An 86,627-nucleotide genomic window follows, 5' to 3' on the forward strand; every position below is an offset into this window, starting at 1 on the left:
CACTCTTCAATCTGCCCGATCACCGACGACACGCAGCCATCTTCGAACGGCGAGATCAGGCCTGCTTCGCGAACCAGGTTCGTGAACGACAAGCTGCCGCCGAGACCGCACAGATGTACGTAATCCGCCCAAGCCGCTTCGCGGTCTTCTCTCGAACGTTTCCAGAACTGGAACGCGCAGATTTGCGCCAGCGTGTAATCGATATAGTAGAACGGCGCGGTGAAAATATGGCTTTGTCTATGCCAAAATCCGCCGCGTTCCAAATAGTCGTTGCCTTCGTAATTCAGATGCGGCAGGTATTTATTCTCGATCTCCCGCCACGCCGTTTTGCGCTCGTCCGGCGTTGCATCCGGGTTGCCGTACACGAAATGCTGGAATTCGTCGACCGCTACGCCGTACGGAATAAATTGAAGCGCACTCGCCAGATGATTGAACAGGTATTTGTCGGTATCTTCTTTGAAAAAGTTCTCCATCCACGGCCAAGCGAAAAACTCCATGCTCATCGAATGAATCTCGGCGGACTCCATGGTTGGGAAGCAGTATGCTTTATTTTCGAATTCCCGGCTGCGGTAATCCTGGAAGCCGTGTCCCGCCTCGTGCGTAAGCACATCGATATCCGCCGACGTTCCGTTGAAGTTGGAAAAAATGAACGGCGCTTTATAATCGAACAGCATCGTGCAGTAGCCGCCGCCTGCTTTGCCTTTTTTGCTCACCAGATCCATCAGGTCGTTTTGCAGCATGAATTGGAAAAACTCGTCCGTTTCCGGCGACATTTCCCGATACATGATTTCGCCGTTTTGGACGATCCAATCCGCATCGCCTTTCGGCGTGGCATTTCCGCTTTCGAAGCTGAAGGCGTTATCGTAATAGCGCAGCGTGTCGACACCGATTCGCTTCTGCTGGCGATTGCGCAAAGAAGTTGCGGCGGGTACGATCCCGTCCAATACCTGTTTGCGGAAATTCGCGACCATCCCGGCATCGTAGTCGGTCCGCTTCATGCGATCGTACCCCATTTCCACATAACTCGGATACCCCAGCTTGCGCGCCATAGAGGTGCGGACTTTAACCAGCTCGTCGTAGATTCCGTCGAATTCGGCTTCGTGTTCTTCCATAAAAGCGTAACGCGCCTCGGAAGCTTTTTGGCGCATAGCACGGTCGGTCGACAATTCGAACGGCATCAGCTGCATCAACGTGCGCTCTTCGCCTTCGAACGGAATTTTTGCCGATGCAATCAGCATTTGATAGTTCGTCGACAGCTCATTTTCCCGTTGCAGCTCCTCAATGATTGCCGGATCGAATGTACGGCTCGAAGCATCGGCAAGAGCAAAAAGCTGCGTCCCCCACAATTGTTCGAGCTGAGGCCGGAATTCCGAAGCGATCAGCACGCGGTGGTATTCGGCTTCCATCTGCTGCACGATCGGGATATTACGGTCCATGAATGCTTTCTCTGCTTGGTAAAAAGCGTCGGTCGTATCGATCGAGTGCCGAATATTGACCAGCATGACCTGCGTGGCGATCGCCGAATACAGCTCGTTGTAAACGCGGTTAGCCGCAACTTGCGCCTCGACGTTCCCGGCAGATTCGAAAGCAGCGATCGCGGCCTCAAAATCTCGGCGGACAGCCTCGATGTCAGGACGAACATACGGAAAATCGTGAAAAGACTGCTTCATTTTTGGGTACTCCTCTTCTTTTCATTTTACGTGACAGATCTTTTGCCCCAACTTCAATAATTTTATGTAAAAAAACTGCCGTCCACACTCGGTGAACAGCAGTTTTGACGGTTACGTCGGATTATCCGAACAGGCTTATAATCTCGTTGGGTTGACGTGACCCGTCGAATTCTTTTTACAGCGCTTGGTCGTCTACGCTGTTCAGCCATTCTTCGATCGTGCCAATCACGGAGGATACGCAGCCGTCTTCGAACGGGGAGATCAGACCGGCTTCTTTGACGAGTCCGGTGAAGGATTGCGTGCCGCCCAGACCGCACAGATGGATATAATCTTTCCATGCCGCTTCGAAATCTTCTCTCGAACGCTTCCAGAATTGGAAAGCGCAGAGTTGAGCCAGCGTGTAGTCGATATAGTAGAACGGCGCGCCGTAAATATGGCCTTGCTTTTGCCAGAAACCGCCGCGTTCCAGATAATCATTGCCTTCGTAGTTCAGGTGCGGCAGATATTTCTTCTCGATTTCTCTCCAAGCACTTTTACGCTCATCCGGCGTTGCATCCGGGTTGGCGTAGACGAAATGCTGGAATTCATCGACCGAGACGCCGTAAGGAATAAACAGTAGGCTCGAAGCCAGGTGGTCAAAGCGGTACTTGTCCGTATCTTCCTTGAAGAATTTCTCCATCCAAGGCCAAGTGAAGAACTCCATGCTCATGGAATGGATCTCGGCGGATTCGTAGGTCGGCCACAGGTATTCCGGTACTTCGTGACCCCGGCTGGAATACACCTGGAAAGCGTGTCCCGCTTCGTGCGTCAGCACATCGATATCGCCGGAAGTGCCGTTGAAGTTCGAGAAGATGAACGGCGCTTTGTAATCCGGCAGATACGTGCAGTAGCCGCCGCCCGCTTTGCCTTTTTTGCTGACCAGGTCCATCAAGTCGTTTTTCAGCATGAATTGGAAAAACTCGTCCGTTTCCGGCGCCAGTTCTTTGTACATGTCTTCGCCGTTTTTCACGATCCAGTCCGGGTCGCCTTTCGGCGTCGCGTTGCCGCTTTTGAAGCTGAATCCGTTATCATAGTAACGCAGCGTATCGACGCCGATCCGGGCTTCTTGACGCTTGCGCAAGCGGGTCGCTACAGGCACGATCTCTTCTTGCACTTGCTTGCGGAAGTTCGCGACCATCTCGGCGTTGTAGTCGGTGCGCATCATACGGTCGTAGCCCATCTCGACGAAGCTTGGATAGCCGAGCTTTTTCGCGATTTTGGTACGCACTTTGACCAGTTCGTCGTAGATGCGGTCAAGTTCGGATTCTTTTTCGTTCAGGAAACCGAAACGCGCTTCCGACGCACGTTTGCGCATATCGCGATCCGTCGACAATTCGAACGGCAGCAACTGCGGCAGCGTGCGCTCTTCGCCTTCGAACGGAATTTTCGCGGACGCGATCAACTGATCGTATTCGGTCGACAGTTTATTTTCGAGCTGAAGATCTTCGATGATCTCCGGGCTGAATGTGCGGATCGCGCTTTCGGCCAACGCAAATAACTGCGTGCCCCATTTGCTTTCCAACTCGCCGCGGAATTTCGATGTGGTCAGCGCGCGGTAGTAATCGGATATGTACTCCTGCACGACCGGGCCGACTTCATCCATAAAATCCTGTTCGTTTTTGTAAAACTCGTCGGTCGTATCGATCGAATGACGGATGCTGACGAGCTGGTGCTGCGTATCAAAGCTGTTGCGCAGCGCGTTAATCTCGTGCATGACGGATTCTTGCTCCGCAACGCTCCCGGCGGCTTCGAACTTGGAAATCAATTCTTTGAAATTAATCTTCAACTGGTCAATATTTGGGCGTACGTAGTCAAACTGTTGAAAAGTCGTCACTGCGTTTCCTCCTCTGATGTACGGACTATTTTTCCAGTATAACGAGTTTAAGAACTAATCACCAGATCAAATGCAAAAAGTTTTTCGTTTTACGGCAGGTTAGTTAACATAATGAAAGTTTACGCAAAAATCGGCATAATTATCGTTTGCGGCAGACACAGATCATCGAATAGCGATCGGAAGCAAGCGGCGAACGCTGCCAATCCGAGAAAAGTCCTTCGATCTCGAACCCGGCCTGATCCAGCAAACGCTGCAACTCCTGCGGATACGTATACCGAAGATCGATACGCGTACGTTCTTCGGAACCTTTGTTTTTTCGGCGAATCGTCGTGTAATGCTGAACTTGCGTCAGCGCATCGTAACGGGCAATCGTGTACAGCCTGCTTTCGGTTCCGTCGGCTTCGACCGCGGTGCGCCAATACTCTTCGGTCTCGGGCTGCATTAATTCTTCGGTTCCGGGAAAACGGGTATCGAACAGGAATGTACCGCCTTTTTGCAGATTTTTGGACACGGCCGCAAGCAGCGCGTTCTGATCTTCGTTCGTCAAAAAATGCTGAAAGCCGTTGCCTGTCATATAAGCGAAATCCACAGGGGACGGCAAATACAGCTTCGAGATGTCTCCGGCAATCCAGTGAACTTCAACGTTTTGGGCTTTCGCTTTGCGGCGCGCCAGCTCCAACATCCCTTCATGCAGATCGACGCCGATCACGCTGTAGCCGTTCTCCGCGAGCGGAATCGCTGTACGTCCGGTGCCGCAAGCAATTTCGAGCACGATGCTGCCTGCCGCCTTCGCGTATTCGAGCAGCATCGGCAGTTCCGGTTTCCAATGTTCGTTTTCCAGGTCATAGCGTTCGGGATTTGCGTATTCTTCATTATTTTCGTGCAAATCGAAAAGTTCGGATGGGTTCGACAATTGATCTTCGCTCCTTCGTTATGCGATCAGCCCTGCTTTTGGGAGCAGGGCTGATCGCATATTGTTTTCGATTGTAGCCGCAGAAATCGATCTTGTCCATACCGACATCAAACGATCGATCCGCGCGCTGACGGTCAAGATACGGAAGGCGTCTTTTTTTGATTCTCCGACACTCCGGACCGGATCGCTTCCAGCAGCAGTCCCGTCCGATCGCATCGGTACTCCCAGAACATTACGCCGCCAAGTTTTTCCTGTATCACGTAACGGCATTTCCAATGAATCGATTCCTCGTCGTCATAGGTGATAAAAGTGCCGCCGTCATGTTCGCCTCCGTCGTACAGGTAAGGCGCTTTGGCTTCGTCGTCCCAAAATCTACGGAATCCTCCGCGGTCGATATAGGCGTCATGCAGTTCCGTGAATTCCGGGCCGTACCCGCCGCTGCTTGACGCCATCTGATGCAAGCCGTTGTTCGCGCTCGGCACGCCTTTCCACATCCGGGAGTAAAAAGCCACGCCGATCACGATCTTCGATCTCGGTACGCCGGCATTGACGAACAGGTTGACCGAAGCTTCGACGCTGATTCGGAACAAATCCCCGGTCGGCGTATGCAGATTGGTATGATGCCCCGTCAGCACTTGGAAACCGCCGCGCATATCGTAGGTCATCAATTGGACATAGTCGAGGTATTGCTGGGCCTCGTCCATATGCGTGCCGTCGATATAATATTGATCGGCACCCGCCGCGATCGTCAGCAAGTAATGCCGTCCGTCGGAAGCGCCGCGAGCGTCGAACGCTTCGCGGATCGTACGCAGCAGATGCGTGAAGTTTTCGCGGTCGGCCGGATCGGCTCCGATCCCCGCTTCGCCGTAGCACGGATACTCCCAGTCGAGATCGATCCCGTCCAAGCCGTAAGCGTCGATAGCAGCTAGCGAAGATTCCGCCATACGGCGGCGTGCGGCTTCGCTGGCTGCCGCTTCGGAAAAGCCGCCCGCGCTCCAACCGCCTACCGACAGCAAGACCAGGACGCTCGGGTGTTCTTTTTTCAGACGGGCGATTTCGGCCATGTTATGCAGATGATCGGTCACGATTTTATCGTTTTGCACATGGCCGAACGCGATATTGATATGAGTCAGCTTGAGCAGGTCTTCCGTTTTGAGGTCCGGCAGGTCGTTATGGCCGACATAGCCAACCGTACGAACAGCTTTTGAATGTATAGCTTGAGCAGATAGCGGGTCGGTCATGTCATTTCCTCTTTTCCGTAAAATAGCGATACACGAAAACTAAGCACGCACCGTGCGCAAAATACTTAAAGCTTCACTGCAACTGCCGGGCTTGTAGCCGGATTCGGCGTAGCGGATATTTTGCTGCGCGTCCAATACAAAAAGATGCGGATATTCGGTACCCGGCGGCGGACACACGGCACTCATTGCCGCAAAAGCCTCGCCGGAAGCATCGCCAGCGAAGATCGCTCCTGTCGGCAAAGGCTTGGGGATAAACGGTGTAATTTCTTCCCTATTGATGCCTTGATCGCTTACGATAAACACCAAAGGCACATGTTCGGCTTCAAGCTCCGCTCGCATTTCGCCAGCTTCGCGTAGCAAATGCCGGGTCGGCTCCAGTCGGTAATCGATCCAGGCCACCAGTGCGCCATCGCTGCCGACAAGATCGGACAACGTAGTTGCAGTTCCGTCCGAAAGGGTCAGCCGAGAACGATCGGGGGCGATGCCGAGCATCGGTATCGCTTCTTCAGGTTGTCGGAAGATCGGGGTAAGCGTCGTTTCCTGTTCAGGTCGGATCACGAAATAAAACATCCGTCCAAGCACGCGACCGTTTTGCAAACGAATGCCCGTCGTCATGCGGTATTCGCCCGCTTCCAGCTCGAAAGGCTGCGCATACACGTCTTTTTCGCGAAACGGATAATTCAATGTATGATACAAACCGTTTTCCAGACGGGCCAGGGTAAAGTTTTCCCGGTAAGAAGCTTCAACCGCAACGGCTGCATCCGAATTTTCGAGATTCGGCAGCAGACGCAACGTGCCGCGCATCGGGACCGGCTCGCGATCCGAAAGCTCGTCTGTCGTCGCAACCAACGCTTCAGTCTCACCCCCGCTAACTCCCGCTTCGTTCTTAACGGCTGGTTCCGGACGCTTCAGATCGATCCATACTTCGCCTACCCTAGCCTGCGGCCGCTGCGTCGCAGGATGCAATCGAGCCGGAATGCCTAGGCTGCGGCAAAGGCCCACCAGCAAAATCTCAACCGACTCCCGGTCGCCCGCCTTCAACGTAAAAGTCCCGAGTGGCGACGCTTTGCCCGGTACAGGAGTCAGATCGTCGCGCACGCTCCATCCATCGGCGATCCGCCGAGCCAACAACTGCGGATCGGCCCGGAATTCCGTCTGTTCCCCGATTGAAAAAGCGGCTCGCAGCTTCTCGCGGTAAGGGGTCAGACGCTCCCACCTCACACGCGGGCAGAACACGTCCGAAACGAAAAGCTCGCTAGAAATTTCGCCAGCACAATGCTGTTCGTAATCGCGCAAAGCTTGCAGACCGCCGAGCAGATGATCCTCCAACGTGTCTTGCTCGATATCGATCATGTCTTTGGCAGTCAGGCTTTCCAGCAATCGCAGCGGCCATTCGCCGTGCCCGGGCACATATTTGTTCAAAAAAGCCGCAATCTCGCCGTGATTTCCCCGCGCGTCACTCAGCACTTTGAACAGGCGATCCGTTTCCAGTCCCCATTGCTTGGCCAGCACCCCGGCTTGCGTTTCGCCAACAAAAGTGGATTCGTAGGCAGCGCGTATCCGCTCGCCTTCAGCCGTACGCCGGCGATGGATATCCAACGCTTGTTCGCTCAGCGTTTCCTGATCTGACGGAGCAGGAATTTCTTTGGGCGGCGTCAGATCAAAGTCGACTGCGTCTTCCGGCTGTCCGCTGCGGTTCAGCGTCAGTGTGATGTGCTGCTCCGGCGAGTTCTCGCCGCTACCGTCGATCAGAACTTCCGCCCAACTGCCCTTCGATGACGCGCGAACGACCAAATCACCGTATCCGGTTAGAAAAGAAGCCTTGCCTCTATCGTCCGTTCGTACCGAAGCGATCGGATGCAGCTCCGCGTAATTGTAAAGTTGAAACTGCACTTCGGCTCCCGCAACAGATCCACCCGAAGCATCCTCTACATGTACAAAAAGCGTCCGCACAGGCGCGTAGTTTGCAAGCAGATTGATTTCGGTATGCGCCCCGTCCGTATACGTGACCGGCTCGGGTCCGTCGTATCCGGCAGGAACGCGGGTGTGGACGAGCATCGCCCGGCGGGCCGGGCCGTCGAACCAGCCTTTGTCGAGCTGCGCTTCCGGTTCGCAAGCTCCGATAAAATGCCATTTGCCGTCTGCCCACGCTTCCACCCAGGCATGGTTGTCATCGACATGCGCCCAACGCGGCGTGTAACACTGGCGCGCCGGGATGCCGATACTGCGCAGCGCCGCGGTCGTAAGCGTCGATTCTTCGCCGCAGCGTCCTTTTGCGCTAACGATCATGCCAAGCGGCGATATGGTGCGAGCATCGCTGCCGGTATACGTCGCTTTTTCATAGCACCAGTAATTGGTCTCCAACACCGCTTCGCTCATCGACAACGTGCGAACGCGCTCGGTCAACTCGCTTGCGATCACGCCGCGATAATCTTCGATCCGTTCATTGTTGATGCGCGGAGGAAGCACGTAATGCAAAAACAATTCATCCGGCACCTTGTTTCCCCACGGCATCGTACGGCGCATCCGCAAAGCGTGCCGAACATGGCTTAAAAATAGCTTCCCGTCGTAATCGGCCAGATCGTTGATCGGCATATGCGCGTACAGAAAAATCAAAGCCAAACGTTCTTCGTCGCTTAAATGTTCCTCGTCCAATACGCCAAACAGTTCCTGCTCGCGTGCAGACGCCAATGTCCGACGCTGCTCGAACGCTTCATTGATCGCGGCAAGCTGCTTGGGAGTTAGCGAAAAAACATCGTTCGCGACGCTGCTTGGCAGATGTCCGATCTTCGACTTGCCTTCGTCCGTTTTCATCGCAAGCTCACTCCTTCCATAGATTTCCGTCTTCGCGTATCCAGTAGAACCCGCTTCCGTCCGCCGACGCCGCCCGAATCCGGAACGAGTGGGTTGTCGTCTCGATTAACGGAGCGTCCGCCGAACGTCCCCATGCCGCAAGTTCGCCGCCTTCGTCGCCGTTTTCCAAGAGCGGTGCCAGATCGGCCGAGAATGTTCCAAAACGTTCGTAATGATTCCGCTGGCGGTAATAGAGCCGACGCAGCTTCCACTTCACGTACTCGTCGGCCGGAAGCTCGAACGAACGCTCGGCGTCACCCGATTGCTCGTCCGCCACGAATTGCACGAAGCCCCACATTTCCGGGTAGTGCATATTGACCAAGCCTTGCGGCGACCAGACCCAGTTATCTTCGGGAAACGGACGACCATTCTCGGGATTGATGGTTTTCCGATACTCGCCTTCTTCCTTATCGACCTGCCACTGCACCCGAGAAAAGTTCACCCGCCAATATTGTCCGGCTTGCGGCGGCTTTTGCCCTTCCGCGCATTCGCGCAAAATATTCCACGGCATCGCGATCTCCACGCTCCAGCTTCGGTTGTCCGCGTCGGGGTCGTTCAGCTTGCCGTCGATATGTACCGCCGTGCGCAAGCCGCGAATATCCCAACCGTTTACCGGCGGGCCTCCGTCGCGGTAAGGCGTGACCAACATCAGATCCCACACCGTATTCAGCGCATTGATCTCGAACTCGTAATACTGGTGCGTGTCGCCGTCGGGATCGATAAAAATCTCGAAGTCGTTGTCGTAAAAAATGACCGATTCCCGCTCCGTCAGCGTCGCCCAGATCTCGTCTTCTTCCAGCTCCGCGCCGAAATAAAAATACTCGTCGTCCCATAACATTTTGACTCGCGTACGTTTCCAGGGCTTTGGCTTCAGATCGCCTTCGATATCGACGAAGTCTTCGGTCCACGGCGCGTCGGCCCAGAACTCTTTGTCCAACTTTCCGTCCGGTTCAAGGTTGCCCGGCGCACGCTTGCAGCGATACGACAGCGGCGCGAAAGGAATCGCCGGTTCCGGCATCCCGCTCAAATTCATTTGCAGTCCTCCTGTCCAATATTCGTGGTCGTTCTACTCCAACCGAATGGCCAATGCGATCGGCGCGCCGGCCGCGTCCGCCGATTCCGGCAGCGTCACGACCACGCCCGCTTCCGTGCCGCGCAGCGGCAGTTCGCCGTCCGTTCCGACCAACGAAGCCCGTTTGAACTCGCCTATCGCCGGAATCACAAGCTCGTTTTCTACGGTTTCGCCTTCTTCGTACAAACGGATCGCGTAGACGGCACCGCCTTTGCGCGTAAACCGAATCTTTTTATCCTCGGAAACGTAAGGTTCGCAAATCCGCGTCCCGTAGATCGCTTCGCCGTTGACGTTGAGCCATGCGCCCAAGCCTTTCATGCCTTCAATCGCCGCTCTCGGCAAACGCCCGTCCGGCTGCGGCCCGACGTTGAGCGCCAGATTGCCGCCTTTCGCCACGATCTCGACCAGCAGATGCACCAGTTCGCGCACGCTTTTGTAGCGATCTTCGTAATTGAACGAAAACGATGTGCCCATCGTGATGCAGCTTTCCCACGGCACGTTCAGCGGACGCTCGGGCAGCGTTTGCTCGGGGGTGATGATATTTTCGTACGCGCCGCCCACCGTCCGGTCGGCCGACAACAGCCACGGCTGATGTTCGCGGCGAATCGTGTCTACCAGTTCGCCCAGCCGAATATCCTGACCGCTGCGCTCGTTGACCCAACCCGCGTCCAGCCACAGCATATCGATCCGTCCGTAACGCGTCATCAGCTCGGTGATCTGTTCATGCGTGAAGCGGACGAACTTTTCCCATAGCCACGGATACTCTTTTGGGTCGTAAGACGGGCCGCGCCACATCTTCTCGCCGCGTTCCATGCCTGGCGCCCAGTAATCTTGCGTATGCCAATCCGCTTTGGAGAAATAAGTCGAAATCGCAAGCCCGCGCGCCCGGAACGCATCGAACAGATTCCGGCAAATGTCCGCGTATTTGTGCCGATGAAACGGCGTATCCGGCCCGGTGATGCGGTAGTCCGTCGTATGCGTGTCCCACATGCAGAATCCGTCATGGTGCTTGGTCGTGAACGTCAAATATTTGAACCCGCCTTCGGCGGCCAGATCGGCCCAAACCTCAGGTTGGAAGCGTATCGGGTTGAAAGTTTTATCCAGATCGAAATATTCGCGCTTCAATTCTTCGCCGTCCACGCCCCAGTCGATACAGTCTCTCGCCCAATCCGCGTCGCCGTCGCTGAGCGCCCACGACTCCACCACGCCGAGCTGCGAATACGGTCCCCAGTGCATCATCAGCCCCAGCTTCTGGTCTTTGAACCACTCCAGCCGTTCGAGGATCAGCGGATCTTCCGGCTTCACCCATTCGTCTTCGCTGCTATAATTGTGTACGCCTTCGTGAACCACGTTTTCTTCGGTTTCCAATGTTTCTTCCGTCATTTTCGGATCTGTCATCGCCGCATCGGCCTCCTTGATAAAACGAGAAGCGAACAATGAAAACGGAGTCCCCGCTTCATCCTTCGCCTCTTCGATTTGTTTCTTAGACGAAGCGCCGTTTTGGATTTCAAACGACGCTTGCCGCATTTTTTTATACATTCATAGATCGTTTACTGCGCGTTTTCGCTGTTCCACTGATCGTACGCTTCCTGATAGATTTCCACGATGCGGTCGCTGCCCATCTTTTTGAGCTGCGCCACGTAGGCATCCCAGTTGCTCAGCGGTTCTTGTCCCGTAACGAACTTCGCTTCCATCTGCTCCACGTACGTGTTCAGATCGGACAACAGCGCGGACACTTCCGTTTGCGCGTCGTTGGTCAGATACACGTTCGGGAACGGAATTTTGGCGATCGGCACGAGTTTTTCTTCGTTTTGCTGCACGACCCAGTCTTCCACTTCGCTACGCAGGCCGTTGGTCAGATCCGGGATATTGACGCCCGGCGTCACGATGCCGTAGTTCGGCGTCAGCGTCGCGCGGAATTCTTCGCGGTCGCCGCCGTTCGGCACTTCGAGATACTTTTTCTCATGCGTCGCTTCGTCCACGTAATCCCACATCATGCCTTGCGGGCCTTGCGTCCACAGCGTCGCGCCGTCATACCCGTATTGATAATCGATCCAGCGCATGCTGGCTTCCGGGTTCGGGTTCGTGACCGAGATTGCGAACGTGCCGTTGGAAGACATGCCCGGGTGTTTGCCGTAAACCGGCGTATCCGCGATTTCGCTGCTGACCGGCGTCATCATCGGGTCCTGCATGGTTTCTTCGGTTCCACCCAACGTGAAGTACGGATAGAAGTCGCTGAACAGCGCAAGTTGGTTTTTCGCGCCTTTGGCTTTTTTCTGCTCATCGGTTTGCGAGAACGTCTCGTGATCCAGCAAGTCTTCGTTCCACAGCTTGTTGAGGAAGGTCAGATAGCCTTTGTACCCTTCTTCCTGCGGCGTGTAGTGGACTTTGCCGTCTTTGTCCGCGTAATACACTTCGTTATAGATGCCCCAGAAGCCGAGGAAGTACATCCGCAGATCGTCCAGTTTGACCGAAGTCAGCGGAATTTCGTCGGCTTGGCCGTTGCCGTTCGGGTCTTCGGTTTTGACTCTTTTCAGATAGTCGTACAATTCGTCGGTCGTTTTCGGTTCTTCGACGCCCAGCGTTTCCAGGAATTCGCCGTTGTACCACATCGGGCCGCGGTACCAGACCGCTGTCGTGTCGATAAACGGCAACGCGTAGATATGACCGTCCGTCGTGGTGATCGATTTGCGTACGTTCGGGTTTTCGTCGAGGATTTTTTTCAGGTTGGGCGCGTAATTGTCGATCAGATCTTCAAGCGGTACAAGTTGTCCCTGCGTACCGTAGCTGACCTGCTCGGCCGGCGTGATATCCGCGGCGTACAGAATATCCGGCAGCTCGCCGCTGGCGAAGACCAGATTCTTTTTCGTTGGGAAACTGTCGATTGGCGCGGTCTGGAACTCGATCTTGATATTGGACAGCTTCTCCATCTCTTCGATGACCGGCATCGTATCCCACGGCGCCATATCGGCGCTCGGCGCGAACACGCTCAGCGTAATCGGCTGTTCGACGATCGGGAATCCGTCCTTGCTCACCGTACCGCCTGTTTCCGCTGCCGATTCCGTCGACGATCCACCGGATTGACAGGCCGAAGCCAGCACCGAGAACAACAACAAACCGGATAATGCGACTGCTCCTTTTTTACGTCCCTTTTTCATACCTAAATCCTCCCCTTTTTTCTGAATGGATATGCAGGTTATGCAATAATGTAATGCTATGCAAAATCAGCCCTTGACGGAACCGATCATGACACCTTGCACGAAGTAACGCTGAAGGAACGGATAAACGGCGATGATCGGCAATGTCGCGACGATGATAACGGCATACTTGACGAGCGCGGCGACTTCGGCTTTGTTGTTGAGCGAAGTGGCCATCGTGGCGTCGATCGTGCCGGCCTGCGCCGACATCTGCTGCAACACCAGAATCTGCCGAAGCACCAGCTGAAGCGGATACTTTTCCTGCTGATTCAGGTAGATCATGGCGGAGAAGTAGTTATTCCAATGTCCGACGCCGAAAAAGAGAGCCATAACGGCGATCAACGCGGTCGATAGCGGAAGCACGATACGGAAATACAACCGGAAGTTGCTACACCCGTCCATCTCCGCCGCTTCCTGCAATTCTCTCGGAATCGAAGATTGGAAAAACGTCCGGCACACGATCAGGTTCCAAACGGAGGTCGCCCCCGGCAGGATCAACGCCCACATGCTGTCGACGAGTCCCAGACTACGCACAACCAGGTAAGTCGGAACGAGTCCGCCGCCGAAAAACATCGTGACGATAAACAAGATCATGAAAATATTGCGACCCACGAAGTCTCTTCGACTCAGCGCGTAAGCGGCGGGCAGCGTGACGACCAGATTGACCAGCGTACCGACGACGGTATAGATAATCGTGTTCATGTAACCGTTCCAGATGCTGGAGTCCTGAAACACGCGGCGGTACCCTTCGAACGTGATATCTTTCGGCAGCAGCCACATTTCCCCGGCGGCCACGATGGTCGGATTGCTGATCGAAGCGCTCAGGATATAGATCAACGGATACGCGACGATCACGAGCGCTACCGTCAAGATCAGATAAACGAAAGCGAGAAAGACTTTGTCCTGCTTGGTTTCTTTAATCGAACTGACCATCCTTCATCCCTCCCTGGATTCATCATTTTCACGCTTACCACAGACTGTTCTCGCTCGTGCGCCGCACCACCTGATTGACCACGATCAACAGGATCGCATTGACGATCGAGTTGAACAAGCCGACCGCGGTCGAGTAACTGTATTGGGCTTCGAGCAACCCGGTTCGGTAAACGGAAGTGGCGATGACATCGGAAGCTTCCATATTGAGCGGGTTTTGCAGCAACAGGATTTTCTCGTACCCGACACCAAGCAATCCGCCCATGTTGAGGATCAACAGAATCGTAATCGTCGGAATGATGACCGGAAAATTGATATGCCGAATCCGCTGAAGCCTGGAGGCTCCGTCGAGAATGGCGGCTTCGTGCAACCCCGGATCGACGGCGGTCAAAGCGGCCAGATAAATGATCGTTCCCCAGCCCGTGGCCTGCCAGACATCCGATAACACGTAAACGGTCTTGAACCAACGCGGGTCGGTCAGAAAGCTCGGCGGCGTGATCCCGATCGCTTCGAGCAGATTGACGATCATGCCGGTCGACGGCGTCAGGAAAGTAATGATCATGCCGGCCATGACGACCATCGAGATAAAGTGCGGCGCATATGTAACGGTCTGGACCGTCTTTTTAAAAGGACCGGTCCGAATCTCATTGAACGCCAGCGCCAGCAGAATCGGAAGCGGGAATCCAACCAGCAATCCGTATAAGCTGATACTGAGCGTATTCCACATCAGGTCCCAGAAATAATACGATTCGAAAAACCTAGTGAAATGATCGAAGCCGACCCATTTGCTTTCGGCCATGCCCAATGCGGGGATATAATTTTTGAACGCGATCTGAATGCCGTACATCGGTACATAGTTGAAAATAATGACGGTCAGCAGCGCGGGAGCCATAAAGATGTACAGCTGCCAGTTGCGGACGATTTTTTTGAAAAGCTTTTTGCTTTTTCTTTGATTCGGAACATCTTGTGGATTAAGCACCGCTTTTGCGCCCTCGTGCATCATCGTCCTCACTCCTTTATTGAATGGCTTTGCCGATCAGGCAAGATAAAGACATATAAGAGTCATATTACCTGACAAGCTTTTTTTAGAGGTTTCTCCTTTCCGGCGTATCCTTTTTTCGGTATGCCCATAGATCCTAATCGGATATTATGCGCGCCTGTTTTTTTGTAAGCATTTCCATTGCCTTCATTCCGCGTTTCGTTGATTTGGGTTTACAGCGAGTTTACAGAACGGAAGGTAGAGCGTAAATATGTGGTTTTGGCTCTGTTGGAAATTTTGACAATCACTCTACCTGGAAAATGTGTTAGAATACATTACAGAATCACTGGTTTTTTCGTAAAAATCAAATCAAATTTCACATCACGAAGAAAGATTAATGTTTTCCATAAGCAGCCAAAAGTAAAAAACGACATATCGAAACATAAAAGACAGCGCTGTTGCAACCCCTATAATTGGTCAAATTCTACATATTGTCCGACAATCCCACACTTTCGTACACTTTAGATAGAAGGGAAAGGAGAATGACGATGAAGGTGAAACCGAGCTATTTCAAATCACGGCTTTTCTTGAAATATATTTCTTCTTATCTGTTCGTTCTACTCATTCCTCTGATCTGCCTGACGTTTGTGCTATACCACAATACGGCAGCCAATTTACGTGCTCAAATCGAACAATCGCATCTCAATCAACTCACTCAGGCCGAGACGATCGTGGACACGCATTTGCAGCAGTTGAACGATATCGCTTCGCGTGCCGCGTATGATCCGAGGCTTAGCCGCTATCGCGTGCATGATGCGTATTACAGTCTTGAGGCGATCGACGCGCTGGGGAATTACAAAGCGGCAAGTCCGATCATCGACGAGATGTTTCTCTATTTCCGGGGCGATCCGCGTATTTATTCCAGCGTGGGCATGTATGACCTGGATGTGTTTGCCGACAAATACCGATTCCGGAACTGGGAAGCGCACACGGTAGAAAAAGACATCAATGAACTGCGTTATGCCACGATGCGCCCTGCCGATCTGGTGAGCCGGGGTTCCAGCTTCGAGCAATCGACGCTGGCTTACTTGGTTCCGATCGTGCCGAATAGCCCGAATCCGCATGGAACGTTAATGTATTTTGTCAAAGAATCCAGTCTGACCGGCCTGATCGATTCGATCTTGGGCGGGTATGAAGGTTCTTCTTATATTTTCGATTCGGAAGGACAGGTTCTGGCGGTAAAAAGCAACCAGGAGGAGGCGTTGGGCGAAGAAGCGCTGGGCTCCCTTGTCTCGTTGTCGACCGGAACGCATAGCATCGCGATTGACGGCGTTCCGCACTCGGTCGTATCCGTGAAATCCGAACTGAATGGCTGGGAATACGTAACCCTGATGCCAAGCTCGCAATTTTTCAGCAGCGTGCTGCATATTCGTACCTTTATCGCGGCGTTGTTCTCGATCGTCGTCGTCTTCGGCGCGCTCGGCGCTTGGCTGTTGGCGCGTCGGCAGTACAGCCCTATTTTCCAACTGTCCGAGTTTGCCGAATCCAAGCCCTCTTCGCGTTCAGTCGATTCCGATCCGGTTCATGATGCGGCACCCGGTAACGAGCTGGACCGTATTCGCTCAGCGCTGCAAGCGTACAGCGCGCGGGCAGATTTGCAGGAACCGTATGCGCGCAACCATTTCCTGCTGATGCTGCTGCGGCACGGGGGCGATGCAGAACCGACGCCCGAGCTGCTGCAATCGTTCGGCCTGGAGTTTGATCGGGAGCGTTATTTCACCATGCTGATCGGCCGCGAACGTCCCGGCCAAGCGACGGACGAGACACGCGATTGGCAGTTGATGCTGACGATGCTGGCCGAAGCGGAGTATCCGGAGCTGGGCGCGAAGCTGCATAGCGTGGAATTGCAAAAGCCGGATCAGATCGCATTGATTGTCGGGTTCGATCACATGGAAGAGTTGGATGAAGCCCAGCAGATCGAACGAATCGCACGCTCTGTTCATGATCATTTGCAAGGAATCGGTCGCTTGAATCCGGCAATCGGGATCGGAACTTGTTCGACAGGGCCCAAGCGACTCAGTCAATCCTTTATCGAAGCGTGTTCGGCGTTCGAATCGCGTACCCGCAGCGGAGGAGCAAGCATTGCTTACTTCAGCGATCTGACAGCGGAATCCGACGAAGCGTATTGGGTGCCGAAAAACGTGCTGCTCAAGCTGACGCAAAGTCTCAAGCAAGGAAGCGCCGACGTGGCTGCACGTTCAGTAGCGGAAGCTTTGGACACGCTGCGCATTCCGGGGTTATCGGCCCGCTATATGCGCTGCATTGGCTTTGACATTCTCAATACCATTCTGAAAACGGCGAACGAAGCAGGGATCGACAATCTACATGGAGGCATCCCTCCGATTGAATCGTTTTCTTCGCCTGAAGAGCTGGAGCCTTATTTCCTGCAACTCGTAGAGAAGCTATGCGAACAGATCGAGCAAAAAGAAGAATGCGAAGCGCATACGCTAATGGATACGATCGTGGCTTATATTGACGAGCACTACGCCGACCACTCGCTGAGTCTGGAGACCATCTCGCACAATTACTCGATCTCCATGTCGTACTTCAGCCGTTCGTTCAAGGAAAAAGTCGGGACCAACTTCGTTCAATATATCTGGCATAAACGCATGGCCGCGGCGATCGTGCAGTTGACGACGACAGACGAACCGCTGAAAGAGATCATCGGGCGGATTGGTTATCAGGACGCACCGAACTTTATCCGAAAATTCAAAAAAGAAACCGGTCATACGCCTGGGCAATATCGGAAGCTGTTTTCCGGCTCGGCAAAAGGTGTTTTGAAAGAGGAAGCTTGAGCGGGCTGTTTGGCTTTTCGCACCTTGCTTGTTTCAACGCCGCTAAATTAGGTAATAGGTAAATAGAGTCATATATTCTCGTATCATGTCGAACCGCTGACGGAAAAGGTCCGTCGGCGTTCGGGATGATATACGTTTTTTAAGGAGGACTTTTCATGATCACAACTACCCGCGTACGCAAAACGTTGCTAACCCTGTCCGCGGCAGGCGTCGTCGCGCTCGGCTCGCTCGGAGCGGCGGCTTATTCCCCGCTTCCGTCCGCCGCGGCTGCGCAGACGCCGACCGCTTCGGATACGGCTCTGGCCCAAGAGAAGCTGGCCTCTTTTTACAAACCTGCTTTGAAAGGCGAGTTTCCCGGCAATCCGGCAGGCTTCGTCGTAGGCCAAACAAAACGGAGCGACATCATCGATAAATTCGGTCAACCCGACGTTACCCGCACTTCCGTAAACGGATTCGACAGCTACACGGCCAATATGGGCAATCCCGGTTACGCCATGTCGTATACCGCCGCCGGCGTGTTAAAAGAAATTCGTTATTTCGGCACAAACGTGGAACGTCAAACGAATATCGGCGGCATTACGATGGCGATGGTGAAAAAAAGCTGGTATACGCCGACGTCTACGACAACGATTAAAAACGGAAATACGACGCAGACCAAGTTGACGTACAAACGTGGCGATTATAATTTGGAGTTTATTTTTAATAATTCGTTGGATTTGTCGCATATTAATTTGGTCAAGGGGAAAGCTTAGGGCGCTGCGGGAAAAATTCATTCAGAACGCTGTCTCACTTGGAAAATTTGATTGAACTAAAAATGGGATTTTCCAAGTTCAAAGGCGTTCTTCATTGAATTTTTCCCTTCGCTTTTAGCTTTCTGGGAGAAAGAAGATCGCAAGAAAAGGGATTGAGTCTATATTAGACTCAATCCCCTTTCTTTTTGATTGGAAGACGTTTCGAAAATCATTTTAAAACATCATTAAAAAAGAATTCGAAAAACTCATTGACTTACTTTTAGTTATCTATTATCCTTATGATACAAAACAACTTAGAAGACAAGCAAATAAGAAGAATAACGATAAATCGCTTTTGCGGCTCACCCATTCTATAGAAACGTAGGTGTTCATCATGCAGGAACTGACTACCGCGCAAGATCTGACTACTCTGCTTAAAAATCGCCATTCGGCGATCAAGTTCGTACCGGAGACTCCGATTTCGCGTCAGGAATTAAACGAAATCTTCGAATTGACCAAGTTGGCGCCTTCGGCTTTCAATCTTCAGCATGTGCATTATGTTCCGGTGACGAATAAAGATGTGAAGGAAAAGATTTATCAGGCTTCCGGCGGTCAATATAAGATCAAACTGGCTTCTGCCGTGATCGCGGTATTCGGGGACGCCAAAGCGTATACGCATATCGCGGAAATGAACGAAGGCTTCCTGTCGCTTGGCATCATCGACCGTATGGAATACGACACGACGGTGCGCGACGTCACTGAATTTTATGAACTGCGCGGCGAAGGCTTCCAACAAGAAGAAGCGATTCGTAATGCCAGCTTGTCGGCGATGATGTTTATGCTCATCGCCAAAGACAAAGGCTGGGACACCTGCCCGATGATCGGCTTCGATCCGCAAGCCGTACGCGATGCGGTAGGCGCGCCGGATAATCTGACTCCGGTCATGCTGATTACGATCGGCAAAGAAGATACGACGAAGCGCCGTCCGCGCGGTTACCGCAAACCGGTATCGGAGTTTGTCACGTTCGATCAATTCTGATCGCGACAAGGCGAAGCCGATTCAGCCGGTATCGGTACGTGTAACCGGACTCGACCGTTTATTCTGATAACCAACAACAAAAGACCGTTCGGCAGGAATATTGAATTCCTGCCGAACGGTCTTTTTCAATGATTCGTATTAAGCTTACAATGGATCAATGTGGCAGTTGGTCTGATTGAGCTTCGCCTTTGCCACGGCTTACATTGACGCGCTTAATGAAGAGCGCCACGATCAGGCCGATAATCGCCATGCCCGCCGCCATCTTGAACGCTCCGCTAACTCCGACCGTCATGGCTTGCGCCACGTAATCGGTATCGGTCACATCGCCGGGATTGGCTTGCATATAAGCCGCTTGGCGCGTCGTCAGCAAGCTGACTGCAAGCGCCGTACCAATTGCGCCCGCAACCTGTTGCAGCGTGTTCATGATCGCCGTGCCGTCCGGATAGTATTCCGGTGGCAGTTGGTTCAAACCGTTCGTCTGAGCCGGCATCATGACCATCGAGATTCCGATCATCAGGAAACTATGCAGCGCGATGATCATGAAGATCGACGAAGCCGTCGTGATTCCCGAGAAGAACCATAGCGTAACCGCCGCAATGATCAGACCGAAAATCACCAGCCATTTTGGACCGTATTTATCGAACAGCCGTCCCGTGAGTAACGACATGCCCCCGTTGATGATTCCGCCCGGCAGCATAATCAAACCGGTTGCGAACGTCGTCAGCAGCAAGCCTCGTTGCAGATACATCGGCATCAGCAGCATCGACGACAAAATAATCATCATGGCGATAAAGACCATCAGCAGTCCGAGCGTGAACATCGGATACTTGAATACGCGCAGATTGATAACCGGTTTCTCCATCTTCAGCTGACGCCAGCTGAACAGAACCAATGCGATAACGCCGACGACGATTGCGACGATCACCCGCGGGCTTTCCCAGCCACCGCCGTGTTCGCCTGCGCCTTCACCTGCGCTACTGAAGCCGAACACGATCCCGCCGAAGCCAATCGTCGAGAGCAAGATCGACAGAACGTCGAATTTCGGCCGGCTGGTTTCCGAGATATTTTGCATATAAACCAGTCCGAACAACAGCGCGAACACCAGGAACGGAAGGCTGATCCAAAAGATCCAGTTCCAGGTCAGATTCTGCACGATCAGGCCGGAGATGGTTGGGCCGACGGCAGGCGCGCTCATAATAATCAGACCGATCAGACCCATCGCGGCTCCGCGGCGCTCCGGCGGAATCACGACGAGAATCGTGTTGAACATCAACGGAATCAGCAAAGCCGTTCCCATCGCCTGAACGACGCGCCCGATCAGCAGAACTTCGAATACCGAAGCCAATGCCGCGATCAACGTACCCGAAATCAGGAAACTCAAAGCGGCAACAAACAACTGACGCGTCGTGAAGCGCTGTAACAGCAGTCCCGATACCGGAACCAAAATGCCAAGCACCAGCAGATAGCCGGTTGTCAGCCATTGAATGGTCGCCGGGGTAACGGAGAGATCTTGCATAAGCTGCGTGAGAGCGACGTTAAGCGCCGTTTCACTGAACATGCCGATGAAGGCACTGAGCAGCAGCGCCGTCAAGATTGGGATGACCTTTATGTTTTTGCCGACTATTCCCGGCCCTGTGTTGCTTTGTGCGGTAACTTCCACTCTTTGTCCCTCCTATGGAACTCTGTATATTTATATCAACGCGCCCCGGTCTTGCCGTCAGCAGGTCTAAGACCGGGAATGCTGCTTGATCAATTCCGGAACGTAACGAGCCGAGTTCAACAATGGAGTTACATCCCGTGTTGTGGTCGCTACGATCAATGTTCCCTCCATCATGGTAATCAACAATAAGCTAAGCGCCTCGGCTTCCTTGCGCTCGACGCCGTCCAGCTCCAGCTTATCAGCCAATACATCCTGCCAGCTTCCGAATACGTGCGTGCAGGCTTCGCGCAGCGGGTTGCTCACGCAAGAAGCTTCAGCAGCGGCCCAAAAGCTGAAAGGCATAAAATTCTCGAAGTTCTCGCGCTGCATCTCTTCCGCCAATTCACGCATCATAACCGGCAGCAGCTCGGCTACCTTCTGCTCGCCACTTAGCTTGCTCCAAAACGTATTGGCGACTTCTTTGCCCACACGCCGGATACATTCCAACGCCAGCTCTTCTTTGCCTCCCTGAAAATAATAATAAAGGGAGCCTTTGGGCGCTTCGCTTTCCTTGATAATCTGACTGAGTCCGGTAGCATGATAACCCTGGGTAAAAAAGAGCCGACTTGCGGTATCCAGGATGATCTCCCGGGTGTTCTTTTTTTCAGACACTATGCTTCACCCCACGATATTATAACAATCGGTCTATATAAATAAAACAAATGTTTTAAAGAAAGTCAATCGTTTTTCTGAAAATTTGCACAACAAAAAAGCGAGCAGCGTCTTTTTACAGACACTGCCCGCAAGATCTATCCGCTGCGGATTTATGATTTCATGTTATGCGTTCGTTTCTTCCTCGAACAATTCGCACAACTCATCGATCAACGAGCCCACATAGTCGACCGCGCTGCGAATCGTAGCCGTATCCGACATATCGACACCCGCCATCTTCGCCAGCTCCAGCGGAGTCTGCGAGCCTCCAGCTTTCAGCGTTTCCAGCCAACGATCGATCGCCGGTTGACCTTCTTCGCGAATCTTTTGCATCATCGCCGTAGACAAGGTCAGACCCGCCGAATACGTGTACGGGTACAAGCCCATGTAATAATGCGGCTGTCTCATCCAGGTCAGCTTCGCGTCTTCCGTCATTTCCAGCGCATCGCCCCAGAACGAAGCCAGCACCTCGCCTTTCAGATCACTCAGCACCTTTGCCGTAATCGCCTGATCGTCCATTGCGCGCGCGTATACGCGACGCTGCAATTCTCCTTCGAGCAGATGCGTGACGAAGTTGTGATAATACGTGTTGAGCAGCTGCATAATAACCCAACGGCGCAACCGTTTGTCATCCGAACGCGAACGCAGATGCTCGGCCAGCAACAGCTCGTTCATCGTCGACGGCGCTTCGATAAAGTACAGCGACGGACGCGCATTCGTCATCCGTTGATAACGGGCGCCGAGCATCAGGTGTCCGGCATGACCGACTTCGTGCGCCAGTGTGAACGCGCCGCGCATATTGTCCGACCAGGACATCAGAATGTACGAGTGCATCCCGTAAATCGACGAGCAGAACGCGCCTGTCGACTTGCCGACATTGCTCCCGTGATCGACCCACCGCTGCGTAAACGCCGCTTCGACGATCTCGCCGTATTCGTCGCCCAGCACGCCAAGCGCGTCTTGTACCGTTTTGCAGGCTTCCTCGTACGTGATCGACGGGCTGTATTCGGGATCGAGCGGAGCTTTCAGATCGCAGAAATACATCGTGTCGAGGCCCAATACTTTTTTCTTCAACGCCGCGTATTTCCGCATATGCGGCGCAAGCTCGGTCTGAATCGTATCGAGAATCGCGCTGTACATCTCTTCTGTCACCTGTTGCGGACGCAGCAGCATCTCGGTAACGGAGTCGTAGTTGCGCAGGCGCGACATCACGACCTGACGCTTGACCTCAGCCGCATAAGCTTCAGCGAAGGTGTTCCGGTAAGCATGCAGCCCCCGGCTGAACGAAGCAAAAGAGCTGCGACGCAGTTCGGTGCTCGGATTCATCTCGTAATTGGTCTCGAAAGAAGCAAAAGACACCGGATAGCTGCTTCCTTCGACTTCAACGCTTTCAAACGTCATATCGGCCAGTTTGCCGCGCAGGTATGTACGATACGGCGCACCATGAACTTCGGACAAAGACGCCAGTACCTTTTCCGTTTCCGGCGACAGGCTATGCGGTTTCTGTGCAAGCAGCAGCTTCAAGCTACGTGCAAACTCCGCGAGTCCCGGTTCTTTTTCCAAATAGCTTTCAACCGTTCCTTCCGGCAATTCCAAAATCTCGGACTCGATAAACGTGAATTCCGAAGCCAGCTTGGTCAGCGCATCGCCGGATTTGGCCGAACGTGCTTGATTTTCCGGGTTCGTTCCGTCTTCGGTCTGTTTGAGATGGGCGTAGGCCCCGACTTTGCGTGCCCGTTCCATCAGCGCTTCCTGGGCATTCAGGCAGTCAAGCAGCAGGTCTGCCCCCTCGCCCAGACGTCCTTTGAACGAGGTCACTTCGTCCGCGCTTGCCAGCACCTGTTCAAGCTCCTTATTCCAATCTTCTTCCGTCAAAAACAGATGCTCCAGATTCCAGGTCGAAGACTCCGGCACCTCTGCACGCGTTAACACTTTCTCACTCATTGCCGTCACTCCTCTTCATAAAATAAGACGCAGGCGACGGCGGAAAAGTCCCGACCGTATGCGCCCGCGCCTATCGACTTTCGTTTCCGCTTCGCGAATCCGCCTCTTTATTCTAACCCGCGGTCTTCATCGTTGCAAAAATGCCAGAGCAAGTAAGCTTCAACATCGGGATCGGTTAAGGCTCAATTCCATAAGCAACTGCGCCATTTACATAGAGCACAGCGCGATCCCATTCGCCGAATTGCAGTTGTCCGGCTTTGTACGAATAGTCGTCCGTCTCATCGTAATTGCTCCAGTCCGACTTATGAATCCGCGACTGGATCTCGCCTGTCTCTCCATTTGCCGGAATCGTTCCCGCTGTAAAAGAAAGCTCGACATAATCGGTAGCCCCGGCCGGCGCGCCGCTCGTCTTGCCGAAAGCGGCTTTGACATTGGAAGCTCCGATCTGCGCCCAATCACAGAAATAATTCTGGCTGATTCCGCCTTCGTTCGTATAGTAGTAACGGACTTTGACATTTTTCAAATCCACGGCGCTTGAGCTGCTGTTACGGATATTGAAAACGGGACGTAAAGCATTGTCCGACGCATTGTCATCCAAAATTCGATACAGCAGCTTCAGATCGCCGCTACCCGTCGAAGGCGGCGTTACCGGAGGAGTCGTCCCCGACGAGACGGGCTTGGCTGTGACTTCCGCCGAATCCGTACCTGCGCCTTTCGTATTGACGGCACTCACTTTATAGCGATAGGTTTTGCCGTTTACCGCTGTCGTATCCGTAAAAGAAGCTTGAGGCACGCCTTTTTTCAATACGGAATACGTTCCGCCGCCTTCCGCACGCTTCACGATATAACTATCGGCGCCGGTTGTCGCGGTCCATTTCAGCGCCACCCTGGCATTCCCCGCGGTTGCGACCAGTCCTTTGACCTGAGCAGGAACCTGCGTGACCGGCGCCGGATTCGTTCCGCCTGTGCTACCCGATCCCGCCAGCATTTGCTCACGGACGAATTTGCCCGACGTACTGAGCTGCGCTTGCGTCCAGCCTCCGGTAAAGCTCGCTCCAGGCGCCAGCGCCGCGGAAGCTTCCTGCTTATCGGCCAGCGACCAGTTTGCCCAGCTAATGCCCCGGTTTGCCATGAAGTCTGTCCATTGCTTGGCTTCCGTCAAAAACGGCCCGCCGTTGCCGGAAGCATCGCTGGTTCCCCATTCGCTCACGAACACCGCCAGTCCTTGCGCCATCGCGGCATCAATTCGGTCACGCAGCCACGCACCATGCGTACCGGCGTAGAAGTGGACCGCATACAGCACGTTCTTATCGGTCAGCGGAGAAGCCGCGGCATCCTGGATATCCTGACTCCATGTGCCCGTACCGACAATGATCGGATTATCCGGGTCTTCGGCACGAATCGTGGCAATCAGTTCTTCGGCATAAGGCTTGATCTGATTGTTCCAGTTCACATTGCCGTTCGGCTCATTGGCAATCTCATAGATGATATTGGGCGTATCTCCGTAAGTCTGAGCCATCTCTTTGAAAAAGGCTTTCGACTGCGTTTTATGCGTATTCGGATCGCCGTCGGATAAAATATGCCAGTCGACGATCACATAGACGCCCAGCTCGATCGCGGCATCGACGGCTTCCTTCACTTTGTTTTTCAGAGCAGGATTGGAAATATAACCGTCCGATTCCGTATACATCGCTACGCGAAAAACATTCAGTCCCCAGTCGTCACGCAGCCACTGCATACTGTCCTTGTTCACATAATCGCCGAACCATTGAATGCCGTGCGAGCTCATGCCTTTTAACTGTACGGGATTCCCGGAAGCATCGGTCAATTTGCCGTTTTGGATCGACAACTGCCCATGCGTGCCGACAAAGCTCGCTGCGCTGGACGCAGACGTTTTTGCCGCCTTCACCGGAGCCAATGCTTTTGACGCCGTGAGCTGTCCGTTTTCCGCTTTTCCGCTACCGGATGCCTCTTTCGCCGAAGCCCAGCCACCCGGACCCGCGCAAGCCACCAGTACGGCAACCAGCAGAAAAGCCAGCATGACGCTTATCCCTTGTTTCCATGAACGTGTTTGCATCTTTTCCCCTCCATTACATTATAGATGGATACGCCTTCCAATTATTACCCTCTCTACAACTTTACCTTTCAAAAATACCATATTAATGGAAAAAGGAATTGAGGCAAAAGTAGGCTTATTCCGTGACCTGCTGCTGCTTCATCCTACGACAAAAAAGCCCGATCCCTACCGGGACCGGACCGTTGTACCTGCATTTTATGTTTAAAACGGGCCTTAGGGGTTATTCCGCCAATTCCGTGCCTTTGGTTTCTTTTCCGAGGAAAGCGACAGCAGCGGCCCCGATCAAGATCATCACGCAGAACATCGCGAAAATCGCGGTGATCGCCACGCCTTGAGAGATCAGCCAACCGACCAGGAACGGAGCGATAATTCCGCCGATTCGACCGAATGAAGCCGCAAGACCTGCTCCTGTTGTACGAATGCTGGTCGGATAATGCTCGGGTGTATACGCGTACAAGCCGCCCCAAGCTCCCAAATTGAAAAAGGAGAGACAGATGCCTGCCGCAATCAATGTCGCTGTCGTGTCTGCAAGTCCGAACCAGATCGCGCTTGCCGCAGTCAGGACCAAGTACACAACCAGAACGAACTTGCGACCGAACTTTTCTATAAAGTAAGCGGCGGTGAAGTAACCCGGTAGTTGCGCCAACGTCATAATCAGCACGTATTCGAAGCTTTTCGTCAGACTGTAGTCTTTGTAGACCATGACCTGTGGCAGCCACAGGAACATGCCGTAGTACGAAAACACGACGGTGAACCAGAGAATCCACAGCATGATCGACGTTTTGCGGTACTCTGGTGCCCAGACTTGAGCAAAGCGCTGTTTTAGACTGATCTTCTCCGCCTTCACCTTGTTCTTCTGTTGCAAAATAAAACGAGGCGAATCGTCGATCTTTCTCCGCAAGTAAAGAGCGTAAAAAGCAGGCAATGCGCCCAGTGCAAATGCAATACGCCATCCGGATTCGAAGTTCGGGATGATAAAATAAGCAATCACCGCGGCAACGATCCAACCTCCTGCCCAGAAGCTCTCAAGCAGGACGACTGTTCGGCCACGCTCATTCGCAGGTACGGATTCCGATACGAGCGTAGATGCGACCGGCAGCTCTCCGCCAAGGCCGAATCCTGAAATAAACCGGAGGATACACAACATCACAAAGCCGGTTGCGACCGCGGACAGTCCGCTGGCCAGCGAGAAAATCAATAACGTCCAGAGAAGGACCGACTTACGTCCGAAACGGTCCGCGAGTATGCCCGCGCAAGCGGCACCTATCGCCATGCCGACCGAGTTAATCGCAGTCAAAACCCCCAACTGCTGCGGATTGAGCGACCATTCGATAGCCAGCGCCGCGGCGACGAAAGAAATCAACGCCACATCCATTGCATCGAACAACCAACTCATGCCCACGCTTCTGAGCAGGCTTCTTCGTTTCGGCTTGCTGAGTACCTTAACATTTTCCATTCTTCTTCTCCCCATTTCCTCTTGTGGGCGCGGCCTTCGAGACAGTATCTTTTCATCAAGAAACATACCAACTCCAAGACTAGCCTGGAAAAAGAAGAAATCGACCTTTTGCAACTTTGTGAATTTTCACTCAATATTTGCAAAAAAGGAAACTCTTCTTTCCCAAGCGCGCGCCGGGATCTCTTTCGAGTCTGTCTCACAGTCTATCCCTTACTGCTCAACATGTAAAGAAAAATTACGCCAAAACAAAAAACGTCTTTCACCCTCTGTTTAGAGATCGAAAAACGTTTTCGTTTCAATTCCGTTCGACTGACGTGGACAAAAGACTCTGTGCTAGTCGAATATAGACTAGACTCTACGGCGTACAAGCGAAGAGGCAAGTACAACCCCGGCGCCTGTGTACAGCACAGCTTGAACATAGTCGGGGTACAAAAAAGACCGTACTCCCGCCGCTTCGAACAGAATGACCAGTAGCGCACAACCTGCAATTTTGACTTTTGATGACATGATGAATATCCGCCTCCAGCCATTCGGTACACACAAGAACCCAATCTCTAGCCCGATTCGATTTCTTATATGCCGTAGACAAGTTGAATTCTTATAGCATGACTATATAAGAATTTGAATAAGCTGTAAATCTCAATTTTTCATTACCCGATTTGTAACCGTTTTATTCGTTGAACAAATAAAAAACTTCGACAAGGACAATCCCTGCCGAAGTCTATGATCACCCGTCGCTTTTACTTACGGGATGTATTGTTGAACGATCTTCACGATCACGCCGTCTTTGACAGTGATATGGTAAGGGAAAGCGCTGAGATCAAGCAATCCGAGCGGATTGTTGTACTGAGCATCGAACTTATCCAAAGCGATCGACTCGTTCCAATTGATCTGCATATCTTCATAGTTGCCTGTATGGTCGTAAATTTGCATCAGCACTTCAGCGTCAGCCGCGACCGGCAGCTTCGTTTCGGTGAGATCGTTGTTTACGATAAAGTAACCGTCCGGCGCTCCGCCCAGCTCTTCGACCGCATCGGGATTTTCTTCCAGGAAGAGCTTATCCGCTGCCGCTCCCGTGTACCAACCGATGCGATCCGTTTCGAGTTGTAGTGTGCCTGTTGTATCTTTTTCTACCGAGTTAATGAATACCGTATATGTTTGTTCTGCCGAATTCTCTTCGCTTACGCCTGTTGTTTGTTCTACGGGAGCAGCTGCTGCCGGAGTCATTACGTTGGAAACCGGGAAATATCCGAATCCAATCATAAAGGCCAAGATACCTGTACCAATCATACCGAGTGTTGTTTTTTTCATAGTTGCTCTCCCCTTTCAGAGGTTCCTGTATGTGCAAGTTGTAGGTAAGTGTTATTACCCGAACGCTTGCTTGCGAAAACTTTTTTTGCAAATTTCGTTCTTGCTTTCATTATAGGACCTGGTATTAAAAAAAGAGTATCGATTCGATAAAGAAGTTCTTACAATATCGACTTTTTTGCAAAAGCGATTTTTGAACAAAAACGGTCAAACGCTATCAAAAATTCGTTTATGCAATGTTTATTTATTCGTTACGACAAGTTTATAAGCGACAGAGATACTAGATTTATCGATCAAAAGGTCGAATCATCTATCAGTTTGGAGGTTTATATGATGTCTGCTCAACGATTCGCGTTTTCCGCAAAAATGGTCGGCTTGTATTTGTCTATTTATGCGCTTTTTATTTTTGCCGGCAAGCTGAAAGCTCTCACTTCTTTTGTTCTCCCGCAACAACTCCGTTTTACGATGTACACACTGCTGTTTATAGCAGGCGTTTTGTTGCTACGACATACGCTGCAACAAAACGTGGCCGCCATACGCAAACATCCTGTTCGTTCTATCTTTTTATTGATTGCTTTTTATGTATTCAACCTGCTGCTAAGCCTCGTCGTTTATTTCGTGTTTCAATCGGCGGCGGCCGGCGGAATCAATGACGAAAATATATTTCAAGTGATGTTGCGTTTTTCGCCCTGGATTACTCTTCCTGTGCTTGGGGTCATGGGACCGATCGTCGAAGAATTCGTGTATCGTTATATATTGATCGGTCGTCTGTCTCAGAAGGTTCCCGTGTGGTTATGTGTGTTATTGTCCAGCGTGCTATTCGGATTGCTCCATATCCACAGTCTGTCCGATATAATCCATATTTTACCTTATTTCGCTACAGGGCTCGTTCTAGGCTTGCTTTACGTCGCGTCCGGTTATAACCTGCTACTGCCGATTGCTTTTCATGTATTCAACAATATGAATGGACTGATTCCGTTCGTACTGCAATACTGATTGTGCATCACAAAAGTGCAGCGGTCAGGCAGACATGTTGCACTTCACTTGTGGTATTGTATAAGCAAAATGAAAGCAAGGAGAAGACCGCTATGCAAGAAAATCGAATTCTGGTCGTTGACGATGAACAAGAAATTGCGGAGTTGATACGCGATTATCTGGAGGAAGAACATTATAAAGTCGAGATTTGCGTAGACGGCGCGGAAGGTTGGCTGCGTTTTGAAACGTTTCGGCCGCATCTAGTTGTACTCGATGTGATGCTGCCCAGGATCGACGGTCTGGAAGTATGCCGAAAAATTCGCGCCCAATCCACGGTTCCTATTCTTTTACTGAGTGCGCGAAAAAGTGAATTGGACAAAATTCTCGGTCTTGGATTAGGAGCGGACGATTATGTGGTGAAGCCGTTCAGTCCGAAAGAAGTCGTAGCGCGAGTCAAAGCCCAGCTTCGAAGATACCGACAGCTTTCCTCGATGCCTGAAGTAAGCAGCCTGTTTTTCGACGAACTGGAAATCGATACCGAAGCGTATACGGTTCGTCTGAAAAACGCGGTGATCTCTATGCCGGCAAAAGAATTCGAAGTCCTCCGTTTTCTTGCACGGCATCGGAATCAAGTTTTAAGCCGTCAGCAGATCTATGAACACGTTTGGGGCTTTAACGAATATGGAGATTTGAATACAGTAACGATTCATATACAACGCATCCGTCAAAAAATCGAAAACGATCTTGCCCATCCACGTTATATTCATACGGTGTGGGGAGTCGGATACAAATTTGGAGGGTCTGCGAGATGACGCGAACGGTTCGGAAAACAAGTCTGTTCAAACTGGGGATTCGCCAAAAAATCTGGTTGTCCTTATTGTCTGCGTTGCTGCTGCCTCTGTGCTTCGGTTTGTTCGCTGGAGTCAGTCTTGAAGCGACCGAACAAATGACTCCGGGAATAGCGATGAGTCTCGCGGCCGCTTTGCTGATTCCTTTCGCGATTTGTGGCACCGTTTTGGCATGGGTAATCTCTTCCACTGTTTTGCTTCCGCTGCGCGATTTGAAAAAAGCGGCCGACGCGATCCAAACAGGATGCTTCGACTATGCTTTAACTGTTCAAAGTCACGACGAGATGGGTGACTTTTGCCGGGCGTTCGAAGCGATGCGGCAGCAACTGCAAGTCTCATTGCATAAACAAGCGGCGCTGGAAGATTCGCGTAAAGAACTGATTGCCAGCATTTCTCACGATCTGCGTACTCCGCTTTCTTCAATCAAAGGATATCTGGAAGCGCTAAACGACGGGATCGCTCGCGATGAAGCCAAAACGGCACGTTATATGACTATTATTCGCAACAAAACGGATCATCTGGAGCGCTTGATCGAAAGCCTGTTCCAATACTCGCAGCTCGACTTCGATAACCCTGCCGATCAACGAATCTCCCTCGATGCCAAAGAACTATTGGATACGATCCTGATTCCGTTCGAAATGGAATTTGCCGAAAGCGATATTCGATTTGAAACCCAAAACGAGCTTCCTCCTTGCTTTCTTGATGTGAATCCAGGCCAAATCGCGCAAGTATTCGACAATTTGATCTACAACGCCAAAACGTACACCGAACACCAACCAAACGGCGTCATTCGTGTCGAAGCACAAATTCAACCCAATCATCTGATCGTGCAGATCGCCGACAACGGCACAGGCATTGCCGCAACCGATCTGCCCTATATTTTCGACTACTTTTACCGCTCCGAAAAGTCCCGTTCCCGACAGCACGGCGGCGCCGGTCTCGGTCTTGCTTTGACGAAAAAAATCATTGAGAACCATTCTGGCACAATTACGTCTGTAAGCATTCCCGGTCAACAAACGGTGTTTTCTTTTACTCTTCCTCTCGTTTTTCCATACGTTAAGCTAAGGTGACAAGTTAAGCTGATCCAGAAAGGGAGAAGCGTACGGATTGGAACGCTTTTTGATTCGACTTTTAAAAATAAAGGCGAATATGTCCTTATTTTCTTCGAATTTGGCGATTTGAGAAGAATAGATGCAAGTATACACTTAATTTCGCCTTTTCATGCGCTTTTGCTCATTTTTTCTTTAAATAAATGTATATTAGCACTTATTTGAAAATTCGGAACCAAACTGAACGGAATAATTGCATCACAGCACTTATTTTAACGATGTTCACTTCCCACCCCAAATAAAGCCGATCCAAAAATCCATTTTTCTCTTTTTGAAAACAAAAAAGAAACGGCCTGCTTGCTCCGCTTCTTTCCTGTTGCTTAGGACGTGTCTGAAAACTCAACGACGTGCATCCTTTAATGCCTTTTCGCGCTCTGCGGCGTCACTGTTTCTTGATATGCCCCGGCACGACTTCGAAAAAGTTCCTTGCGGAACACAAAAATTCGGCAAAATCTGCTTTCTTCGGACTTTTCAGACATGCCCTAATCGTATTCCTATTTGAACACTTTAACGCGCTCTTCCACAGGTTGGAAAGCTTTTTCTCCGGCTGGTGCAAGCGGGCTGCCGAAAGGCATTTGCGCTCTCAGTTTCCAGCTCGAAGGCAGGTTCCAAGCTTCTTGTACGCCTGCGTCGATCAGCGGGTTGTAGTGTTGCAGCGTTGCGCCCAGACCTGCGTCGTTCAGAGCTGTCCATACGACCAGTTGCAGCATGCCCGAAGATTGGTCGGCCCAGATCGGGAAGTTGTCGGCATACAGAGCGAATTGGTTTTGCAGGTTCTTCACAATGTCCTGATCTTCAAAGAACAGGATTGTGCCGTAACCGCTTTTGAACGAATTGATTTTATCAGTTGTTGCCGCGAATGCCTCTTCGGATGCCGCTACTTTTTTCAACTCGGCCAGCGTAATATCCCAGACTTTGTCGTGCTGTTCGCCGAACAATACAACTGCGCGGGAAGTTTGGGAGTTGAACGAAGTTGGGGTGTATTTTACTGCTTCTTCCACGATTTCTTGAATCTTTGCTTCGTTTACGGAAACATCTTTGCCGATTCCGTAGATGGAACGTCTGGATTTAAGCGCCTCGAAAAATTCTTTTGCCACAGTAAAATCCTCCTCATCAATTCACGAAAGTATTTTAAATAACTTTTCGTAATAAACTATATATCAGTTCAGTTAGGGAGTCAACATTTTTATTCCGAGTTTTGGACTGGGTTAATTGAACGTTCTGTGTCCAGCTCCATATTCCAATCCAAACGGTTCCACAGACTATTCGATTCAGTCAACAGTTTTGAGACACAATCGATATAAGGTTTTGCCGCTTCCGCCGAAGGTTGATTCGTCCAGATTTGTCTTCCGGCCAGATAAGCCACGCCGAACTCGGTCCAATCGCGATAGAGCTGTTGGGCGCGATGCGCAGCCGCGGTAGCCAATTCAAGCGAACGCTCCGCTTCTATCCATCCCGCGGAATGCGCAGTTCGGCAAATAAACACATATTGGCCCAGATCCCATGCCGCAATGCCGGCGGGAGGAAGCTTGCCGCTATACATCTGCACAAGGCGAGCATGGTTGAATAGCGCCGGATTCCCGTTCAGGCGTTCAAAGTACGGCTCGCGATCGCGCAAAGACAACGTACCGAGAAACGATTCCGTTTTGCGGTAAGACGCTTGTCCGCCTTCTTCCCACAGCCAATTCAGATGTTTTTCCAGCGACTCTTCGTTTTTCACCGACCAGGTATGGGCAAGCAGTTTGCGCAGATCGTCTTTTCGCGAAGCCGGCCAAGTAAATCCCGTTTCCTCCAGCAGACCGTTCATCCGAAACAATACGGCTCCGATCGCAAATGCGCGCAGCGTTCGTTGATCGCTCTCGCGTATACGCAGCGTCTCCATGACTTCCCGCTCCTTTCTCAAAATCCATGAATATCGGGCAGCGGCTCTCCGGCTGGCTCCGGCAAAACCGGCCTGGCCTCGACTTCGGGCAACTCGGCTTCGCGGCTACGACGCAGCAGCTTCCATTTGCGAGCGGAATACCGTTCCAACGCTTCGCTGATCTCGACCAGCATAGGCCGTCCGGCATCCGCAACCAAAGCTTGAGTCGCAAGCGCTTCCGCTTGATCGTACCGCCCCAGCGCAGCCAGGCAGCGGATCAGATACTCTTCGGACTCGCGCTCGAACCCAACCTTGCAAGCGGCTTCCAAAAATTCGACGGCTTGCTCGTACTGCTGAAGCCTGAACAAAATATAACCTCCATAGAACAAAACAAGCGGGTCCTGGTCTTTGGCATCGATTTGTTCGGTATACCGCACAATCGCTTCCTCGGCCTCTCTCCAGCGCGTCGCTGCAATCAGAAGACGGATGCGTTGCAGATGTGCCCAGCCCCGATGGGGATGTCGCTCCGCAAGCTCCGCCAGTTCGAGCTCCGCTTCCTCGACTCGATCAAGCCGAAGCAGCATTTCCGCGACCAGCCGCAGCGGAAGGTATTCCGTAGGCGCCAGCAAAGCCGCACTTCGGTAACGTTCCAGTGCTTCCACCGCCTGATCAGATGCCCGGTATAAATCACCTTCGACGATGCGTCCGTAATAATCGTTCGGCCGCTCGCGATTGTATCGATCCGCCAGATCAGCCGCCTGTTTGAAGTCTCCCGCGCGAAAACGGGCTTCGGCTATCAGCAGCAAAATGGCTTCCGGGAATCCGCGCCCCATCGCTTCTTCGAAATACTCCGCGGCATGCGCGTAATCGCCGATTCGCAAAAAGCAATAGCCGGCGCGGAACCAGGCTTCCGTCAATCCCCGGTCGTATTGGATCACGCGAAGGTAATCCAGTAACGCTTCCGGATAAAGGCGCAAAGAATAAAAGCAATCGCCGCGCGCGGAATGGTAATACCAATGGGAAGACAACTCCAACGCATGGTGCAGCAGTTGAAGCGCTTCTTCGTAACGCCCTTCCATGCGCAGCGACTCGCCGAAACGGTATAGCGCTTCCGGATCGGACGGCTGGAACAGCAGCACGCGCTTGAGATCTTCGCGCGCTTCTTCATAGCGCTCCAGCGCGATTCGGATCAGCCCGCGCAGCTTCAACACGTCCGCCTGCTTCAGCGGTTCGGACTCCGTTTGAACGACCGCGCGGTCAAGCCGCTCTTCGCTCTCGGCGTACCGCTCCAATTTCCCCAGCGCTTTGCCCAGCAGGAAATTCAGTTCTGCGCTTAACGGCCGTTCTTGCTCCGTCTCCAGCAGCAAAGCCACGCATTCGGTTTCCCGTCCGGTATCCAGATACAACTCGGCCAGCGTTCTGGCGCCCGCCAAAACATCGCCTTCGCTTTCGGTCAGTTCGTTGGCGAGTTTGTCATTGAGAACGAGCAAGCGAATTTGGACATCGAGATCTTCCGGGTAACGCGCGCACAGATCCTCGTACACGCTTTTGGCTTCCCATAGCCGACCCAGCGCTTCTTTGCAAGCCGCTATTCCGCTCAAAGCATGGATACTTCCGGGAAGAAGCTCCAACAGCTCTTGATAATCCAGCAGCGCAGGCTCCCAGTTTTCGCGCCGAAGCAAAGCGTCCGCCCGCATCAGTCGCGCTTCCGGCTCGTGCGGTTCGTCTTTCAGCCATTGATCCAGCACCTGAAGCGCGGATTCCGGCTGATTTTTTCGCATATAAAACAAAGCAATCAGACGCAGGCAGTCCGGCTCGCGGTTATTCAGCAGCGCCGCTCCTTTGAGTGCTTTTTCGGCCAAATCCAAATCGTTCACGACAAGCGCGTAATGCGCCTGTTCCCGAAACCGCAAAAAAGCGTCGTAATCGTACGGTTCGTCCGTCCACAGCCTGTCGTAGCGCAACTCCCAGAAGCTGGAGAACCGTTCCATCAACAAAGTGATTTCCGCTTTGTCATGATCCTCGTAAAGCCTGCGCTCCCTAACCGTCCATTCGAAATGCCCATCCAGCAAATTCAGCACTTTTTTAGGCAAAAAAGAATGTTTCAGCAAAAAGCCGAACAGCTCGTCCCCGATCCGTTCGCGAATCTCGATCGGCCAGAATAATTCATCGTCCAGCAGATCCTGCCATTCATCGGGATCGATCCGTCTGGAAATATCCGCATAAAGTTCCTCGCAACGCCGCAAAAAAATCGTGAGCGGCGATTCGTCTCCCGGCTTGGCGGCGGTCGGCTCCGGACTTCTCAACTGCTCAAGCTCGCTTGGGCTCAGTCGGGCCCGGATATCGCGTTCAGCAAGCTCTTTGGCTTCTTCCAATGCGGATTCGTACGATCTGCGGATCTGTTGAAAGTTTTCCGGATCTTCTTCCGGGTGGCATTCTTTCAAGCGGCGCGCATAGGCGCGCTTGATCGTTTTCACTTCCGACGTCGGTTCTATGCCTAACGTAGCCCAAATATTCATGTCAGTCCTCCGGCTGTTTTTCCGCCAATTCCAGCAGTTCTTTTAACATCCCTGCTTCCTTGCGGATTTCCCGTTCGTCCTGCCGTCCAAGCGCTGTCTCAAATCTTCTGAGTGCACCCGCTATTTGCGTGCGCGCGCTGCCAAGCGTTTCTTCGTAAATCCGATCCCCGCGAGCTAACAGCAGACGGTTCTCCGCTTTGTCGCGAGGATGGATTTTGATGTCTTCCAGCTCGCGGAACCGTTTTTCGACCTCCTCCAGCGACATTCCGCTCACATCCTCGCGGATCAGCAACCGATGCGTCTCGTTCGTGGACAGCGTCGTGGCTTCCACTTCCAGAATCCCGTTGATATCGTACGTGAAACGCAGATCGACAGCCTCTTCTCCCGCGCGGTTCGTAGGCACGGGAATCTCCAGTTGCCCCAATTTGATATTGTTGCGCGTCAAGCGGTTTTCGCCCTGGTAGATTTCGATGCGGATCGCTTTCTGATCGTCGGTCACGGTGTAAAAGCGCTCCACCCGGCTGGCCGGAATGACGGTATGACGTTCGATAATCGGGAAAAAGTGTCCGTTGTCGTAGCCGCCGTCTCCGTTTTTTACCGTTACCATCGTGCCCAGTGTATACGGACATACATCGGTGAGTACGACTTCTTTGAGTTCCTCGCGGCGCTCCTTCATCGCAGCCACGATTCCGGCTCCGATCGCAATCGTTTCGTCCGGGTGGATACGTGCCGCGGGCAGGCGTCCAAACAACCGGGCCGCAAACGAGTAAATCAGCGGCATCCGGGTAGCTCCTCCAACCAGAATGATCTCGTTCAGTTCCTTTGGACTCAGCGAGGCATCTTTCAAAGCACGTTCTACCGGATTCCGTAGGCGATTAAGCAAAGGCTTCGACATATGGTCGAACAAACCTCGGTCGATCACCCATTCATGGGTCTCCCCGTCAACCGTGCAAGTAAGCTTCGCATCTTGCTGCATGGTCAACATCCGTTTTCCTTGCTCGGCCTGTTTGCGCAGCGCCGCCATCGTACGGTTATCGAGCGAATCCCGTTCCAGGCCGAATCGTTCCAGAAAACGGCCGATCAGCATATCCGTAAAATCTTCCCCGCCGAGAAACGCATCCCCGGCCACCGATTTCACTTCCATAATGCCTTCAAACATATCGAGGATCGAGACATCGAATGTCCCTCCCCCAAGATCAAAAACGAGGAATTGGCTTTCTTCCTGTTCCAAATGCAGACCGTACGCCACAGCGGCAGCCGTCGGTTCATTGATCAGACGCTCCACCCGCAGCCCGGCAAGCTCTCCTGCCCGCTTGGTCGCTTTGCGTTGGATATCGTTAAAATAAGCGGGAACGCTGATTACCGCTTCTTCTATGGACTCGCCAAGCAAGGCTTCCGCATCCTGCTTCAACGAACGCAATACGAATGCAGACAGATCCTCCGGCGAAAATTCGTACTCTCCCAGCTTATAACGCCGGTCCGTGCCTATGTATCGCTTAAAAAGCGCGGCAGTTCGCTCAGGATGCGTAATTAGACGCTCTTTGGCGATCTCTCCGACTAAAATTTGACCGTTATCATCTACTCCGACAACCGAAGGCGTCAGCACGTTTCCGAGCGCATTCGGAATCAGCGTGCTGCCCTCTTCTGTCCGATAGGATGCCAAGCTGTGTGTCGTTCCCAAATCGATCCCGATAATCGGCACTACGTTCACCTCGCTTTTCGGTTTGATGTCGCTAACTATTTATTCCTCATTATATACCATAACCCTTTTAATTCCATAAAACTTAAAAAGGGAAAGCCTCCATACGATCAGAAGGCTTTCCCAAAATCGGTGACTGCTTTGTTGTACGTCGTAGGGTGCATAAGATTAAGAATCCGATTTTTGTAAAAACCGACTGGCACGCAACCTTTCGCTTCGGTACGAAGAAAAAGACCTGCCTATTGAAATCAATAAAGTAATTTAGGAGTTTTGAGCCAAGCGCACCAGCAGATGGGCCAGCTTATGACGTTGATCCTGGTCGCCTACTTTCCATAGCTCCTGAAGAAGCTTCTCTTCGCTGTTGCGCGGTTCTTCGTTGGCTGCCAGATAACCGGCCACTTTCTCGGCGACTTTCGCCAACTGCTCTTCGCCCAGCCCGATGCTTTCTCCGATTTTGACGCGGTTATGCAAGTATTTTCTGAACTCTTCGAAATCTTGCAAGATCTTGTCTTTTTTATCGTCACTGATTCGATCTATCGTTTGCTCAATCTTATCCGTTCGCAATTCTCCGTCTTTCGTTACCGAATGATGTTGTTCTTTGATGTTGTCGCTCATGGTTAGTTCTCCTCTCGGGTGTAGGTTTCTCTAAGCGGATCTAACGGCGTTTTTTTCAAAGCGATAAGCACCTGCTGCATTATTATTAACCCGTGAGCCAAATATGAACCCTGCGTTTTAGCTTTTATGAATTTTGCGCAATTTTTTGTGTATCCAGATAGCTGCTTGCGTCCCTTCTCCCATCGCGATCGTGGAAAGTTCGGAATGAAGTCCAATATCCCCGGCTACCCACACACCTTCGACGTCGGTCATTTTGGTTCGGGAATCGGTTTTGATATGACGATTGCTTTCCAGCGTGACGCCGAGCTGCTCCGCAAGTTCCGACCGGACATGATTGCCGCCGAAAGCGATGAATCCGCGTTCCGCTTCGATCACCGTTCCGTCCGCCAGCACGACCGACTGAATATCGTGATGCTCGTCGGAACGGACTTCGGCTACCGGCTGCTCGATGTAAGCCACGCCGATCTCTTCCAAATGATCGAGCAAACGCTGTTCGATCGGCTTTTGTTCATGATTGATATAGGTGACGTGGGGCGTCCGTTCGGCCAACAGCGCCGCCATGCCCGAGCCGTGTTCGCCCGAGCCGATCAATACCGTTTTCCGATCCACGATCTCGTAACCGTCGCAGTCGGGGCAAATATAGATGCTATATCCCAACGCGTGGCGCAAACCTTGGATATCCGGGTAACGATCCAGCATGCCGGTTGCGATCAATACCGTATGCGCGGTAAACCGGTTCCCGTCTCCCGTCGTCAGAACAAAGCGCTCTCCGTCCCGCGCAGCCTCGGTCACGGTTCCTTCTATAAACTCGATCCCCAGCCCTTTCGCCTGCTCTCTGCCGACTTTGCGCAGATGTTCGCCGGTTACGCCTTCGGGCCAACCGATAATATTATGATACGTATGGCACACGGAAGACCGCCCATGGCCGGAATCGATCACCAATACATTGTGCCCGCTGTAGCGTCCCAATTGAATCGCAGCTTGAGTACCCGCAATTCCTCCTCCGATAATGATGCAATCGTATACCATAATAAAGAAAGCTCCTCTCCGATTATGCAGGTTCGGGTGCCGAACGTTTAGTTGCCCGTCGCAAATGCCCGCTTGCTTTTATAAAGTCAGTTTCAAAATTATATAAACCAAATGAGCTTTTTTGAACGTTAATTTGACATGTGCGTGGGTTCTCCATACAATTTGTGTAGTTGAGTTTGCATATTTCAGCATTTGCATAAGACTGAATATGCAAGCTATAAATCGGACTAAAAACCTACATACTGAAAGGGGTCGTTTCCCTTCGATCGAATACGAAGGCCCCGGAACGTTTCTCGCATCGCGACAAACGGGGGCAATTTTATTTTTATTTTTCTGCTGACTCTTGTTCTGTGCCTATCGCCTGCGATCTTGAAAGACGCAGATCCAATTGATCTGGACGAAGCCCTGGACAATCTCAATAGCGCGGATACCGGCGTCGGATTATTGCCTTCCGGCTTATCCTCGATGCTGTGGACGCCGGGCGGAATTCCGCTGGAATCCGATCCTGCGCCGCCCTACAATCCTTTTTTCCCGCTGCATGCGACAGAGCTGCTGATCGGGTGGGCCGTACTGCTGCATTTGAAAAGAATGCTGCTGCGACCGCTCAAATTTCTTTCCAATTACGTGCATGGGCACCGCTTTTCCTTATCCACTTGAAAAGCGTTTCATACACGAAGGGAGAAATTTGTTCACATGGGAGTTACCATAGCTATTAATCTTACGCTGGTTGCGCTGCTGATTGCCGCGACCGCCTATTTCGTTATCACCGAGTTTGCCATTATTCGAGTTCGGGGAAGCCGGATTGATCAGCTGATCATGGAGGGCAACAAACGGGCCGTTAACGCTAAAAAGGTCATTACCAATCTTGACGGATCGCTCTCTGCCTGCCAGTTAGGGATTACGATTACGGCCCTCGGCCTCGGATCGCTCGGCGAGCCGACCATGGAGCTGCTGCTGCACCCCGTGTTCGAAGCCGTACCTGCGATTCCCGAAGCGGTTGCTTCGCTGCTCTCTTATGTGTTGGCATTTGCGATTATCACCTATTTGCACGTCGTAGTCGGAGAACTGTTCCCGAAAACGGTAGCGATTCAAAAATCCGAAGCGGTTACGCTGGCCGTATCGGGTTCGCTGCTTGTTTTCTACAAAGTGATGTATCCGTTTATCTGGCTGCTGAACGGTTCAGCGAACCAGATCGGCCGTTTGATCGGTATGAAGCCGGCCAGCGAACACGGCGAAGCTTTTTCCGAAGAAGAACTGCGCCTGATTTTGAATGAAAGCTACGAAGGCGGCAAAATCAACCAAAGCGAACTGGGTTACGTGAACCGAATCTTTGCTTTTGACGAAATGCTGGCCAATGAAATCATGGTGCCGCGTACCGATATGGCCTGCCTGTATCTGGACAAATCCCGCGAAGAGAACCGGCGCATTATTTTGCAAGAACAATACACCCGCTTCCCGGTAGCCGATTCCAGCAAAGACCATATCGTCGGAATGATCAATACCAAGCAATATTTCCTGTCGCTGGAAGAGAACCCGGACCTTGATGTAGCTTCCCTCGTCCATCCGGTCATGTCCGTCTCGGAAAGCATGGCGGTCAAGGATCTGCTGAAAAAGATGCAAAAAGAAAATACCCATATCGCGATATTGGTCGATGAATACGGCGGCACATCCGGCATGGTCACCATCGAAGACATCCTCGAAGAAATCGTAGGCGATATCCGCGACGAGTTCGACGAAGCCGAAGAAGCCGAGTTGGTTCAAATGTCGGATGACGACCTCGTCGTCGACGGCAAAGTCTTTATCCACCGCATCAACGAAATCCTGATGACCGACCTCGACGACGAAGAACTGAACACAATCGGCGGCTGGCTATACGGCCAAAAACCGGATCTTACCGTCGGCCAAAAATGGCAGTACGAAAACCTGGAATTTACCGTACTCCGCCGCGGCCCCCGCCGCTACCGTAAACTGGAAATCGTCCGCCACCCCGTCGAAGCCGACGAAAATCTTGAACACAACGCACTGGACGAAGAAGTCTAATCGTCTTGGCACAGTAATCTTTTTTTTATGTTCCGCTTTTCGATCTTCTACCCACAAAACCAGCAAAAAAGCCTTCCGGTCTTCCGGAAGGCTTTAATTTTCGAATAGGTCCCGTTTGTAAAACTACGCCGCAGCGGAGGAAAAAATTCAGTGAAATACAGGGTTTCGAAGAAAACCTGCGGTAACATTCAGCGCTATGTTGACGTCTTTGAACTAGGGAGACTTCCTTTAAAATTCATTCCAGTTTCCCGAGTGAGACAGCGAATTGTAAAGCATTTCGAAGAAATGCACTTCGGAAGCATAGGCTTGTAATTTGTTCCGCAGCGTCATCGCTTTACGAACAGGACTTCACCAAGAAAAGCAAAGCCTCCCGGTTCCCCGGCAGGCTTTTTGCTCTACATCAAAAACCACTATTATACTTATCGTTGCTCGAAGAACGCTGCTTCGTCGCATCCTTGTCTTTCTCTTCCTGCTGCTCCATCCGAATGTCTTCCATCGGCAGCGGATCGACGTTTTGTTCCTCTTCGTGCATATCGAATAAACTTTCGTTTTCCGTCGGATACTGTTCGGGATGATCGTGTGCTCCTTCACGATTCTGATCTTGCTGGTTCTGCTCGTGCTGTTTCTTTTCCTCGTGCTTGGCATCCATCGTCTAAAACACCTCCTGTAGTCGGCTTCTCTCCTTGTTTACCCGTAACGAAGAGCGATCTAATCAATAAATCGCAAGTGTTGCAATAGCTTCTCCAGCATCACAGCGGTCTCTGCGCGCGTCGCTGCTTGAGCTGGAGCGATACGTCCGTGGGCATTTCCTTGCAGGATACCCGACGAAGCCAGCTTTGTCAGCGATTCACGCGCCCAAGCGGGAATATCGGAAGCGTCATTGAAACGACCGAGAACAGAAGCGTTCGATATCAGCGTTGCTCCAGCAAATTCGGTTGCCTTGGACAGCACGACTGCCATTTCCTGACGAGTGATTGGCGCGTTCGGGTTGAATGTACCGTTTGGATAACCGTTCATAAGCCCTGCACCTACAGCCGTACCCACAGCTTCCGCATACCAAGCGTTTTGGTCGATATCACTGAAGGCCGAAGCTGAGCCTGCGTTGGCAGCCAAACCTAAAGCTCGTGTTGCGATCGCCGCGAACTCTGCACGGGTAACGTTGCGAGCCGCCGTAAATGCTCCGTTGCCTGTTCCATCCACGATCAGACGGGATGCCAGTTCTTCAATATAAGCCTGAGCCCAGTGCCCGTTGATATCGTTAAAAGTCTTGAGCGATTCGACAACCGTATAATAACTGTTTCCGTTACGCATGAGCGAAGCGGTCACTTTACCGCCTTCTGTCGTAAACACGGAAGGAACAAACGAGAATGTGCCTGTAGTCGAATCATACAATACGCCAGTTAGATTCTGTGTATTCGGACCGTCCGGCAGAGCAATCGTGCGCTTCACATACGTATTTCCGAAGTTGTTCAGCTCGATCGTTTTGCCTTGCGCTTCAGCGGTCACGCGGAATTCCAGAATCGGAGCAACCAGAGCGAGTCCGCTTTGCGAAGCTGCACGTTTTGCTTCTGCGGCGGTGTCGCCAGATAGAGTAACCATAGAGACTTTAATGACAAAATCGACAGTAAATTGTCCAGCCAGATTGGCCTCGTTCAACAGCTTCAATGGCAAGGAATACGAACCTTGATCCGACGCAAAGGATAGAACGGCATTCGTATTGGCGGCCGCTTGACGCATCAGTTCGGCTCCTGGCAATACAACTTCCGCACCCGCTGAATTTGAACTCACAGGGAAGCTGGCTTCGTTGGAACCATTGGCCAGCTCCGACAACTTGGCAGTCAAATCGGCAGCTGTGATCGTTGTTGTCGAAGCTGCATTCGGACTCGTACCTGGGGTAGGGGTTCCCGTTTGTCCATTTCCAGGGTTCGTTGCATTGCCGCCCGTAGTTGGTGTCGGAGCAGGCGTCGGTGTTGGCGTCGTTCCTGGATCAGTTCCCGGGTTCGGATTTGGGTTCGGCGCCGGGACGACAGCTTTCAGATCAAACTGGGCAATAACCGGATCATGATCGGATACCCGGCCTCTCGATTCCGGATAGTCTGCATTCAGGTGAACGACGTCTACTTTTGCCGAAGCCGCGATGTTTTTACTAGCCAGGATGTGATCCAGAACCTGCGAGTTACCGTCGTAAGTGTACGTATACTGTTCACTGATCGGCAGTGTATCGATCAGGTTCACCAATTCGTTCCCGCGCAGCAGGTCTGCTGTCGGCGTAAATTGGAAATCGTTAAGATCGCCCAATGCGACGATATTGGCTTTTGGATTAGCAGCCAGCACCGTTTTGACAAACGTATTGACGGTCTTCGCAATCTCATGGCGCTGAACTTCGCTCGACAAGATCGGCGGCTGAACGTTGCCGAACGGACTATTGTCGCCACCTTTGGAGTTAAAGTGGTTGGCAATGACGATGACCTGCTCGCCCTTGAACTCAAACTGGGCTGCCAGAGGTTTGCGTGATTCTTTAAATGCGGTATTAGTCGGGTCGATTCGTGCCGGGTTATGGTTCAATTTGCCGGATGCCGAATCGTAACCAGCAGCGGTCTTGGCATCCCCTTTTGCGCCCTTTACGCTATCGGACAGCTTAACGCGATCCGGGTTGTACAGGAAACCAACGCGGATATTGCCGCCAGGCTGACCGCCGTCTTCGTTGTTTGCGGGAGCGACGTCCGTATAGAGATACGTTGGACCGCCCGCTTGAGCGATTGCCTGAATCAATGCGGAAGCATCCGCTTCGACGCTTCCATTATTCGCCGGTCCGTCCGCATCTTGCATCTCGACCACACCGATAATATCCGGACGCTTCATATTCGTTGCGATCGATTCACCGAGTTTCTTGATTTTTGCATCGCCGGTTCCCGGATAGAAGTTCTCGATATTGTAAGAAGCAATCATCAATTTGTCTTCTGCCGGAACCAGATCCGTCGTTTCCTGACCGCGTGTGCTTGCCGTAATGGAGGGCAGTCCGTTTTTTGCAGGAATGACTTTGAAGTTGGCATTGTTGTAACCGATCACGCCTGTGACATCGCCGTCGAACGTATCACCCGTTCCCACTTCCTGACCGGGGTTTCCATAGGCGATAATCAGACGTTGCGGATTGTAGTTCAGATACTCCTTGAGCACCAGTCCGCCCGCCGGAGAAACAACTCCGTTGCGATCATTTTCTACGCGTGCGGCAATGTTGTAAGTCCCTGCGCTTATCCAGTAAGGACTGAGAATCGTTGGGCTTGGAAGTGTGACCCGCATCCCTTCCAACGATTCGTAAAAGTCGATTGCATCATATTCCGGATCGAATTCCGCCATATTGTCGTCATCGATGACCGAAGATGGAATCATGCGGCCTTGTTTGCCCAATACGATAGGTTGAGGCACTTCGTAATCGACGCCTTTCACAGCCCCTTCTACCTTGTTAACCGAAGAAAGGGTGATCTGCGTAGAAGTCAGGTTGGTGCTGCTTCCTTCATTATATTCATTGACTGTACCGGATACCCGAACAAGATCGCCTACAGCAGGCTTCAGGTCTTCTTTGGTCGAATATACGAAGATGCCTTCGGATGTCGCCGGATCATTGTCGGGTTTGTTGTCTTGCAGGAAAAAGCCTCTGTAATTGCCACTGGAGAAGGTGTATCCATACTGAGTCACGACACCTTCAATGTCTTCCACCTTTTGGCCGTCATAGTCGGAAGTATGCGAACGGCCTTGAATATCGTGGATACGCGGCTGCTGTACGGTTTCATAGCTGAACGTATACACGCGGCTTTGCTCACCGTTCCGTACGGCAATAGCTTTTACCGTTGTATCTTGCTCAACTTTGAACGCATGTTGATACAGCGAGCTGGATAAAGTCGGTTCGCTTCCGTCCAGCGTATAACGAATTTCCGCTCCCGCTGCCGGGCTGGACAATATGACTTCGCCGCCGATCATGATTTTGCCGGATTGCGGATTCGCTGTGACCGAGAACAATTCTTCCACCAGCGCGCCATCGCCTAGCGGAATCAGTTGGTACTCGTTCTGATATTGCTTGACGACACCTGTCACACGCTCAAAGGTCTTGCCTACAGACAGCTTCGACGAGTTCGAGAAAAGAGTGAACGTCTGACCGTTTTGCGTGGCCGTATAGGCGTTGCCGGTTGGATTTTTGGCTGTGATCTCGATATCGGTTAATTCTACAAGTTCAGCCTCATGTGCTTCGCCTTGAGCAGGCGACAATTCAATTGCCGTCAAAAGCTTCGGATCAGGTACGCCTGCATTCTCTTGGATAACCTCATAAGGCAGACCGTCTACCGGCTTCAACTCTTGCAAATTGTTGTAAATCTCCATGACGCCGCCCACACGAACCCGGTCGCCGACTTTGACGTTACCGTTCGAGTAGCCGTATAACACGATCCCGCCTGTCTGATCCTGAATATACGTCTCTGCACTATTTATGAATGTGACAATGCCTTCGGTCAGTGCATTCCCGCCTTTTGGAAGCAAACGCACATCCGCAATGGCGCTTGGTTCAATCAAGCTGTATGTATATGTCGTCTCCTCGCTCCGAGTCATTCCTTCCGCCTCGGCGTAGGTGCGAATCTCAGTCGGCCCGGTAATGGTGATAGGGCTGGTATAAGGCTCATACGTTTCAGATCCGCCGGAACCGTAGACGGCTGCATATACGCTGGTTCCGACAGTTGGGCTGCTTAGCGAAACTTGCGTTCCGGCAATCACCGCACCGGATGCCGGAGTAGCGTCTACGGATTGTACGCGGAGAGAATCGTAAAAGCTGTTGCGCGGATCGGGAGATGCAACCGAAAAATCGCTTCGATTTGAATCGGTGTCAAGTCCACGGTTCGACAAAGCCAATCCGTTAACAGAACCCCTTACAGAAGCGGTTGTGTTGCTTAGAACTTCAGTAGGAGCCGTTCCTTCATACTTATTCGCTGCTCCGTAGCCAACCAAATCAACCTCATTGCCCGAACCGTCAATTAAATCTACTTTACCGTTCGGCCCAGCCATTTTGATAGACAAAGCGGACAGATCGGCAGTCGGTAACGTAGCCGCATTTCCTGTCCCTGCACTCGCTTCGATCAGATAATAACCGTTAGCTCCGATGCTGCCTTGAAGCACAGCCGTATTTTCTCCCTCGTTAGGGAATGAAGAAGCTGTCGCGGAAGCATAACGAATCTTCCATCCTGTTACATCAATTGCTGTAGAGGTTGGGTTGTACAGTTCGATAAAATCATTTTTGAAAGGGGCTCCGCTATTTCCGCCGCCTCCATAGACCTGTGAAATCACGATATTATCGTTAGCCGGAGTCGCTGACGCTGGAATAGGCGCCGGGAAGACGCTGGTCATTAGGACCGCAGCCGCGAGTAATGCAGGCCATTTTTTCTTCTTTGCCGAAATCATGTTCATACTTTTGGGAGTTCCCCTCTCTATTTCTTGTTCATTTGGCTTTCTCGCTTGCCAAGCTGATTCATTCTAGCATCGCTGTATTAACGGGCGGCGCGACGACGGTTAACGGGATGTTAAACTATATCTTATACTAGGGCGTGTACATGCAAAAAAGCCCCACTTCGCGTAACCGAAATGGAACTTTTTTTCTGCTTCGGATTCTACTGTTCAACGATGCTGCGCGTAGACATTAGCAGGAACGGCCGAGCGAATCGCTTCAAGCTCCGCATCGTTCAAAGGCGAATGTGAGGCTGCGGCCACATTGGAACGGAGCTGCTCCGACGTACTCGCACCGGCCAGCACGCAAGCAACTGCCGGATTAGCCAATGGATACCGTAATGCCGTTTCAACCAATGGGCGATCCGCTGCATTTGCGATAGCATTGCGGAAATCCCGCAAATCCGCTTCCGCATATCCCAGATAACCTTTTGCCAATTTATGCTCGCCTTTTTCCACCAACATCCCGCTTGCTACAGGACCGCGCGCAATCAGGCCTATGCCGTTCGTTTCGATTAGCGGCAGGATCTCTTCCTCCGGTCTGCGATCCAAAATACTATACTGACTCATGACACTTACGAGGTTGGAGCGCGATACATATTCCCGGACGACATTCGGACGAATCGACGAAATGCCATAGTAGCGGATAACGCCTTCACGCTTCAACTGCTCAAAAGCTTCGATCGTTTCTTCTATCGGATCGTCAAGCGTCCCGCCATGCAGTTGATAAAGATCGATATAATCGGTTCCTAATCGGCGCAGACTATCCTTTACCGCAGACAGAATATAAGCTTTCGAAGCATCCCAGACCCAACCCTCCTGGCCCGGCACTCGACGGTTTCCGACTTTGGTTGCCAAAACAACCTCGTTTCGCCGACCTTTGATCGCTTTTCCGACCAACTCTTCATTACGTCCCGCATCGTACAAATCTGCCGTATCCAGCATATTGATCCCCAGATCAAGAGCCTCATGCAGCAAACTGACGGCTTTATCCTCTTCTGTCCCTATCGACATACAGCCAAAACCGATCTCGCTAACGAGAAGTTCCGAGCGGCCAAGTTTATTCTGTTTCATATCGGGTGCTCCCTTCATTTTTGAAAAATGGGTCTTGCCGATCATTCCGCATGTTCATTTACCTTTGCCCGAAGCGTCGATATGGCCTCAAACATCTTGCGTCCTTTTTCTGTTTGTCCAAAAACGAACCACTGACTGCCTTGTTGCCCGCAGCGAAGTTGAATTCGTTCACCCATCGCAGCCTCCTGGCTATACGTGATACGAAGCGACGCCAGATCGAAATGACGTAATTGCTCCGGGGTCATCAGATCCGTACATAGATCGGCATACCGGGCATTGTTCATATGACCGTAACAGTCCACTGCGCTATAAGGCACGGTATAGGCAACAGGCTCTGACCACTCTATCCCCGTATCGGGTATGGAGACCTTTTCCGGTGAACCCGATAAGGAAGCACGACTGCTAACCGGCAATGGAAAAGGAAACGCAGACGGACGCAATATACGACGTCTGGCAATATCGACCAGCGTCCAAGCCGTAGAAGCCCGCATCGCTTCAACACCATCTGCTCTAAGAAGCCGATAATCTCTGGTCCACAATACACCGGATGCTCCGGCATTCCACGTTTCCAGCTTCAACGATTCTCCCTGCCTCGGCGTCGTCTCCAACTGTATTTGAGCCGTCATCAACACCCAGGCCAATCCGCGCTCAAGCAGTCGGGTCACTGGAACGCCGGCATCTTCCAAATGGCGGTCGGCCGCATTTTGCATCGCCGCCAGGATCGCAGATGGACGAACGCGCCCGGCGAAGTCCGATTCCGTCACTGTCGCAACGAAAGATTCCGTCCATACATCCTGCATAGGCTTCTTCTCCTTTCAAGCAAAAACAGCTCTTCACCTTCTATCCTTCATTATATCGTTGCGTAAAGATATAAAAGGCTTCGCGTCTCCAATGAGATACGAAGCCAATAAAAGGTTAAAGCAGCCCTGCGATGTTCATGGGTGTAGCGCGTATGTAAACTTGCCTTTTTTCAAGCTTATACGCCCCGAAAAGCACTCAATCTTCTGCCTGATCGATCCAGACCGTTTTCGATTCAAAAGAGTCGCGCTTGCCTTCGCCCGGTTCGCGAGCCGGATAGCCGAGGTAAACGAAGCCTAACATTTGCCCGTTCGGTCCCAGACCGAAGCGCTCTGCCATCAACGGATGATAGCATGGGCTTCCGCTTCTCCATACCGCGCCCAGACCCAGGGAATGCGCTTCAAGCAGCATATTCTGAATTGCCGCTCCCACTGAAAGAGTTTCCTCCAACGGAATGATATTCGGTCCATCAACAGGCTCGCAGCCTACCGTAATGATAACAGGAGCACGCGATACTTTTTTCTGCGCGGAAACCAGTAACTCCTCGCGTTCTTCCGCCGACGGGCTGTTGCCCTTCTCCGCGGCTTCCGTATCCACCAGTGCTTGTGCAAGACGGGATCGACCTTCTCCTTGCAAAACAAAGAATCGCCACGGCTGCGTTTTACGGTGAGTCGGCGCCCACGTTCCCGCTTCCAAGATACGCTCGATCAATTCGCGCGGCACGCTTTCCTCTTTGACCGCCCCGACACTGCGCCGGGTACGGATCGCTTCTGACAGTTCCATTGCGATTCCTCCTTTTTTATACTTATACGCCGCTTGCCAAATCCACCGCATAAATACGGCTTGTCGCCTGCCAAACTTCGCCCGGTTCGATTGCGAACAGGCCCATATCTTCGCTCGGCAGCGATTGGTTCGGTGCGTTCACCAGATTGACCTGCGGTTCCGGACAGATGAACGAGCCGCCTGCTCCGCTGTTCCAGATCATCCAGTGACGGTAGGACGTTCCTACATCATACACAACTTTGACGCCAATACGCGAATCGGTAATCTCCGCACGGTTGCGTCCGCCCTGAGGAACGGCTGTGTAATGGTTATCCATCGAATCGATATACGGGTTAACGCCGCTTTCGCGCATTTCTTCTTCCCATTCGGTCAACGGTTGGAAGCCTTCAGTCGGCAGCATCCGTCCATCCAGCTCGCGTCGTTGTCCGATCGTGACTTTGATTTTGCAATCTTCCGACGTGCTTTCTTCCGCAAAAGGCGCATTGAGTGCCGTATGGAAAGCGAGCAGCGCAGGCAGCTTGCGTCCCGATTCGTTAAAGAGCGTGACGTCTTGTTCCAATCCCAGCGAGCTCAGCGTATAGCGGATACGCAGCGTGAAAGCATATGGGAAATAGGCGTACATCTTATGGCCTTCGCCGACATGATGAGCCACCACCGCAAAGCTTTCCGCTTCCGACGCGCCGAAAGCTTCTACTTCCCAAGGAAGCGTATGCAAGTAACCATGCAGGAAGTTGCCTGTCGCTTCTTCGTTCACGGGGAATGTATACTCTTCGCCGTTCCATTTGAGTTTGCCGCCGTCATAGCGGTTCGGAGGGAACAGAGGCGGAATGCCGTGTGTGCCTGGATCAGATACAAAAGCCTGCATATCTTCCGGCTCGTGCAAGAAACGGAAACCGCGCTTGGTATCGCGGAAAGCGATCAGGTTACCGCCGACATTCGGCAGTACGGCGGCTTCGTAATCCCCGTATTTCAGCCAAATGGCTTGTTCTCCGTTATAGTCGCCACGTTTTGCTTCATATACCGGAGGAGTTCCGGCATTTGGATTCATCGACATATACAGTCTCCTTTAAATCAAGATGGAATCACTCATGGATTATTATATCGCGTAGGCGGAGGCGCTTTCAAACTTAAAAAGAAAAAGACGGCCAAAGTTGACCATCTTGGGTTGTCGAGAAAGTTACGTGTGCGTGGGGAAGCGAGCAGACTGCGAGAGAAATTCGTTCAATTCGCTGTCTCACTTGAAAAACGGGATTGAAATTTAAGATGTAGTTTTCCAAGTTCAAAGGCGTCTTGAACTGAATTTCTCTCTCCGTCTGCTCGCTTCCAGCTACGTTGGACTTTCGCAACACGTTGAAGGTCAAGATGGACTATCTTTTTCTTTTTCTTTTTCTTTTTCTTTCTTCGGGCTATCCTTCTGCGCATCGGGTTCGGATTTCTCCGCGCCCAAAGCCAGGAACAGATCGTAAGGTTTTACTTCTTTATCGCTGCGTTTGCGTTCGTAAGGTTCGAATAGCTTTTGTACTTGACGGAATAGCTCTTCGGCTTCGTCTGGCTTCATGTATAGGATATTCTGCATGAAGCGGCCTGTGTCTCCGTCGCCGGTTACGCGGCCGAGGAACGTTTCTTTGGTTTGGTCGAATTGTTCCGCGATTAGGCGGCGGACGTTGGACCAGTAGACGCTGCGCATTTCCGGTTCGATCTCTGCGGCTTTGATCTCGATCTGGCCGGAATAGGAAGCGTAGTATTTGGCTACGATGCCGTTGATGACTTCGGTGTGGTCGATCGACACCAGGTCGATCGACTCCAGCTTTTTGACGTGGTAATAGACTTTCGCAGGCACTTCGCCCATTCGGTCCGCTACTTCTTTGACCGTGGCCGGCCGTCCGAAATCCAAAAAGGTTTTCAATATCCGCAAGCGATACGGGTCGGAATAGATTTTGATCTCTTCGACCGTGTTCAGCATTTTGCTTTCTCGTTTATCCACTGCTCCAGCTCCCGCTTTTTCGTGATCGGCTCCATATGACGCGAACCCCGTATCTTTCTATTATAGGCGAAAAAGGACTGGCCGCACAAAAGCCTCTATTTTAACGTCCGCAGCTTCGGGATCAAAAGCATCGCCGCCGTAGGCACCAGCACCAATCCGCACATGATTAGGTACAACGGAGGCAATTGAATCTGTTCGGCGACGGCGCCGGACAATGCGCTTCCGATCGGGAAAGCGGCGAGGCAAAACGTGTTGAACAAAGAAGCGACGCGCCCCAGCATATCCGGCGGCGTCTGTTCCATGACGTAAGCGGTCGCCGGCGAAGCGATCAGATTGATCGACAATCCCAGCAACATATACAGACCCGCCGCGAAAACCAAAGCCAAACGTGGCGCGTCCAGCAGCGGAGGCAATACCATCATGCCGATCGAAGCTCCCATCAGCACGAATCCGGCGACCATCAACGTTCCTTTTCGCACCCGGTTCCCGAGTTGTCCCAGCAGTACCCCGCCCACGATCATGCCTGCCGCCATTCCGATACTGAGCGCGCTGAGCGCGCCCGGCCCTTGTTGCAGCAATTCGCCTACGTAAGCCGCTTCCAGCGCTTCGATCGGCGAAACGGCAAAGTTGAGAAACGTCGCCAGGCCGATAATGATCACCAATGTTTTTTGACGGTACAGATAAGCCAGCCCCGATAACAGTTCCTGACCGAAAACGGAAAACGACAACGCCGCGACGGCTTCGTTTTGCTCCTTTTTTTCCGGCTGCATCGACGGAATGCGCAGCAGCGTCAACGCGGACAATAGCAGCATCAACGCGTTCAACCCGAACGCTCCTCCGAGTCCGACCCATGCGATCAAAGCGCCGGACAAAGCAAACCCGCCCAATCTGGCCGTTTGCGCCGCGGAAGCCATAAGCGAGTTGCCCGGCATGATCTGTTCTTTAGACAGCAATCTCGGCAGCCACGACATCATCGCCGGATTGGAAAAAGCGGCAACCGAGGAAAGCAGCATGGATAACGCGAACAGATGCCATACTTGAATCGTGCCCGTGATATACAGCAGCGCCGTTCCCGTCACGATTCCGCCCCGGACCAAAGCGCTCACGATCGCCGTTTTTTTATTCGACCACCGATCCACCAACACGCCCGCGAAAACACCCAAAACGATCGTCGGCAGCGTTCCGACGGCAAACAATGTTCCCATCAGCAGCTTGGAACCGGTCAGCATATACACCAACCAACTGTACGCGATCACGTCGACCGAATCTCCGAAATTGGACAAAACCCGGGAAAACAGCAGTTGGCGAAACGAATGGCTGGCCCAGAGCGAACGGATACCCGGCTTTTCCGAATGCGGACGTGTCGTTGCAGCAGGAGAATTTAGCGATGCGGTTTGTATATCTTGCATGATTACGCCTCCTCAAATTTTTATTAACGTTAAAATATTTTTAATGTTAATCTTATTTTAACGATAACGAATATTTTTACAAGAGGTATCGTTAAAATTTTTTTGACGTGAATATACAAAAAAACGTTCTACCGGGTAGCAGAACGTTTTCTTCTGGCTTTTTGTTGCCAACGGCTATTATTCATTCGCGCTCAATCTCGACCCTGATCCCTTCGCGGGCGGAACGAAGACAAGCGTCCACCGCACGCATATCGCGTAAAGCATCCGCCGGAGGAAACGGAAGCTCTTTTTCGCCGAATACCGCACGCGCAAACGCATCGGACTGCAAAATATAATGATTGGTACAATGCAATTTTTCTTCGCGCCGATGCTGATCCGTATCCACGATAATCTGAGGATTTTCCCGCCAGCCGAACATATGCGGAAGCTCGATGCGTCCTTTTGTCCCCGTCACCTCGAAGTAAGAACGGTTATACGCCCACATCCCGCACTCGAACGTCAACGCCACGCCTCCGGAAAAAGCAAGCAGCCCCGAAGCGGACATATCTACATCGTCATGTGTCGGCGAGAAAAAAGCATGTGCGGACGCCCATAGCGGCTCGCTGCCCATGACCATGCGCGCGGCTGAGATCGGATACACGCCGATATCGTAAATCGAGCCTCCGCCCATCGCCCGATTGAAACGCACATTGCCCGTGTCGTCAGGCGTACAATAATTGAACGCGCCTCGCATCGAGCGAATCTCCCCGATCTCGCCGGAGGCGATGATTTCGCGTACCCGGCGGTGTTTTTCCCCATATCGGTACATGAACGCTTCTGAAAATACCACATGATGCTTTTCGCACGCCGCCAACATGTCCATCGTCTCTTCCGCATTCAGCGCCGAAGGCTTTTCGCACAATACATGCTTACCTGCCTGCGCCGCCCGAATCGTCCATTCTTTATGTAAATGGTTCGGCAGCGGAATATAAACGGCGTCGATCTCCGGGTCGTCCAACAAGTCTTCATAGCTGCCGTAATAACGTTCCACGCCTGTACGTTCCGCCATCTGTCTGGCTTTTTCCACATTTCGGCTGGCTATGGCTACCACAGTCCCTCGCTCAGACTCCTGCACCGCCGGGATAAAAGCACTTTCCGCGATTGCTGCCGTTCCGACGATTCCCCATCGCAGCGTTCGAACCATATGTTTTCCTCCTTTAAATAACCTACCCGCCCTAATGATAACGCTTTCTTACCGCTCTGCCAATCGCCTTCTTTTCCCCATAAAAAAAGATACGCATCAAGCCTGTTCGGCGCGTATCTTTTGAGCGAATCAAACTCCGTAATTATCTTCGGCCGCTTTGTTCAGCATCCCCAAACAGCGGTCCAGATCGGTTTTGACCTGTTTTTTGTATAAATTGGCTTTCTCGGGTCCGTCTTCCGTAAAATGATACAGCACGATTTCCTGGAAATCGACGCGGGGATCGTTGCCTTTGAGCTGCTTGGTCCGGTAAAAGACGCCTTCGTGCACCAGTTCATGCAGCGCACGGTAAATTTCGCTCTGTGGAGGCACGTACCCGAAGGGCTTGAAGTTCTCCTTCATCTCTTCGAGCATCTGATATCCGTAACCGCGTTGCTGCTCAACCATGGTGATAAGGTACAATTTGATAAATGCCCGTTGGGCGATCATGAAGGCCATGCTGTTCTCCTCCTTTTCGGGTGAACGTTTGTTCCCTTCCATTATAAACGACTTTGCGCATTTTCACATCTTTTGACCCGGTTTTTTTAGAAAAAAAGGGCGTAGCGGCGCTTTTCTCCTTTTTTCAGAGGGAGAGCAAAGACAAACGGGTCCACTCGTAAGAAGCGATAGGCTCCGGTTTTCTATTATGAATTTTTCATGTGATAAAATATTTATTCGAATTAACGTTTTAAAATAATCTGGTGGAGCTCATGCTCATTAGCTTCAGCTAATCGATAGAGGACCTCGTAAGGATTGCCGGATAGCTTGTAAAAGCGGGCAAATGCAGGCTCTGTTTTCAAACCTTCTCGCTTAAGTGTACGAATAGACTCCACTGCTGATATCTCGTCCAACGCCAGCAGCCGACGCTCTACGATCATATGCCGACATCCGTTTTGCAGAGCAGGTGGTCGTCCCTGGCCAAACAATTCGATCGGGATCTCCTCCCATAAAAATCGGATAACCTATCGTTCCTCCCCTTCTACATGGCGCTGATAAGCTTCAAATCCGTCCAAATGCCCATAAGTGCTCGTGCAGACCGGTAAAAAATGGGCATGGTCATCAACTTCACATAGCACATCGATGTCACTGCCCGGAATATCAATGCCGATTGGAAACGTGCCTGCTATGGAAGGATGATACAGAGCGAGCCGAGTCAACATACCACTGCGATGCAACGCATCGGCCAGTTCCTGCTGATGTTCATTCCCCTGTTCAAGCCAGCGTAATCCTTCCTCGCCTGTCGGAGCGTGAAATAGACTTGATATATGTATACGATTATGTTTATCTTTTTCGTCTGGCAACTGAGCCATCGCTATCCCTCATCTCTCTGCTCTCGGATTCGTATACTTTCAATACTACAGCATATCTCAACCCTATCTCTAATTTAGACAAGCTGCCCGTACACTTCAGAGATTCAAAAAAGAGGCTATTTCCTCGATATAAAAAAGACGCCCGAAGGCGCCTTTTGGGTGAGCGAGGGTCTCTAACAGACACCTGCATCGTTATTTTATAACTGGCGATCCCCGCGCGGCGGCAGCGTGTCCGACGGGTCGTCAATCGACCGGCGGCGTTCGGCTTCGCTGATGCTGTCTGCCGGATTGCGGTTCGAGATGCCGACTTCTTCCGCTTCCAAATTCGTTTCCGGATTTACTGTGCCGCCCGTGTGCATCTCGTTACCGTAGCCTTCTTCCGTCAAATGGTAGCGATTCGCATTCACGGAACGGTTATCGCGGAACGAGTTGTACACGTCGCGGCTGCGATTGTCTTCGTCGACCAGCACCAAAATATTCCCCCGGTTCAGATATTCCTGATACTCTTCCGCCTCGTTTTCAGGAATGCCAAGTCCCACAAGACCGCCGACCAGACCGCCTGCCCCAGCGCCTACCGCCATGCCGGCAATCGCTGCCGCTAACGGTCCCGCTGCCAGGATCGGCCCGATTCCCGGAATTGCCAGCGCGCCCACCCCGGCCAACAGACCGGTTACGCCGCCCAGTACGCCTCCGGTTGCTGCGCCTGCCGCCAAGCCTTCCGGAGCTTTCGTTCCCGTCTCTTCATCTATCGCTCTCAAGTCGTTGCGGTCTTTTGCCACTACCGAAATTTCGTCCGAAGTAAAACCTCGGTCTTGAAGGTTTTGAATCGCTAGTGAAGCTTCCCGCTCGTTTTCAAATACCCCTACGATCTTTTTAGCCATCATTAACTCCTCCTTCATCGTTGTTCCCAACTGACTTGGGATTCGTGTTCGTTTCTTTATTACCCGGTGCAGGGCAGGCGAAACGTGGAATTGTTGATGCGCCAAAGATGCAGGGTTGCTCAAACCCGCGATTCCGTTATCCGGCAAACAAGCTCTTTCCGCATCCAATCACTTTAGTTGCGGGGACGGACGTACCTTGTCGCTTCGGCTCCGTTCGGGTCATCCGGCCAGTAATGCTTCGGATAACGACCCTTCAGATCCTTTTTCACTTCAAAATACGTTTCTGTCCAAAAATTCGCCAAGTCGGACGTAATTTGTACCGGACGACGGGCCGGGGAAAGCAACTGTAGCGTAATCGGCACACGTCCGCGTCCTATGCGGGGCGTCTCGGTCTGACCGAACATTTCTTGAAGCTTTACCGCCATAAAAGGACGTTCCGGGTCGCTGTAATCAACGGCAATACGCGAACCGCTCGGTACGCTCAGGCGCGTCGGAGCTTCCGCGTCCAGCGTTCGTCGCTGCTCCCATGCCAAGCGTTGCTCCAGCAGCTGCGAGAGGTTGAGCCTTTTGAGCTGGGCTTCATTGCGAATTCCCGACGCGTAAGGAAGCAGCCATTCTTCCAGCTCCGCCAACAACGTCGCATCATCGGCTGCCGGGAATTCCGAATCTGCCAGGTGCATGAATGTCATGCGATTTTGCAGTTCCCGTGCCTCCTTGCTCCAGGGAAGAATCCGGCCGTCCGTGGCGCGAATTCCTGTCAGCAAAGCTTCTCCAACCGCTTCCGGGTCGGGTGAAGAAGCTTGCGCCGACTGTAAAATAACAGCTCCGATCCGTCGTATCCGCAGCGCAGATACGGCCGCGCGGTCCGAATCCCACTCGACGCGAGTTTCTTCAACCCCTTCTTCAGCGGCAAAAAGATTCAAATCGTCCGCTTCGATCGGAGCGGCAAGCCAGATCCGACCTTCGCTTCCTTGATCGTCGATATCGGCGGCGACCACATATTCTTCCCGCGACAACAATTCTCGTTCGGGGATGTAAACGCCGCGGCCGCCGCTCAGAAGGAAGCGCCCCGCTCCTCTGCGACGTCCGACCCGATCGGGAAAAGCGTAGGCAAGCAGCAAACCTGCCCGATGAGGTTCGCCGCGGAAACTTTCCGTGACTCCGGCAATCCGGCGCAGTCGATCAGCACGCTGCGTAGCCCGATCTTCCGGTGTACTGCGCACGCCGGTAGTCCTTTTGTAGGAGGCGGCAAAAAGAGCCTCCAGGCGCGGAAGCAGGGAGACGGTATCCGTCGCGGTTCCACCGACAGGCGCAGAGGAAGACGCTTGCTCCTGAAGCAGCGCCGCAAGATCGCAAGCCAGGCCGTGCAAGCCGGGATCGAGATCGGCAGCACGCCGGATCATCCGGGCCAGTCGAGGATGCACGCCAAGATCGCTCATCGCCCGGCCTTCCCCGGTGATACTGCCGTCTTCGCCCAACGCATGCAGCCGCCGAAGCAGTGTCTGCGCCTCCGCATATCCTGCTTCAGGCGGTGCATCGATCCAATCCAGTTCCCGCGGATCACGCACGCCCCAGGCGGCCAACTCAAGCGCAAGCGGCGCCAGATCGCTTTGCAGCATCTCGGGAACCCGTGAAGCCGGCATGCCCGACTCTTCTTCGCGGCTCCATAACCGATAGCAAATACCCGGCGCAGTCCGCCCCGCACGCCCTCTTCTCTGATCCGCCGACTCTAGCGATTCGGTCAGCGTGACCAACCGCGACATGCCCGTACGCGGAGAAAACGCCTGCGTACGCATCAGGCCGCTATCGACGACGGCCGTCACCCCCTCGACCGTGATGCTGGACTCGGCCAGCGTGGTCGAGAGCACGATCTTCCGCTTCCCGTCCGCGGAAGCCCGAACGGCGCGACGCTGCTCCTCGCGCCCCAACCCGCCGTGCAGGGCCAAAATCTCCGCGCCCGCCATTCCCCCGCCGCGAATCAGCTCTTCCTTTGCGCGCGAAATCTCGCGCACCCCCGGCAGGAATACGAGAATTCCTCCCTCGCTCTCGTCCCAAGCCCGGCGCACGGCCTGCGCCACCCTGCGTTCCAGCGGAAGTTCCCTCGTTCCGCCCAGATGCACCGTCTCGACCGGATAGACCCGGCCTTCGCTGCGGATCACGTCCGCACCGCCCAATACGTTGGACAATGGCTCAGGATCGATCGTCGCCGACATCACGAGAATACGCAGATCGTCCCGCAATACGGCGCGGCTTTGCAAAGCAAGCGCCAACCCCAAATCCGCTTGCAGATTGCGTTCATGGAACTCGTCAAAAATCACCAGACCCACATCCTCCAGGGAAGGATCGGCTTGCAGCATTCGCGTTAAGATCCCCTCGGTCACTACTTCGATTCGGGTACGGCTGCCTGATTTGCTATCCAAAGCAATCCGGTAACCGACTGTTTCTCCCGTTTTCCCGCCGAGCGATTCCGCGATATAATCGGCTGCCGATACGGCTGCAAGCCGCCTAGGCTCCAACATCAAAATTTTGCGTCCTTCCAGCCAAGGTTCATGCAGCAAAGCCGGCGGAACCCGAGTCGTTTTGCCGGCGCCGGGCTGGGCGATAAGAATCGTAGGACGATTCTCCGTCAAGCTGCGCCTCAGCTCAGGTAGCGCCGAATCGACAGGAAGCGATATTCCGGTAATCTCTCGCAGCGAATCTTGGGCGTAAGGATCGACAGGCTCTTCTTCTTTTTTCATATTCCGAGTGTGATCTTTCTTCATGTTAGACCTTTCCCTTCTTAATATACGTAATCCGATTTGAATGAATGTTTTGGGCCTACTGAAAATGTATCGTATAATGGATCATGCCAAGCTCGCACATCGTTTTATGCGAAGCTTTATTTTTATAATCGATATTAAGGCCTGCACACAAACGAATGGTTAGCGACTTGTCTTGCTTGTGTGTACGCCCTAACAAGGAAGTGAACGATGATGAGACGCGGACGTTTTGCACCGACTCCATCCGGAAAAATGCATTTGGGCAATGCCCGAACCGCGCTGATTGCCTGGCTTCATATGCGTTCGTTGAACGGCGAATTCATCCTCCGCATGGAGGATATCGACACCGAGCGTTCCCGGCAAAAATGGGCCGAACTCGCGTTGCTCGATCTGCGTTGGCTCGGTCTGGATTGGGACGAAGGACCGGACATCGGCGGCCGTTATGCGCCTTACACGCAAAGCGAGCGCTTGGACAGGTACGAAGAAGGATTGCTCAAGCTGGAAGCCGCAGGCGCATTGTACCCTTGCTATTGCAGTCGGGCAGATATTCTGTCCGCCGCCAGCGCGCCTCACGGATTGCCTTCCGAAGGACCTGCATATGCCGGAACATGCCGACATCTGACTGCCGCAGAGCGTGCCGCAAAAGCGCTGCATAAAACGCCTTCGCTGCGCTTCGCGTTGCCTGAAGGACGAGAAGTGCGTTTCGAAGACGGCATCGCCGGAAGCCAATATTTCGCAGCAGGCAGCGGAGGCGACTTCGTCGTTCGCCGCGCGGACGGCCTGCATTCGTACCAATTGTCTGTTGTGATGGATGATGCGGATATGAAGATCACGGATGTCTTGCGCGGATACGATCTTTTGGATTCGACGCCAAGACAGATCCTGTTGTATGAAGCGTTGGGCTTTCAAGCTCCCGAGTTCCTGCATGTTCCGCTGCTAAACGGACCGGATGGCAAACGCTTAGCCAAACGCCACGGAGGCATCGCCATCTCCGCCTTCCGCGAACGCGGCACGACGCCTGAACGACTCGTTGGTTGGCTGGCCCACGTCAGCGGACTGATCGATCGACCAGAGGCGGTATCCGCTACGGAACTGATCCATTCTTTCGACCTGTCTTCGATCCCGCGCGAACCGGTCGTCGTGGACGTGCCTGATCTATAACGTTTGCGATCGTGCGAATACCTGCATTTCTCCATGTTTGCAGGTATTCGAAACGCGGGCTTGGGCATACGTCAAACTACTGGATTTCTGCATCAATTCCCGCCTAACCGATCCTTGATTTTATCCGCATATTCCAAATACGCACCGCCGCCCCAGCCTCGTTCCTCCTCCACCATCCGAAGTTTCAGCTTCTGCGCATTCAGCTTTTGTCCAATCTCCTCACGCTCTTGATCCGATCGGCAAGCCGCAAGTAAATCCTCCAACTCCAGACATTCTTTCCGCAACACAATCTCCGGCGGAAGCATTCCCGCATTTTTCAAGATCCGGTAAGGAACCCGAAGTTCTTCAGGCACTCCTGACAAGTCTTCCACCACGATAGGCTTCCCTGTCCCCGGCAGATCGTCAAATTCCCCATTTCGAACCGCCTCGTCAATCTTCTGCTCCGCCAACCAAGACAACCATCCCATCCCTATCCCCTCCCGACCCTATTCGTTTTCGTTTTCGTTGCTTCATTATACCCGATTCCTTTCGGCTTCGCTTGCGCAGCAGTCCCGCCGCTGTTCCACAACAAAAAGCCCTGCCTCAGTCATCCTTTGGCGGGGCTTGAATCTATTCGCAAATCCTGTTCGTTTGAGGGGAAAGCTTAGGGGCTACAGGAGAAATTTCCAGCACATGCTCCCGAAGTGCATTTCTTCGAAATGCTTTACAAGACGCTGTCTCGCGCAGAAAGCTTCCAGCTTTCCGCGCTCAAAGGCGTCTTTCACTGAATTTCTCCCTTCGCCGTCTGCTTTCGGTGCATAAAAAGGCTTGCTCGACCTATTTTCGGGTCTTGCTCGCTTATATAAAGAACAGTAAAACATAACAAGCAAAAAGAACTTAAACAGCTAATACTGATCTATACATCAAGTCTAATATCCCCCCAGCAGCTAAGTTCCCGTAGCCTGCAACGCAGCTACCCTTCCTTCATCCCGGCCCATACCGAAGGGCCGGGTGCCCTTCCTGCCTACCTTCCGCTATGTGCTAGCCCAGCGAGCCCGATTCCGAACCTGAGCGACTTTTGGCTTCCCGGAGGGAAACAACCTGAGCGAAGGGGCGGAATCGGGCGAGCGGTCACTAGAACAACAGCGACTCCCCACCGTCGACGGTGATCGACGTCCCCGTCACATGGCGCGAATCCGAAGAAGCGAGGAATACCGCCAAATCGGCCACTTCTTCCGGCAAGCCATGACGTCCGGCAAGCGGATGGTCGCCGCCACGCGGGAATTCGAGCGGGATCGCAATTTCGTCCATACGGGCATCTTCCTCGGTCGTCTCATCGATATTTGTCGAGATCGCACCGGGACAGATCGCATTGACGCGAATACGGTAACGGGCCAGCTCCAAAGCCGCCATTTTGGCGAAAGCGACTTGTCCGGCTTTCGACGCGCTGTAAGGCGACATCCCTACGCTGGAGTACCGTCCGTTGCCGTTGACCGAGCTGGTAATGATGATGCTTCCCCCGCCCCGTTTCTTCATATAAGGAATCGCATATTTCACGGACAAAAACATACCGCCCAGATTGACGTCGATCGTCTTTTTGAACTCATCCAGTTCCATATGTTCGATAGGGCCTTTGGCTCCGTTAATACCGGCATTCGCGAATACCGCATCCAGTCCTCCGAACTGCTCGTTTACGTTCCGATAAGCCGCTTCCATATCGCCCGGTTCGGATACATCGACGATCTGGACAAAGCCGGAACCGGGACGAATGCTTTCCAATTCCTGCCGCGCCGATTCCGCGCGAAGCGGGTCAAGCTCGAACAAAGCTACGTTGGCGCCTTCTTGTGCGAACTTTATGGCTGCTGCCAGACCGATTCCGGACCCTGCGCCGGTCACAATTACGGTTCTGCCTTCAAAACGCGGTGCCGTCATGGCAATCCACTCCTTCATTCTCAGAAAATAAATACCTGTTTGGAGGCAGTTAGACGGCTGCTCCAATCCAGGTATTCATTACCCGAAAAGATCTTGCGTTCAATCATTTTCCGCTTTTTCAATTCTTTTTTGAAAATTGATTAATTATTCTCGTAAAAAGGTTTTCATAAATAGGCACGGTAGGGTAAAAAACTATTAAAATCAAGCGGCGATCGCTGCCGATAAGTTAAATATTAAGGAGGAATCGAGAGGTTTTCAAAAAAAACCGGGAAAATAGTAATATTTACGAAGAAATTTAAGCGTTTTTTAATTTGTTTTTAAGGAAGCAAGTTTATAATACAAATAAGGATAAAGAACATGATGAGGTGATTGTAGTGAAAACGACGACGATTACAGTTCAAGAAAAACTGGTTCCCGTTTACATTGACGCCGAGAATACCCAACCCGCTCAGAAAATGCTTAGACTGCTGACCAGCGCATTAGATAATAAGTTAAGCAACGGTAAACGTGCCCTGAAAAATTGTATCGGTTCCCTGATTAGTATTGAAATTGTCGGCTCTGAAGCCATTCTGCACTCGTACCGCGAAAGCGACACGCTCGCTCTGTCCCTGTACTAAAGCGAAGGTTGCGTATCGACGGTACATAAAAAAGACATTCCGCATTCAGGAATGTCTTTTTTCATGCTTGTATCCATGTCTGCCGCAGCATTGTCGCGCGGAGCAAGGTTTGCAGCGTATTAGTTCATTCTTCCGCGTTCATCGAGCAACTTGCGCGTAAAGTCGGAAAATTCGGCGTTGAGCGCTTGAAGCTGGTCGGTCAACCCGCTGAATTCGCCGAGCAGATGCGCTTGTTCGTTCGAAGCGTCGGAGATCGAAGTGATCTCTTGCTGCATACGCACGATGCTGCTCTGCACGTTGTTCAGCGCCTGTTCGATGCTTTGCGTGGCTTGCTTCGTATCGACGGACAATTTGCGCACTTCGCTGGCGACCACCTGGAATCCGGCTCCCAGCTCGCCGACGCGAGCGGCTTCGATCGCAGCGTTCAGCCCCAGCATATTCGTCTGCTCGGAAATCTCGCGTATGAACGACGTCACTTTGTTGACTTCGCGCGCGTCGCTCACGGCTCGCCCGGAGTTTTCGCGGATTTCGGTCGTCGCGGCGGCAAGCTGCTGCGATTGGGCCGCGATCGAAGCGACGAAATCGGTCAGTGAGCGGCTCACCGTTTCCATCCGATCACCGAAGCCGTGCAAAAATTGTTCGGTTTTCAGCGTATACGCCACAGCGAGCGCGCCTATCACTTTTCCGTGTTCGTCAAATACCGGAATGCCTTTGGCTTCGAGTTCGGCTCCGTACGCCGCCGCCGGAATACGAGCGCTCGAAAGTTGCCCGCTCAGCGCTTTTTTCAAATTCGGATCTTCGGGCGGGATCGGCGAACCGACGGTCAATCCGAAATCCAGATCCGAAGACGGCGCGTAGTATAAAAACTTTTGCATATCCGTGATCCCGATCATAAAGTCTTCGTTCGTGATTTTTTTCAAATAAGGGATACTGAGGACAAGAGCTTCCAGGATGTTCATATCATGCCCTTCTTTCTTCGAATGGGCTTACCGCCCGAAATGATAACTTTCTTATCTATTTTCGTCAGATTCGCTTTTTTTCTAAAGAGTTACTGCGCAAAAAAAGAAAGGTTCTTCCTTAATTTCACGATCCGACGGAAAATAATGACGGAAATCCGCATTCCATCTGCAATTCGTGATATAATCAAGGCGATCAAGGAAACTTACAGGCAGTGACTTTCCTTTGGAAAGTTTGGAGGTGAACTCATGAAGAACTCAACGCTTTGCCCCCGCTTTGAACGGGGCATGCAGATTCTGTCGCAACGCTGGAACGGTCTGATCATCTACCGTTTGCTGTCGGGACCGCAGCGTTTTTGTAACATTCAATCGGCTTTCCCGGTTAGCGGACGTCTTTTGTCGGAACGCTTGAAAGACCTGGAGAAAGAAGGCATCGTCGTACGCCATGTGTATGCCGAGACGCCAGTCCGGATCGAATACGAATTGACTGAAAAAGGACATGCTCTCCAATCGACAATCGCCTGCATTCAAGGCTGGTCGGATGAGTGGATCAATGAACCGCAACACGTGGAATCCGAAGAAGACGTCTTGCATCTCCCGGACGAAGATTGCGAAAAAGCCGTGGCTGGCCCAAAAGCCGAATAGGAGGTTCCAAGAGGAACCTCCTTTGTACGTCTTCTGACCGTTACGCTCTGGTCACGATGTCAATCGCTCGGCCTTTTCCGCTTTGCGAATCCGAATCGCTAGCAACTTGGCCAGGTTTTTTTTCGTCTTTTCATCATCGACACGATTCAGCTTGGTCCAGATAAAACGATCGATCGACATACGCTTCAGCTCCTTCAATAGAAAGAATAAAAGTCTCCTGCACGAAGATAAGCAATAGGTCCACATGCCGTAAATAAACACATTTTTTTCATTCTAAACCGTATCATGGAGCAAAATATCAGGAGTGAAACCCATTGGTTTCCAACCTTTTTTAAAGAGCGTATGCACGTTCTGCTTCGACTTCTTCCGCGTAAATTTCAAGAATCGGACGCATCGTCCATGCACCCATAAAAGCATAACGCGTCACGCCTTCCGCTCGTCCTTCCGGCCGTTCTTCCAGCAACTCGACCACAAATGGATCAGCCGGAACACGGCGGATAGGCAGCACATCCTCCGTTTCTACCGACTCGATCTCTTGCCCTGCCGCATTGCGATCCCGGACGCCGATTACGCCTTTGAAACGAAAAATCGCTTTACCGCCATCCCACATCCGAAATTCGATTCTCGCAGCCGCTTCAAGCAGCAGTACCGACTCGATCGTTCCGTCGCTAAGCGAAATATCTCCAATGAATAATTGTTGCATATATCGTTCTTCCCTTCCGGTTGACTTCTCCATATATCCCGTAAGGGTAGCATAAATCTTGTACTTTGCCTATGTCTTCTCGCCGCAAAAAAACCTTTACCCAAGCCCTTTCGGCCTTCTCGGTAAAGGTTTCTTCACACAGTCCCGCTGATCCGTTGAGCGCATTGACTCTATTGTTTCGTGCAGTCAACCGTTCCTTAGCCGATTTGCAGTGTTATGTCCTCAACGTCTTCAAGCTCCGCGGATTTTTCCGTCTTTGCTTGCTGCGCTACAGGAAGTTCGCCAAACACTTCATTGAAAATCGTATGGCTCTGAATCTCCGCCGTCACGGCTTTGATTTTAATCGACTCTTCTTCGCGGCGAGCGATCATCCGATCAATCTTGCGCTCAACCTCTCTCTCCACATGCGCAAGGTCGCGAACATCGAACATATACTCTTTTTGCCCGAACCGTCCCAGCAGTTCCTGATATTTGGTTGCCCAGCCGAGCGCCAACACCGGAATGCCGTCCTTATACGCATGAATGATAGAGTGATAACGTGAAGCGATAATGAATTCGAACTGCTCAAGGATATGATGAATCTCTATGCAGTCGTACTCGTCTTCCAACAGCACCACTCGCTCATCATTGGGATAATGCTGCTTGATGCCTTTGCAAATTTCCAAATCTTCCGTCGAGTGTCGCAACAGCACTACGTTCTTGCCGGACTTCAGCAGATGATCGGTCATTTTACGGTAAGCTTGAAGCAGGTCTTCACGTGAACCGTACTTCATCGTCTTGACGTTAGGTACGATCCCTACCGAATTCGGCTTGATATCCACACGATCATTCGGCCGATAAGCACCCGGTTTGAACAGCACATTCAGATCATATGCACCGCTTCCTTGAAGCACCAGATCCATCGAGCGTTTCAGATTGCGGGTCGTGAAGCGGCTTAAAAACTGCATCCCTTCATCCTCGCGCGCATATATGTAAGTCGGATAAGTGATGTACTTTTTAATCAGCGCCATAATAACCGACTTGTACTTGCTTTCATACTCGAAAGGTCCAAACGATTGCGGCATAAGCACCATAGGTACTTTGTATCGCTTGGCGAGCATAATATTGACCAGATAGTTCACGGAGTGACGAATCGTAAATTGCGAGGATAAAGCAAAACCGCTAATATCAATCATCATGTCCGTATCTTTCATGATTCGTTCCATATCGGCGCGAGTCACGTTGACATGTTCCGCATTCGGAATCAGCTTGCCCAGTGTACCGAATACCCCACCCAGCATTTCGATCTTGAGCTTTTTGCCGATTTTGATAATGTCAAACGCGTATCCCCGGTCGGGATCGATACAATTCACCAAAATTTCCTTATCGGGATAACGTTTCTTGATCTCGTTGATCACCGTAAAAGTCATCGCCTGTGCGCCTTTATTCTCCATCTGTCCGCCTACAATCAAAATTTTGCTCATCCAGTCGCAGCTCCTTTATCCGATTTTTGTCCAACGGGCCAAGCATCAGTAAGGCTTATGATAATAAGATACCGGATTGGCGATCGCCGCATCGATTTCTTTTCGAACGGAATGATAACCGATCGCAAACTGCTCAAGTGCCGGATTCCATTTTTTATACTCGATCAAGGAAGCGACGACGAATTCACGATGGGTTTTTGGCTTTTCCTTCAAAACCTGGACAGTCCGATTCGCTTTTTTGGCTTGACGCAAATTATAAGGTTCCACATAAAGCCGCAGATCCGCGATTTTTTCCTGTCGATACAAGTTCCGTGCCGCCGCGCCCATATTGGCATGATCCCGATGATTGCCGCCCAAATCCGTGAATGTTTTCACCCGGGCTCCATGATAACGGTCCGTGAATTCACGAATCAGCTCTTCGCAATCTTCGATTGTCGTTGTACCATCCTGCAAATCCTGCACGAAATGCACATGTTCTACAGGCAAACCCAAAGCCAGGCAAGAACGCAAAAATTCATCGTTGCGATAACGGACCAGATCGGTGCGATCCAGCGGCGCGTATCCTTCCTGCTGAGGGTTCAGCAGTTTGCGATGCATATTGCTTTTGGTCTCGCCGTTCAACTGTCGCACCACATTGGACGACGAGCCATCCGTGTACAGAATCACATGACACTCGTCGCCGGCGTTCAGATGATTGCGAATACCGGCTCCGAACGTCAGCGCTTCGTCGTCTTGATGAGGAATGAAAAAAAGATTAACCGCCATTGCTCCCTGCTCCTCCTTTTCGTTAAGAGTCACCGTTTTGAAGCTGATTTGTCAGTTCGGTGCGAATACGCGTCTTCTCTGCTTCGTCCACGATATAATAGTAGATTCCGTTGATCTTTTTGCCGCTGCCTTGGACTTCGTCTTTATCGACCGAATCGATTTCCGTCCGATATTTGCTCACAATATCCATCATATCGTCCTTGGTCAGATTGGTTTTGACATTGTCCTTGACCGCTTCAAGCAATGAGTTAACTTTAGTCAAATTCGAGATATTTTTTCCTTTTTCGATCAAAGCGGATAGCACTAACTGCTGGCGATCGTTGCGGCCGATATCGCCTTTGGGATCGTCATAGCGCATCCGGGAGTACATTAACGCTTCGTGCCCGTTCATATCGATCGGACCTTTTTTGTAATCGGTCCCTTCGAAATCGAACTCAAACGGATTATCCACGGTTACGCCGCCCAAAATGTCGATGATTCGCTCCAGGCCTTCCATATTGACTTTCACGTAATAGTCCACCGGAACGTCAAGAAATTGCTCTACGGTATTGACTGACATATTCACGCCGCCAAAAGCGTAGGCATGATTGATCTTATCTACCGTACCTCGGCCTACGATCTCTGTACGCGTATCGCGCGGGATATTGAACATGAGAACCGAGCGTTTCTGCGGATTGACAGCCAGCATCATAATCGCATCGGAACGACCGACGTCATTCTCCCGTTCATCGACGCCCAGCACCAGCAGATTGAAAGGCTTGGTCTGGCTTAGATCGGCAGGAAGTTCTTGCGCGGCACGTTGCGCGCCCGCATTGCCAACCGAAGCGGTTACACTTCCACCTTGAGCCGCCGGATCGGTGACCCCTACGGCCACATCCGATTCCAGCGGTTCATAGATGGATTCCATCGTATCCACAACCGGGCGATAGATTGAATACGCGTAACCTCCAATGCCGATAGCCAGAACGGCAACACCGGAGATTACGATCTTCGCCCAGCGCTTCATAATGCGTGTCGGCCGGATTTGGCCGCCTTCGCGCCGCTAACGACGCAGTGGCGTTCAATATCGTTCCAACTGCTGAACAATTCCTCGAAGTCTTCTTCTTGCACGACTTCGCCTTTTTGCACCTCGATGTACTCCATGTCATGGAACGCCTTGAGGCAGTGATAGGTTCCCGGCTCGATCGTGACCACATCGCCTGCGGCAACCGGCGTAATCGTTCCTTCTTTGACCAAAATGCCTTTTCCGCTAATGATCGTCCACGTATCTGCGCGATAGAGATGCTTGCGGTATCCCAGATTGTTGCCGGCTCTAAGCCCGATCCGTTTGGTCAGCACTTCGGTGCCGTCTCCGAACTTGGAATAGTCAAGCACCCGATACCAGCCCCAGCGACGCTCTTCGTACATCGGACGCTGTCCGGGATCGACCATGTCTTTAACCCGAGGACTGGCTTCTTTGTCGGATACCAAAATCCCGTCCGGGCTGACCGCAACGATCGCGTTGGGAACCCCGATAATCGTAACCGGAATATCCAATTCGTTGATCAGATGCGTATTGGGCGAGTCTTCGCTGATTGCGCCTTTGCCGATATGCTGCAAGCCCATGTTCTCGGTGAGCGTATTCCAGGTACCGAGATCCTTCCAGTATCCGTCGTAAGGAATCACTGCGATATGCGACTCTTTTTCGACTACTGCATAATCGAAGCTGATCTTCTCCAGCGTTGCGTAGCGGGCAAGCAGATCTTCATATTGCATCGGCATCCCCGCACGCAGCAGATGATCCATCATATAACTCAGCTTGAAGGCGAATACGCCGCAGTTCCATAAAGCTCCTTGCTCGATCAAGCGCTCGGCCCGATCTTCGCTTGGCTTCTCGGTAAAACGTCCCACCTTTTGGTAGCCGCTGTCGCTTCCGTTCGCTTCCGGTACGATATATCCATATTTCGAAGACGGATATGTAGGGTTGACACCCATCAAAGCCATTTTGGCGCCCGAGTTGTGCAAAGCCCCCTCCAAATCGCGAATCCGGTCAAAAAATTGATCGTCCACGTATGGATCAACGGGCAGGATGCAGACCGTTTCGTCCAGGCCAACCCCTTGCGAATACAGATACGAAGCCGCAAGCGCGATCGCTGGGAACGTGTCCCGGCGCTCCGGCTCCACGATAATCGGCACGCCGCCAAGCTGGTTTTGCAAAATCTCGACCTGAACTTTACTCGTGGCAATAACCGTCGAATCGGCCAGGCCCGCACCTTTGATTTGTCCCCAGACCCGTTGCACCATCGACTCCATCTCGCCCTGTTCGTTCTCCAACACTTTTAAAAACTGCTTCGATCTGGCGTCGTTTGACAGCGGCCATAGCCGCTTGCCCGAGCCTCCGGACAATAATACCAATTTCATGCTTGCCCCTCCATTCTGTCGATTCGAATCGGTGTCTTGTATGCGTTATACGATCTTCAAGTTGTCTTTCTTCTCGGTTGCCGCCGCCGGATCTCCAATCAAACTTTCGACCAGATACTCACGAAGCTCGTCGCCAAGTCCGTTACGTTTCAGCGCAAAATCAACATTGGCTTTCAGATAACCTAGCTTGCTACCCACGTCGTACAACGTTCCGTCATAACGGAAACTGTACATTCTCGATAATTCCGCGAGTTTTTTCAGCGCATCCGTCAATTGAATTTCGCCGCCGACGCCCGCTGTCTGATATTCCAAAATGTCCATGATCTCCGGTTCGAGAATGTAGCGGCCGATCATCGCCAGATTGGACGGCGCGTCTACTTTCGGCTTTTCCACCAAATCCGTAATCAGGTTCAGGTTGTCGGTCAGCTTATCGCCTTTGATCACGCCGTAGCTGCTGACATCTTTCCAAGGCACGGCTTCGACCGCGATCATATTGCCGCCCGTCCGTGCTTGCTCATCCATCATTTGCTTCAGGCAAGGCACTTCGCTGTCGATGATCATGTCGCCCAGCAATACCGCAAACGGCTCGTCGTTGATAAATTTGCGTGCGCACCAGATGGCATGTCCGAGACCGAGCGGTTCTTTTTGCCGTACGCAGTGGATCTCGACCAGATTGGTGACTTCGCGAACAATGTTCAGCAACTCTTCCTTGTTCTTCTCTTCCAGGTCCGCTTCCAGCTCGATATTTTTGTCAAAGTGGTCTTCGATCGCCCGTTTGCTGCGGCCCGTCACGATAATGATATCTTCGATACCGGAGGAAACCGCTTCTTCGACAATGTATTGAATCGTCGGCTTGTCTACGATCGGGAGCATTTCTTTAGGCATTGCTTTCGTTGCGGGCAGGAATCTTGTTCCCAGGCCGGCCGCCGGAATAATTGCTTTTTTAACTCTAGTCATCTTTGATGTCCTCCTCTGAATGTGTGAACTTAGTTAACGCAACCACCGTCATTTAGCTAACTTAGTTTTACTTATAAGCCTATTCTTAACGTTTTGAAACAATTCTTTGTTAAAAAGAAAAATAACGGCAAAGTAGATTAACGCCCCGACAGCAACTTGAATGATAAAGTTTGCTTCTTGGGAGAACACAGCAACAGACAAGATATTAATCAACAGCACGCCTGCCACCATAATCAGTCCGTAAGCGAGTCCGGGTGCCATGCTGCGCAGATATTCGCGCAAGCAAGGCCCGATCATGCGGCGCATCGCGTAATGGTATTGAACGATTATCAGCAAAAATTGGATCACGACGTAAGCGACGCACGTTCCCATAATGCCCCAAAAATACGTGCCGATCGCGAGACCCGGAACCTGAATGCACATGCCGATCAGCGTATAGCGGAAGTACATATCGGTCCGGCCTTTGGCTTGAAGCAGAGGTTGGATCGGGACGATCAAAGAACGCATCAGCATCGCGACCGACAGTACCTGAATCAGGATCACGCTCGGTTCCCACTTGGCTCCGAAAATAAACGGCACAAGCACCGGCGCGGTAACGAGCAGTCCCATATAGATCGGCGCATTGAGATAGCTGACCAAACTGATCGTTTTGATGTAACCGTTACGCAGCCGTTCGAGATTGTCCTGCATTTTGGCATACAGCGGCAGGCTGACGGTATTGATCAGCGGCGTGAGCTTCAGTACCGGCATCGTGCACAGTTGGAATGCGAACGAGTAATAACCGAGAACTTGCGCGCTGTACAGGCGACCGATAATGATGTAGTCGATATTGGACATCAGCGACTGGATCACGTTGGACGACATCTGGTAGACACCGAAGCTGAGATAACCTTTCAAATCCTTTTTGGCAAAATGCAGCGTCGGCGTCCACTTTTTCCAACCCTGGGCCAGCAGCATAAATGATTTAACGAAGGCGTTACCCAGGTTCGACAGCACCAGCGCATACACGCCGAAGCCCGCAATCGCTCCGCCGACCGCCAATACCAGACCGACCGCGTAGGAAACGATCTGAATTTTGGCGATATTATCAAACTTCAGCTCTTTGCGGAACAACACTTCAAATTGCTGACCGAAAGCCGGAAGCAGACACAGCAGCGCCATCCAACGAACCGGATTCAGCAGCTCGGGCTCTTGGTAAAACCAGACCACAAGCGGAGCCGAGAAGAAAATAACGACCCCGATAAACGCTCCCGTGACAAGATTAAGTATGTAGAGACTGGAAAGATGGTTTTTGGTTACGTCCTGGCGGTGAATAATGGCGTTCGAGATCCCTGCGTCAGTCAGATTGACAGCAGCAGCTACGACGACCATCGTCATGCTCATCAGACCGTAGTCGACCGGACTCAAAATCCGGGACAACGCGACCAGTTGCAGCAACTGGATCACAATCGTCACGATGGTGGCTATACTGGACCACTTCGCCGCTTTGATCCCTTTCTTCTTTAATGAAGACATATCGCCACTCCTTAGGTTTGCGTTTCTCTATTTAAGATTTGCTCTATAAATTGTCGATAAAGTCCAACAGCGTGTTCACTTTGGATTCCCAGGCATGGCTTCGGGCCATCTCGCGAATCACCAGTCGATCTTGCTTTGCAGATAATGCCGCTTCAACTTGGCTCGGCAACTCCGCGCTATCCCGGTAAAAATGCAGGAAACGTTCTTGACGTCTCAGTAACTCCGGCGTCTCCGTCACCACGACCGGCAGACCGGCAGCCGCATATTCATACAGCTTCATCGGACTACGCCCCGCATTGGCAGCATGGTTGCTGAGCGGCAGCAGCGCCACATCCGAATGCTGGAGATAAGCCGGTACCGTTGCGTACTTTTTTGCACCCAGAAAATGGACATTGGCGAATTCCGAAAAATCCCGCTTGGTCTCGTCGTTTACGGGACCGATGATAACCAGACTGACATTCGGCTTTTCCTTCGCCAACAACTTAAGTCCCTTCAGGTCAAGCCGCTCGTCTAACGCTCCCACATAAACGGCACGCGGGGACGGAATAGGCTTGAGATCGTCAGGCTCTTCGGCCGGAGCGGAAAAGTGTTCGTATTCGACGCCGTTTTCCAGCAGCAAGGTCGGCACGGCCGGGTTATATTCCTGAAGTTCCGACAGTACGGGTCCTGAAGTCGATACCAGTCCGTCGACCACTGACATCAACGTCCGTTCCGCCGTAGCGATCGAAGCGTCTCCGGTCATTTTGCTGTAAATATCGGTCGGCCGGTAAATGGTTACTTTCGGCGATACCAGCTTTTCCAATCCGACAAAACGCGGTTGGTCGATCAGCAGCAAATCAACCGAAGCCATCTCATGCTCGCGCATCACTTTTTTGATCGCGGGCAGCATCCAGTTTTTCTGCGTCCGCTTAAAGATCGGTCCGGCGATTTCCCACGGCAACAGCGACATGGGAACCGAGTTGACCACTGCCGAAGTGTCGACTTTCTTTCCTTGCAAAATGCGGAAGCGAGCCTGAATATCCCGGTCTTTCCACTTCAGCAGGTGAAACAAACTCAGCGGGGTACTGACATGGATGACCGAGTGCCCCAGCTTCTCCATTTCCCTGGACAAGTGATGGGAGCCGACGACAAACGGGCTTCCCATATACGTATGGCTCGCAAACATGATATTCATACCGGCTCTCCTCCTTATTGTCTAATTAGGCTTGCGCCTTGCGGTTCTCGCTGCGGGCAACCTTCTCCGCATAACGTCCGATCGCATGCCGCTTCACTTCGCCCAATGTCTCGTACGCGCATTTTTCCCAAGAGAACTGGGCGGCTTGCGCAAGACCTTTTTGTGTCATATCCTGTTGCAGTTCCGGATCTTGCATTACCTTGGCAATCTTGCTAGCGATATCTTCGGGGCTGTTCGGATCGCAGTATAAAACGGCATCTCCGCATACTTCCGGCAACGACGCGGTGTCCGACACGACGACCGGGCAGCCGCAGGCCATCGCTTCAAGCGGGGGAAACCCGAATCCTTCGTAGAAGGAAGGGAATACGAAGCAAGATGCCCGGTCGTACAACGTCCGCAACTCTTCGTCTTCGACGTACCCGACGTGCCGAACGTTATTGCCCAGCTCCGCGTCTTCGGATTTGAAGATCTTCGGGTTTGTCCCTCCAGCGATCACGAAGTCGAACCCTTGATCTCCGATCAGTTCGGCTGCACGAACAATGGAACGAAAGTTTTTGTTGGGACTGCGACTGCTTACCGCGAGCACGAAAGGCCGATCCAATCCCTGCTGCGCCGGATAATCCGGAGCGCTTCCGCTTTGCAGCACATGTTCTTTTCCGTGGTAGATGACTACAATCTTGTCTTCGCGAATTCCGCAGTGGCGGATTAACTCGTCTTTCGAATTTTCCGAACAAGTCAGGATCAGCGGCGAAGTTCGGCCCAGCGTTCGAAACATCAACTTGTACCACATCTTGAATGCGGACGAATACGTATCCGGTACCGAGTAGACGGCAGCGTCGTGCAACGTAACCGCCTGCCTGCGTTTGAAAAGGGGAGCCGCATTGCATAAGTTCAGCAGGAACCCGTTCTTCGCCAAAAGCGGCAGTGAGATTTGCTCCCACAATTGTCCGTTGAAACGACCGGCTTGACGAACTTCGATATGCCTTGTACCCAATTCATGAATCTCCCCTGTCGGGGCCAGTACGATAAATTCATAACCGCGAACGGCCGGGTCATCCCGACCGATCAATTGGTCGATGGTGCGCAGCAGCTCATAAGCATAACGCTGTACACCGGTGACGGAAGCTTTGAGAAATCGTCCGTTGATGTAGATACGTGTCTTAGTCACCTGCCCCCACTCCTTTCAGACGCCAGCTTGTCAGTTTCTTTCGGTTGTAATGCAGAATAAAGGTGAAAGCAACAATGACGATCCAGCACGGGAAGAAGCGTCCGCTGCCGAAGTAGAAGTAGCGGGGAATCTCCAATACGCCCACCAGCCAGATCGGGTAGATCATCATGCCAAAGGTATGGCCTTTTTTGAAATGGTTGTACAGAACTCCGGTGAAAAAGCCAACGATGACCCAGAATATCAGTGCGCCACTAAATCCGTAGTCGCTGTAGGGTTGCAGCAGTCCCGACGGGTTGTTGAATTCCGGGTTGCCCATCGTCGCCAGCGTGTTATTGATAACGGACTGCGGTTCAAAGCCGTAAATCGCCTCGTAAGCATTATCCGGCACACCGGGGAACTTCCAAATGAACTCTGCCGTGGAACTTGGAAAAGGTAGCCAGTGGAATCCGAGATGCTGGAAGTACAAGGTGCCGGTATTGATCGCTGTCACGTAGTAACCGAAGAATCGGGTCACGATAAACTCCCAGAACGATGGATAGTAATTGACGTAGTAGCTCAACCAGGACCGGAAGTATTCGCTGACTCCGAAAAATCCGATCAGTGCGACCAAACCGATAAAGGGATACAAACCAACCAGCGGTGTTCGTTTGCCCATTTTAGCCCGCATAGAGAAGTACACAACCGCAGCAGGTACGACAAACTCCATAATAGCCAATCGTTCCAAGAAGAACACAGCTCTCATCATGGTCAACAGGAACACGGCCGCCAACATCCATATGTAGATCTTTTTCTTGTTATAAAAAAGATAATAGCTGGTCAGGATAACGAACGGGATTCCGAAGTTGGTAAAAGACGTGATGCCCGCTACATTGTCGAAGCTTTCTTTGATCCCATAGATGGCTCCGGGTTCTCCGCTCAGCACGCTTATGAACAGGCCGATACTGAAGCCTCCGCGCAGCATGATCAGGAACCACATTGCGTAACCGAACATGGTAAAACCGAACAGCAAACCAATCCACATTTTAATGAAGGAATCTTTTTTTTCCATTACTTCACTGAATGCTTGCGAAGGCTTGGTTCCTCTTCCAGCCAGAAAGGCAAGCATGCCTCCGATCACAAAGCAGCAGACCGGAAGAATGGAGTAGATAATATTCGACGGGTCGATAAACTTGTTAACCCGGTAGAAGGAAACGTAACTGTCTGCCGGTATGTAATAAGCGCCGATCAAAATGACGGTCATCAGAATCGCGAAAATGATAGTCGGATTCAGCCACCAGATCCGCTGTACCTGTTCAATCGTCGTGACTTCCGTAGGTTTTGCTTGATTTTTATTTGCCATCGTCCGATCCTCCTTTCTGCCGACAAGTCGCTACGCTCAGTGATAACGATTTTCTCTACCCTCGTTTTCCTGACGGAAAGCCGAAAGTCGCTCAAATCGTTATCACTTCGCTGTTGGTTTTAATAAATCAGGGTAACCTCGGATTAGTCCGAAGCTACCGAATTACGGAACGGTGACAGGCTTTCCAGCTCAGGCCGCCCGATCGAGTAGTATTGGAACGTAGTGTCTGCCAATTGCTTTCTGGAGTACACGTTGCGGCCATCTATCAAGACCGGCTGCTTCATTGCACCGTTCAGCTGTTGTAGATTGATGTCTTTGAACTCGGCCCAATCCGTTAACAAGCAAAGCGCATCGCTGCTCGCCGCGGCATCCATCGCAGAATCGCACCATTCGACGTCGGCTTCATTCCGGAAAAAGCGACGGAAGTTGTCTGTTGCAATCGGATCATAAGCTTTGACGATTGCACCTTCTTGCAGCAGCGTCTTGATAATATCCAGTGCCGGAGCCTCACGCACGTCATCTGTATTCGGCTTGAATGCCAATCCCCAGATTCCGATTGTTTTGCCTTGAAGATCGCCGAGCGAATGGTTCAGCTTGGCAATGATGTTGAAGCGCTGATCGTTGTTCACTTCGACCACGGATTTCAGAAGTTTGAATTCGTAGTCTACGTTACCTGCGATCTGGATCAGGGCATGCGTGTCTTTCGGGAAGCATGAACCGCCGTATCCGATCCCCGCTTGCAGGAACGACGAGCCGATCCGTTTGTCATAGCCCATGCCTTGTGCGACATGCGTCACGTCGGCTCCGACTTTTTCGCAAATGTTCGCGATTTCGTTAATAAACGAAATTTTGGTGGCGAGGAAAGCATTCGATGCGTATTTGATCATTTCCGCACTGCGTACTTCCGTAACCATGATTTCGTTTGTTAGCGGTCGGTGCAGCTCGGTCAGCGTAGCCGCCGCGCGCTCGCTGCTCGTTCCGATGATGATACGGTCTGGGTTCAGCGTATCTTTTACCGCCGAACCTTCGCGCAAGAATTCCGGAATAGATACGACGTCAAAAGCGTGCGGGCTGAGTTGGCTGATGATTTTTTTGATCTTATCGTTCGTTCCTACAGGTACGGTACTTTTGGTCACGATGATCTTGTAGCCGTTCATTGCGAGTGCGATATCTTGCGCGACTTGTTCCACGTATTCGAGATTCGCTTCGCCGCTCGGCAAGGAAGGCGTTCCGACGCAGATAAACACTACGTCCGCTTCGTTTACGGAATTTGTCAGATCGGCAGTAAACTTCAAGTTGCCGATCGCGCTGTTTTTTTCCATTAACTCTTGCAAACCGGGTTCGTAGATCGGAACCTCGCCTTTTTTGAGCCGTTCCACTTTGTCCAAATCTTTATCTACGCAGGTGACTTGGTTGCCGATCTCCGAAAAGCAAACGCCCGATACCAGACCGACATAGCCGGTTCCGATGAATGTCAATTTCATAATTAGGTCTCCTTTGAGTTAAGAATCGGCTTACAGCACCCGTGAAATCATCCGTTCTGCGCCGAATCGGCGTCCTTCTTCGCTTTGCTTGTTATGGATATGCGTCTGCAAATTTTGCCGGAAGACTTCCGGCGAAAAGCGCATCGCGTTTTTACGACAATTCGTCGGCAAAATTTTGGCTTTTTCCGCTTCGAAACGCTGCACGGCTTCAATGATCGCGGCCGGATTCTGCTCATCGTAGAACACTCCGGTCGGAGCCAGCTCATCCAGACCTTTTACCGTTTCTAATGCTCCGCCTTTTCCGTAAGCGATAACCGGAGTTCCGCAAGCCTGTGCTTCAACCGGCGTGATTCCGAAATCCTCTTCGGCGGCAAAAACGAACGCTTTGGCGCGCTGCATATGGTCAACAAGAACATGGTCCGGTTGATAGCCGAGGATATGAATATTAGCCGATTCATGCTTGCGAACCTTTTCCATATCCGGCCCGTCTCCGATAATGACCAACTTTTTGTCAGGCATTTGCGCGAAAGCTGCGGCAATCATGTCCATTTTTTTGTAAGGAACCATACGCGAAGCCGTCAGATAAAAGTCTTCTTTATCTTCACGCGCCGTGAATGCCGATACATTGACCGGAGGATAGATTACAGAAGCCTCGCGGCGATAGACTTTCCAGATCCGGTTAGCGATGAACTGCGAGTTGGCGACAAAGTGGTCGACGCCGTTCGAAGTCCGGTAATCCCACAAACGGATACGGCTGAGAATGATCTTGGCCATCGCTCCTTTGAGTCCTTTTTGCAATCCGGATTCTTTCAAATATTGCGGCTGCATGTCCCAGGCATATCGAATCGGGGAATGCACATAAGAGATATGCAGCTGATCCGGTCCGGTAATAACGCCTTTGGCTACCGCATGCGAACTCGACAGGATCAGATCGTAGGACGAAAGATCGAACTGCTCGATAGCCAGCGGCATGAACGGCAGATACTGACGATATTGCTTTTTCGCCAGCGGAAGTTTCTGAATAAAGGAGGTATGTACTTCTTTCCCTTGCAGAAACCCCCGGTCCTTTTCCGGCATAAAGTCTACAAGGCTATAAATCTCGGCCTCTGGGAAGATCTGAATCATTTGTTCAAGAACCTTCTCCGATCCGGCATAGCTGGTCAACCAATCATGAATGATTGCGACTTTCATTCGGATTCATCCTTTCTCTTCTGATGTTGGAGTCCATCCGATCTCAATAAGCGCCTTTTTTGAGCAATACACTGACGACAGTCGCAAATAAAATTCGAATATCCAACCAGATCGTCCGGTGGTACACATAATGGAGTTCAAGGTCTACACGCTCGGGATAACCGACGTCACTGCGCCCACTCACCTGCCAATATCCGGTTACACCCGGTTTTACGGAGAGCAGATCGTCTTTACGGTCTTTGTATTCTTTCAACTCCTGCGCTACGATTGGCCTCGGACCAACCAGGCTCATTTCGCCTTTGAGTACATTGAGCAGTTGTGGCAGTTCGTCGAGGCTTGTCTTGCGCAGGAAACGACCGATAGACGTGATACGCGGATCTTCGTCTTGCTCAAGCTTGTAGTTGTTGGCGACATATTTTTCATAGAGCGCCGGATCTTCTTTTAACCGCTGCTCCGCATTGGTCGCCATCGAACGGAACTTGTAAATGCTGAACATGTTCGAGTTTCTACCGAATCTTTTTTGTTTGAAAAATACAGGGCCTTTCGGATCTTCGATCTTGATCAGAATGGCTAATACCAGGAATACGGGCGAAAGTAGGATCAGACCAATCAGAGAAGCCACCAGGTCCATACTCCGCTTGGTCGTATTGAACACGATTCCCCGATTCCAGGTTAGGTCCCTGAACGTCGCTTCATTGTACTCTGCCGCTTCGGCTTCATTTCTGACTACACTCATGGTTTCCCCTCCATTTGTTTTGTCTTGGGTGTCTGTAGGTGTCGAGCTTGCAGTCTTTACGCTTTGTTCAATACAACGCCTAGAATATGAGCATTCACATGGTCCATACCACGCTTCACTCGCTTCAGTTCTTCCTTCGTTACTTTACCTTGATGCGCCACCAGTACGACGCCGTCCGACATCGTGCCAAGAATTTGCGCATCCGACACATCCAGCGCTGCCGGAGAGTCTATCAATACAACGTCGTAGTACGCGGAAACTTCGTTCAGCAACTCCTGCATCCGTTCTGAACCGAGAATTTCGGATGGATTCGGCGGTATCGTTCCAGCCGTGAGCACGGATAGATTGGCGATTACCGTTGTGGATACTGCGGCTTCCAATCCGCATTGTCCGCTCAATACATCTGTCAATCCTCGTTTGTTCGAACGCGGAAAGACGTTATGGAGGGATGGATTTCGCAAATTCCCATCGATCAACAACACTTTCTTGTTTTCTTGCGAATAAGAGACAGCGAGATTGGTTGCCGTTGTCGTCTTGCCTTCATTACTGCCTGCCGAAGTGACCAGTAAAATTTTGGAGGAACGCCCCATCGCCGAAAAGCGGATGTTGGTGCGCAACGTGCGATAAGATTCGGAAGCGTCCGCCGTTGAGTTTTTATTGGCCACCAGGTAAGTTCCACTGCTCATGGCTCTAGTCATCGATTACATCGCCTGCCTTTAATGGGATTATAAAATATGTTGGGCTTCGCCGACCGAAGGTACGATCGAATCTGATCGCAACCGATCTTCGGTCCATTGCTTGGAGATGACCATCTTGTAGAGGTCTTCCATTTTTCGAGTCTGTTCGTACAAATCAAATTGGCGGCTGACTCGGGCTTGACCATACTCGCTGAACGACTTCCACAGATCACGTTCCGTCAAAAGGCGTTCGATATACGCTCCCAGTCTATGCGAATCTCGCTCAGGAGCGAGATAACCGCTTTTGCCGTGTTCGACCGCTTCCGGAATGCCACCTGTAGCAAAACTTGCCACCGGTACTCCCATCGCCGCAGCTTCCAAAAATACCATGCCCAATCCTTCTTCGGCGCCATTCTCGGCTCTGACACTTGGAACGCTGAACACTCTGGCTTTATTCATCCACTCGCGTACGATATGGTGTGGCTGCGTCCCAAGAAACCGATAACGTTTCAGGCGGCTTGCTGCCATACGTTCCAACTCTTCTCGAAGCGGTCCGTCACCGATCACGACAAGCTCGGCTTCCGGATTTTTGCGTTGGACTTCAGCCATAGCCTCAATCAGATAAGCGCAGCCTTTGACTTCAACCAGCCTTCCAACAAACAAAACGGTCTCCTGACGCTGAATTGCAGGGTCGGGCGTAAAAGACTCTACGTTAATTCCGATATAGTGACGAACCACCTTTTCCGGCGGATAACCCTGACTGATCAATTTGCTACGGATGAAATCTGACACGGCTATGAATAGATCGCCTTTTTTCTGAAGCTTCGAGCGCTGTTTCAAATAATTTCGATGGGTATAATAAGATTTTCTGGCATACTCGTCTTTGGTTGTTGCGTCATATCCGTGGAAAGTTACAATCAACGGAATTTTCAATTTCTCCGCGATTGGCATAGCCAGACAACCTTCAGGACCGAAATGCGCATGAATGAGCTTGGGCTGAATGTTTTTGAGTCTGCGAGTCAATCCACGGCCAGGCCCCATCAGCTTGAATTCCAGCTCTTTTCTTCGCCCCGATACTCCCCCGGTGTTGATAATAATCTGCTTATCGGCTTCGATCTGCAGTCCAGGTACGAGACGGGAACCCATAAAGTACGAATGGAAAGATTCAAAACGCTCTGCTTGACTCTTGATGAAAGTCTCGGACGGAGGCAAGATTTGATCCCGATAGATGAGTACGGGAAGTTCGGGTTGAATAAGTTTCATGGTTGACCTCGCTTATCGCTGCTCGTTGGCAGTACGAAGTACGGCTGACTCTTCTTGTTGCTCGGAGTAATTCGTTTGCTGGTTTTTCAGATCGCTTTTGGCAATACGTTCTACCTTCGCCAATACCGGCAATCCGAGCGCATGTTCCACGTCGAACTCCGTTTTAACGGAATCGTCCAAGTATTCGAGTAAGAACAAAATTCCGAAACCGAGCAGCAATCCTACGACCAGACTCAATACGAGAACCATCTGTCTGTGGTCGTTGACCGGGGAAGGCGAAAGATTGGGATCGGCCGCGTTCAACACGCTGACGTTATTGACTTGCATGATTTCCGGGATCTGGCTGATAAATACGTTGCCTGTGGAATTGGCGATCGTTGCGGCTCTTTCGTAAGACGGATCTTGAACGGAAACGTTGATCACTTGCGTATTTTGCGTCGAGTCGATCATCAGTTTTTCACCGATTTGCGCCGATGTCAGATTAAGTTCGGGATGCCGTTCGACGACGAGTTTTGTAATGGAATCTGACGTAATGATTTTTTTGTACGTGTTGATCAGTTTGAGATTCGCTTCGATCGAGTTGGAATCGACTTGCGCTTGACCTGTGCTGCTAACCGAAGGTTCGTTCACGATCAGATCAACGGAAGCTTTATACAAAGGCTGATATCTCGTGTTGAACGCGATGGCGGCAACGATGCACACCAACACGGTAAGGCCCAGTACCCACCATCTTTTTTTGATGACACTCAAGTATTCTTTTAACTCCATACTTCATCCCTCCGGGTTCGGTAAAATGTTTAGTGTTTAACGAAAACCTTTTACGTAAGCAGAATAGCGTTTATGATCATAATCTTTACATGTTGAAAACAAAATTCATGAGTTTCGAAAATGATATGGAAACACCTTACATTTTCAAAATTAAAAATAGAAAATTCGAACCGTTGCCGTTGATCCGGCCACTTCCGGGTTCGCTACAAAAGACTGACCTATTCCGAAATTGGTTGTTCATACTCCGATTATGTAGTCCGCTCAACTGTGGCGATCAACTCCCTTCCGTGTATGAAGCACCGACGTATCGACTTGATCGACGTATCGAAAAGAAGTTGTCTATTCTTTGGATGTCAAAAGTCCCTATGCGGATTTTTTGCTATCACCTTTCTTCTTTTCACCTCCTGTTTGATTAGTCCCGGTTTCGTGATTTTTTGCCCGGTCGGTAAATCAACAGCTTGGTCGGCTTCGCTTTTTGATAAATAGTTACAAAGCCTTCACCAAACATTTGCAAAATCTTAACTTTTTTATTGCACGTTTTGACTTGCGTTTGCGATGTCTAGTTTATAAACCCCCTCTTTTCCCTTGAATCAAATTCAATTTTTTTGAAGTGTTTTTGGTTCTAAATGCCCACACACCTCTCCTTATTATGGGTACCATTTTTCCTATTTTAAGCGATATAGCAACCTAAAGAAGCAAAAAGGAGCCAGATATAAATATCTGACTCCTTTTTGAAGATTCAAAACCCTATGTTACCTTCGGAATGAATCGTCCCGCTTTTAAAATTCGTCGCTAACCCTTTCGTATTTTCGAGCTTATTTGCATCAAAATAGATGTTTCCGATATCCCCGTCCCCCCATACGCCGATTCCTCCGTGCACGGCATCGGTAATGGTATTGTTATTGAATTTGATTTCATCAATGTTACCTTGTGAGGCATAAACCAGGATGTTGGGATGTTCGCTGCCCATGCGTGTACCCGTATGATCAATCGTATTTTCGTTGATGACGACGTTTTTCACGTTGCGCGTATCCCATTCTTTTTCGACCGAAATATAAATGCCGGCCATTTCTGTGTCCTGGATCTTATTGTTTTCGATCGTGACGTTTTCCCCGCCGACTACAGAGATGCCCCGCGCTTTTGAGCCGTAACCCACATCGTTGCCTCGAATCGTAATGTCCTGCGTCGTTTTGGAGTTCTCTTCGTAGCTGACTACAGCGATCGTGTCGTCGCCCGCTTCGCGTACACTGTTGTTTTCGACCATCACGTTACGGCTTCCGTTCGTGATATGTATGCCGTCCGCACCGGTATTTTGCAGCGAATTTCCTTGAATCGTTCCGTCGGAAGATTCATCGCCCACGAAAATGCCGGCCGTGCTCGATTTGTCGATACGCAGTCCCTGAATAGTAAAATTAGTAGCACCTCGCAACGTAATACTGTTTTTGTCGTTCGCGCCGTTGCCACGTTCCACGGTTGTTTCGTAAACGTGAGCGAATCCGCTGAGTACGGCTCCGTCTCCTTCCACGTCAATCGAACCGTTTTCGGGATCGATCGACGTCAAAATCGCTTGATCGGCCCCGTCTCCAAGCAGCTCCACGCCGTTCACGACCAAAATGCCGCCAAGCCGGTAATTGCCCGGAGGGATGTACACCGCAACCTGTTCTTTCGCTGCCCGATCAAGCGTGCTTTGAATAGCAGCCAAATCGTCGGTGTCGTCATCCGGGGTAGCTCCTTCGTCGACGATGGATAATGCTCCTTCCGGTATGTCCGCGATCGGTCCGTTTTCGGCGACGTCCGGCGTTTGATCTTCTTGTTGCATCAACAGCGCCCCTCTCCATATCGCAAAAGCAGCTGCAATCACGACTATGGCCGAAATCGCCCACCAGATTTTTTTGTTCTTTTTTTGCTTCATAGTCTCCTCCTTTACACTTCTCATTGTTTGCTCTCCAAAGCCAGCACTTGTTCGAACCCGTTCGACAAAGTTTTATTCCGGAAAAGGTTCCCTTTTATGTTTCAGAACGGTGAAAAGCGGTTAAGCAGGATTAGTGTTATTTAAACCGCATCGTTCGTTTTTAAGCACACACCCCAACAAATCAGCAAAAAAGCGGATGCCGGCGCTCGCCGATATCCGCTTCTCTCATGTTACAATCCTCCTACTTGCTGCAACCAGCCCGCTTTTTCAAAATCCTACGTTTTGACTCAATTTGATATTCCCATTCGTAAATGTCGTCGCTTTGCCGATCTGATTGATCAATGTGTTTTTATTGAAAGTGATTGTTTTGATCTGTCCTTCGCCCCATACGCCGATTCCGCGATGTGCGCCGTTTTTGATCATATTTCCGGTAAATACCACGTTATCGATCGTACCTTGCGACGCATATACCAGCACATTCGGATGGTTTTGCGGCTTGGCGATGCCTGTATGGTTAATCACGTTGTTGGATACCGTAACCCGGTCCACGTTTCGCGTGTTGTAAGAAGCTTCAACCGCTACATAAACGCCGGCCATATTCGTATCTTGAACCGAATTGTTCGAAATCGTAACGTCCGTTCCTCCGACGACCGCGATTCCGCGCGCTTTCGAGCCGTAACCGACATTGTTTTTGCGGATCGTGATATGGTTCACCGGATCGGCGTCGCTGTCGATATAGCTGACCACGGCAATCGTATCGTCACCGGCTTTACGCACAATATTGTTCTCCACCGTGATATAACTGCTGCCGCCCGTCATATGAATGCCGTCGGCTCCGGTCGAATCCACCGTATTTCCGCTTACCACGCCGTTGGTCGAACCGTACGTCACCATAATTCCGGCTGTACTGGATTTGCTTACATAAACGTTTTGGATTTTAAAGTTTTTGGCTCCGCGTACCGTGATGCTGTTTTTCTCGTTCGATCCGTCGCCGCGTGCCACCGTCGTTTGATATACATGCTTAAGATTGCTTAATTCGACGCCGTTGCCTTTCAGATCGATCGAGCCGCGTTTCGGATTGGTCGAAGTCAGTGTCGTTAAAAACTTGCCGGCTCCCTGAACTTTTACGCCATCGATCGTTAAAATATCGCTTAAAACATAATTGCCTGCAGGTACGTATACCGGTTTGCCCAGCGTTTTGGCAGCATCAATCGCGGCTACGAAAGCCGCGTAATCGTCGAGTTTGTCATTGGGTTTGGCGCCGTAATCGAGAACCGAGACGACCGAAGACGTTTTGTTTTGCGCAGACGCTGTCGATTTGGCCGCTTTTCCGATAGTGGAAGCAGTCGGAGCGGAACCGGTATACGTGATATCGGGTTCCCACATCGTATGGTCGTGATTCGAGTTGCCGAGTTTATTGACGACAAACGAAATTTCGGTGCCGGCTTCTACCGGAATCGAGGAGACTCCCGTAGGCGTAACGGCCGTCGTCTTCGTGATACTGGAACTCCATAGCTTGACGTTGTCTTTTTTAATGCTGGCGACGATGCCGTCTCCTTCGCTGCTGCCTTTTTTTACGCTACCAGAGATCGAGATCGTTCCTTTTCCGGGCGAAACCCATTTGCGCACCGCATCGAAATTTTGATCGGGATGAAGTGCCGTGGCCGATACCCAAGGATAACCGCCGGGTGCCGCCCAACGATTATTGTTTTTGTCGTAAACCAAGTCCAGGTAGGCAGTTCCGGACAGCTTTTCGTAATACCATTGATCGGCTCCCTGCTGCGACATACCAAATGCCGCTGAAGACGAATACGTTTTGGTGACTTCGGCCGCTTGAGCGGAATTTCCGTTAAACGCGAAGCTTCCGATTCCCAAAGCCAAAACCATCAGGCCGGATAAAAATTTGCGTTTATTCAAGATGTACCTCCCAAAAGGTTGATTTGACGTGCTATCTTTTTCATCACAACAAAATTCAGATCCAATTCGTGCCGTTCTTGCTATATGTGTATGTTGCTTTTCATGCGAAGAAATAAGCGGAGTGTGATTAAAATGCTGCATTCATAGCGTTTTCTGAAAAAGCCCTACTTTATGTATTATCGGCCGCTTGCAGGGTAATGATTAGATCTAAACCTTATTCTACTATAAAACCGTTCTAAAAGTTACGAATTTGACATAATTGTTGGGGATGGCGTGAAACTTTTTCAACCTATGCTTCGTTGTCTTTTCCCCTTTCATTCGATAACAGATATAGAGGTAAGGGGAAAAGACAAAGGCGCTACGGTTTGAAAAAGTTTCACGCCGGGCGGGGAAGCGGGGAGCCGCTCAAGCTTTTCGAAGCTTGAGCGAGTGCGAGCCTAAGCTGGATAAAGCAAATGCGGCTCCAGATCAGCCGCAGGAAAGAGGTAGCGGCTTTGCCGGCTACAAACAAGAGAACAGAGAAGAGAATAAAATTAGAGCAAGAAATATAGAGTAAAGTGACAAATGAAATAAAACAAAGCACTTAAAAAGCAGTGAGTATGATATATGTTTCTTAACATCACTAAGAAACAGCACTTCCAACTTAATCCCTAAAAGATGGGCACTCACGCCGAGCGTAGGGAGAAGCCTTGGCGCGACTTTGGGCTTGCCGCGAGGCAAACCAGGGAAGCAACAAGGCTTCTCCCGAAGCGACCTCCCCGTGCATCCCTATCTTTCTCCTAAAACAAAAAAAGCCTTCTCCGTTAAGAGAAGACTTCTTGATCGGCTTGGCAGCTTCCTACTCTCCCGGGACCCTGCGGTCCAAGTACCATCGGCGTTAGAGGGCTTAACGGTCGTGTTCGAGATGGGAACGTGTGGAACCCCTCTGCCATCACCACCAAACCATTTGTAGTTAAAAGACTTAACTACGAAACAAGGTTTGCACCTTGAAAACCGGATCCGAAACGATTCCTTCGCGTCT

The 86,627-nt window shown here is 51.5% G+C and carries 68 protein-coding genes, 1 rRNA gene and 1 pseudogene (1 of these 70 cut by a window edge); 11 read left to right on the forward strand and 59 right to left on the reverse strand.

Going from position 1 to position 86,627, the window contains the following annotated elements:
- The 10 genes from WKI47_RS25000 to WKI47_RS25045 all read right to left on the reverse strand — a co-directional run.
- Nucleotides 1–1,670, reverse strand: the 5' portion of a protein-coding gene (locus WKI47_RS25000; protein WP_340229930.1) for a M3 family oligoendopeptidase. Its footprint begins 31 nt before the window's first position; the window shows 1,670 of its 1,701 coding nt (coding positions 1–1,670); the start codon lies at nucleotides 1,668–1,670; its stop codon lies beyond the left edge, outside the window.
- 175 nt (nucleotides 1,671–1,845) lie between these two features.
- Entirely contained in the window at nucleotides 1,846–3,543 is a 1,698-nt protein-coding gene (locus WKI47_RS25005) for a M3 family oligoendopeptidase (protein ID WP_340229931.1), read from the reverse strand.
- Nucleotides 3,544–3,682: 139 nt separating this feature from the next.
- A complete protein-coding gene (locus WKI47_RS25010; RefSeq protein WP_340229932.1) occupies nucleotides 3,683–4,456 on the reverse strand; it encodes a class I SAM-dependent methyltransferase in 774 nt (257 codons plus the stop codon).
- Between the two features lie 134 nt (nucleotides 4,457–4,590).
- Nucleotides 4,591–5,697 (reverse strand): glycoside hydrolase family 18 protein, encoded by a 1,107-nt coding sequence (locus WKI47_RS25015; RefSeq protein ID WP_340229933.1) that lies wholly within the window; start codon nucleotides 5,695–5,697, stop codon nucleotides 4,591–4,593.
- Nucleotides 5,698–5,736: 39 nt separating this feature from the next.
- Nucleotides 5,737–8,511 carry a transglutaminase domain-containing protein gene (locus WKI47_RS25020; RefSeq protein ID WP_340229934.1) on the reverse strand — a complete coding sequence of 925 codons (2,775 nt, stop codon included), beginning with the start codon at nucleotides 8,509–8,511 and terminating at the stop codon, nucleotides 5,737–5,739.
- A 7-nt stretch (nucleotides 8,512–8,518) separates the two neighbouring features.
- Nucleotides 8,519–9,583: a carbohydrate-binding family 9-like protein gene (locus tag WKI47_RS25025; protein WP_340229935.1), complete on the reverse strand. Its 1,065-nt coding sequence runs from the start codon at nucleotides 9,581–9,583 to the stop codon at nucleotides 8,519–8,521.
- Between the two features lie 33 nt (nucleotides 9,584–9,616).
- On the reverse strand, nucleotides 9,617–11,005 hold the full coding sequence (locus tag WKI47_RS25030) for an alpha-L-fucosidase (RefSeq protein ID WP_425355512.1): 1,389 nt from the start codon (nucleotides 11,003–11,005) through the stop codon (nucleotides 9,617–9,619).
- 167 nt (nucleotides 11,006–11,172) lie between these two features.
- Nucleotides 11,173–12,780, reverse strand: coding sequence for an ABC transporter substrate-binding protein (locus WKI47_RS25035; RefSeq protein WP_340229937.1), 1,608 nt, complete (start codon nucleotides 12,778–12,780; stop codon nucleotides 11,173–11,175).
- Between the two features lie 66 nt (nucleotides 12,781–12,846).
- Complete coding sequence (locus WKI47_RS25040) at nucleotides 12,847–13,752, reverse strand: carbohydrate ABC transporter permease (protein WP_340229938.1); 906 nt, start codon at nucleotides 13,750–13,752, stop codon at nucleotides 12,847–12,849.
- 34 nt (nucleotides 13,753–13,786) lie between these two features.
- The gene (locus WKI47_RS25045) at nucleotides 13,787–14,749 is read right to left on the reverse strand and encodes an ABC transporter permease (RefSeq protein WP_340229993.1); all 963 of its coding nucleotides are present in this window, start codon (nucleotides 14,747–14,749) and stop codon (nucleotides 13,787–13,789) included.
- Between the two features lie 527 nt (nucleotides 14,750–15,276).
- Between WKI47_RS25045 and WKI47_RS25050 the strand changes: the two genes are divergently transcribed.
- From WKI47_RS25050 to WKI47_RS25060, 3 genes are all read left to right on the forward strand, one after another.
- Nucleotides 15,277–17,583: a helix-turn-helix domain-containing protein gene (locus WKI47_RS25050; protein ID WP_340229939.1), complete on the forward strand. Its 2,307-nt coding sequence runs from the start codon at nucleotides 15,277–15,279 to the stop codon at nucleotides 17,581–17,583.
- A 155-nt stretch (nucleotides 17,584–17,738) separates the two neighbouring features.
- Nucleotides 17,739–18,335, forward strand: a complete 597-nt coding sequence (locus WKI47_RS25055) for a YjgB family protein (protein WP_340229940.1) — start codon at nucleotides 17,739–17,741, stop codon at nucleotides 18,333–18,335.
- A 373-nt stretch (nucleotides 18,336–18,708) separates the two neighbouring features.
- The gene (locus tag WKI47_RS25060; protein WP_340229941.1) at nucleotides 18,709–19,353 is read left to right on the forward strand and encodes a nitroreductase family protein; all 645 of its coding nucleotides are present in this window, start codon (nucleotides 18,709–18,711) and stop codon (nucleotides 19,351–19,353) included.
- 154 nt (nucleotides 19,354–19,507) lie between these two features.
- Here the strand turns inward: WKI47_RS25060 and WKI47_RS25065 are convergent, their stop codons facing one another.
- The 7 genes from WKI47_RS25065 to WKI47_RS25095 all read right to left on the reverse strand — a co-directional run bounded on the left by WKI47_RS25065 (nucleotide 19,508) and on the right by WKI47_RS25095 (nucleotide 28,491).
- Nucleotides 19,508–20,977, reverse strand: a complete 1,470-nt coding sequence (locus WKI47_RS25065; RefSeq protein ID WP_340229994.1) for a DHA2 family efflux MFS transporter permease subunit — start codon at nucleotides 20,975–20,977, stop codon at nucleotides 19,508–19,510.
- A 102-nt stretch (nucleotides 20,978–21,079) separates the two neighbouring features.
- Nucleotides 21,080–21,664, reverse strand: a complete 585-nt coding sequence (locus tag WKI47_RS25070) for a TetR/AcrR family transcriptional regulator (protein WP_340229943.1) — start codon at nucleotides 21,662–21,664, stop codon at nucleotides 21,080–21,082.
- Between the two features lie 165 nt (nucleotides 21,665–21,829).
- The gene (gene pepF, locus WKI47_RS25075; protein ID WP_340229944.1) at nucleotides 21,830–23,647 is read right to left on the reverse strand and encodes an oligoendopeptidase F; all 1,818 of its coding nucleotides are present in this window, start codon (nucleotides 23,645–23,647) and stop codon (nucleotides 21,830–21,832) included.
- 175 nt (nucleotides 23,648–23,822) lie between these two features.
- Nucleotides 23,823–25,724, reverse strand: a complete 1,902-nt coding sequence (locus WKI47_RS25080; protein ID WP_340229945.1) for a cellulase family glycosylhydrolase — start codon at nucleotides 25,722–25,724, stop codon at nucleotides 23,823–23,825.
- Between the two features lie 220 nt (nucleotides 25,725–25,944).
- Nucleotides 25,945–27,180 carry an MFS transporter gene (locus WKI47_RS25085; protein WP_340229946.1) on the reverse strand — a complete coding sequence of 412 codons (1,236 nt, stop codon included), beginning with the start codon at nucleotides 27,178–27,180 and terminating at the stop codon, nucleotides 25,945–25,947.
- Between the two features lie 348 nt (nucleotides 27,181–27,528).
- The gene (locus WKI47_RS25090) at nucleotides 27,529–27,687 is read right to left on the reverse strand and encodes a hypothetical protein (RefSeq protein WP_340229947.1); all 159 of its coding nucleotides are present in this window, start codon (nucleotides 27,685–27,687) and stop codon (nucleotides 27,529–27,531) included.
- Between the two features lie 237 nt (nucleotides 27,688–27,924).
- Nucleotides 27,925–28,491 (reverse strand): hypothetical protein, encoded by a 567-nt coding sequence (locus WKI47_RS25095; protein ID WP_340229948.1) that lies wholly within the window; start codon nucleotides 28,489–28,491, stop codon nucleotides 27,925–27,927.
- Nucleotides 28,492–28,821: 330 nt separating this feature from the next.
- Between WKI47_RS25095 and WKI47_RS25100 the strand changes: the two genes are divergently transcribed.
- From WKI47_RS25100 to WKI47_RS25110, 3 genes are all read left to right on the forward strand, one after another.
- Entirely contained in the window at nucleotides 28,822–29,484 is a 663-nt protein-coding gene (locus tag WKI47_RS25100) for a type II CAAX endopeptidase family protein (protein ID WP_340229949.1), read from the forward strand.
- Between the two features lie 92 nt (nucleotides 29,485–29,576).
- Nucleotides 29,577–30,275 carry a response regulator transcription factor gene (locus WKI47_RS25105; protein ID WP_340229950.1) on the forward strand — a complete coding sequence of 233 codons (699 nt, stop codon included), beginning with the start codon at nucleotides 29,577–29,579 and terminating at the stop codon, nucleotides 30,273–30,275.
- A complete protein-coding gene (locus WKI47_RS25110; RefSeq protein WP_340229951.1) occupies nucleotides 30,272–31,381 on the forward strand; it encodes a HAMP domain-containing sensor histidine kinase in 1,110 nt (369 codons plus the stop codon). The genes WKI47_RS25105 and WKI47_RS25110 overlap by 4 nt, the downstream gene beginning before the upstream one ends.
- A 533-nt stretch (nucleotides 31,382–31,914) precedes the next feature.
- Here the strand turns inward: WKI47_RS25110 and WKI47_RS25115 are convergent.
- From WKI47_RS25115 to WKI47_RS25140, 6 genes are all read right to left on the reverse strand, one after another.
- Nucleotides 31,915–32,517: a nitroreductase family protein gene (locus tag WKI47_RS25115; RefSeq protein WP_340229953.1), complete on the reverse strand. Its 603-nt coding sequence runs from the start codon at nucleotides 32,515–32,517 to the stop codon at nucleotides 31,915–31,917.
- 89 nt (nucleotides 32,518–32,606) lie between these two features.
- On the reverse strand, nucleotides 32,607–33,302 hold the full coding sequence (locus WKI47_RS25120) for a DUF1266 domain-containing protein (protein WP_340229954.1): 696 nt from the start codon (nucleotides 33,300–33,302) through the stop codon (nucleotides 32,607–32,609).
- A 17-nt stretch (nucleotides 33,303–33,319) separates the two neighbouring features.
- A complete protein-coding gene (locus WKI47_RS25125) occupies nucleotides 33,320–35,800 on the reverse strand; it encodes a tetratricopeptide repeat protein (protein WP_340229955.1) in 2,481 nt (826 codons plus the stop codon).
- 1 nt (nucleotide 35,801) lies between these two features.
- Nucleotides 35,802–37,502 (reverse strand): molecular chaperone HscC, encoded by a 1,701-nt coding sequence (locus WKI47_RS25130; protein ID WP_340229956.1) that lies wholly within the window; start codon nucleotides 37,500–37,502, stop codon nucleotides 35,802–35,804.
- Nucleotides 37,503–37,760: 258 nt separating this feature from the next.
- Nucleotides 37,761–38,102: a DUF3243 domain-containing protein gene (locus tag WKI47_RS25135; protein ID WP_340229995.1), complete on the reverse strand. Its 342-nt coding sequence runs from the start codon at nucleotides 38,100–38,102 to the stop codon at nucleotides 37,761–37,763.
- Nucleotides 38,103–38,231: 129 nt separating this feature from the next.
- Nucleotides 38,232–39,143 (reverse strand): NAD(P)/FAD-dependent oxidoreductase, encoded by a 912-nt coding sequence (locus WKI47_RS25140; RefSeq protein ID WP_340229957.1) that lies wholly within the window; start codon nucleotides 39,141–39,143, stop codon nucleotides 38,232–38,234.
- 369 nt (nucleotides 39,144–39,512) lie between these two features.
- On the opposite strand from WKI47_RS25140, the gene WKI47_RS25145 reads away from it, so the two are divergent.
- Nucleotides 39,513–39,800, forward strand: a complete 288-nt coding sequence (locus WKI47_RS25145) for a hypothetical protein (protein WP_340229958.1) — start codon at nucleotides 39,513–39,515, stop codon at nucleotides 39,798–39,800.
- A 36-nt stretch (nucleotides 39,801–39,836) separates the two neighbouring features.
- Entirely contained in the window at nucleotides 39,837–41,183 is a 1,347-nt protein-coding gene (locus tag WKI47_RS25150; RefSeq protein ID WP_340229959.1) for a hemolysin family protein, read from the forward strand.
- Nucleotides 41,184–41,583: 400 nt separating this feature from the next.
- Here WKI47_RS25150 and WKI47_RS25155 read toward each other — a convergent pair whose 3' ends face one another.
- The 13 genes and pseudogenes from WKI47_RS25155 to hrpB all read right to left on the reverse strand — a co-directional run bounded on the left by WKI47_RS25155 (nucleotide 41,584) and on the right by hrpB (nucleotide 58,809).
- Nucleotides 41,584–41,832: a hypothetical protein gene (locus tag WKI47_RS25155; protein WP_340229960.1), complete on the reverse strand. Its 249-nt coding sequence runs from the start codon at nucleotides 41,830–41,832 to the stop codon at nucleotides 41,584–41,586.
- 59 nt (nucleotides 41,833–41,891) lie between these two features.
- Nucleotides 41,892–46,631: an S-layer homology domain-containing protein gene (locus tag WKI47_RS25160; protein WP_340229961.1), complete on the reverse strand. Its 4,740-nt coding sequence runs from the start codon at nucleotides 46,629–46,631 to the stop codon at nucleotides 41,892–41,894.
- 207 nt (nucleotides 46,632–46,838) lie between these two features.
- Complete coding sequence (locus WKI47_RS25165; RefSeq protein ID WP_340229962.1) at nucleotides 46,839–47,741, reverse strand: aldo/keto reductase; 903 nt, start codon at nucleotides 47,739–47,741, stop codon at nucleotides 46,839–46,841.
- Nucleotides 47,742–47,782: 41 nt separating this feature from the next.
- The gene (locus WKI47_RS25170; protein WP_340229963.1) at nucleotides 47,783–48,541 is read right to left on the reverse strand and encodes an acyl-[acyl-carrier-protein] thioesterase; all 759 of its coding nucleotides are present in this window, start codon (nucleotides 48,539–48,541) and stop codon (nucleotides 47,783–47,785) included.
- Between the two features lie 196 nt (nucleotides 48,542–48,737).
- Nucleotides 48,738–49,322 carry a nitroreductase gene (locus tag WKI47_RS25175; RefSeq protein WP_340229964.1) on the reverse strand — a complete coding sequence of 195 codons (585 nt, stop codon included), beginning with the start codon at nucleotides 49,320–49,322 and terminating at the stop codon, nucleotides 48,738–48,740.
- 22 nt (nucleotides 49,323–49,344) lie between these two features.
- Complete coding sequence (locus WKI47_RS25180) at nucleotides 49,345–50,376, reverse strand: aldose 1-epimerase (RefSeq protein ID WP_340229965.1); 1,032 nt, start codon at nucleotides 50,374–50,376, stop codon at nucleotides 49,345–49,347.
- A gap of 303 nt (nucleotides 50,377–50,679) precedes the next feature.
- Nucleotides 50,680–51,306: a helix-turn-helix domain-containing protein gene (locus tag WKI47_RS25185; protein ID WP_340229966.1), complete on the reverse strand. Its 627-nt coding sequence runs from the start codon at nucleotides 51,304–51,306 to the stop codon at nucleotides 50,680–50,682.
- Between the two features lie 95 nt (nucleotides 51,307–51,401).
- Nucleotides 51,402–52,715 (reverse strand): MFS transporter, encoded by a 1,314-nt coding sequence (locus tag WKI47_RS25190; protein WP_340229967.1) that lies wholly within the window; start codon nucleotides 52,713–52,715, stop codon nucleotides 51,402–51,404.
- Between the two features lie 181 nt (nucleotides 52,716–52,896).
- Complete coding sequence (locus WKI47_RS25195) at nucleotides 52,897–53,898, reverse strand: Gfo/Idh/MocA family oxidoreductase (protein WP_340229968.1); 1,002 nt, start codon at nucleotides 53,896–53,898, stop codon at nucleotides 52,897–52,899.
- A 129-nt stretch (nucleotides 53,899–54,027) separates the two neighbouring features.
- Nucleotides 54,028–54,393, reverse strand: coding sequence for a helix-turn-helix transcriptional regulator (locus WKI47_RS25200; protein ID WP_037287423.1), 366 nt, complete (start codon nucleotides 54,391–54,393; stop codon nucleotides 54,028–54,030).
- Between the two features lie 221 nt (nucleotides 54,394–54,614).
- Nucleotides 54,615–55,244 (reverse strand): annotated as a pseudogene (locus tag WKI47_RS25205) (DUF4269 domain-containing protein).
- A gap of 197 nt (nucleotides 55,245–55,441) precedes the next feature.
- Entirely contained in the window at nucleotides 55,442–56,125 is a 684-nt protein-coding gene (locus WKI47_RS25210) for a general stress protein (protein ID WP_340229969.1), read from the reverse strand.
- 173 nt (nucleotides 56,126–56,298) lie between these two features.
- Nucleotides 56,299–58,809, reverse strand: a complete 2,511-nt coding sequence (hrpB, locus tag WKI47_RS25215) for an ATP-dependent helicase HrpB (RefSeq protein WP_340229996.1) — start codon at nucleotides 58,807–58,809, stop codon at nucleotides 56,299–56,301.
- A gap of 288 nt (nucleotides 58,810–59,097) precedes the next feature.
- On the opposite strand from hrpB, the gene gluQRS reads away from it, so the two are divergent.
- Complete coding sequence (gluQRS, locus tag WKI47_RS25220; protein WP_340229997.1) at nucleotides 59,098–60,045, forward strand: tRNA glutamyl-Q(34) synthetase GluQRS; 948 nt, start codon at nucleotides 59,098–59,100, stop codon at nucleotides 60,043–60,045.
- 92 nt (nucleotides 60,046–60,137) lie between these two features.
- Here gluQRS and WKI47_RS25225 read toward each other — a convergent pair whose 3' ends face one another.
- The gene (locus WKI47_RS25225) at nucleotides 60,138–60,512 is read right to left on the reverse strand and encodes a DnaJ family domain-containing protein (protein WP_340229970.1); all 375 of its coding nucleotides are present in this window, start codon (nucleotides 60,510–60,512) and stop codon (nucleotides 60,138–60,140) included.
- Between the two features lie 646 nt (nucleotides 60,513–61,158).
- Nucleotides 61,159–61,956: an SDR family NAD(P)-dependent oxidoreductase gene (locus WKI47_RS25230; RefSeq protein WP_340229971.1), complete on the reverse strand. Its 798-nt coding sequence runs from the start codon at nucleotides 61,954–61,956 to the stop codon at nucleotides 61,159–61,161.
- A 374-nt stretch (nucleotides 61,957–62,330) separates the two neighbouring features.
- Here WKI47_RS25230 and WKI47_RS25235 point away from each other — a divergent pair, with 374 nt between their 5' ends.
- The gene (locus tag WKI47_RS25235; protein ID WP_037287411.1) at nucleotides 62,331–62,573 is read left to right on the forward strand and encodes a hypothetical protein; all 243 of its coding nucleotides are present in this window, start codon (nucleotides 62,331–62,333) and stop codon (nucleotides 62,571–62,573) included.
- A 119-nt stretch (nucleotides 62,574–62,692) separates the two neighbouring features.
- Here the strand turns inward: WKI47_RS25235 and WKI47_RS25240 are convergent, their stop codons facing one another.
- Nucleotides 62,693–63,532: a methyl-accepting chemotaxis protein gene (locus WKI47_RS25240; protein WP_340229972.1), complete on the reverse strand. Its 840-nt coding sequence runs from the start codon at nucleotides 63,530–63,532 to the stop codon at nucleotides 62,693–62,695.
- A 246-nt stretch (nucleotides 63,533–63,778) separates the two neighbouring features.
- Between WKI47_RS25240 and WKI47_RS25245 the strand changes: the two genes are divergently transcribed.
- The gene (locus tag WKI47_RS25245; RefSeq protein ID WP_340229973.1) at nucleotides 63,779–64,174 is read left to right on the forward strand and encodes a helix-turn-helix domain-containing protein; all 396 of its coding nucleotides are present in this window, start codon (nucleotides 63,779–63,781) and stop codon (nucleotides 64,172–64,174) included.
- Nucleotides 64,175–64,225: 51 nt separating this feature from the next.
- On the opposite strand, the gene WKI47_RS25250 is transcribed toward WKI47_RS25245, so the two are convergent.
- The 20 genes from WKI47_RS25250 to rrf form a co-directional block, all read right to left on the reverse strand.
- The gene (locus WKI47_RS25250) at nucleotides 64,226–64,354 is read right to left on the reverse strand and encodes a hypothetical protein (protein WP_340229974.1); all 129 of its coding nucleotides are present in this window, start codon (nucleotides 64,352–64,354) and stop codon (nucleotides 64,226–64,228) included.
- 151 nt (nucleotides 64,355–64,505) lie between these two features.
- Nucleotides 64,506–64,877 (reverse strand): hypothetical protein, encoded by a 372-nt coding sequence (locus tag WKI47_RS25255; RefSeq protein ID WP_340229975.1) that lies wholly within the window; start codon nucleotides 64,875–64,877, stop codon nucleotides 64,506–64,508.
- Between the two features lie 197 nt (nucleotides 64,878–65,074).
- Nucleotides 65,075–66,340: a polysaccharide pyruvyl transferase family protein gene (locus tag WKI47_RS25260; protein ID WP_340229976.1), complete on the reverse strand. Its 1,266-nt coding sequence runs from the start codon at nucleotides 66,338–66,340 to the stop codon at nucleotides 65,075–65,077.
- A 45-nt stretch (nucleotides 66,341–66,385) separates the two neighbouring features.
- On the reverse strand, nucleotides 66,386–67,105 hold the full coding sequence (locus WKI47_RS25265) for a PIG-L family deacetylase (protein ID WP_340229977.1): 720 nt from the start codon (nucleotides 67,103–67,105) through the stop codon (nucleotides 66,386–66,388).
- 22 nt (nucleotides 67,106–67,127) lie between these two features.
- Entirely contained in the window at nucleotides 67,128–68,111 is a 984-nt protein-coding gene (locus tag WKI47_RS25270) for an LCP family protein (RefSeq protein ID WP_340229978.1), read from the reverse strand.
- Nucleotides 68,108–69,505 carry a sugar phosphate nucleotidyltransferase gene (locus WKI47_RS25275; RefSeq protein WP_340229979.1) on the reverse strand — a complete coding sequence of 466 codons (1,398 nt, stop codon included), beginning with the start codon at nucleotides 69,503–69,505 and terminating at the stop codon, nucleotides 68,108–68,110. Before WKI47_RS25275 ends, WKI47_RS25270 begins: the two co-directional genes overlap by 4 nt.
- Before the next feature lie 45 nt (nucleotides 69,506–69,550).
- Nucleotides 69,551–70,462 (reverse strand): UTP--glucose-1-phosphate uridylyltransferase GalU, encoded by a 912-nt coding sequence (gene galU, locus WKI47_RS25280; protein WP_340229980.1) that lies wholly within the window; start codon nucleotides 70,460–70,462, stop codon nucleotides 69,551–69,553.
- Between the two features lie 48 nt (nucleotides 70,463–70,510).
- Nucleotides 70,511–71,977 carry an MOP flippase family protein gene (locus tag WKI47_RS25285; protein WP_340229981.1) on the reverse strand — a complete coding sequence of 489 codons (1,467 nt, stop codon included), beginning with the start codon at nucleotides 71,975–71,977 and terminating at the stop codon, nucleotides 70,511–70,513.
- A gap of 43 nt (nucleotides 71,978–72,020) precedes the next feature.
- On the reverse strand, nucleotides 72,021–73,151 hold the full coding sequence (locus WKI47_RS25290; RefSeq protein WP_340229982.1) for a glycosyltransferase: 1,131 nt from the start codon (nucleotides 73,149–73,151) through the stop codon (nucleotides 72,021–72,023).
- A gap of 25 nt (nucleotides 73,152–73,176) precedes the next feature.
- On the reverse strand, nucleotides 73,177–74,319 hold the full coding sequence (locus tag WKI47_RS25295) for a glycosyltransferase family 1 protein (RefSeq protein ID WP_340229983.1): 1,143 nt from the start codon (nucleotides 74,317–74,319) through the stop codon (nucleotides 73,177–73,179).
- The gene (locus WKI47_RS25300) at nucleotides 74,312–75,658 is read right to left on the reverse strand and encodes an O-antigen polymerase (protein WP_340229984.1); all 1,347 of its coding nucleotides are present in this window, start codon (nucleotides 75,656–75,658) and stop codon (nucleotides 74,312–74,314) included. The genes WKI47_RS25295 and WKI47_RS25300 overlap by 8 nt, the downstream gene beginning before the upstream one ends.
- A 143-nt stretch (nucleotides 75,659–75,801) precedes the next feature.
- Nucleotides 75,802–77,142 carry a UDP-glucose/GDP-mannose dehydrogenase family protein gene (locus WKI47_RS25305; protein ID WP_340229985.1) on the reverse strand — a complete coding sequence of 447 codons (1,341 nt, stop codon included), beginning with the start codon at nucleotides 77,140–77,142 and terminating at the stop codon, nucleotides 75,802–75,804.
- A 30-nt stretch (nucleotides 77,143–77,172) separates the two neighbouring features.
- On the reverse strand, nucleotides 77,173–78,333 hold the full coding sequence (locus WKI47_RS25310; RefSeq protein WP_340229986.1) for a glycosyltransferase family 4 protein: 1,161 nt from the start codon (nucleotides 78,331–78,333) through the stop codon (nucleotides 77,173–77,175).
- A 43-nt stretch (nucleotides 78,334–78,376) separates the two neighbouring features.
- The gene (locus WKI47_RS25315) at nucleotides 78,377–79,069 is read right to left on the reverse strand and encodes a sugar transferase (protein WP_340229987.1); all 693 of its coding nucleotides are present in this window, start codon (nucleotides 79,067–79,069) and stop codon (nucleotides 78,377–78,379) included.
- A gap of 56 nt (nucleotides 79,070–79,125) precedes the next feature.
- On the reverse strand, nucleotides 79,126–79,767 hold the full coding sequence (locus WKI47_RS25320) for a CpsD/CapB family tyrosine-protein kinase (RefSeq protein ID WP_340229988.1): 642 nt from the start codon (nucleotides 79,765–79,767) through the stop codon (nucleotides 79,126–79,128).
- A 27-nt stretch (nucleotides 79,768–79,794) separates the two neighbouring features.
- On the reverse strand, nucleotides 79,795–81,009 hold the full coding sequence (locus WKI47_RS25325) for a glycosyltransferase (protein WP_340229989.1): 1,215 nt from the start codon (nucleotides 81,007–81,009) through the stop codon (nucleotides 79,795–79,797).
- Between the two features lie 12 nt (nucleotides 81,010–81,021).
- Nucleotides 81,022–81,777: a YveK family protein gene (locus WKI47_RS25330; protein WP_340229990.1), complete on the reverse strand. Its 756-nt coding sequence runs from the start codon at nucleotides 81,775–81,777 to the stop codon at nucleotides 81,022–81,024.
- 739 nt (nucleotides 81,778–82,516) lie between these two features.
- Nucleotides 82,517–83,689 (reverse strand): right-handed parallel beta-helix repeat-containing protein, encoded by a 1,173-nt coding sequence (locus WKI47_RS25335; protein WP_340229991.1) that lies wholly within the window; start codon nucleotides 83,687–83,689, stop codon nucleotides 82,517–82,519.
- 267 nt (nucleotides 83,690–83,956) lie between these two features.
- Nucleotides 83,957–85,606 (reverse strand): right-handed parallel beta-helix repeat-containing protein, encoded by a 1,650-nt coding sequence (locus WKI47_RS25340; RefSeq protein WP_340229992.1) that lies wholly within the window; start codon nucleotides 85,604–85,606, stop codon nucleotides 83,957–83,959.
- An 825-nt stretch (nucleotides 85,607–86,431) separates the two neighbouring features.
- Nucleotides 86,432–86,548: ribosomal RNA gene (gene rrf, locus WKI47_RS25345) — 5S ribosomal RNA — on the reverse strand.
- Nucleotides 86,549–86,627 lie beyond the last annotated feature (79 nt).

Source organism: Saccharibacillus sacchari, assembly GCF_037722395.1.
GTDB lineage: Bacteria > Bacillota > Bacilli > Paenibacillales > Paenibacillaceae > Saccharibacillus > Saccharibacillus sacchari_A.

What these genes read in the sequence shown, in the direction of transcription:
- WKI47_RS25275 (WP_340229979.1), bottom strand. Translation starts at nt 69,505, where the DNA reads ATGAAATTGGTATTATTGTCCGGAGGCTCGGGCAAGCGGCTATGGCCG.
- WKI47_RS25020 (WP_340229934.1), bottom strand. Translation starts at nt 8,511, where the DNA reads ATGAAAACGGACGAAGGCAAGTCGAAGATCGGACATCTGCCAAGCAGC.
- WKI47_RS25265 (WP_340229977.1), bottom strand. Translation starts at nt 67,105, where the DNA reads ATGGCGGTTAATCTTTTTTTCATTCCTCATCAAGACGACGAAGCGCTG.
- WKI47_RS25035 (WP_340229937.1), bottom strand. Translation starts at nt 12,780, where the DNA reads ATGAAAAAGGGACGTAAAAAAGGAGCAGTCGCATTATCCGGTTTGTTG.
- WKI47_RS25100 (WP_340229949.1), top strand. Translation starts at nt 28,822, where the DNA reads ATGTCTGCTCAACGATTCGCGTTTTCCGCAAAAATGGTCGGCTTGTAT.
- WKI47_RS25060 (WP_340229941.1), top strand. Translation starts at nt 18,709, where the DNA reads ATGCAGGAACTGACTACCGCGCAAGATCTGACTACTCTGCTTAAAAAT.
- WKI47_RS25120 (WP_340229954.1), bottom strand. Translation starts at nt 33,302, where the DNA reads ATGGAGACGCTGCGTATACGCGAGAGCGATCAACGAACGCTGCGCGCA.
- WKI47_RS25330 (WP_340229990.1), bottom strand. Translation starts at nt 81,777, where the DNA reads ATGGAGTTAAAAGAATACTTGAGTGTCATCAAAAAAAGATGGTGGGTA.
- gluQRS (WP_340229997.1), top strand. Translation starts at nt 59,098, where the DNA reads ATGAGACGCGGACGTTTTGCACCGACTCCATCCGGAAAAATGCATTTG.
- WKI47_RS25055 (WP_340229940.1), top strand. Translation starts at nt 17,739, where the DNA reads ATGATCACAACTACCCGCGTACGCAAAACGTTGCTAACCCTGTCCGCG.
- WKI47_RS25080 (WP_340229945.1), bottom strand. Translation starts at nt 25,724, where the DNA reads ATGCAAACACGTTCATGGAAACAAGGGATAAGCGTCATGCTGGCTTTT.
- WKI47_RS25300 (WP_340229984.1), bottom strand. Translation starts at nt 75,658, where the DNA reads ATGGCAAATAAAAATCAAGCAAAACCTACGGAAGTCACGACGATTGAA.
- WKI47_RS25165 (WP_340229962.1), bottom strand. Translation starts at nt 47,741, where the DNA reads ATGAAACAGAATAAACTTGGCCGCTCGGAACTTCTCGTTAGCGAGATC.
- WKI47_RS25150 (WP_340229959.1), top strand. Translation starts at nt 39,837, where the DNA reads ATGGGAGTTACCATAGCTATTAATCTTACGCTGGTTGCGCTGCTGATT.
- WKI47_RS25310 (WP_340229986.1), bottom strand. Translation starts at nt 78,333, where the DNA reads ATGAAAGTCGCAATCATTCATGATTGGTTGACCAGCTATGCCGGATCG.
- WKI47_RS25200 (WP_037287423.1), bottom strand. Translation starts at nt 54,393, where the DNA reads ATGGCCTTCATGATCGCCCAACGGGCATTTATCAAATTGTACCTTATC.
- WKI47_RS25320 (WP_340229988.1), bottom strand. Translation starts at nt 79,767, where the DNA reads ATGACTAGAGCCATGAGCAGTGGAACTTACCTGGTGGCCAATAAAAAC.
- WKI47_RS25190 (WP_340229967.1), bottom strand. Translation starts at nt 52,715, where the DNA reads ATGCAAGATATACAAACCGCATCGCTAAATTCTCCTGCTGCAACGACA.
- WKI47_RS25250 (WP_340229974.1), bottom strand. Translation starts at nt 64,354, where the DNA reads ATGTCGATCGATCGTTTTATCTGGACCAAGCTGAATCGTGTCGATGAT.
- WKI47_RS25045 (WP_340229993.1), bottom strand. Translation starts at nt 14,749, where the DNA reads ATGCACGAGGGCGCAAAAGCGGTGCTTAATCCACAAGATGTTCCGAAT.
- WKI47_RS25290 (WP_340229982.1), bottom strand. Translation starts at nt 73,151, where the DNA reads ATGAATATCATGTTTGCGAGCCATACGTATATGGGAAGCCCGTTTGTC.
- WKI47_RS25085 (WP_340229946.1), bottom strand. Translation starts at nt 27,180, where the DNA reads ATGGAAAATGTTAAGGTACTCAGCAAGCCGAAACGAAGAAGCCTGCTC.
- WKI47_RS25285 (WP_340229981.1), bottom strand. Translation starts at nt 71,977, where the DNA reads ATGTCTTCATTAAAGAAGAAAGGGATCAAAGCGGCGAAGTGGTCCAGT.
- WKI47_RS25125 (WP_340229955.1), bottom strand. Translation starts at nt 35,800, where the DNA reads ATGAATATTTGGGCTACGTTAGGCATAGAACCGACGTCGGAAGTGAAA.
- WKI47_RS25225 (WP_340229970.1), bottom strand. Translation starts at nt 60,512, where the DNA reads ATGGGATGGTTGTCTTGGTTGGCGGAGCAGAAGATTGACGAGGCGGTT.
- WKI47_RS25105 (WP_340229950.1), top strand. Translation starts at nt 29,577, where the DNA reads ATGCAAGAAAATCGAATTCTGGTCGTTGACGATGAACAAGAAATTGCG.
- WKI47_RS25325 (WP_340229989.1), bottom strand. Translation starts at nt 81,009, where the DNA reads ATGAAACTTATTCAACCCGAACTTCCCGTACTCATCTATCGGGATCAA.
- WKI47_RS25155 (WP_340229960.1), bottom strand. Translation starts at nt 41,832, where the DNA reads ATGGATGCCAAGCACGAGGAAAAGAAACAGCACGAGCAGAACCAGCAA.
- WKI47_RS25230 (WP_340229971.1), bottom strand. Translation starts at nt 61,956, where the DNA reads ATGACGGCACCGCGTTTTGAAGGCAGAACCGTAATTGTGACCGGCGCA.
- WKI47_RS25255 (WP_340229975.1), bottom strand. Translation starts at nt 64,877, where the DNA reads ATGCAACAATTATTCATTGGAGATATTTCGCTTAGCGACGGAACGATC.
- WKI47_RS25025 (WP_340229935.1), bottom strand. Translation starts at nt 9,583, where the DNA reads ATGAATTTGAGCGGGATGCCGGAACCGGCGATTCCTTTCGCGCCGCTG.
- WKI47_RS25110 (WP_340229951.1), top strand. Translation starts at nt 30,272, where the DNA reads ATGACGCGAACGGTTCGGAAAACAAGTCTGTTCAAACTGGGGATTCGC.
- WKI47_RS25245 (WP_340229973.1), top strand. Translation starts at nt 63,779, where the DNA reads ATGAAGAACTCAACGCTTTGCCCCCGCTTTGAACGGGGCATGCAGATT.
- pepF (WP_340229944.1), bottom strand. Translation starts at nt 23,647, where the DNA reads ATGAGTGAGAAAGTGTTAACGCGTGCAGAGGTGCCGGAGTCTTCGACC.
- WKI47_RS25305 (WP_340229985.1), bottom strand. Translation starts at nt 77,142, where the DNA reads ATGAAATTGACATTCATCGGAACCGGCTATGTCGGTCTGGTATCGGGC.
- WKI47_RS25030 (WP_425355512.1), bottom strand. Translation starts at nt 11,005, where the DNA reads ATGACGGAAGAAACATTGGAAACCGAAGAAAACGTGGTTCACGAAGGC.
- WKI47_RS25095 (WP_340229948.1), bottom strand. Translation starts at nt 28,491, where the DNA reads ATGAAAAAAACAACACTCGGTATGATTGGTACAGGTATCTTGGCCTTT.
- WKI47_RS25015 (WP_340229933.1), bottom strand. Translation starts at nt 5,697, where the DNA reads ATGACCGACCCGCTATCTGCTCAAGCTATACATTCAAAAGCTGTTCGT.
- WKI47_RS25270 (WP_340229978.1), bottom strand. Translation starts at nt 68,111, where the DNA reads ATGAAGCGCTGGGCGAAGATCGTAATCTCCGGTGTTGCCGTTCTGGCT.
- WKI47_RS25240 (WP_340229972.1), bottom strand. Translation starts at nt 63,532, where the DNA reads ATGAACATCCTGGAAGCTCTTGTCCTCAGTATCCCTTATTTGAAAAAA.
- WKI47_RS25335 (WP_340229991.1), bottom strand. Translation starts at nt 83,689, where the DNA reads ATGAAGCAAAAAAAGAACAAAAAAATCTGGTGGGCGATTTCGGCCATA.
- WKI47_RS25140 (WP_340229957.1), bottom strand. Translation starts at nt 39,143, where the DNA reads ATGGTATACGATTGCATCATTATCGGAGGAGGAATTGCGGGTACTCAA.
- WKI47_RS25050 (WP_340229939.1), top strand. Translation starts at nt 15,277, where the DNA reads ATGAAGGTGAAACCGAGCTATTTCAAATCACGGCTTTTCTTGAAATAT.
- WKI47_RS25175 (WP_340229964.1), bottom strand. Translation starts at nt 49,322, where the DNA reads ATGGAACTGTCAGAAGCGATCCGTACCCGGCGCAGTGTCGGGGCGGTC.
- WKI47_RS25170 (WP_340229963.1), bottom strand. Translation starts at nt 48,541, where the DNA reads ATGCAGGATGTATGGACGGAATCTTTCGTTGCGACAGTGACGGAATCG.
- WKI47_RS25180 (WP_340229965.1), bottom strand. Translation starts at nt 50,376, where the DNA reads ATGTCGATGAATCCAAATGCCGGAACTCCTCCGGTATATGAAGCAAAA.
- WKI47_RS25210 (WP_340229969.1), bottom strand. Translation starts at nt 56,125, where the DNA reads ATGGCTAAAAAGATCGTAGGGGTATTTGAAAACGAGCGGGAAGCTTCA.
- WKI47_RS25195 (WP_340229968.1), bottom strand. Translation starts at nt 53,898, where the DNA reads ATGGTTCGAACGCTGCGATGGGGAATCGTCGGAACGGCAGCAATCGCG.
- WKI47_RS25090 (WP_340229947.1), bottom strand. Translation starts at nt 27,687, where the DNA reads ATGTCATCAAAAGTCAAAATTGCAGGTTGTGCGCTACTGGTCATTCTG.
- WKI47_RS25260 (WP_340229976.1), bottom strand. Translation starts at nt 66,340, where the DNA reads ATGAGCAAAATTTTGATTGTAGGCGGACAGATGGAGAATAAAGGCGCA.
- WKI47_RS25160 (WP_340229961.1), bottom strand. Translation starts at nt 46,631, where the DNA reads ATGAACATGATTTCGGCAAAGAAGAAAAAATGGCCTGCATTACTCGCG.
- WKI47_RS25040 (WP_340229938.1), bottom strand. Translation starts at nt 13,752, where the DNA reads ATGGTCAGTTCGATTAAAGAAACCAAGCAGGACAAAGTCTTTCTCGCT.
- WKI47_RS25315 (WP_340229987.1), bottom strand. Translation starts at nt 79,069, where the DNA reads ATGAGTGTAGTCAGAAATGAAGCCGAAGCGGCAGAGTACAATGAAGCG.
- galU (WP_340229980.1), bottom strand. Translation starts at nt 70,462, where the DNA reads ATGACTAGAGTTAAAAAAGCAATTATTCCGGCGGCCGGCCTGGGAACA.